The 115,343-nt window shown below is 34.5% G+C and carries 87 protein-coding genes (2 of these 87 running past the window's edge); 52 read left to right on the forward strand and 35 right to left on the reverse strand.

The features are described 5' to 3' along the window. The 15 genes from rplO to QL232_RS05125 form a co-directional block, all read left to right on the forward strand. Positions 1 to 110, forward strand: partial view of a 50S ribosomal protein L15 gene (rplO, locus tag QL232_RS05055; RefSeq protein WP_168880361.1) — the final stretch only. Its footprint begins 340 nt before the window's first position; the window shows 110 of its 450 coding nt (coding positions 341–450); the start codon falls outside the window, past its left edge; it ends in the stop codon at positions 108 to 110. A gap of 6 nt (positions 111 to 116) precedes the next feature. Further along, entirely contained in the window at positions 117 to 1,439 is a 1,323-nt protein-coding gene (gene secY, locus QL232_RS05060) for a preprotein translocase subunit SecY (protein ID WP_281613328.1), read from the forward strand. Beyond that, positions 1,439 to 2,212, forward strand: coding sequence for a type I methionyl aminopeptidase (map, locus tag QL232_RS05065; protein WP_168880363.1), 774 nt, complete (start codon positions 1,439 to 1,441; stop codon positions 2,210 to 2,212). Before secY ends, map begins: the two co-directional genes overlap by 1 nt. A gap of 16 nt (positions 2,213 to 2,228) precedes the next feature. Then, positions 2,229 to 2,447 carry a translation initiation factor IF-1 gene (gene infA, locus QL232_RS05070; protein ID WP_044228392.1) on the forward strand — a complete coding sequence of 73 codons (219 nt, stop codon included), beginning with the start codon at positions 2,229 to 2,231 and terminating at the stop codon, positions 2,445 to 2,447. A 233-nt stretch (positions 2,448 to 2,680) separates the two neighbouring features. Next, positions 2,681 to 2,797 carry a 50S ribosomal protein L36 gene (gene rpmJ, locus QL232_RS05075; protein ID WP_082026427.1) on the forward strand — a complete coding sequence of 39 codons (117 nt, stop codon included), beginning with the start codon at positions 2,681 to 2,683 and terminating at the stop codon, positions 2,795 to 2,797. 59 nt (positions 2,798 to 2,856) lie between these two features. Further along, the gene (rpsM, locus tag QL232_RS05080; protein ID WP_168880364.1) at positions 2,857 to 3,225 is read left to right on the forward strand and encodes a 30S ribosomal protein S13; all 369 of its coding nucleotides are present in this window, start codon (positions 2,857 to 2,859) and stop codon (positions 3,223 to 3,225) included. A 35-nt stretch (positions 3,226 to 3,260) separates the two neighbouring features. Next, positions 3,261 to 3,656: a 30S ribosomal protein S11 gene (rpsK, locus tag QL232_RS05085; protein ID WP_168880365.1), complete on the forward strand. Its 396-nt coding sequence runs from the start codon at positions 3,261 to 3,263 to the stop codon at positions 3,654 to 3,656. A gap of 141 nt (positions 3,657 to 3,797) precedes the next feature. After that, positions 3,798 to 4,403: a 30S ribosomal protein S4 gene (gene rpsD / locus QL232_RS05090; protein ID WP_168880366.1), complete on the forward strand. Its 606-nt coding sequence runs from the start codon at positions 3,798 to 3,800 to the stop codon at positions 4,401 to 4,403. A 97-nt stretch (positions 4,404 to 4,500) separates the two neighbouring features. Next, positions 4,501 to 5,496: a DNA-directed RNA polymerase subunit alpha gene (locus QL232_RS05095; RefSeq protein WP_168880367.1), complete on the forward strand. Its 996-nt coding sequence runs from the start codon at positions 4,501 to 4,503 to the stop codon at positions 5,494 to 5,496. Positions 5,497 to 5,662: 166 nt separating this feature from the next. Continuing rightward, the gene (gene rplQ / locus QL232_RS05100; RefSeq protein ID WP_168880368.1) at positions 5,663 to 6,142 is read left to right on the forward strand and encodes a 50S ribosomal protein L17; all 480 of its coding nucleotides are present in this window, start codon (positions 5,663 to 5,665) and stop codon (positions 6,140 to 6,142) included. Positions 6,143 to 6,280: 138 nt separating this feature from the next. Next, positions 6,281 to 7,378 (forward strand): glutamine-hydrolyzing carbamoyl-phosphate synthase small subunit, encoded by a 1,098-nt coding sequence (carA, locus tag QL232_RS05105; protein WP_168880369.1) that lies wholly within the window; start codon positions 6,281 to 6,283, stop codon positions 7,376 to 7,378. A gap of 131 nt (positions 7,379 to 7,509) precedes the next feature. Next, positions 7,510 to 10,905, forward strand: coding sequence for a type IX secretion system sortase PorU (porU, locus tag QL232_RS05110; RefSeq protein WP_281613329.1), 3,396 nt, complete (start codon positions 7,510 to 7,512; stop codon positions 10,903 to 10,905). A 150-nt stretch (positions 10,906 to 11,055) separates the two neighbouring features. Then, complete coding sequence (porV, locus tag QL232_RS05115) at positions 11,056 to 12,294, forward strand: type IX secretion system outer membrane channel protein PorV (protein WP_281613330.1); 1,239 nt, start codon at positions 11,056 to 11,058, stop codon at positions 12,292 to 12,294. A gap of 85 nt (positions 12,295 to 12,379) precedes the next feature. Beyond that, the gene (locus QL232_RS05120) at positions 12,380 to 13,666 is read left to right on the forward strand and encodes a pitrilysin family protein (RefSeq protein WP_281613331.1); all 1,287 of its coding nucleotides are present in this window, start codon (positions 12,380 to 12,382) and stop codon (positions 13,664 to 13,666) included. A 612-nt stretch (positions 13,667 to 14,278) separates the two neighbouring features. Continuing rightward, the gene (locus QL232_RS05125; protein ID WP_168880373.1) at positions 14,279 to 15,382 is read left to right on the forward strand and encodes a sulfotransferase; all 1,104 of its coding nucleotides are present in this window, start codon (positions 14,279 to 14,281) and stop codon (positions 15,380 to 15,382) included. Between the two features lie 59 nt (positions 15,383 to 15,441). Here QL232_RS05125 and QL232_RS05130 read toward each other — a convergent pair whose 3' ends face one another. The 6 genes from QL232_RS05130 to ruvB all read right to left on the reverse strand — a co-directional run bounded on the left by QL232_RS05130 (position 15,442) and on the right by ruvB (position 26,221). Continuing rightward, positions 15,442 to 16,884, reverse strand: coding sequence for a TolC family protein (locus tag QL232_RS05130; protein ID WP_317169927.1), 1,443 nt, complete (start codon positions 16,882 to 16,884; stop codon positions 15,442 to 15,444). After that, entirely contained in the window at positions 16,877 to 20,038 is a 3,162-nt protein-coding gene (locus tag QL232_RS05135) for an efflux RND transporter permease subunit (RefSeq protein WP_168880375.1), read from the reverse strand. Before QL232_RS05135 ends, QL232_RS05130 begins: the two co-directional genes overlap by 8 nt. Before the next feature lie 2 nt (positions 20,039 to 20,040). Continuing rightward, on the reverse strand, positions 20,041 to 21,228 hold the full coding sequence (locus QL232_RS05140; RefSeq protein WP_168880376.1) for an efflux RND transporter periplasmic adaptor subunit: 1,188 nt from the start codon (positions 21,226 to 21,228) through the stop codon (positions 20,041 to 20,043). Positions 21,229 to 21,300: 72 nt separating this feature from the next. Beyond that, positions 21,301 to 22,800, reverse strand: a complete 1,500-nt coding sequence (gene glpK, locus QL232_RS05145) for a glycerol kinase GlpK (RefSeq protein WP_281613332.1) — start codon at positions 22,798 to 22,800, stop codon at positions 21,301 to 21,303. A gap of 54 nt (positions 22,801 to 22,854) precedes the next feature. Then, positions 22,855 to 24,933, reverse strand: a complete 2,079-nt coding sequence (locus QL232_RS05150; RefSeq protein ID WP_281613333.1) for a tetratricopeptide repeat protein — start codon at positions 24,931 to 24,933, stop codon at positions 22,855 to 22,857. Positions 24,934 to 25,189: 256 nt separating this feature from the next. Beyond that, a complete protein-coding gene (gene ruvB, locus QL232_RS05155) occupies positions 25,190 to 26,221 on the reverse strand; it encodes a Holliday junction branch migration DNA helicase RuvB (protein ID WP_168880379.1) in 1,032 nt (343 codons plus the stop codon). A gap of 108 nt (positions 26,222 to 26,329) precedes the next feature. On the opposite strand from ruvB, the gene QL232_RS05160 reads away from it, so the two are divergent. From QL232_RS05160 to QL232_RS05190, 7 genes are all read left to right on the forward strand, one after another. Beyond that, positions 26,330 to 27,568 (forward strand): pitrilysin family protein, encoded by a 1,239-nt coding sequence (locus QL232_RS05160; RefSeq protein WP_281613334.1) that lies wholly within the window; start codon positions 26,330 to 26,332, stop codon positions 27,566 to 27,568. After that, positions 27,568 to 28,629 carry a type IX secretion system protein PorQ gene (porQ, locus tag QL232_RS05165; protein ID WP_281613335.1) on the forward strand — a complete coding sequence of 354 codons (1,062 nt, stop codon included), beginning with the start codon at positions 27,568 to 27,570 and terminating at the stop codon, positions 28,627 to 28,629. The genes QL232_RS05160 and porQ overlap by 1 nt, the downstream gene beginning before the upstream one ends. A gap of 27 nt (positions 28,630 to 28,656) precedes the next feature. After that, a complete protein-coding gene (gene hslU, locus QL232_RS05170; protein WP_168880382.1) occupies positions 28,657 to 30,030 on the forward strand; it encodes an ATP-dependent protease ATPase subunit HslU in 1,374 nt (457 codons plus the stop codon). A gap of 514 nt (positions 30,031 to 30,544) precedes the next feature. Beyond that, positions 30,545 to 33,628 (forward strand): SusC/RagA family TonB-linked outer membrane protein, encoded by a 3,084-nt coding sequence (locus QL232_RS05175; RefSeq protein ID WP_281613336.1) that lies wholly within the window; start codon positions 30,545 to 30,547, stop codon positions 33,626 to 33,628. 2 nt (positions 33,629 to 33,630) lie between these two features. Beyond that, a complete protein-coding gene (locus QL232_RS05180) occupies positions 33,631 to 35,121 on the forward strand; it encodes a SusD/RagB family nutrient-binding outer membrane lipoprotein (RefSeq protein WP_168880384.1) in 1,491 nt (496 codons plus the stop codon). A gap of 8 nt (positions 35,122 to 35,129) precedes the next feature. Further along, on the forward strand, positions 35,130 to 36,041 hold the full coding sequence (locus tag QL232_RS05185; protein ID WP_281613337.1) for a hypothetical protein: 912 nt from the start codon (positions 35,130 to 35,132) through the stop codon (positions 36,039 to 36,041). A 5-nt stretch (positions 36,042 to 36,046) separates the two neighbouring features. Beyond that, positions 36,047 to 39,712 carry a S8 family serine peptidase gene (locus QL232_RS05190; protein ID WP_281613338.1) on the forward strand — a complete coding sequence of 1,222 codons (3,666 nt, stop codon included), beginning with the start codon at positions 36,047 to 36,049 and terminating at the stop codon, positions 39,710 to 39,712. 42 nt (positions 39,713 to 39,754) lie between these two features. Here the strand turns inward: QL232_RS05190 and QL232_RS05195 are convergent, their stop codons facing one another. The 3 genes from QL232_RS05195 to QL232_RS05205 form a co-directional block, all read right to left on the reverse strand. Beyond that, complete coding sequence (locus tag QL232_RS05195; RefSeq protein ID WP_168880387.1) at positions 39,755 to 40,567, reverse strand: helix-turn-helix transcriptional regulator; 813 nt, start codon at positions 40,565 to 40,567, stop codon at positions 39,755 to 39,757. Between the two features lie 108 nt (positions 40,568 to 40,675). Then, positions 40,676 to 43,108: a transglycosylase domain-containing protein gene (locus QL232_RS05200; RefSeq protein WP_281613339.1), complete on the reverse strand. Its 2,433-nt coding sequence runs from the start codon at positions 43,106 to 43,108 to the stop codon at positions 40,676 to 40,678. A gap of 165 nt (positions 43,109 to 43,273) precedes the next feature. Next, positions 43,274 to 45,547, reverse strand: coding sequence for a hypothetical protein (locus QL232_RS05205; RefSeq protein WP_281613340.1), 2,274 nt, complete (start codon positions 45,545 to 45,547; stop codon positions 43,274 to 43,276). Positions 45,548 to 45,851: 304 nt separating this feature from the next. Between QL232_RS05205 and QL232_RS05210 the strand changes: the two genes are divergently transcribed. The 9 genes from QL232_RS05210 to QL232_RS05250 all read left to right on the forward strand — a co-directional run bounded on the left by QL232_RS05210 (position 45,852) and on the right by QL232_RS05250 (position 53,863). After that, positions 45,852 to 46,724, forward strand: a complete 873-nt coding sequence (locus QL232_RS05210; protein ID WP_168880390.1) for a M23 family metallopeptidase — start codon at positions 45,852 to 45,854, stop codon at positions 46,722 to 46,724. Positions 46,725 to 46,785: 61 nt separating this feature from the next. Next, positions 46,786 to 47,250, forward strand: coding sequence for a polymer-forming cytoskeletal protein (locus QL232_RS05215; RefSeq protein ID WP_281613341.1), 465 nt, complete (start codon positions 46,786 to 46,788; stop codon positions 47,248 to 47,250). Between the two features lie 762 nt (positions 47,251 to 48,012). Continuing rightward, positions 48,013 to 49,071, forward strand: coding sequence for a F0F1 ATP synthase subunit A (gene atpB / locus QL232_RS05220; RefSeq protein ID WP_168880393.1), 1,059 nt, complete (start codon positions 48,013 to 48,015; stop codon positions 49,069 to 49,071). A gap of 134 nt (positions 49,072 to 49,205) precedes the next feature. Next, positions 49,206 to 49,457, forward strand: a complete 252-nt coding sequence (gene atpE, locus QL232_RS05225) for an ATP synthase F0 subunit C (protein WP_168880394.1) — start codon at positions 49,206 to 49,208, stop codon at positions 49,455 to 49,457. Between the two features lie 116 nt (positions 49,458 to 49,573). Next, positions 49,574 to 50,065 carry a F0F1 ATP synthase subunit B gene (gene atpF / locus QL232_RS05230; RefSeq protein ID WP_168880395.1) on the forward strand — a complete coding sequence of 164 codons (492 nt, stop codon included), beginning with the start codon at positions 49,574 to 49,576 and terminating at the stop codon, positions 50,063 to 50,065. A gap of 51 nt (positions 50,066 to 50,116) precedes the next feature. Next, positions 50,117 to 50,653, forward strand: a complete 537-nt coding sequence (gene atpH / locus QL232_RS05235) for an ATP synthase F1 subunit delta (protein ID WP_168880396.1) — start codon at positions 50,117 to 50,119, stop codon at positions 50,651 to 50,653. A 76-nt stretch (positions 50,654 to 50,729) separates the two neighbouring features. Further along, a complete protein-coding gene (gene atpA, locus QL232_RS05240) occupies positions 50,730 to 52,310 on the forward strand; it encodes a F0F1 ATP synthase subunit alpha (protein WP_168880397.1) in 1,581 nt (526 codons plus the stop codon). A gap of 73 nt (positions 52,311 to 52,383) precedes the next feature. Next, the gene (gene atpG, locus QL232_RS05245) at positions 52,384 to 53,277 is read left to right on the forward strand and encodes an ATP synthase F1 subunit gamma (protein WP_168880398.1); all 894 of its coding nucleotides are present in this window, start codon (positions 52,384 to 52,386) and stop codon (positions 53,275 to 53,277) included. 193 nt (positions 53,278 to 53,470) lie between these two features. Beyond that, positions 53,471 to 53,863 carry a hypothetical protein gene (locus tag QL232_RS05250; protein ID WP_281613342.1) on the forward strand — a complete coding sequence of 131 codons (393 nt, stop codon included), beginning with the start codon at positions 53,471 to 53,473 and terminating at the stop codon, positions 53,861 to 53,863. Here the strand turns inward: QL232_RS05250 and QL232_RS05255 are convergent. Genes QL232_RS05255 through QL232_RS05270 form a run of 4 tightly spaced genes read right to left on the reverse strand, consistent with a single transcriptional unit; the run spans position 53,858 to position 60,884 of the window. Next, positions 53,858 to 55,117, reverse strand: a complete 1,260-nt coding sequence (locus QL232_RS05255) for a c-type cytochrome domain-containing protein (protein WP_281613343.1) — start codon at positions 55,115 to 55,117, stop codon at positions 53,858 to 53,860. The genes QL232_RS05250 and QL232_RS05255 overlap by 6 nt on opposite strands. Positions 55,118 to 55,126: 9 nt before the next feature. After that, complete coding sequence (locus tag QL232_RS05260; protein ID WP_281613344.1) at positions 55,127 to 56,230, reverse strand: 6-bladed beta-propeller; 1,104 nt, start codon at positions 56,228 to 56,230, stop codon at positions 55,127 to 55,129. A gap of 2 nt (positions 56,231 to 56,232) precedes the next feature. Continuing rightward, positions 56,233 to 57,708 (reverse strand): DUF1501 domain-containing protein, encoded by a 1,476-nt coding sequence (locus QL232_RS05265; protein ID WP_281613345.1) that lies wholly within the window; start codon positions 57,706 to 57,708, stop codon positions 56,233 to 56,235. 5 nt (positions 57,709 to 57,713) lie between these two features. Continuing rightward, positions 57,714 to 60,884 (reverse strand): DUF1553 domain-containing protein, encoded by a 3,171-nt coding sequence (locus QL232_RS05270; protein ID WP_281613346.1) that lies wholly within the window; start codon positions 60,882 to 60,884, stop codon positions 57,714 to 57,716. 259 nt (positions 60,885 to 61,143) lie between these two features. On the opposite strand from QL232_RS05270, the gene QL232_RS05275 reads away from it, so the two are divergent. After that, a complete protein-coding gene (locus QL232_RS05275) occupies positions 61,144 to 62,748 on the forward strand; it encodes a tetratricopeptide repeat protein (protein ID WP_281613347.1) in 1,605 nt (534 codons plus the stop codon). A gap of 47 nt (positions 62,749 to 62,795) precedes the next feature. Here the strand turns inward: QL232_RS05275 and QL232_RS05280 are convergent, their stop codons facing one another. Beyond that, a complete protein-coding gene (locus tag QL232_RS05280) occupies positions 62,796 to 63,977 on the reverse strand; it encodes a Na+/H+ antiporter NhaC family protein (protein WP_348646718.1) in 1,182 nt (393 codons plus the stop codon). 403 nt (positions 63,978 to 64,380) lie between these two features. Between QL232_RS05280 and QL232_RS05285 the strand changes: the two genes are divergently transcribed. Continuing rightward, positions 64,381 to 65,640: a hypothetical protein gene (locus QL232_RS05285; RefSeq protein ID WP_281613348.1), complete on the forward strand. Its 1,260-nt coding sequence runs from the start codon at positions 64,381 to 64,383 to the stop codon at positions 65,638 to 65,640. 86 nt (positions 65,641 to 65,726) lie between these two features. Here QL232_RS05285 and QL232_RS05290 read toward each other — a convergent pair whose 3' ends face one another. The 4 genes from QL232_RS05290 to QL232_RS05305 form a co-directional block, all read right to left on the reverse strand. After that, a complete protein-coding gene (locus QL232_RS05290) occupies positions 65,727 to 66,731 on the reverse strand; it encodes an aspartate-semialdehyde dehydrogenase (protein WP_168880406.1) in 1,005 nt (334 codons plus the stop codon). Positions 66,732 to 66,945: 214 nt separating this feature from the next. Then, a complete protein-coding gene (locus QL232_RS05295) occupies positions 66,946 to 67,551 on the reverse strand; it encodes a sigma-70 family RNA polymerase sigma factor (protein WP_168880407.1) in 606 nt (201 codons plus the stop codon). Further along, entirely contained in the window at positions 67,542 to 68,672 is a 1,131-nt protein-coding gene (locus tag QL232_RS05300; RefSeq protein ID WP_168880408.1) for a glycosyltransferase, read from the reverse strand. The genes QL232_RS05295 and QL232_RS05300 overlap by 10 nt, the downstream gene beginning before the upstream one ends. Further along, positions 68,672 to 69,856: an asparagine synthetase B gene (locus QL232_RS05305; RefSeq protein ID WP_281613349.1), complete on the reverse strand. Its 1,185-nt coding sequence runs from the start codon at positions 69,854 to 69,856 to the stop codon at positions 68,672 to 68,674. Before QL232_RS05305 ends, QL232_RS05300 begins: the two co-directional genes overlap by 1 nt. A gap of 343 nt (positions 69,857 to 70,199) precedes the next feature. Between QL232_RS05305 and QL232_RS05310 the strand changes: the two genes are divergently transcribed. Beyond that, positions 70,200 to 70,994 (forward strand): hypothetical protein, encoded by a 795-nt coding sequence (locus QL232_RS05310; protein ID WP_281613350.1) that lies wholly within the window; start codon positions 70,200 to 70,202, stop codon positions 70,992 to 70,994. A gap of 1 nt (position 70,995) precedes the next feature. Next, on the forward strand, positions 70,996 to 72,993 hold the full coding sequence (locus QL232_RS05315) for a hypothetical protein (protein ID WP_281613351.1): 1,998 nt from the start codon (positions 70,996 to 70,998) through the stop codon (positions 72,991 to 72,993). Between the two features lie 54 nt (positions 72,994 to 73,047). Here QL232_RS05315 and QL232_RS05320 read toward each other — a convergent pair whose 3' ends face one another. The 4 genes from QL232_RS05320 to QL232_RS05335 form a co-directional block, all read right to left on the reverse strand. After that, entirely contained in the window at positions 73,048 to 74,007 is a 960-nt protein-coding gene (locus QL232_RS05320; protein ID WP_168880412.1) for an acetyl-CoA carboxylase carboxyltransferase subunit alpha, read from the reverse strand. Positions 74,008 to 74,189: 182 nt separating this feature from the next. Then, entirely contained in the window at positions 74,190 to 75,884 is a 1,695-nt protein-coding gene (locus QL232_RS05325) for a Na/Pi cotransporter family protein (protein ID WP_281613352.1), read from the reverse strand. 270 nt (positions 75,885 to 76,154) lie between these two features. Further along, complete coding sequence (locus QL232_RS05330; protein ID WP_281613353.1) at positions 76,155 to 77,057, reverse strand: histone deacetylase; 903 nt, start codon at positions 77,055 to 77,057, stop codon at positions 76,155 to 76,157. A gap of 3 nt (positions 77,058 to 77,060) precedes the next feature. Continuing rightward, positions 77,061 to 77,423, reverse strand: a complete 363-nt coding sequence (locus tag QL232_RS05335; protein WP_281613354.1) for a CoA-binding protein — start codon at positions 77,421 to 77,423, stop codon at positions 77,061 to 77,063. A gap of 111 nt (positions 77,424 to 77,534) precedes the next feature. Here QL232_RS05335 and QL232_RS05340 point away from each other — a divergent pair, with 111 nt between their 5' ends. From QL232_RS05340 to QL232_RS05350, 3 genes are read left to right on the forward strand one after another with little or no spacing between them, the layout of a single operon-like run. Next, positions 77,535 to 79,559, forward strand: coding sequence for a DUF3858 domain-containing protein (locus tag QL232_RS05340; RefSeq protein WP_281613355.1), 2,025 nt, complete (start codon positions 77,535 to 77,537; stop codon positions 79,557 to 79,559). After that, positions 79,556 to 81,484 (forward strand): DUF3857 domain-containing protein, encoded by a 1,929-nt coding sequence (locus QL232_RS05345; RefSeq protein ID WP_281613356.1) that lies wholly within the window; start codon positions 79,556 to 79,558, stop codon positions 81,482 to 81,484. Before QL232_RS05340 ends, QL232_RS05345 begins: the two co-directional genes overlap by 4 nt. Positions 81,485 to 81,533: 49 nt before the next feature. Next, the gene (locus QL232_RS05350) at positions 81,534 to 83,579 is read left to right on the forward strand and encodes a hypothetical protein (protein WP_281613357.1); all 2,046 of its coding nucleotides are present in this window, start codon (positions 81,534 to 81,536) and stop codon (positions 83,577 to 83,579) included. Between the two features lie 51 nt (positions 83,580 to 83,630). Here QL232_RS05350 and QL232_RS05355 read toward each other — a convergent pair whose 3' ends face one another. Both QL232_RS05355 and dapF read right to left on the reverse strand, forming a co-directional pair. Continuing rightward, positions 83,631 to 85,592, reverse strand: a complete 1,962-nt coding sequence (locus QL232_RS05355; protein WP_168880419.1) for an OmpA family protein — start codon at positions 85,590 to 85,592, stop codon at positions 83,631 to 83,633. 209 nt (positions 85,593 to 85,801) lie between these two features. Further along, positions 85,802 to 86,581 (reverse strand): diaminopimelate epimerase, encoded by a 780-nt coding sequence (dapF, locus tag QL232_RS05360; RefSeq protein ID WP_281613358.1) that lies wholly within the window; start codon positions 86,579 to 86,581, stop codon positions 85,802 to 85,804. A 209-nt stretch (positions 86,582 to 86,790) separates the two neighbouring features. Between dapF and trpA the strand changes: the two genes are divergently transcribed. Further along, on the forward strand, positions 86,791 to 87,567 hold the full coding sequence (gene trpA, locus QL232_RS05365; protein WP_168880421.1) for a tryptophan synthase subunit alpha: 777 nt from the start codon (positions 86,791 to 86,793) through the stop codon (positions 87,565 to 87,567). 96 nt (positions 87,568 to 87,663) lie between these two features. Here the strand turns inward: trpA and QL232_RS05370 are convergent, their stop codons facing one another. The 3 genes from QL232_RS05370 to QL232_RS05380 form a co-directional block, all read right to left on the reverse strand. Continuing rightward, positions 87,664 to 88,062 carry a hypothetical protein gene (locus tag QL232_RS05370; RefSeq protein ID WP_168880422.1) on the reverse strand — a complete coding sequence of 133 codons (399 nt, stop codon included), beginning with the start codon at positions 88,060 to 88,062 and terminating at the stop codon, positions 87,664 to 87,666. A 752-nt stretch (positions 88,063 to 88,814) separates the two neighbouring features. Beyond that, on the reverse strand, positions 88,815 to 89,207 hold the full coding sequence (locus tag QL232_RS05375; RefSeq protein WP_168880423.1) for a hypothetical protein: 393 nt from the start codon (positions 89,205 to 89,207) through the stop codon (positions 88,815 to 88,817). Between the two features lie 557 nt (positions 89,208 to 89,764). Then, on the reverse strand, positions 89,765 to 91,069 hold the full coding sequence (locus QL232_RS05380; RefSeq protein WP_168880424.1) for a dihydrolipoamide acetyltransferase family protein: 1,305 nt from the start codon (positions 91,067 to 91,069) through the stop codon (positions 89,765 to 89,767). Between the two features lie 266 nt (positions 91,070 to 91,335). Here QL232_RS05380 and QL232_RS05385 point away from each other — a divergent pair, with 266 nt between their 5' ends. Next, on the forward strand, positions 91,336 to 92,022 hold the full coding sequence (locus QL232_RS05385; RefSeq protein ID WP_281613359.1) for a YjjG family noncanonical pyrimidine nucleotidase: 687 nt from the start codon (positions 91,336 to 91,338) through the stop codon (positions 92,020 to 92,022). A 187-nt stretch (positions 92,023 to 92,209) separates the two neighbouring features. After that, positions 92,210 to 92,353: a hypothetical protein gene (locus QL232_RS05390; protein WP_168880426.1), complete on the forward strand. Its 144-nt coding sequence runs from the start codon at positions 92,210 to 92,212 to the stop codon at positions 92,351 to 92,353. Positions 92,354 to 92,407: 54 nt separating this feature from the next. On the opposite strand, the gene QL232_RS05395 is transcribed toward QL232_RS05390, so the two are convergent. Then, entirely contained in the window at positions 92,408 to 93,616 is a 1,209-nt protein-coding gene (locus tag QL232_RS05395) for an aspartate aminotransferase family protein (RefSeq protein ID WP_281613360.1), read from the reverse strand. A gap of 139 nt (positions 93,617 to 93,755) precedes the next feature. Beyond that, positions 93,756 to 94,121 carry a hypothetical protein gene (locus QL232_RS05400; protein WP_168880428.1) on the reverse strand — a complete coding sequence of 122 codons (366 nt, stop codon included), beginning with the start codon at positions 94,119 to 94,121 and terminating at the stop codon, positions 93,756 to 93,758. A 221-nt stretch (positions 94,122 to 94,342) separates the two neighbouring features. On the opposite strand from QL232_RS05400, the gene QL232_RS05405 reads away from it, so the two are divergent. From QL232_RS05405 to QL232_RS05415, 3 genes are all read left to right on the forward strand, one after another. After that, entirely contained in the window at positions 94,343 to 95,767 is a 1,425-nt protein-coding gene (locus QL232_RS05405; RefSeq protein WP_281613361.1) for a sialate O-acetylesterase, read from the forward strand. Positions 95,768 to 95,900: 133 nt separating this feature from the next. Next, positions 95,901 to 96,179, forward strand: a complete 279-nt coding sequence (locus QL232_RS05410; RefSeq protein WP_281613362.1) for a hypothetical protein — start codon at positions 95,901 to 95,903, stop codon at positions 96,177 to 96,179. A 53-nt stretch (positions 96,180 to 96,232) separates the two neighbouring features. Continuing rightward, complete coding sequence (locus QL232_RS05415; protein WP_168880431.1) at positions 96,233 to 96,424, forward strand: hypothetical protein; 192 nt, start codon at positions 96,233 to 96,235, stop codon at positions 96,422 to 96,424. Positions 96,425 to 96,502: 78 nt separating this feature from the next. Here QL232_RS05415 and QL232_RS05420 read toward each other — a convergent pair whose 3' ends face one another. Both QL232_RS05420 and QL232_RS05425 read right to left on the reverse strand, forming a co-directional pair. Continuing rightward, positions 96,503 to 96,721 (reverse strand): hypothetical protein, encoded by a 219-nt coding sequence (locus tag QL232_RS05420; protein ID WP_281613363.1) that lies wholly within the window; start codon positions 96,719 to 96,721, stop codon positions 96,503 to 96,505. Continuing rightward, the gene (locus QL232_RS05425) at positions 96,718 to 96,903 is read right to left on the reverse strand and encodes a DUF6132 family protein (RefSeq protein ID WP_168880433.1); all 186 of its coding nucleotides are present in this window, start codon (positions 96,901 to 96,903) and stop codon (positions 96,718 to 96,720) included. The genes QL232_RS05420 and QL232_RS05425 overlap by 4 nt, the downstream gene beginning before the upstream one ends. A 131-nt stretch (positions 96,904 to 97,034) precedes the next feature. On the opposite strand from QL232_RS05425, the gene QL232_RS05430 reads away from it, so the two are divergent. After that, positions 97,035 to 98,021 (forward strand): AraC family transcriptional regulator, encoded by a 987-nt coding sequence (locus QL232_RS05430; protein ID WP_281613364.1) that lies wholly within the window; start codon positions 97,035 to 97,037, stop codon positions 98,019 to 98,021. A gap of 1,368 nt (positions 98,022 to 99,389) precedes the next feature. On the opposite strand, the gene QL232_RS05435 is transcribed toward QL232_RS05430, so the two are convergent. Next, entirely contained in the window at positions 99,390 to 99,845 is a 456-nt protein-coding gene (locus QL232_RS05435) for a T9SS type A sorting domain-containing protein (RefSeq protein ID WP_168880435.1), read from the reverse strand. Positions 99,846 to 99,875: 30 nt separating this feature from the next. After that, entirely contained in the window at positions 99,876 to 104,138 is a 4,263-nt protein-coding gene (locus QL232_RS05440) for a di-heme oxidoredictase family protein (protein ID WP_281613365.1), read from the reverse strand. Between the two features lie 573 nt (positions 104,139 to 104,711). Between QL232_RS05440 and QL232_RS05445 the strand changes: the two genes are divergently transcribed. From QL232_RS05445 to QL232_RS05460, 4 genes are all read left to right on the forward strand, one after another. After that, entirely contained in the window at positions 104,712 to 105,113 is a 402-nt protein-coding gene (locus tag QL232_RS05445) for a hypothetical protein (RefSeq protein WP_168880437.1), read from the forward strand. A 174-nt stretch (positions 105,114 to 105,287) separates the two neighbouring features. Beyond that, entirely contained in the window at positions 105,288 to 106,223 is a 936-nt protein-coding gene (locus QL232_RS05450) for a DUF1989 domain-containing protein (protein WP_281613366.1), read from the forward strand. A gap of 126 nt (positions 106,224 to 106,349) precedes the next feature. Continuing rightward, the gene (locus QL232_RS05455; RefSeq protein WP_168880439.1) at positions 106,350 to 106,907 is read left to right on the forward strand and encodes a sigma-70 family RNA polymerase sigma factor; all 558 of its coding nucleotides are present in this window, start codon (positions 106,350 to 106,352) and stop codon (positions 106,905 to 106,907) included. Then, positions 106,907 to 109,150, forward strand: coding sequence for a serine/threonine-protein kinase (locus QL232_RS05460; RefSeq protein ID WP_281613367.1), 2,244 nt, complete (start codon positions 106,907 to 106,909; stop codon positions 109,148 to 109,150). The genes QL232_RS05455 and QL232_RS05460 overlap by 1 nt, the downstream gene beginning before the upstream one ends. A 3-nt stretch (positions 109,151 to 109,153) precedes the next feature. Here QL232_RS05460 and QL232_RS05465 read toward each other — a convergent pair whose 3' ends face one another. Continuing rightward, positions 109,154 to 109,567 carry a MerC domain-containing protein gene (locus tag QL232_RS05465; RefSeq protein ID WP_281613368.1) on the reverse strand — a complete coding sequence of 138 codons (414 nt, stop codon included), beginning with the start codon at positions 109,565 to 109,567 and terminating at the stop codon, positions 109,154 to 109,156. Positions 109,568 to 109,893: 326 nt separating this feature from the next. Between QL232_RS05465 and QL232_RS05470 the strand changes: the two genes are divergently transcribed. Beyond that, positions 109,894 to 110,862, forward strand: coding sequence for a DUF1989 domain-containing protein (locus QL232_RS05470; RefSeq protein WP_281613369.1), 969 nt, complete (start codon positions 109,894 to 109,896; stop codon positions 110,860 to 110,862). Positions 110,863 to 110,928: 66 nt separating this feature from the next. Next, positions 110,929 to 111,426, forward strand: a complete 498-nt coding sequence (locus QL232_RS05475; protein WP_281613370.1) for a transporter suffix domain-containing protein — start codon at positions 110,929 to 110,931, stop codon at positions 111,424 to 111,426. Between the two features lie 73 nt (positions 111,427 to 111,499). On the opposite strand, the gene QL232_RS05480 is transcribed toward QL232_RS05475, so the two are convergent. After that, positions 111,500 to 113,545 (reverse strand): M13 family metallopeptidase, encoded by a 2,046-nt coding sequence (locus QL232_RS05480; protein WP_281613371.1) that lies wholly within the window; start codon positions 113,543 to 113,545, stop codon positions 111,500 to 111,502. A 548-nt stretch (positions 113,546 to 114,093) separates the two neighbouring features. Between QL232_RS05480 and QL232_RS05485 the strand changes: the two genes are divergently transcribed. Then, on the forward strand, positions 114,094 to 115,343 hold the beginning of the coding sequence (locus tag QL232_RS05485; RefSeq protein WP_281613372.1) for a starch-binding protein. 2,749 nt of this gene lie beyond the right edge of the window; only the first 1,250 of its 3,999 coding nucleotides appear in the window; the start codon lies at positions 114,094 to 114,096; its stop codon lies off the right edge, out of view.

Raw genomic sequence — 115,343 nt, forward strand, 5'->3', positions numbered from 1 at the left:
TTCTTGGTAATGGTGAGCTAACTGCAACAGTAGAGATTTCGGCGAACGCTTTCTCTGCATCTGCTAAAGAGGCAATCGAAAAAGCAGGCGGAAAAGCGATTACATTGTAAGAAGCTATGAATAAGTTTGTCAAGACACTGAAGAACATTTTTTCAATCGAGGAACTCAAAGATAGAATTTTCTACACTTTGGGTTTCCTTGCGATTTTCAGATTGGGGTCGTATATCGTCCTTCCTGGAGTAGATCCATCAGCTTTATCTGATTCGTCAGGTGGACTTTTGGGCATGTTAAATATCTTCTTAGGAGGAGCATTTACGCGTGCATCAATCTTTGCTCTAGGTATCATGCCTTACATTTCGGCATCCATCGTGATCCAATTGTTAGGTATGGCGGTTCCTTACTTTCAGCGTATGCAGAAAGAAGGTGAATCGGGCCGTAAGCGTATTAACCAAATAACGCGTGTTTTGACGATCGTGATTACACTCGCGCAGGGTTCTGGATATTTATATTCAACAATCCCTAACGAGGCAATCGTCATCAAGCAGTCATTATTCTACCCAGCAGCAATGATTATTCTAACTGCGGGTACAATTTTCTGTATGTGGCTTGGTGAAAAAATCACTGAGAAAGGAATAGGTAATGGTATCTCAATGCTGATCATGATCGGTATTATTTCGGGATTCCCAACAGCGATTTACCAAGAGTTTGAAACTCAAGGTATGTCAATTCTTCTTGTAGTTGAATTGATTGCGTTGTTCTTTATCATTATGGGAGTAGTTCTATTGAACGCTGCTGTACGTAAAGTACCTGTGCAATATGCTCGTCAAGTGGTTGGTGCTGGTGGTAAGAAGCGTACGCTTGCTACAGGTCAACGTTCGTACATTCCTTTAAAAGTGAATGCAGCGAATGTGATGCCTATCATCTTTGCACAATCATTGATGTTCCTTCCTTCATTGATTGCAGGCGTTTGGGCAGATGAAAGTGATACAGCAAGATGGGTAATGCAGAATTTCTCTGATTACACTTCTTTTGCTTATAACTTAACATTTGCAACATTAATTCTTCTTTTCACTTACTTCTACACAGCGATCACGATTAATCCTGATCAAATGTCAGAAGATTTGAAGAGAAATAATGCTTTTGTACCAAACGTTAAACCAGGTGAAGAGACTTCTAATTTTATTAGCTGGATTCTAGATAGAATCACACTTCCTTCAGCTATTTATTTAGCTGTTGTAGCAATCCTTCCTGCTTTTGCAAGCATGTTGGGTGTTAGTACTGGTTTCTCTAGATTCTATGGTGGTACTTCACTAATCATTATGGTGGGTGTTATCTTAGATACTCTTCAGCAAATTGAGTCGTACTTGCTAATGCAAAACTATGATTCGATGATGAAGTCTGGAAATATCAAAGGACGCCAAAACGTGGCAACAGTCTAATGGTATACTATAAAACAGAAGAGGAGATTGAACTAATGCGTATCAGTGCCGACTTGCTCGGCCGTACACATGGTGAAATCGCAAAGAATACAAAAGAAGGGGTGAGTCTAAAAGCAATTGATAAAATCGCACATGATTTTATCATGGACAATGGGGCTCATCCCTCATTCTTGAACTATAATGGGTTTCCCAATACCCTTTGTATGTCACTGAATGATGTTATTGTACACGGTATTCCTACTGATTATGAATTAAAAGATGGAGATGTCATCTCTATCGATTGTGGCGTTTTCTTAAATGGTTTTCATTCTGATAGTGCATACACTTATCCTGTGGGTAACGTAGCGCCTGATACAATGAAACTATTAAAGGTGACAAAGGAATCACTTCAAAAAGGTATTGATGCTTGTAAAGTCAATAATAGAATTGGTGATGTAAGTTTTGCAGTTCAGCAACATGCTGAGATGCATGGGTATGGTGTAGTTAGAGAATTGGTTGGTCATGGTTTAGGTAAAAACCTTCATGAAAAACCAGAAGTACCTAATTACGGGAAAAGAGGTAGAGGATTAAAAATCAAAGATGGATTGGTGATTGCCATTGAACCTATGATTAACATGGGGACGAGAGCTATTACTCAAGACAGAGATGGTTGGACAATTCGTACGAGAGATCGTCAACCTTCTGCTCATTATGAACACACAGTTGCGATCGTAAATGGTCAGACTGAAGTGTTGACAACGTTCAAGTACATCGAGGAGGTATATCCATTTTAATTAAAAACTATATCAAATGCCAAAACAATCAAACATTACCCAAGACGGTACGATCGTAGAGGCCCTTTCAAATGCAATGTTCCGTGTGGAGCTTAAGAATGGACACCAGGTTGTAGCACACATCTCTGGTAAAATGCGTATGCACTACATTCGTATCCTCCCAGGTGACAAAGTTCGTTTGGAAATGTCTCCATATGATCTTACTAAAGGAAGAATTGTTTATAGATATAAATAATTCAAAAAAAATACCTATCTTTGCGGGCCTGAGTTTGATCTTATTCAAATAGATTAACACGCAGTAACAAATAATCGGGAGAATTCCCTTTATTTTTGCCTACTATTAGATGAAGGTATGTTTAGTGCATGTGATGTATTCAATTATTTGGATAGACTGAGCATGGATAGGCGACTTTCGAGGTGCCTTGACATTTAAATCAGGGAATTTACACGTTTAAAAAAATCGGAGCAATGAAAGTCAAAGCTTCTATCAAAAAACGCAGTGCGGACGATAAGATCATCCGCCGCAAAGGCAAGTTGTACGTTATCAACAAGAAAAATCCAAGACATAAACAACGTCAAGGATAATTCTTAGTACAAGGAGCAAGAATTAATTTAAGTTTTACAAAACCGTTCACAAGTAAAACATGGCACGTATTGCAGGTGTTGACATTCCAAACAACAAAAGAGGTGTTATTTCATTAACATACATCTTTGGTATCGGAAAAGCGTCAGCGGCGAATATCCTTGCTGAAGCTGGAGTAAGCGAGGATAAAAAAGTTCAAGATTGGACTGACGAAGAATCACAAAAGATTCGTGAGCTTATCACTGAAGGTCACAAAATCGAAGGTGAGTTGAAGTCTGAAATTCAATTAAACATCAAACGTTTGATGGATATTGGATGTTACAGAGGTCTTCGTCACAGAAGAGGTTTGCCAGTTCGTGGTCAACATACCAAGAACAACTCACGTACTCGTAAGGGTAAGCGTAAGACTGTTGCAAACAAGAAGAAATAATTTAGTTCATAGCGTTTAGCTGAACAAAAGAAATTATGGCTCAAAGAAGAAAAAACGAAAAAACTAAGAAAAGAGTAGTTAATGTAACTCAGGAGGGAGAGGTTCACATCAGAGCATCTTTTAACAACATTATCATCTCTTTCACCAACAAAGAAGGACAAGTGATTTCTTGGTCTTCAGCTGGTAAAATGGGCTTCAGAGGCTCAAAGAAAAACACTCCTTACGCTGCGCAACAAGCGTCATCTGATGCTGCTAAAGTAGCATTTGACTTAGGTATGCGTAAAGCGGAGGTATTTGTAAAAGGTCCGGGTTCAGGTCGTGAAGCGGCTATCCGTACTGTACAAAATTCAGGTATCGAAGTAACTATCATCAAAGACGTTACTCCTCTACCACATAACGGTTGTCGTCCTCCAAAGAGAAGAAGAGTCTGATACGACTCTCTCTTGTTGAGAGAACCAATCGATATGAGTGTGTTATTTAGTTAGGGTCTGTCGTCTTAAGCCACGACAGAGATCATTAACACCTCCTGAAAAAATTTAATTTTTAAAGACACTCCTAAAAATTCTAGAGAAATGGCTAGATATACAGGGCCTACGTCGAAGATTGCTAGAAAGTTTAATGATCCAATCTTCGGGGCATGCAAGGAACTTAAGAAAAAGGCGTATCCTCCAGGACAGCATGGTAAAAACAGACGTCGTAAACAGTCTGAATATGCTATCCAGCTTGCTGCTAAGCAGAAAGCGAAATACACTTACGGTGTATTAGAACGTCAGTTCCGTAATATTTTCGAAAAAGCTGCGAAAAAGTCAGGTATCACAGGTACTAACTTATTACAGTACTTAGAAGCGAGACTTGACAACACAGTATATCGTTTAGGATTCGCTCCTACTCGTAGAGCTGCGAGACAATTAGTATCGCACAAACACATTACTGTGAACGGTAAAGTAGTGAACATTCCTTCTTACACTTTGAAAGCAGGTGATGTGATTGGTATTCGTGCTAAATCACAAACTAACAAAGTGATTAAAGAGGCTACGACTGGTAAACAACGTACTGCTTACTCTTGGTTACAATATAATGCTGAGAGCTTAACTGGTACTTTTGTTCAATCACCAGAGAGAGACGAGATCCCTGAAAATATTCAAGAGCAACTTATCGTCGAGTTGTACTCTAAGTAATATAGATCTTTGGAAAATGCTTCTAAGAATGTTATTTTAACATTCTTAGAAGTTTTTCGTATGATCTTATTAATCTTTTTAAAACCGCAACCATTATATGTCCATTCTTGCTTTCCAAAAACCCGATAAAGTGGCGATCGAAAAGGCTGATGATTTTAAAGGTCTTTTTGAGTTTAAACCATTAGAAAAAGGGTACGGTGTAACAATAGGTAACGCACTCAGACGTATTTTACTTTCGTCGCTTGAAGGATATGCTATCGTGGGGATCAAATTCCCAAATGTACTCCACGAATATTCTGCTATAGATGGCGTTGTAGAAGATGTTACTGAAATCATTCTGAACTTGAAACAAGTACGTTTTAAGGCAGAGGTGGAGAGCCCATCGCAAAAAATCAGTATCAACATCAGTGGTAAAAGCGAATTCAAAGCAGGCGATATTGCTCAGTTTACTGAAGAATATAAGGTCTTAAACCCTGATTTCGTAATCTGTAACTTGGATGAGAGTGTGAATCTACAGGTTGAGTTCACAATGATGAACGGCCGTGGATACTTATCTGCTGATGACCAAACAGAGAGCGAAGCTGACGATGTTGTAGGTTTTATTCCAATTGACGCGATCTTTACACCAGTAAAAAATGTTAGATACCATGTTGAAGACCTTCGTGTTGACGACCGTACTGACTTTGAAAAATTGGTGATTGAAGTTGCGACTGATGGGTCTATCCATCCTGAAGAAGCGTTAAAAGGAGCTGCCAACATCCTTATTCAACACTTCATGCTATTCTCTGATAAGAATATGATCATTGATGAGTTTGAAGATACGAATGCTGTAGAAATTGATGATGAGTACTTAAGAATGCGTAAGCTACTTAAAACTTCATTATCTGATCTTGAGTTGTCAGTTCGTGCGTACAATTGTTTGAAGGCTGCTGATGTGAAAACATTGGGTGATTTAGCCTCATTAGAAATTTCTGACATGATGAAATTCAGAAACTTCGGTAAGAAATCTCTTACTGAACTTGAACTTCTTATGACAGAGAAAAATTTATCTTTCGGTATGGACGTGACTAAGTATCGTTTAGACGAAGACTAGGTCATTTTTACATAAAGAATAGATAGTGGTTGTTCCTTGGACACGGCAACTGCTTTACTTACCGGCTAAAAATAAGCTACGGCTTATTGGAAGTTATTCGTCCGATTTAATATTTATTAATTGTAGCAGTTCCTAATACGGCTGTTACTTAATCATTTTCTTAGAAATGAGACACGGTAAAAAATTCAACCACTTAGGTAGACAAAAGAAGCACAGAGAGTTGATGCTTGCTAACATGGCTTGTTCATTAATCGAGCATAAGCGTATCTTCACTACTGTAGCTAAAGCTAAAGCTTTACGTAAATATGTAGAGCCATTAGTAACTAAAGCGAAAAACGATACAATGCACTCTCGTCGTGTAGTATTCTCTTACCTTCGCGATAAAGAAGGTACTTCAGAGTTATTCACTACAATTCGTGATGCTGTTATCAATCGTCCAGGTGGTTACACTCGTATCATCAAAACTGGTCGTCGTTTAGGTGACGGTGCTGAGATGGCGATGGTAGAATTTGTTGATTTCAACGATATCTACAACGTAAAAGAAACTAAGACGAAAACTCGTCGTAGAAAGAAAAAAGCTTCAGCTCCAGCTGCTCCAGAAGCACCGGCAACTGAAGAAAATAATAATGAAGAATCAGCTGAATAATTCAGATGATGATCCATTAATTTATACAAAGGGAAATGATTTTGTTAATCATTTCCCTTTTTTTTGAGCTGTAATTAACATGGTTACAGAGTTTTTAATATTTTTGTGCAATCTAAGTTCAAACATACTGTAATATCAATGGAGAAGAAGACGGCCATTTTAATGCTTCAAGACGGAACTACTTACAAAGGAACGGCTATCGGAGCGGTTGGTACCACAACTGGTGAAATTTGTTTCAACACAAGTATGACAGGTTATCAAGAGATCTATACAGATCCGTCATACTACGGACAAATTATCGTAAATACTGTGTCTCATATCGGTAACTATGGTACAGTACACAACGAAAACGAATCAAAAAAGCCTCAAATCAATGGTCTTGTTGTAAAAAACTTTTCTAGCGTATTCTCAAGAAGTACAGCAGAAGTCTCATTACAAGATTACCTTGAACAAGCTAACTTAGTAGGTATTGCAGATATCGATACTCGAGAACTTGTTAGGCATATTCGTCAAAAAGGTGCAATGAATGCTATTATTACATCAGAAACTGATGACCTTGACGAAATCAAAAAACTCTTAAAGGCTACTCCAAACATGGAAGGATTAGAATTATCTTCTGTTGTTTGTACTAAAGAACCTTATTTTGTAGGTGATCCTCATGCTTCTGTAAAAGTAGCAGTTTTAGACCTAGGTGTAAAAAAATCAATCCTTGAGAACTTTACATCAAGAGGTATGCTTTGTAAAGTATTCCCTTCGGATACTACTTTTGAGCAAATGAAACAGTGGAAACCTGACGGATACTTCTTATCTAATGGCCCTGGTGATCCAGCTGTAATGGATTACGCTGTAGAAACTGCTAAGCAAATCTTAGAAGCAAATAAACCATTATTTGGTATTTGTTTAGGGCATCAAATTATTTCAAGAGCTGTAGGTCTTGAAACTTATAAGATGCACAACGGTCATAGAGGAGCAAATCATCCAGTGAAAAACTTGGTTTCAGGTAGATCTGAAATTACTTCACAAAACCACGGTTTTGCTGTAAGTATGGAAAGTATTGAAGGGAATGATTCTATTGAGTTAACACACATCAATCTTAACGATGACACTGTAGAAGGTATCAGAGTTAAAGATAAGAATGCGTTTTCAGTACAATATCACCCTGAGGCATCTCCAGGACCAAATGATTCGAGATATCTATTTACTCGCTTCTTAGAATTAATTCAAGAAAACAGCTAATTGTTGTTATCTTAAAAAAAATACAAGCATAGTTTATTTTTATAGACTATGCTTTTTTTTTGTTTTAAAGAGTCTTCAGTATGTTTTTTGTATCTTGTGTAATTAATAAACAAATCACAGGGAATTTTTTGATGACTTACTTTAAGTTCAACATATATTATCTGATTCATCTAGTATTCTTTTTTGCAATAAGTAGTACATGCTTTGGTCAAGGTCCTTTATCAAGTGGTAAAGTATATAAGATTAAGGTAGATAAAAGTGGTGTTTATAAATTAGATGCTACTGTTTTTAATGAATTAGGAATTGACTACACTACTATTAACCCACAAAATATTTCTGTTTTTGGTTTTGGTTATGGTATGATGCCACAACCTAATGCTATAGATAGACCATCTACATTATTAGAGACTCCTATTCAGTTTGTCGGTCAAAACAGTTCATCATTTTCTGAAAATGATTATTTCTTATTTTATGCAGATGGTCCTGATAAAGTAATATTTGATCAGGAGAATGAATTTGTGGATTATGAGTTAAACTTATATGATACCGATAACTATTACTTTATAAAAGTAGGTAGTGAGCCTGGAGCCAGAATTAACATTGAAGATGCATCGGTATCTAATCCATCAAATTTTTCTAAGCTCATAGAAGTAGTGCATCACGAGGAGGAATTAGTAAAAGGATTAAGTGAACCTTCGGGAAGGTTTTGGTTTGGAGAAAGTTTTATTTCCACAACAGATAGAACTATAGAAGTACCTATTTTATCTTCTACTAGTTCTACAAAACTAAAATTGAAGCCAGGTGTAATGGCTAAATCAAGAGCTGAAAGTACATTTAGTTTTACTATTTCTGGTTCACAGAGAGGAGAGGTCAATGTTCCTGCAGCTCCTGATTTTAACTCTTATCGTTATGGTAATCAAGGACACATGGTAAATACTATGTTTGATCAGTTTACTGTAAGTTCTTTAGGTGCTGCGATTAATGTGGATATAAGCTATAGTAAACCTATATCAGATTCAGAAGGTTATCTAGATTATCTAACTTTTAATGTTGAAAGAGCATTACAGAAAACTTCAGGAGGTATTGTATTGCATGGATTCTTAGGTAGTATTGAAGATGGTGCATCAATAGAAAACCCTAATAATTTATCAGTATGGAATATATCTCATGCTGATCAAATCAAAGAACTTACTACGACTTCAGGTAGGGTTTACCTTCCTACAGATGAAGACAACTTTTCTGTTATCGCTTTTGATAAAAATGATGTATTACTTCCAATAGCAGAAGGAGAAATAAGTAATCAAGATTTGAGGAATTTAAATACTCCTCATCTAATTATTATCACAGCACCTCAATATTTATCAGAATCTCAAAAATTTGCAGACCATAGAAAATCACACTCTAATATTGATGTTACAGTTGTAACGATAGATGAAGTATACAATGAGTTTTCTTCCGGTAGGCAAGATGTAACAGCTATAAGAGATTTTGCAAGACATTTATATTTAACAAACCCTGAAAAATTGAAGTATTTATTACTAATAGGACAGGGGTCGTACGATTATAAAGACATCAAAACAGAAGGAGGAAGTCAAGTAGCTATTTATGAGTCTAGAGATGTTTTGATGAGAACAAGAACTTTTTCGTCAGATGATTATTTTGGTTTTTTTGATGAAGACGAAGGTTTTTGGGGTGAAAATATAGATGGTCAGGTAGATAATGATGATTTGGAAATTGGTATTGGTCGTTTGCCAGTAAAAAATAACGAACATGCTGAAACCATGATTAATAAAATTATTTATTATGATACAGCTACTCAGAATTTAAATCAATGGAAAAAGTCCGTTTTATTTGTCGCTGATGATGGAGATAATAATACTCACCAACGAGATGCAAATGATCTAGCAGTTTATGTAGAGGAAAATAATCCTGATTTTAATTCAGAACGACTATATATTGATAACCAACCCAAAGAAACATCGCCGACAGGTGCAGTTTCACCAGAAACTAATGAGTTGTTAGTGGATTGGATAGAAAATAAAGAAGTTCTTATTGTTAATTATAGTGGTCATGGTTCCGTTTCTAAATGGGCAGATGAGGATATCTTTAATATTCCAACAATTGCAGATTTATCCAATAATGCTGTATTACCATTATTTTTCACAGCAACCTGTGAATTTGGACGTTATGATAACCCAGCTATAACATCTGGAGCGGAGCGATTAGTATTCCTTGAAAATGCTGGAGCTATTGCTATGATGACTACAACACGACCGGTGTACGCATCTAGTAATTTTAAAATCAATAAAGCTTTCTATGAAAATGTTTTCCAGAAAGAATCAGATGGGACATTTCAATCTCTAGGAGAAGTATTTAGGTTAACAAAGAATCAAAGTTTATCAGGGGTAAACAATAGAAATTTTGCCTTATTAGGAGATCCTTCTTTAGAGCTATCCTTACCATCAAGAGAAGTTTCAATTACGTCTTTAAATGGAGAGTCATTAATAGACGAAGATACTATCAGCGCTTTGGACAGAGTTTCGATAAGTGGGGAGGTAACTTTAAATGGGCAGAAAGACGAAAGCTTTAATGGTGAGGTTTATCTAACGATGTATGAAAAACCAGTAACTAGCTCAACAAGAGGAAATGATGGTGAAGAAACAGTATTTCAATACCAAGAAAGAAAATTCCAATTGTATAGAGGTGTGACAAATATTGAAAATGGAACTTTTAATACAAATTTTGTAGTTCCTAAAGACATAAGATATTCATTTGGCAACGCTAAATTTAGTTTTTATGCTATCAATGATGAAACTAATGATGCACTCGGAAGTAATATAGATATTATTTTAGGAGGGACTTCTAAAGATCCTGTGATTGATGATACTCCTCCAAGCATACAATTAATGATGAACGGAGTAGAGAATACTACAAATGTCTATCCCGATTGCTTTGTTCAAGGTTTATTAAATGATGAGTCTGGAATAAATCTTTCAGGTCTTGGTGTAGGACATGATTTATTGTTACAATTGGATGGAGGCGATACTTCTTGGGTAGTCAATGATTATGTTCAACCGTTAAATGATGGAAATAATACATATTCTTTCGTGTTCCCGCTAAATGATTTGGAAGTAGGAGAGCACACTTTGACTTTAGAAGCTTGGGATGTTCTTAATAATAGAAGTGAAGCAACGGTTACTTTTTATGTTTCACCTGTTGAAGCAATAGAAGTAGAATCCTTTATAGCTTATCCTAATCCTGTTTATGATGATTTTACATTATCATTTATGCATAATATTGAAGGTCAAAACATCAATGTCATCACAAATATTATTGATATGACAGGAAAAGTCGTTATAAGTTCAGAGAATGAGTTTGAAAGTGTGGATAATTCAATACAATTGTATTATAATGGATTAAAATCACAATATGGGTTGTATCCTGGGGTTTATGTAGTTCAATCGATCATAAATTGTAACGATTTGAACCTAAATACAGTAAAGACGACAAGAATAATATTAAATTAAAATTAAATCTATCAGAAATTTACGATTAGATTAATTATCTTTAAATGAAAGTAAAATCTACGCCTATAAAGTAACTATACTCAACTGTTATAATACTGCTCTATAATGAGCTACATTTTTTTAGACTTTAATAAGTTTCAACATATAGTTATGTTCAATCTGAAAGTTAAATTCGCTTTATTTTTACTAATTATTTTTTCAGTAGTTGAAGTAAAGGCTCAATCATCTAATCCGCCGAGTACAATTGTTGGAGGTAATCCTAACAGCAATCCTATTATTACTGCGGTACCGTTCTTAACGATAGCACCAGAAGCTAGAGGTGCAGCCATGGGTGACATGGGTGTCGCTACTTCTGCAGACGTAAATTCAGCACATTGGAACCCTTCTAAGTATGCGGTTATCGATGACGAATATGGAGTTTCTTTGTCATATAACCCTTGGTTACAGAAAATTGTAGGGGATATGTCTTTAAGTTATCTCGCAGGTTATAAAAGACTAAATGATCGTCAGACTATCGGTCTTAGTATGAAATATTTTGATCTTGGTAGTATTAACTTTACCGATGATCAAGGTAATATCACAAGAAATTTCAATCCGAGAGAATACTCTTTTGATGGACACTTCGCAATGCAATTATCAAAAAGATATAGCATGGCCGTTTCAGCAAGGTATATTTATTCTAACCTTGCAGGTTCAATCAGTAGTAATGGTACTCAGGATAGTAAGCCAGCTCATGGTTTTGCTGCAGATATTTCTGGTTATTGGCAGAATCCAGATATCCATCTTGGACAATATACTGGTGTATTTGCATGGGGATGGAATATCTCGAACATTGGTACTAAGATGAATTACAATAGTACCTCTCAAGAAGATTTCTTACCAACCAATCTTCGTTTAGGTACAACCTTAACAATGGATTTAGATCCTTACAACAAAATTACTTTTGGTGTAGACGTCAATAAATTGTTAGTACCAACTCCAGACCCTAATGACTCAACGAACAGTTATAAATCTGTGGGTGTATTAGAAGGTATGTGGTATGGATTAACTAAAGCTCCAGGTGGATTTTCAGAGAAGATGAAAGAATTCATGTGGAGTGTGGGTGCCGAATACTGGTATAATGATTTATTCGCAGCTCGTATGGGATACTTTTATGAGAACCCAGATAAAGGAGATCGTCAATATATGCAATTAGGCCTTGGTGTAAAATACCAAGTGGTTACATTAGATTTCTCGTATCTCTTATCATTCAAGCGAAACAATCCATTAGAAGATACTTTACGATTTACACTATCGTTTAACTTTGGTGATAAAACGAAAAAAGGATCGAAGAGAAGTAGTGGAGGAAGCTCTGGAGGTAATGATGTGCTAGATGCTGATGACATTTAATTCAAAATATTAGAATAAAAGAAGGTGAGGAACATGAAAGTTATCTCACCTTTTTTTATCTTCAAAAGATATTAAAAAAGACAACATGAAGATAAATTTAGATCGTACTATAGCACCAGATTCATATCCGGTAGAAGATTTTGTTTTATTAAAACCTGAAATTTTTTCAACAAGAAATCAGTGTAAAGTTTTTTCACTCAAAAATGCTTCTCAACCGATACTTCATTTTTCTATTGTTATTAAAGGAGGGAAACTTGTTGAAGAGAAACAAGGAGCAGCTGCTTTAACTTCTAAAATGATGGGTGAAGGTGTGAAAGGGATGACTAGTGCTCAAATTCATGAATATTTAGACTCTTTTGGAGCCATCATTTCAGTATCTAATGATATTGATTCATTTACTATCACAGGGCATTGTTTAAACAGATACTTTGAGCCTGTAATGGAAATGGTGAAAAGATACCTTACAGAGCCGACATTTTCAGAAAAGGAGTTTCAGCATATTCTGCAGGTTATGATTCAGCAGAAGATCTTAAGCGAAGAGAAGACGTCTTTTTTGGCTACCAAGTTATTTAGAGAGAAATTTTACGGAAATAAGCACCCTTATGGAAGCTCATTAACTTCTGCAGAATTATCTGAGTTTCCCTTACATGAACTAGAGAATTATTTCAATAATCATGTGATCGGAGCTCCATTTGAAGTATTTATTTCTGGAGATGTTGACGATAAACATATTAAAATTATTGATGAGCAACTAGGGGACCTTAATATCTCTTCAGAAGCTGCAAATTTAATTTACCCTGATTTTGTATCTAAAATAGCTAGTGATGAATTAAAGATATATCAAGAAAAGGAAGATGCTGTACAAACTAGCTTAAGAATAGGATGTCCCACTTTTAAATTGCCCCATGATGATCTAGAAGCGTTCTCTGTGATGAATGAAACATTAGGTGGGTATTTTGGGTCAAGGTTGATGAGAAATATTAGAGAGGATAAAGGGTTGTCTTATGGAATTCACTCTTCCTTCCGAAACGAAATCAATCAAGGTTATTTTTTAATTGCTTCTGATGTGAAAAAAGATCTTAAAGATTTAGCAATTGATGAAATAAGAAAAGAAATAGATGTACTTGCGACTGAGGTAGTTTCACAGGAGGAGTTATTGACAGTGAAAAACTATATGGCAGGTAGTTTTGTGATGTCTATTAATTCAAATATTTCGCTTTTAGAAATAACAAAAGGCCTTTATAAGAAAGGATTACCATTCGATTATTATGATAATTATGTGTCAAGAATACAGAGTATTACTGAACAGGATATCATGGCGATGGTAAATAAATATTTAAAAGGAGATTTACTTGAAATAGCAGTAGGGTAGCCTTTTAAATAAACAAAAAGTGCTAGTAAGTTTTAAAGCTTACTAGCACTATGTTTGTAGTTTGAAGTTTGTGAAGTATTTGTTAATACTTAGTAAATTTGTGCGACAACATAAGTTGCCAGTTAATATCTTTTGACTAAAAAAACTATGTAATTAGTTCAGTTGCATTAGTTGAAAGTTTGTTGTTACATAGTAAGTTAAAAAATAGTCTGTAATGTTAGTTTATTTGTTTATTAAAGTGTGATAAAAACGTTTATAAGTTTAATATTTCTTACTCCGTTTTATCTTGATACAATGGTAATACATTGAGATTTAATAAGCAATATTTGTTAACATTTGACCCTTTTTTTATGAGATAAATCGTATCGATTATTTGATAAGTACTAATTTTTAGTGCTTTTTTTATTGTTAAATGATTTTAGTCAAATTTTTAATTCTTTTTCTACAACACTTTAAAAAAGTTGATAAATTGTATAAAACTTACATAAGTATGTAAAGCTGATATATTTTAGATATTTCCCAATAAATATTAATATAACTTAAATGTTAAATAAAGTACCCGTATACATTAATACATTAAAAAATCTAACTCTAAAAAAATACTCATAGAATATGGCATCATTTGATAACTTGGATATGGCTACTTTATCAGGTAGTTCTTTAGCAAACTTTAAAAAAATTCAAAACCAATACACTATTGAACCTCAATTCAAAAGTAAGTTCAATAAGGCAAAATTAATTAGTACTTTATGTTATCCAGTTGAAGCCATTAATCAGAAGTGGTTGTATAAAAAAATAGATAAGTTAAGTGTTGATAAAGCTCCTGTATTTGTTTTAGGTCATTGGAGAAGTGGTACAACGCACTTACACAATATGCTAAGTAAAGATCCTCAGTTTGGATTTGTGAATACTTTCCAAAGTGTATTTCCTAATGCTATGATGTTTGGTAGAAATATTTTCACATTTATGATGAAACAATTTATGCCAAAGGAAAGACCTGCTGATGGTTTGAAGTTAGACCCTAAGTTTCCTCAAGAAGAAGAGTTTGCTTTAGGAAATTTACACGATATGAGTTTCTATTATTTCTGGTATTTTCCACAGGATACTGTAAGAATATTTGATAGATTCTTATTGGGTAAAGGTTTAACTGAAGAGGATAAGCAACTATGGAGAGATACTTATGAGCGTTTTGTAAAGCTTGCTCTCTGGCAAACTAAAGGAGAACGTTTCTTGTCTAAAAACCCTCCTCATACTGCAAGGGTTGATGAGATTTTAAAAATCTATCCTAATGCGAAATTTATCTACATCTACAGAAATCCATATGAGGTATTTGGATCTACGGTAAGGTTCTTTAAAGGTGTATTACCAAGTCAGAAGTTCCAAGAGATTTCTGATGAACAACTTGAACAAAATATCTTAGATGTCTTTACTAAGATGTATGATAAGTATGAAACAGATAAAGCATTGATACCTGAGGAAAATCTAATTGAAATTAAATATGAAGAGTTCGCTAAGGATAACCTAGGTTATTTAGAGAACATCTATAAGCATTTAGATATCGGAGACTTTGAAAAAGCTAAACCTTATATGGTTGAATATTTAAATGGCTTAGGAACCCATAAAAAACATCAATATCAATTCCCTCAAAACACAATTGATAAAGTAAATAAGCATTGGAGTTATGCTTTTGAAAAGTGGAATTACGAAATGCTGTAAATAGAAAAAGACCTTCAACTTTCCGTTGAAGGTCTTTTTTATATGAATAATTTCTTTGATTATTCTTGTGCTTGTTGTTGCTCTTCTCTAGTAATCCAACCACCACCAAGCGCTTTGTATAGCTGTACATAAGAAGTTAAGATTTTTCCTTGTACAGTAACCAAATTAAGTTCTGCTTCGAAAGCTGTACGTTGCTGTTCTAGGTATTCAAGATAACTAGTAACTCCCTTATCATATCTTTGTTTTGATAAGTACTCAGCGTTAGTAGCTGCTACAACGTGTTTTCTTCTGGCAATAAGTTCTTCTTGGTAGTATTGAACAGAAGCTAAAGCATCTTCTACTTCTTGGAAAGCAGCAATAGCACTTCTTTCATATTCTAGAATTGATGCTTCAAGTCTCGCTTTTTCAACCTCTACTTTTCTTTTGTTTTTACCCCATTGGAATAATGGACCAACAATACCAGCACCGATATTCCAAGCCGCTTCAGCACCAGATGCAGTATTAATAATACTTAGTGCACTTGATACACCGGCAGCACCTGTTAAACTGATGGTAGGGAATCTATTAGCAATAGCAGCTCCTACATTAGCATTCTGAGCAACTATTTCTTGTTCTGTACGAAGAAGGTCAGGACGTCTTTTCAATAGATCTGAAGGGATTCCTGCAGGAATTACAGGAGGAATCTGTTGTTGATCTAAAGCTTGACCAGTAACAATCTCTCTAGGGTTTTCACCAAGTAATACAGAAAGAGCATTTTCAGATAAGGCTACACCTCTTTTATAAACTGGTACCGCACTCTCAGCAATTGCTTGTTGAATTTGTGCTTGGTTCAAATCAATTTCAGGAATAGTACCTAATCTATACCTTGCATCCATAATTATAATAGAGCTATCTCTAGAGGCTAAAGTTTCCTGAGCAACTTTTAAGCTGGCTTTATTTTCCAATAATTGGACATAGGCAGCAGCAACGTTGGCAATAACAGATAGTTGTACAGCTCTTAAGCCGTGAACTGTTCCTGTATAATTTGCCATTGCGGCCTCAGATAGTCTTCTGTTTTTACCCCAAAGGTCAAGCTCCCAGTTCATTTGAAGTCCTCCAAAGTAGTTACTTACAGCTTCTGGTGACGTAAAACCGTTGTACGTTCCGTAAGTATAACTACCATTGTAATCGAATGATGGTCTTGTTTGAACTTTTTGAATACGGTAAAGCTTTTCCGCTTCAACGATTCTTTGCATTGCCACTCTAACATCTTGGTTATTTTGCAATGCTATTGTAATTAAAGTATCAAGAATAGGATCTTTAATTAAAGTCCACCACCCGATAGTATCGGATGATGTAGTAACTATTGAGTCAACTCCAAAGCGATATTCAGTTGGAGAAACTATATCTGGGGCTTCATAATTTTTCCCCATTTTACAACTCCACATAAAAGCAGTGATGCTAAGAACTATGAAGAGCCTTTTGAAAGTTAAATTCAGTTTTTGATTCATTTTTCTATTCATCTGCCGTTGAAGTTTTCACTCTGTCTTTTTCATAACCAGCAATTCGACCTACTAATACGAATAGCATAGGATAAAGGAACAGTCCTAATATTGTTGCCATACCCATACCTCCAAGTAGAGCCATACCCATTACTTTTCTTGCTTCTGCTCCAGAACCTGTAGCGATTACAAGTGGAAGAACACCAAGAATAAATGAGAATGCTGTCATCAAAATAGGTCTAAATCTTAGTTTTGCAGATTCAATTGCAGCATCGTAAAGTGATAAGCCTTCATCAAATTTAAGCTTAGCAAATTCTACGATTAGGATGGCGTTTTTAGCAGCCATCGCGATAAGCATTACTAATGAAATCTGAGCAAAGATGTTATTTTCATAACTCTCACTGAAGAATCTAGCAAACCATAATAAGAAGAATGCTCCAAATATGGCAAATGGAGTACCTAATAGAATACTGAATGGCATTGACCATGATTCGTATTGGGCAGCTAAGATTAAGAATACAAATATCAAGGAGAATGCAAAAATGATAAATACAGACCCCGATGCCTTTTTCTCTTGGAATGACATACCATTCCAAGAATAAGTCATGTTCGAAGGTAAGACTTCTGCAGCAACCTCTTCGAGGGCATCCATAGCTTGACCCGAACTGTAACCTGGAGCAGGAGAACCTGTTACTTCTACTGACCTAAGTAAGTTAAATCGGTTTGTAAATTCAGGACCACTAACTCTTTCAATATTTACAAGTGTTGATAACGGAACCTTTGCTCCATTGTTCGACTTCACATAGAAAAGATCTAATTGCTTTTCGTTATTTCTATATTCAGGCTCTGCTTGTACATATGCTCTATATAAACGACCAAATCTGTTGAAGTCATTGACATAGGAACCGCCAAGGAAGGCTGCAAATGTTGTATAAACATCTTGAAGGTTTACTCCAAGCTTTAATATCTTGTCTTTATTGATATCAATAAATCGTTGTGGTACACTAGCTTCAAAAGTAGTAAATGCCATACCGATTTCCGGTCTTGCATTAGCTGCTTTGATAAACTCGTTTGTATAATTCGCTAAGTAATCTGGAGTGTTACCACCTTTATCTTGGACCATGATACTGAAACCAGAACCGTTACCTAAACCAGGGATTGCAGGAGGACCAAAGGCAAATATTTTCGCTTCGGTGATTTGAGTTGCAAAAAGGTAATTCAACTTTTGGATAACCTGTTTTGCAGTTAACTCTCTTTCATCCCATTTCTTTAATGTAACAAAGAAGAAAGTAGAGTTTGTAGAGTTACTACTCGAAAGTAATGAGTAACCAGCTACAGTTGTTGTCATTTCGATTTCTGGAATCTGAGAGACAATCTTTTCTACTTTATATGATAGTTCGTTTGTTCTTTGTAGTGATGAAGCTACAGGTAACTGTGCATTTATATAGATGTATCCTTGATCTTCTTCTGGAATAAATCCAATAGGAACTTTAACACCTAACCAACCTGCAGCAACTAATGTACAACCAATAAAGACACAACTCATTACAATCTTTCTTGTTGCAATCTTAGTTACACTAATGTATGATTTTGTAGAACGATCAAAAACATTATTGAATACCTTGAAAAATGCTCCAAGTGGACCACCCACTGGTTCTGATTTTCTCAATATCAAGCCACAAAGTGCAGGAGATAATGTTAAGGCATTTAGTGATGAGAAACATACTGATACAGCTACTGTAATGGCAAACTGTTGATATAATCGTCCAGTAATACCTGCCATAGCGGCTACAGGAATAAATACTGCAACAAGTACTAGCGTAGTTGCGATAACTGGAGCAGTTACCTCACTCATCGCTTTGTTAGTAGCTTCTTTTGGCGAGTAACCTTCTTCAAGGTAAACCTGAACCGCATCAACTACTACAATTGCATCATCCACTACAATACCAATGGCGAGTACTAAACCTAATAATGATAATACATTGATTGTAAAACCTAAAAGAGGGAATAGCATGAATGCTGCCACTAAAGATACAGGTATCGCCATTGTAGGAACTAATGTTGCTCTCCAATCTTGGATGAATACATATACCACAAGTACTACTAATAATAAGGCAACGAATAAAGTTTCGATAATCTCATTAATACCAGCAGTAATAGGAGCTGTTGAGTCAAGTGAAACTTCATACTCTATACCATTTGGAAAATCTTTTTTCAGATTATCCATTTTAGTAATCATTTGTTCTGCTAGTTCAACGGCATTTGAACCTGGTGCTTGGTAAATAGCGATTACCGCACAGTTATTACCATTTAGTCTTGTAAATGCAGAGTACGTTTCAACACCTAATTCGATTCTTGCTACGTCTCTTAATAATACTTGACTACCATCTTTATTTGTTCTTACTACAATATTTCCGAACTCTTCTTCTGATTGAAGACGGTCTGGAAGAAGTACTGTATATGTAAACTCAGTACCTTTTGGCGCAGGCTCTGCACCAAACTTACCACCAGGAACGATAACGTTCTGATTTGAAATAGCATTAGTGATTTCAGGAACTGTAAGGTTCAGTTTTGCTAAGATATCTGGTTTTACCCAAATACGCATTGAGTAATCTGATGTACCTAATACTGCTACACTACCAATACCTTTTGTTCTTGCTAGAACGTCTTTGATATTAATTAGTGAGTAGTTTCCTAAAAAGTTTTGATCAAATCTACCATCGGGAGAGGTAAGAGTGATCAGCATTAGAATGTTAGGTAATGATTTCTCTGTTTTAACACCTGTTCTTTTTACCGCATCGGGTAATTTCGGAGTGGCAGTAGCTACACGGTTTTGTGTAAATACCGTACTCATATCAGGGTCAGTACCGATTTCAAATGAAGTCTGAATCTGTAAAGTACCATCATTGGAGTTGATGGACTTCATGTATATCATATTCTCAACACCATTAATTTCCTGTTCTAATGGAGTTGCTACTGATTGTTCTACATTTAGGGCACTCGCACCTGTGTAAGTTGCTGTAATCTTTACAATAGGAGGAGTTAAATTAGGGTACTGTTCGATGGGTAATCCTTTCATAGATACCGCACCGACGATGGTCATAATAATGGCAATGACCATGGCGACTATTGGTCGCCTAACGAAAAAGTTGGATTTTATTTGTTCTTGGCTCATTATTATCCTTCGTACTGTGATTCGAACTTAACAACTTTGAATTTGATAGTAGCACCTTCGTGTACCTTTTGTAAGCCTTCTAAAACGACTTTGTCGCCTTTTTTCAAGCCTGAACGTACAAGCCAATAGTCTTTATAAGTACGGCCAAGTTCAACACTTTTTTGAGTTACTTTTCCTTGGCTATCCACTACAAAAACAGAATAACGTCCTTGGAATTCCATGATGGCTCTTTGTGGAACCAGAATACCGTTTGGAACGATATCAATAACAGATCTTACTTTTGCAAATTGTCCTGGTCTAATTAAACCATCAGTATTAGGGAATGTTGCTTGAATAAGCATTGCACCTGTATTTGCGTCAACATTTCTGTCAAGGAAATCATAATGTCCTTTTTCAGCATAAACAGTATTATCAGAGAAAATTAATTCTAACTTATCAGTTTCTTCATCATTAGATCTAGCTTCTTTTTTGCCGCCGTTTTTCTCTCGGCTAATAGCATATCTAGCTAGTTTCAGATAATCATTTTCAGTAATAAAGAAACGAACGTTTACAGAATCAATTCTAGAAACTGTATTTAAGATAACTGGGTTAGGATCTCTACCTACGAATTCACCAACTTTAGCTTCAGTTCTACCAATGATACCATTAATTGGAGATTCAATAGTAGTATAACCAAGTTCGATTTGTGCCATTCTTAGGTTGGCTTTTGCTGCAGCTACCATAGATTCAGCAGCGCCTTTCTCTGCTAAAGCTGCATCAAGATCAGATTTTGAAACGGCATTTTGTTCTGCCAAAGGTTGAATTCTGTCTAAATCATTAGATGCTCTGATTAATGTTACTTCAGCTTCTGCTAATTTACTTTTTAGCATTGTTACTTCAGCAGCATATGTTTGAGGATCGACAGTATATAGAAGTTGTCCTTTTTTTACTCTACTACCTTCTTTGAAGTGTATACCTTCTAAATAGCCTTCAACTCTAGAACGAATTGGGATATCTTTTGTACCGTACACTTGTCCCACAAATACCTTTGATAAGGGAACGTCCTGTACCAATACTTCGGTAACTGGTATTTCTACTTGAGGGATCTTAAGTTGCTTTTTTGCTTCATCGCCACCACATCCAATAAGGAAGTAAGATGTGAATGTCAGTGCTATAAGTTTAAAAGCATTATTAAAGAAATTAGATGTCATTATATTAGGTCGTGTAGTTTGATGTTATATGGACTATATAATCCAACAAATCTATGAAATATTTGTTAATGATTATTCTGAAACCCAAGAAAAACTACGTTTTACGGCTTTTTTCCAGGATTTAATTCTCTTTTTACATTCTTTCTCTAGAATTTTTGGAGAGAAGATCTTTTCCTGTTCCCAAATCTTTTGAATTTCATCGATTGAGTCCCAATATCCTATAGATAATCCTGCTAAAAATGCAGCGCCAAGGGCGGTTGTTTCCATGTCTTTTGGACGTACAACATCGACTTGGCAAATATCACTTTGGATTTGCATGAGTAGATTGTTAGCAGAAGCTCCACCGTCTACTCTAAGTTCTTTAGTTGGTTTGCCAACATCAGCTTCCATAGCTTTTAATACATCATTGGATTGTAAAGCAATTGCTTCTAATGTGGCTCTAACTATATGTCCTTTCTCTGTGCCTCTTGTGATACCTAAAATTGTTCCTCTAGCATATTGGTCCCAATAAGGAGCTCCAAGTCCGGTTAATGCAGGAACAAATACAACACCTCCATTATCTTTCACTTCTTTTGCTATTTTTTCGGAATGATGTGCTTTTTTTATAATTCCAAGTCCATCTCTTAACCATTGGATCGCAGCTCCACCAACAAAGACACTTCCTTCAAGTGCATAGTTTGTTTCATCTCCAATTTTCCAAGCTATAGTAGTCAATAACTTGTTTTGAGAAGAGATTGCTTTTTTACCGGTATTCATCATAATAAAACAGCCGGTTCCATACGTATTTTTAGCCATGCCTTTGTTGACACACATCTGACCAAATAATGCAGCTTGCTGATCTCCAGCAATTCCTGAGATGGGGATTTTTGATGCAAAAAGTGTTGTGGCAGTCTTAGCATAGACTTCGCTACTAGATTTTACTTCTGGAAGCATGCTTTCTGGAATATCAAAAATCTTTAATAATTCTGGGTCCCATTTGAGATCATGAATATTAAAGAGCATAGTTCTACTTGCATTACTTACATCAGTAACATGAATTTTTCCTCTTGTTAGGTTCCAGATAAGCCAGCTGTCTACAGTACCAAATTTTAATAACCCCTTTTCAGCTTTTTGTCTTGCACCTTTTACGTTATTCAGTAGCCAATTGATCTTACTTGCGGAGAAATAAGCATCAATAATTAATCCTGTTTTTTCCTGAATTTTTTTTGAATACTTTTTTTTGAGCGAGTCGCAAAATTTGGCAGTTCTTCTATCTTGCCAAACGATGGCATTATAAATCGGTTTTCCAGTTTTTGTATCCCAAATAATTGTTGTTTCTCTTTGGTTGGTAATGCCAATAGCTGCAATGTCTAATCCTGTTAAACCAGCCTGAGCAACAACTTCTGCGGCAACACTAGCTTGTGTAGACCATATTTCTTTGGGATCATGTTCAACCCACCCGGGTTTAGGATAAATTTGTTTGAATTCTTTTTGGGCAATACTGTTTATTCGTCCTTTGTGATCGAATAGTATGGCTCTAGAGCTTGTAGTTCCTTGGTCTAAAGAGAGTATAAATTTATGTTTTTTATTCATAAGAAGGTGATAGCTGTTTTATTGGTTACAGATTATTCCTTCTAAATTATAAAATTATACTGTGAAATTGAATCCTATTACTAGAGTATCATCAATGGATTTATGGCTGATGCCCTCAGATGGAGAAATCCAATTGATATATTCTTTTCTTAAAAGATCTTTTTGTACCTCGAATGGAAGGTGAGAATGTTCAAATAAGAATTTTCTAAGGTTTTTCTCTAAGTATTTTTTGTTATGAATGCCTCCAAATTGGTCTCCAAACCCATCAGAATACATATATAATTTAATATCACTAGTGATATTGAAGGTATGTCGCTCGAAAGGTTTTTTGGGAGTAAATAGAGTTTCACCAATAGATCTTCTTGTACCTTTTATGTAAACAGGCTCATTTTCATTAATAAAGTATAAAGGTCTTTTGGCTCCAGCAAAGGAGATAGTTTTAGCTAAAATATCATATACTAGGATAGATACATCCATCCCTGAGATGTCTTTATTTAATGACGATTCCACATCGATTCGCTGATCTAATTCTTCTAGGATTTCATCGGGGTGAACATGACCTTCATCGATAATATCGCTTAAAGTTTTTACTCCTAAAGTAGCCAATAGAGAAGCTGGTGCACCATGTCCGGTACAGTCCATCAGAGTGATAAAAATATAATCGTCTTTCTTTTCAATATGGTAAATATCTCCACTTACTTCTTGTAGAGGTTTCCAAAAAATAAAATGCTCTGGTAATGCTTGTTTAGTATCTCTAGGGATTTCAACTATGGAACGCTGAATTTTACTTGCAAGCTTTAAACTATCCATTAATTCGGAGTGGATAGTTAATATTTCATGGTTTTGCTCTCTAATAAGCTTATAGGTTTTTCTTCCTTTTCTATTGATTAGATAAATGAAAACTAAAAAGGCTAATAGAAGTAAAGAAATCATGATTAAGAATAAATTGATCCTATTCTGGTAAATGATTTTTTCTTCTTTTAATTCCTTCTGCTTATTGAGTTGGTCAATGAGTAAAAGTTGCTGCTTATTTTCAAATTTACTGTTGATGTCTTCAATGATTTTCTTTTGTTCGAGGTCATTGATTTTTTCGTTGACCACTAACCATTTATCCAAGTAGTGGTAAGCCTTTTTATAGTTTTTCTTTTCAATGTAAGATTGATGAAGGTGCTTTAGAATGTTTCTGTATTCTATGGTATAATGGTCCTCATTGTAAAACTGTTCAGCCTTTTTTAGAAGTACAATGGCTTGATCATATTTACCCATATTGTAATAGCACTCCCCCTCGATATAGTAGCTTTTATTCAGAATATGATGGTTTTTTATTTCCTTACTTAACTCTTGTGACTTTTTAATGAAAGAAAGAGCTACACTGTATTCTTCTTTCATGATTAGTACATTGGAGATATTCAAATAAGTCTCACAAATTCTATAACTATTGTTTTGTTTTTTGTAAAGAGATAGTGCGATATAGAACTTTTCTAATGCCTGATCAGCTTCTTTTAGTTGATGGTAGATGGCTCCGATATTACTATTAGCACTTGCAATTCCTCTAGGGTAGTCAATTTCTTCTGCTATACTTTCAGCTCTTTCATAAAAGGAGATAGCTTTATTAAAGCTTTTTGTATTGAAATGAACTTGACCAATATTATTAAGAGCGATGATCATATCTTTTTTATAATCTTGCTCTGTATTAATCTCTAAATCTTTAGTATAATATTTTAATGCTTTAGAATAATTTCCTTGAATTTTATGTATTGCTCCAAGGTTATTTAAAGCAATAGAAAGACCAATGGTGTCTTGTTTATTTTCTAGATGATAAATAGCGGTTTTATAATGATTGATTGCTGAATCGTATTGGTAAAGTGATTTGTAATTTCTCGCCAACTCGATGTAGATGTCGCCAACTTCATCAACATTATTAGTTTTGTCTACCCAATAAATAGCACTTAAGGCTGACTTTTTACCTTCTTTATACTGTTTTAACCTTCGAAATGATCTGGATTGATATAAAAATAAACATGGCAAATGATCATAGTATAATGACTCTTTTGATAAAGAAATACTATTTGATGCACTTTCTAAGGATGCATTGTAATCACGTTTTTTGTAAAGGTCTTTAGTGTGTTGCACAGAGAATTTGATGGAATCTTTTAAAGCATCATTGCTTTGTTCCTTCTGTGTTGTGTCCTCTGATTTTAAAGTAGCTCTATTGTCAAAATTACACCCAAAGGCAATAACGATGAGTAATATGTTAAGTAATCTATTCAGTTTATTTTTATTTAGTCGCGTAAATTAAATGGAAGTAAGTAAGTATTTGTATTTATGTAAAGGTAAAGGATTGATTTTAATTTTAAAAAACCAACCCTTTCCACAAATTTATAATAATCTAAAATAAAGAACCTTGATTGCCATCTGATGGAGGTGCAATACCTAAATGTTCATAGGCTTTCATAGTAACTTCTCTACCTCTTGATGTCCTTTTAATGAATCCTTCTTGAATCAAGAAAGGTTCGTAAACTTCTTCAATGGTTTCAGCTTCATCGCCACATGCTGTAGCGATTGTACTAATACCAACAGGACCACCTTTAAATTTTTCTATAATTGTAGTCAAAATTCGGTTATCCATTTCATCTAAACCGCCTTGGTCAACATTCAATGCACCTAAAGCCATTTTTGAAATATCTAATGTAATTTGACCGTCACCTTTGATCTCTGCAAAATCTCTAGTTCTTCTTAGTAGATTATTACAGATACGAGGTGTTCCTCTACTTCTTCTTGCAATTTCGAAGGCAGCATCTTCATTTATAGGAGTATTTAAAATGGCTGATGATCGTTTTACAATTTTAGATAACAGAGCGGAATCATAATATTGTAAGCGGGCATTGATACCAAACCTAGCTCTTAAAGGAGCTGTCAATAAACCTGATCGAGTGGTTGCACCAATTAATGTAAATGGGTTCAAGTCAATTTGTATTGTTCTTGCATTGGGACCCGAATCTAACATAATGTCAATTCTAAAGTCTTCCATGGCAGAATACAAATATTCCTCTACAACAGGGTTTAAACGGTGTATTTCATCTATGAATAATACATCGTTTTCCTCAAGATTAGTCAATAGGCCAGCTAAATCACTAGGTTTTTCTAAAACAGGACCTGAAGTGATTTTTATTTCAGCTTCCATTTCGTTGGCAATGATATTCGATAAGGTGGTTTTACCTAAACCGGGAGGTCCGTGTAAAAGCACATGATCAAGCGGTTCATTACGCTTTTTGGCAGCTAAAACGAATATTTTTAAGTTTTCAACAATTTGATCTTGTCCAGTAAAGTCACCGAATGACAGAGGTCTTAATGCTCTTTCAATATCCTTCTCAGCATCAGAGTACCCTGCATCGTCTCCTTTTAAATAGTCTTCTCTCATATCGGTAATTTCTCTTGAAAACAAAGGTAGTAAAATGTTCTCTCTATTTTATGCTTTGTAAAGTGGTGATTGACTGCTAACTTTATCTGATCACTTAAAATATAAAGAATGATTCAATTTAATGAGTTCGTCCTTGACAATGGTTTAAAGGTGTACGTTCATGAAGATCATCATATTGCTTCGGCAGTAGTGAATATAATGTATGATGTGGGCTCGAGAGATGAAAATCCTAATAAGACAGGTTTTGCACACTTATTCGAACATTTGATGTTTGGAGGCTCAGTCAATATTCCTTCATATGATACTCCTTTACAGAAAGTTGGAGGAACTAACAATGCCTTTACTTCTCCTGATATCACTAATTATTACATCACACTTCCAGCTCAAAACTTAGAAACAGCTTTTTGGTTAGAAGCGGATAGAATGTTAAGCCTTTCGTTTGATCCAAAAGTATTGGAAGTCCAAAGAAAGGTAGTGATAGAAGAATATAAGCAGAGGTATATTAACCAACCTTATGGTGACGTTTGGCATCATTTAAGAGAGTTAGCATATGAGAAGCATTCTTACAATTGGCCTACCATAGGCAAAGATATTAGTCATATCGAAGAGGCTACAATGGATGATGTTAAAGCATTTTTCCAAAAGTATTATGTACCCTCTAATGCAGTGATGGTGGTGGCTGGTAACGTTAAACTTGAAGAAGTTAAACGTTTAAGTGAAAAATGGTTTGCTTCAATTCCAAGTGGAGTAAAACCAGAAAGAAATATACCAGTAGAGCCTATTCAAACGGCTCCAAAAAGAAAAATTGTTGAAGAAAGTGTTCCTTTAGATATGTTGTATAAGGTATGGCATATGGAAGGGCGAACTGATGAAAGCTATTATTCAACAGATTTAGTGAGTGATTTATTAGGAAGAGGTAAATCTTCAGTTTTATATCAAAAGCTAGTTAAGAACGAACAGCTCTTCTCAGGTTTAAGTGCTTACATCACTGGATCATTTGACCCGGGATTATTATGCATTACCGGTAAAATGGCAGATGGTGTGACTATCGAAGATGCTGAAGTGGGCTTAAATGACACTTTAAAAGAATTCTCTAGCAAGGAGATTCCTACAGAGAGTTTAGAAAAAGTGAAAAATCAAGCTGAATTCTCAATGACATATGGTAAAACAGAAATTTTACCAAGAGCGATGTCAATTGCATTTGGAGCCACTTTAGGAAATCCAAATCTAATTAATGAGGAAGAAGAAAAATTAAGAAGTGTTACTGTAGAAGAAGTGACATCAAAAGCAAAAAATATACTTACTGAAGATAACTCATCAACTCTTTATTATAAGGCAAAGAAATAATGAGGAACAATTTTTTTTCGTTAAACTTATTCATCTTATTCATTTCGTCTATAACCGTTTCTTATGCTCAACTTGGTGGAGTTGATGCATTTAATTTTTTGACAGTACCTACCAATGCAAGACAAGTAGGATTAGGCGGATTTTTAATCACATCAGGCTTAGATGATCCCAACGCGATGTTCTACAATTCGGCTCTATTAGGAGAAGAATCTGTAGACAAAGTCGTATTCAATTATTACGATTATCATACTACTGCAGGTATGACCTCTTTAGGTTATGCCAAACAGTTGGGTGGTGGAATTGTGGGCTTTGGTATGGCATATATGGGGTATGGTGAATTTGATGGATTTGATCAAAACGGAAATTATACTGGTACTTATAATGCCAATGACTATTGGTTGCAAGGTAGTTATACTTACAAGCAAGGTGTTTTTTCTTTTTCAGCCAATATGAAGTTTGCTGCTTCTAAAATTGAAAGTTATAAAGCTAATGCATTAATGTTTGATATGAATGGTGCTTTCATTCACCCAACAAAAGATTTGGTTGTTGGATTGTCCGTAAAAAATGCAGGTTTTATAATGAGACAATATCAACCAAATGATACTAGTGAATTACCTTTTGATACCCAACTAGGACTCTCATTTAAGCCAGAACGTATGCCATTGCGATTTTCTGTGACGTATCATCACATTCATCAGTTTGATATTACGTATACAGATACATCCTTAAAAGGAGAACAGGACGCTTTTGGCAATGATTTATATAAAGAACCGACATTTGCTGACAAATTGTCACGACATTTTGCCTTTGGAGGTGAATTTGTATTAGGGAAAGTGGTAAACGTTCGCGCAGGATACAATGTAATGCGTAGAAAAGAAATGATCACTCAAGGTGTCAAAGGAATGGCAGGGATGTCATTAGGAGCAGCCTTGAAGATCAAAAAACATATTGACTTCGGATACAGTGTGGCTTGGTATCATGTAGCAGGACCTACCAATAGTTTAAGTTTATCCATTGCTACTAAAGGATGGGATAAACGTAAAAAAACTGTGATTGAATAAAATATCAACCCTATTAAATAAAAAATTATGCTTGAAAACTCGAATTATTTAACACCAAGAGAGATAGTACAAGAATTAGATAAATATATTATTGGTCAGGCAGATGCAAAGAAAAATGTATCAATAGCGCTTAGAAACCGTTGGCGTAGAATGAATGTGAAAGGTGACCTTCGCAAAGAAATTATGCCAAATAATATATTAATGATTGGTTCTACTGGTGTTGGTAAAACTGAGATTGCAAGACGTTTAGCTAAGGTTGCAAAAGCACCATTTGTTAAAGTAGAAGCATCTAAGTTTACTGAAGTTGGTTATGTTGGTAGAGATGTTGAAAGCATGGTTCGAGACCTTGTAGAGCAATCTGTAGGGATGATTAAAGACCAAAAAAAGGCACTAGTAGAAGAAAAAACACAACAAGCAGTTGAAGATGCAATTCTTGATGCATTAATTCCACCATTAAAAGGAACTCCAACAACCAATGCGAATGGTGAATATCTAAATCAAGATCATGAGTTAAATGAAAAAACTCGTGAGCGTTTTAGAGAAAAATTAAGAGCAGGAGAATTAGAAGATAGAAAAATCGATGTCACAGTTGATAAAAGCTCAAACTCATTAGGTTTTGTAGGTGGTGCTCCAATGGATGAAGGTTCTATGATGAACATTCAAGAAATGATTAACGGAATGCTTCCTAAGAAAACGAAGAAACGTAAGATGACGATCGAAGAGGCGCGTAAAATCTTGGTAGACCAAGAAAGTGCGAAGCTGATCGATATGGATGAAGTGAAAGATGAGGCAGTGAAGTTGGCAGAAAACTCAGGTATCATTTTCATTGATGAGATTGATAAAGTAGCAAGTGGAGGTTCTAAGCAAGGTGCTGATGTTTCTAGAGAAGGTGTGCAAAGAGACCTTCTTCCAATCGTAGAAGGCTCAACAGTAAATACAAAACATGGTGTAGTGAAAACAGATCATATTTTATTTATTGCTGCTGGTGCTTTCCATTTATCTAAGCCTTCTGATTTAATTCCAGAGCTTCAAGGTAGATTCCCAATTAGAGTGGAGTTACAAAGCTTAACGAATGAAGATTTCAAAACAATCTTACGTCAACCTAAGAATGCTTTAACAAAACAGTATGAAGCATTATTGGATGCTGAAGATGTGAAGTTGAGCTTCAATGAAGACGCATTGGATGAAATTGCTTCTATTGCTTATGAAATCAACGTAGAAGTTGAAAATATTGGAGCAAGAAGACTGCATACTGTAATGTCTCATTTATTAAATGATTTATTATTTGATGTACCAGATGTTATCGGAGCAAATGCTCAGATCGTTGTTACTAAAGAAATGGTAAATGAGCGTTTGTCAGGTCTTGTGAAAAACAGAGATTTAAGTCAATATATCTTATAAGATAACGATATGTTTTGTTGAACATACTGTATGATTATACCATTGTACAGTAGTGATATAAACAATAAAGTCCTTGATGTAGTTTAATAACATCAAGGACTTTTTCTGTTTTACAAGGTATGGAAAATGATATAATCACAATTGGTTGAAATTTGAAAAATATGATGATTTCAATGTTTGAAGAAATAAGGTTTATATTTAAAAAAGTTCCCAATCATGATATAATCCTATTTATTCTTTATCTAAAAAGGTGATTTTAAGAAATTTTATATGTAATATTATAGAAAGAAAAATAGACTTTTACTTCATCACCAACAAACGAAGATTAGATTAGTAAACAATTGAGAAACCACTTAAAAATAACTTCTCTCTTTCTATCTGTATTCATTTCAATCTCACTCTTCAGTAATTTAAATAAGAAGGCGATGAACTTAAAGTAGGCTTAATATAGTTAACCAACTTTGAACGAATGAGACTCAAAACAACTCTGTGCCTGCTCCTCTCTTTAATCAGCATGACTTTTTCATTAGCACAAGAAAGATTGGTGACAGGTAATGTAACTGACGGTGTAAAGCCACTCCCCGGGGTAACTATTGTAGTTCAAGGAACTAGAAGAGGTGCCGTTTCTGATATCGAAGGTAATTATAAGATAAAATTACAATCAGAAGACAAGGTTTTAGAATTCAACTTTATCGGGATGAAATCTCAGGTTGTTGAAATCGGTACAAGATCAAAAATTGATGTTGTACTCGAAGAAGATACTGAAGAATTAGATGAAGTAGTAGTTACAGCCAACGCAATTGAAAGGGAAAAAAGAACTTTAGGTTATTCTGTAACTTCTGTAAAGGGTGAAGAAGTAGACCGAGTAAAGTCTACAAACTTTCTTAATTCTTTATCAGGTAAAGTTCCTGGTGTACAAATTTCTCAAGCAAGTTCAAATCCTGGTGGATCTACCAGAATTGTCATAAGAGGTACAAATTCATTAAGTGGAGGTAACCAACCACTTATTGTAGTGGATGGTATCCCTGTAAGTAATACCAATGTATCTACAGGTAGTGGTATTCAAGGAGCATTTGATGCGGGTAACGGTGCAGGTGAAATCAACCCCGCCGATATTGCTTCGGTGACAGTCTTAAAAGGAGCATCAGCTGCAGCACTTTATGGATCAAGAGCTGCGAATGGAGCAATTATAATCACAACTAAAAGAGGTAAAGAGTCTGCTGGACCTACAGTGAGTATCAACTCAAGTGTAAGAGTAGAAAACCCAAATAGATTGCCATCTTTCCAGAATAAATATGCTCAGGGTTATGATGGTAAATACGATAAAAATGCAGAAAATGGATGGGGTCCAATCATAGATAGCCAAGTTGTTCCTATGTACGATTATGAATCTGATATTAATGAACTACCGGAAAGTGAATGGCCCTTACAAACACTTACTGCTTATCCATCGAATGTAGAAGATTTTTATGAAACAGGTACATTATTTATCAACTCTGTGGATGTATCTAGTGCGACTGAACGAGGTGATTACCGTTTAGGTTTTACTTCTATGAATCAAAAAGGTATCGTTCCTGGTGCAGGGTTGGATAGATATACTTTCGCTGTAAATGCTGGTCAACAACTAAGCAAGGTAATTAAGTCTAGAGTCGGGATGAACTATGTAAGTTCTGAAACGAAAGGTTCTGTCTCTCAGGGTGGTAATTCTCCAAATGTGTTGACGTCAATTATAAATGGTATTCCAAGAACAACTCCATTAGAAAGGTTGCAATTAGTTGACGGCGAACAAAATCCAATTGGTCGTTTCTCAAATTCACCGTATTGGGTAGCAGAGAAAAATGGTAATGATGTAAATGTTAACCGTTTCTTTGGTTTTGGTATGTTGGAAGCACAAGCAACAGATTGGCTCTCCTTCAGAGCAAGAGTTGGTATGGACTATAGAGCAGACAAGAGATTTGCGAAATCTGCAAAAGGAACATTAGGTGCAATCAACGGTTCATTTACCAATGATGATATGGAAAGAACGGAGTTAACGACTTCGTTGATGGCAACTATTCAGAAAGAGTTTAGCGAGAAATTTAAGTTGACGGCGATTGTTGGACATGAGTATAATCAAAGGGTTTTCAAAAGAAATACTCTTCAAGCTTCAGAGTTGTCAGTGTCTGATTTATATACTCCAACAAATGCAAAAAACACAACGAGTACTACCGATTTTGTAGAACAGAGATTATTAGGAGCTTATGGTGATATATCACTTACTTATAATAATTATCTAACGCTGAATGTAACGATGCGTAATGATTGGTCATCAACTTTACCAAAAGACAACCGATCATATTTCTACCCTTCAGCGAGTTTATCTTTTGTATTCTCAGATGCATTCAATTTACATAATGATGTATTTTCATATGGTAAATTAAGATTAAGTGCCGCTCAAGTAGGTAATGATACAAGTCCTTATCAATTGGATTATTATTACTATCCAAGGTCAAGTTATTTTGGTCAGTATGGTACCACAAACAATTATCCTTTTAATGGACAAACAGCTTATTCGGCAACAAATGTAATTCCTCCAGAAAACTTAGTTCCTGAAAGACAGAATTCTTGGGAGATAGGTACAGAACTAGGATTCTTTAACGGTAGAATTGGTGTAGATTTTACTTACTACCAAATAGAAACAAAGAACCAAATTTTAGCTGTACCTACACCTGAATCAACAGGTTATACGACGAAAAGAGTCAATGCAGGTGCTGTAGAAAATAAAGGTATTGAATTGCTGCTTTCGTTTATTCCTGTTAAAACAACAGAGTTTGAGTGGAATTCTCAGATCAACTTTACCAGAAACCAAAATATGGTAACTGAGCTGACTGAGGGATTGGAAAAACTTCAAATTGCATCAGGCTTTAATGGAGTTTCAGTACAAGCTGTTCCAGGTCAATCACTAGAATTACAAGGGGTAGGTTTTAAAAGAGCACCAACAGGAGAAATCTTGGTGGATCCAAATACAGGCTTAAGAATGCAAGGAGATGAGGAAACATTTGGAGAGATCCAACCTGATTTCTTGCTAGGCTTCCAAAATAGCTTCACTTACAAAGGAGTGACATTAAACTTCTTGATTGATTGGAATCAAGGAGGTAAAATGATTTCTAGAACAGTAGGAGATTTAAGATACGATGGATTAGCTGAGGAAACGGCACTAAATAGAGAGCAGACTTTTGTTGATAAAAATGCATATATCTTAAATGGAGATGGAACTGTGACACCAAATAATATTGCAGTCTCTCATCAAGATTTCTGGCAAGCATATTCAACAAGTGGTGTGGCAGAAGGTTCTGTTTTTGATAAAACTTATGTCAAGCTAAGAGAAGTTAGTTTAGCTTACACATTCCCTAGTACATGGATTCAGAAAAGTAATTTTATCAAATCACTATCACTAGGTTTTGAAGCAAGAAACTTATGGTTGATTTATAGTAAAATACCTCATATAGATCCAGAAACTAGTTTGTTTCAAGCTGCAAGTGATGCTTCTGGTGCCGTTGAAATGGGTAGTTTACCTTCAACAAGAAGCTTTGGTGGTAATATTAAAATCGTATTTTAATCATGAAAAAGATCAACTCAATATATAAAATCACTCCTATTTTATTTTCATTGTTGTTCACAGTGATTATAGGATGCGATAATATTCTCGATATAAATAAAGACCCATTTGCTGCAGGTGATGATCAGGTGGCAGAACAGCCAGGGTTATTAATGACAACAGTCATGACAAGTGTTTCTTCAGATAAAGTAATGGAGACGAACTTGTTCAATAGATGGGCACAACATTATGTTGGAGCAGGTGCTAGTGTTTTCTCAACGGCAGATAATTATTCTGTACCAACGTTTCCTCAAACCAATACTTGGTCTACTTTTTATGTTTCAGTGCTAAAAAATGCTAGCAGAGGTGAAGCTTTAGCTTCTGAAATTGGTGAAGTGAATACTGCTGCTCAATTCAAAATTATGCAGGCATTTGCTTTCTATCATTTAACGTTAATGTTTGAAGATGTTCCATTTGATGAGGCATTAAATACAAATATTTTATTTCCTGAAAGTAATGACCAAGCGAATGTCTTAAAAGGTATTGTTAATCTATTAGATCAAGCAATGAATGATATAGATGTATCAAACCCTGAAAAGATTAGCGATGAGGATTTACTATTTAAAGGCGATTTAGATAAATGGTTGATGTTTGCCAATTCTATTAAGATTAAGACTTTAATGGTAATTGCTGGGCAAGATGCTTCGTATGCAAGTTCAAGACTTGAGACTGCTTTTTCACAATCACATGTTGAAGCTATAGAAGATGAAGTGAAATTAGATTACTACGAAGACCTAACCAATGCGAACCAGTTTTATAAGCTGCATTATCAGTTTGCAGGAGGTCAAAGTTTATTCTTCTATGCTTCTAATCCATTTATTGATTTATTGAGAGGAACGAATGATCCTAGAATTGATATTTTTTATGATCGACCTGATGGAACATCAGATCAGGTTCCTCATAGAGGTGTGGACCCTGGAGCAAGATCTGCCTTTACTTCCACTTCAGTATTAAGCTTACATTATATATCAGCAACTTCTCCTGATTATTGGATTACTGCTGCAGAACTAAAATTATTAAGGGCAGAAGCTATTTTACAAGGTTGGCTTACTGGTACAACTGAGGATGCTAATGGTTATTACAGAGAAGGAATCGTATTAAATATGGTTCATTTAAATACCATGGCTACGGTTCAAACATCAGGAAGAGGTATCACTGGAGCAGAGTATGAAAACTATGACAGTTCTTTACCAAACCTTCAGGAATTGGCTCCAGCTAATGCTTTAAAAGCAGTTTATCAACAAGGATATATTGAAACATTCAATAGAGGTATTGATTCTTGGACATATGTTCGTCGAACAAATTATCCTGAAGATATGCCATTACCTGAGGATGCAGCCATTTCGAATCATATTACTCGTTTACCATATTCTCCTAGTGAAGTAAGTGCTAATCCTAATAGCCCAAGTCAGAAAGCTTTGGATACTCCTATGTGGTTTATGACATCTAACTAACAGAACCTATGAAAAAAATAATTAAAATAGGCATCACTTGTTTGAGTATATCACTCTTTGGATGTGAGCCATATGATACTTATAAAGATGAACTTTCTGTTGAGTTTAATGGATCGGCAGTTGCTTTTTCAACAGCAACGACATCACCGGACTCTGTAAAAGAAAACTCAGTACCAATAAGTTTAACCGTTGAAATGCCTTATGCAATTCAAACGTCAAGAGGCGTTCAAGTAAACTATGAGTTTGGCGGAGATGCAACTTTTGGGACAGACTTTACGGCAAAAGCAATAGAAAGTAATAACCCCAATTCGCAAGATGTCGTAGAAAAGTTCGCTGATGCAAGTGGAGGCTCTTTTATTATTAAAAATAAGGAAAAGTCCGAAGATGCTGATGGAGAACAAAGCTATACGAATGTGAAGAATACAGCGACTATTGAGGTATCACCTTTGGTAGTATATGGTGTAGATAAAACTGGAGGAAAGGTACTTGATGTGATTTTAACATCAGCTACAAATCTGGATGATAATTCTGATGTAACTGTTGGACAAGGTGGCATTAAAGGAACCTATAATATGGTGTTAGAAGATATTCATTGTCCTACTAGTTTGGATGGTACTTATTCAGCAACAATCGAAACAGAAGAAGGATTAGAAGCTGCTCCAGATGTTATAATTACAACGGTTGATTCATTAGCAAACCCTGATAATATTTGGGGACTTTATGATATTTCTAATATCGCTGGTGATATTCAAGATATTCCTTTTCAAATCATAGATCAGTGTGGAGAATTTTTGGGTCCTTCAGATAGTTATATCACTATTTCAGGAGATACAAATGAGGCTGGTCGAATTGAATTGGATGTGATGTTCTCTGATGGAACAACAACAAGACAATGGATCCTTTATCTTACTAAACAATAAGACACATGAAGAAATTAGTATTATCAATATTATTTGTGGGAAGTCTTTTAGTAGGCAGTAAGGGATATTCCCAAGGTGTACAGCAGATTACAAATCCGACACCTCAATTTATAAGTCCAAATATATCAAGTGCTCCAAATAAACTCTTTGTTCGTTTAAAGGACTACCGAGATGTTGATATGGCTTATATGGAACAAGGACAAGATCAATTTGTAAACTCTGATAAACGTTTCCTTTATAGAGCTTTAACGGATGCAAGAATTGCTTCAGTTATAGAGCCTATGAGTGTCTTGAAAAAAAGAAAATCTGATGTATTACAGATTACGCTACATAATGATAATGACTTGGACCGTTACATGAGTGATTTAGCTCAGGATCCAAACGTTCTTTATGTAGAACGAGTACCATTACCACAATCTTTCTCTACACCAAATGATCCGCTTGCAGGAGATCAATACCATTTGGAGTTAGTGGGAGCAATAGAAGCATGGTCAAAATCTACAGACAATGCGAATACTCCTAAGAACGATATTGTAATTGCCATTATCGATGACGGGGTATTGATTACACACGAAGACCTAAAAGACAATATGTTCATCAATGAAACAGAGTTAAATGGAACTCCTGGCATTGATGATGATAATAATGGGTATGTAGATGATATCTATGGTTGGGATGCTTCAGGCGATGAGTATTATAACGGAGATCCCGATCCTAATCCTCCATCAAGTGAAGCGACAAGGTTTAACTTCTCTCATGGAACACACTGTGCTGGTATTACAGCCGCAAGAACTGATAACAGTAAAGGTGTAGCTTCAGTATCAGATAATAGAGTGAAAATATTGGCAGTGAAGGCAACAGCAGATGATACGCCAAATGCTAGAGCTATTACACACTCTACAGAAGCTTTAATGTATGCGATTGAGATGAAAGCAAATGTTGTGAGTATGTCATACGGTGGGTATGGCTATTCGGCAACTGTTGCAAGGTTAATTCGAGAAGCAACTGAAGACTACGGTATGTTTTTCGTAGCAGCGGCAGGTAATGATAACGTTAATCTTGCTAGTTATCCTGCAGGATATGATAATGTAATGGCTGTAGCTAATACAACGAGTAACGATGTGAAATCACCTTCTTCTCAATATGGACCTTGGATTGATATTTCGGCTCCTGGTACAGATATTATTAGTACTGTTGCAGCAGATGATGGCAATACAAATGGAGATTATGCTCCTTATACAGGTACATCAATGTCATGTCCAATGGTAGCAGGTGCTGCGGCATTTTTGTTAACCCAAGATTCCACAATTTCTCCTTTACAAATGAGGGCATTGTTAATGGGGACAGCTACAGACATCAACCCTAGAAACCCTAATTATCAAAATGCATTAGGTGCAGGTCGAATAAACATGAGTGCGGCGATGGATGCATTACTTTCAGATCGTCCAATTGCTGCGTTTGATATCTTATCTGATAATGGTATTGTCAATCAAGATATTCAATTAGTGAACTTATCGTTTGCGGATGGTGCTACCTATGAATGGAATTTTGGAGATAGTGAAACAAGTACCTCATCAGCAGATACAATATCACATGCTTATGATTCTATTCCGACTTTAGGTACTTATTTGATCACTTTAAAAGTGACAGATGCTTCAGGAAGAAGTAATACATATAGAAGAGGAATTACTATGATTGCAGGCCCACCTGAAGGACCTGAAGAATCAGTGCCTTTCTCTACCGACTTTTTGTCGGATACCGGAGGATTCGTAACAGAAACAGAATATCTAGATGGAGGTACTGGTGATGACGTATGGGAATGGGCAAGAGCTAGAGGAGATAACTTGAATAGTGGAGATTCTACTGTTTGGGTAACAGCTGCCTCAGGTGGTGTACCTTTAAGATCATATTCAGCAATTTTATATACACCAATATTTGATTTTAGCGAGGAGGAAAAAGAATATAAAATATCTTTTACAAAAAGTATGGAAACGACATACTGTAATGCTCCTGCTGCTTGTCAAATGCAATATACTACTGATAATGGAGGAACTTGGAGGTTACTGGGTGAGCCAAATGATGGTTTAGGGTATGGTTGGTATAATAAATCACCTGACGATGCCTGTGCGATACACCCTATCATTTTCGAAAACCAAACCGGTTGGTTAGGAAATTATGAAAATGATTCTACTGCTTATAATGTATCGTTCTTAGCAGGCAATGATAAAGTCCGTTTCAGATTTGTCTACAGACATGAATCAGCCTTTCAAATAGAAGATACTGATGATGGTTTTATGATTAGAGATTTTATTGTCACTAAAGAAGAGCCAACAGCAGACTTCAACATTACTGCAGATGTAGAATATATCAAAAGACCTATACAATTTGTTTATAACTCAGGTGGAGCAATAGATTATTTGTGGGATTTTGGTGATGGAAATACATCTACTGAGCCAAGTCCAACACATACTTATGAGACTACAGGTGAGTATGAAGTAGAATTATATATAAACAACGATCCTAGCAGGAACCATAAAGACACTATCCCAATTTTAGGGGTAAAAAGTGTGCCATTTGATTTAGCAGATGGTGGAGATCTTGAAGGTGATGATTTACTATTTTATTCGCTTAACCTTGCTGGAACAGACTTGGAATTAGGCTCGTCTAGTATCGAAGGTAAAAACGGAACTCTAAGTGGTGACAATGCTTATGTATTGGGAAAAGATACCGCGGGATATCAGGTGCCTACTGGATTCTATTTATATACATCGGTATTTGATTTACCCGATGGAGATGATGATACACAACGTTTTTCTTTTGCTTTAAAGCAAGATGTAAAAGAACAAGTAGATGGTATGTTTGTAGAGTTTAGTAATGACTATGGTAGGTCATGGAGATTATTAGGTTCTTATGTTGATCCATCATGGAACAATGAATTGTCTTCCGAATATTATTGGAGTGGTGAAAATATTCCTATTATGACTGGTTCAACAGATAATGAATGGGAAACAAAATATATCCCTTTGGCAGGGTTTGAAGGGGAGAAAGTAGCCTTTAGATTATTCTTTGTAGCAGCAAGCCAAGATTCTTCAGGAGGTATTGGATTGGCTATGGATAACTTCAGAGTAGTAGATTATGAACCTCAAGTTACTTCATTGAACTATACTATAGATAAAACTATTGTAGGCTTAAATTCAGAGGTAACCTTTACAAGTAGATCAGATGTTGATAGTGCATTGGTTGGATGGTATTTTGGAGAACCTGAAGACGCCACACCTTCTGTAGTTTATGGGGAAGGGCCTCATGAGGTGACATATCAGACTGAAGGACTTAAAGACCTATTAATGTTTGTTGTTGGGTCAGACCAGCAGGCTTCCTATCAAGGAGTGGTAAGAGTAAATGCTAGTGTATCTTCAACAGTCGAAGAGGACTTAAAAGAAATGGCTCCGGTAGTTTATCCGAATCCAAACTTAGGGAATGAGCTCTTTATATTATCTGAAAAAGGGATAAGCTCTGTTGATATCCTAAAAACTTCAGGTCAACAAATTTCTTCTCCTCCACATTGGGATGGAAATAAAGTTGACATCACAAACCTTTCTAAAGGTTTATATATCATAAGGATTGAACAACAAGATGGAAGTATCTATCATAAAAAGCTGATAAAAGAATAATTACTATAACGAAAGGAACAGGTTTACATCTGTTCCTTTTTTTTAGCTTGTCCTAAAATTAGAAGGCGTCATTTCAGTCTTTCTTTTAAAGTATCTGATGAAATGAGATGAATCCTTAAAATTCAGGTCAAAGGCAATTTCACTAACAGTTTGGTTCGTATATAGGAGCATTCTTTTTGCTTCCTTAATAATGTATTCACCGATAAATTTTGATGCAGATACTCCAATAGCAGTTTTACAGATTGCATTTAGATTTTGTGGAGTGGTATGTAATAAATCTGCATAATGGTTTACGCTGTTGATGATCTGTTCAGAGCTTTCTAACAGATCTTTTAGCTGTATAAAAGACTCTGAATATTGATGCGTATTACCAGTAGAAGGAGTAGTATCATGAAGGAACTTAGCAAATAATGCTTTTAACAACCCTTCGATTACTGTCTGTTGAGTATCATATCTATCTTTTAAATTATCAACAAGAAGCTGAAAAATAGTATTCACTTGATCAATATCTTTAAGATAAACACATGGGTGATGACTCATTTCTCCAATAAGTTGTATCAGCTGCTGATCAGTACTGTTTTCAAGAAATGATTTTTTCATTATGATGACAAAACCTTTTGGTTCTGAAAGTATATCCCAATGGTGCATCTGTTCTTTTTGAATAAAGAACAAAGTAGGTTGATTGATTTCGAAGGTGTCATAATCTATTGTGTGGCTACCAGAACCTTCGTAGAGATAAACAATCTCAACATATTTGTTGTGCTTGTGTGGGTTGGTTTTTCTGATGTTTGCTCTGAATGCTTCTATTTTTATATCCTTAGCATTTTCTATTTTGTCCTTGGTGGTAATTTCCATTGATAGTTATTTTTAGAAAAGTGTAGTACGCAATACAAAAATGCGAGAATAATCCATTAAATGAACTATTCTCGCATTATTTATATATTGTTATGATTATATGTCCTTTTACAGGATTCCATCATCTGTTTCTGTAGGAGCAATATATTCTTGCTCAGTAGCTATAGAGTCATCTTCAGCCATTATATCCCCAAAATTATCAGGACTGTATTTACTACAATCCAATTCTACATTAATAGGAATTGATGGCTCTGGGAATTTACTACGCTTATAACCTAGTTCTTGGCATAATTGCTTGTCTTTGTAAACATCCTCCATAAAATAAGCAAATGCAGGTAATGCAAGACGGGCACCTTGACCATACTTAATAGTCCTGAAGTGGATTGAACGATCTTCGCCACCACACCAGACACCAGTTACAAGGTCATTAGTGAAGCCCATAAACCAACCATCAGAGAAATTAGCAGTAGTACCTGTTTTACCACCTACATGGAATACCTCTCCAGTTTTCTTATCTCTCTTAAAGTTATATCTATTCAAACGCATGGCAGTACCACCTGCTTCTTCTGAAGTACCTCTTAGCATGTATGTCATTAACCATGCAGTTCTCTCGTTTAATACTTCTACTTTTTTAGGAGTAAATGTTTTTAATACTCTACCATTCTTATCCTCGATTCTAGTAATAAATCTAGGCTCGGTCCAAGTACCTTTATTAATGAAAACAGAATAGGCAGTTACCATTTCAAAAACAGATACATCTTCAGTACCTAAACATAACGAAGGTACACCTTTGATTGGCTTTTTGTCATAACCAGTTCTACCTCTTGCTTTATCATCTTCCGTCAATAAATAAGAGAACATTTGATCTCGTATAAATTTAAAACCAAACTTGTCTCTTGCATATCTTGATAATGTTGGAGCACCTAATTCTTTTACTAGGTAAGCCGCAGCAGTATTGATTGACCTCGACATTGCTTGTCTCAATGTATATGTTTTACCACTATATCCATCAGCATTGGCAGGTGTCCAAGGTTTGTCTGCTACCGCTTCTTCAGCAGTAAAAGTAATCGGAACGTCAGTGATAGGCGAACAAGGTTGAAAACGATCTTCTAGTGCTTTAGCATATAAGAAAGGTTTGAACGTTGAACCAGGCTGACGATAACCTAAACGAACATGGTCATACTTAAAGTATTTATAGTTGATACCTCCAACCCAAGCTTTAATTGCTCCAGTTTTTGGTTCCATTGATGTCATACCGACTTGTAAGAACATTTTGTAGTACTTTAAAGAGTCATAAGAACTCATTACAGTATCTTTTTCATGGTTATTGTTCTCCCAAGTAAATACTTTCATTTTCTTTTTCACTTTTAATGCTTTATCAATAGCTAATGAATCGCCACCGTATTGCTTATAAAGTGATTTGTAAACTCTTGTTCTTTTAATAGCTCGTGGTAAGAAGTTTGGAATTACTTCACCTTCTCTATCTCTCCAAGGCTCACCTTGTCCTTCCCAGTGCTCGTTGAATAATGCTTGCTGAGCTCTCATATGTTTATCAATTGCTTCTTCAGCATATCGTTGCATACGAGAATCGATAGTTGTATAGATCTTTAAACCATCAGCATATAAATCCAAGCCTTTATCTTTACAGAATCTCTGAATATCTTTTACTACTTCAGCTCTAAAGTAAGGAGCAAGACCTTTATTATGGTTTTCAACATTGTATCTTAAACCTAAATCTTCACCCATATACTCTTTTTCTTGAGCTGCAGTGATTAAGTTGTATTTTTCCATTTGACTGATGACCTGATTACGAACTTTTAAAGCTCTTTCAGGGTGAAATCTTGGGCTATAGAATGTTGGTGCTTGTAAAATACCAACTAGTACCGCAGATTCAGGTACAGTTAATTGATCTGGAGTAGTACTAAAGAAAGTTTGAGCAGCTACATGAATACCATAGGCATTGGAACCAAAATCGACAGTGTTTAAATACATTGTCATGATTTCTTTCTTTGTGTAGGCTTCTTCAAGTTCTACAGCTACAATCCACTCTTTTAATTTATTGATTACAAGCCCAATTAAAGGAACACTTGATAATCTACCTTCTAGATCTTGATCTCTACGGATTTTAAATAGGTTTTTTGCTAATTGTTGAGTTAATGTGGACGATCCTCTCTTCTTACCACTCATTGTAACGTAGCGGAAAAGATAATAAGGTACAGCAATTGTTGCTTTAAAATCGATACCACTATGGTCGTAAAAACGAACATCCTCAGAAGCTAATAATGCATTCTTTAGGTTAGTAGATAAGTCTTCATATTCTACTTTTGTTCTATTTTTTCTGTAGTATTTACCTAATAACTCACCGTCAGCAGAGTATAACTCAGAGGCAACCTCACTTTTAGGGTTTTCTAAGACACTTGGGTCTGGAAGTTCACCATATAAGTTAAACCAGTTATTTTTTAAAGAAATTCCAAAAACGATGGCACTTACGACACCTATAATAAATAGAATCCAAAGTGCTTTTATGGCTTTTAAATACATATGTTTTTAATATTCAGTACTTAAGCTGTATATAATATTAGTATTGAAATGAATAAGTAAGCAAGTTAATCATTCCTTTATACTTTTTATTTGATTCTCTAATTATGATTAGAAAAAAGGCAAGATTTTTACCACCCAATTGTATAGTAAAATCATACCAATTTATTATTCTGTTGTGATTTCATAATCATGATATCTACCAGGGATATATCCATTTTCAAGACGGCGTTCAGTGATCTCTTCTAGCATTCCTTTTGCAGTATCAGAAAACTCTCCAGAAGGATAAGCCAGTAGGTAGCCATTTAAAGCATCTTTGAATGTTTGATAGTATTTGGTAGTTCGACCAATAAGCAAGACTCTTAAAAATCTCCCTTTTTCCTCATAAGCACTTTGAGGGAAGTCGTTTAATAGTTCATTGAGCTTGATATCTGATTGATTATATTGTTTTTCAAGATATAGTTGATAGGCAGAGGCATATAAATCCTTAATATAGTTCTCCCTTTCATTGGTTTCTTTTACATAGTTCGGGTTAAGAAGAATTTTTGAATACAAGCAATCAGGGTAATTTTCGATAAGATATTGCTTTGCTTCTTCTTCATCACAACTTTCATCTTCCTGGCAAATCACATAAACAAGGTAAGCGACTTCATGTGCATTTTCATCATTAGGGTATTCATCGAGAAAACGATAAAAGTTATTTAACGCTTCTTCGTTGATCTTCATTCTATAGAAATAAACCTTCCCTAATTCGAAAATGCCATCGGCTAATGCTTTATGTACCTTTTTTAACTCCTCATCTGTAGTAGGTATTTCAGCAATTCTCTGATCCATTGTTTTCAAACCAGCAAATAAGTCCTCATTACTTGCCTCATCATTTTTATCTTTTTTCTTATTACTTGATGTTGGCTTTTGGTTATTATTGGCAGTTTGATTATTTGTGTTAGCGGCCCCTGAAAATTCCATTTTGTTAGACCTTCTCCAGTTATCTTCTAGAGGTCTTGATCCCCAAATTCTCAAGAATTGAGCTTTACCTTGTGCCAAAGCATTCGTATTGTAAAAATAAAACTCTTTTGATTCTTTATTACTGAAGGATTGTGATTTTGCAGTGACAGGTTTTTCTTTCTTTTTCTCATTTTCTATCGCATACTGTTGCTTTAGAATGAGCTCTTCTTTTTCTTCTTCAATTTCTTTTTCTAAAAACTCTTTTCTTTCCTCCTCATTCATTTCGTACAAGCTCAGTAAACGTTCATTTTCTTGAACAATTTTGGTGTACTTAGCGAGTTCTTGTAAGTTCTCAGATCTTTTCTTAATGTCTTCAAAACCATATACAGATTCATCAAAGTTTTGAACTGCACTATCATAATAAGCTGCAGCTGCTATATAATCTTTCTTTTCTGTATAATATATTTTGCCCGACTCCCAATACGAATGTCCTTTTTGAATCTGATTGGATGTACTTACCTGAATTGATTCGTTGAAAAAACTTAGGGCTTTATCATAATCGGGTTTACGCATTTCAAACTGAGCCATTTCATAATAGATTTTATCTCTATTATCCCAGTTGTTATGGTCTTTTAATTTTTTATCAAAATACTTTTTGATTTTCTTAGTCTGCTTTTCATCACTGAAGTCTACAGGTTGCATACTGTATGCACTAATATCTGATTGAAACTCTAGATCATTCGTTTTTGATATTTTTTCAGCGGTGGAGTAGGCTTTATAAGCATCATTGATAGCTCCAGTTTTTTCATACATCTGACCTAGTATGAAATAATACCTAGAGCGTAAATGCTTTTTTTGCTCTAAATCGACAACTAACCTTAGATGGGCGATCGATTGTTTGAAATTATTTTTATTTCTGTAGTAGTGAGCGAGATTAAGGTGATAGTCTTTTGTGTTTTCTTTATTGTAAGGGGCTTTTTGTTGTTTGATGATGTCTTTTACTAAAGTAATGTTTCCTTCTTCTTCCTTTTCAATAAACATTCTTAAAAGAGCATTCAGGGCAGCATGTCGACTATTTTCATCATTAAATTTAGCATTGACATATTTAAAAGTAGTGAGTGAATTTTCATAATCCTCTTCATAGAGCCTTACCCAACCCACTAATAAATAACATTCATCGATCCATTCACTACTTTTGTGAAATTTAATAGGACGAGATGCTTTTGTAATGATAAAATCTAGCTGTTCTTTATGTGATAATGTTTTATTGGTATCAATAGGTATTAAAATTGATAGAACGTCATTGTAATCATCTACATGTTCATTAAATAAATCCAACTCTAACTGTTCCATTCCTTCTCTTGCTAAAAAGTAAGAATTGTAATGTGTAGCAGTATCATGATAAAACTGACAAGCACTACCAGAAACAAGAAGTAGTGTTAACAGAAATGCCTTTATTATTAGAGTGGTATTTTTATTTAAAATAATCTGCTTCATTGTGATGTAGCGATCAATTGTATTAAAAAATGAAGGATGATGAATTCCTGAAAAAAATGTGTTATCGCAATTTAGAAGGGGTTAGATAACAGCAAAAAGTGGAATATCACTTTAAAAATAACATAATTCAATAAAAAAGAGACTAATTAAATTTTTTCATTGACCTCAGTCAATGGCTAATTTACATTTTTTATTATCGAAAAAGTTATAATAATTCAATAGTTATAGACAAAATGCAAATAAAGTCCTCATTTATTGTAATTTTACCATTTGTAAACTTCTTAAACAAGAAGAAATATAATCAATGAAAAAACAAGGAAAGACCTTATCAGAGTGGCTGACCACTAGATTTGTTCTTGTCGTTAGAGATGAAGAAACCTTTGCTGAAAGGGCTGCATATAGATTCAGCTATGTAAAAATCCTATTAGTCTTAGGAATGCTTTTTACCGTTTTAGGAGGTTTGAGTTTTGTATTAGCTACCACATTATTGGCTAAGATTTTTGATCCTCGAGTTGCTTATCGAGAGACAGATAGAAAGCTGATTGAAATGGAACGTAGTTTGGATTCATTGAAGATTGCTTCTGATGAGAAAGATGTATATATGGCATCCATTAAAGCAATCATTGACGGTGAAGTAGATGACGAAGAAGATTTCAAAGCAAATATCGTTAATACAGACCAAGTAGATGATATCGAAGTTGATTTAAAGAAAATTGACCCAGTTGATTCAATATTTAGAAGTGAATTTGAAGGTTTAGAAATTAAACCTGCGGCAGTCACTTCGATATATCAAGGTATAGAAGATGTTTTCTTTTTTCCACCAGTATCGAATGGTGTACTTTCTAAGAAATTTAATCTAAAAGAAGGACATTATGGTGTTGATGTATTGGCAAAAAGAAATGAAGGGATAAAGGCAATTGCTGATGGAACTGTAATTATGGCCTCATGGACTCAAGATTCAGGGTACGTCATTGGAGTTCAACATAAAGGTCAGGTAATATCATTTTACAAGCATAACTCTGTTCTACTGAAAAAAGTAGGGGAGACTGTTCGTACAGGTGATATTATTGCAATCATTGGTAATAGTGGAGAAATGACAGATGGACAACATCTTCATTTTGAACTTTGGTATAATGGAATACCAGTTGACCCTGTTGATTTTATCGCATTTGAATAAAATCTATTGATATTGAATGTACTTCATTAACGATTAAAAATATTTTTACAGAATAATTATTATGGGATTATTTGGAAACGCAGAAGAAGCAAAAAAAGTGGTACCACAACAGTCAGGTAATGTAACTAACAACTCTATTGGCCAAGGAACTACATTAAAAGGTGATGTAGAAACACATGGCATCTTAAGAATGGACGGTAAATTAATTGGTAATTTACAATGTCATTCAAAATTGTTCTTAGGTAATGATGGGCAAGTCGAAGGCGATGTTTTTGCTCAGAATGCTGAAATTGAAGGCGAAATTCATGGTAAGATTGAAGTTGCTGAAAATTTAATCTTAAGAAGCTCAGCAGTAGTTCATGGTGATATCATCACTAAATCGTTAACTATTGATCCAGGAGCAGTCTTTAATGGACAATGTCAAATGGGTAAAGAGCGTCCTCTTTTAGCTTCTTCTACAGCATCTTCATCAGAGAGTATCTCAGTGGAGCAAAAGGAAGCAGAAAAAGATGAAGCAACCCAATAAGAAAGATAAGTACGTCGAAAAGTATTCGACATTTCTTAAATATTCATCCGTAAGTACAGAAATGATAGTCACATTACTTATTTGTGCTTACGGCGGTAAATATTTGGATAGTTACTTAGACACTAATCAACCTTACTTCACAATAGGTCTTTTATTATTCGGAGTGTTTGCTTCATTGGTCATACTTATCAATGGGTTGCGGAAAATTTCTAAAAAAAATGACTCAGTAGTGAAAAAAAAAGGTAAAGATGACAATTTTTATAAAAAATGATTGATGTCACTTTGAAGTTTAATGACTATTACCTTATGTTTGCACTCGATTCCAATTTTATATTGGAAATTTTATAATGCATCTAGATTTACGAACACACTTTTACTTTGGATTATTGCTCTTGTCGTCAGTATTTATACTTATGATCATAGCAGCAGAGCAAAGTGAGATAGATTTGGGCCGCTTTATCTATTTAGAATTAGTTTTTAATATAGTTATTGCGGTGATGTCATATGAAATAACATGCTTAGGGGCGGATACGGGAAATGGTCCAACCTTTCATAGTTTCTACATGGCGACAGTCTTGATCAGAATTTTATTATCATTGACTGTTTTTATCTTGTTCTTTCTAAAGGCAAACGCAGAGAAGGCGGAGAAGTTAAGTTTTATACTTTGTTTTTTCTTTTTTTATTTTGCGTACTCAATTTTTGAGATTGTTTGTCTCTATCATAAATTGCAGGGTAGATCCAGGAATGAGTGATTTTATAATAATGAAAAGTAATTTATCTTTTTACAGACGTCTAGCAATGCTAGCAGTGCTATTGACAGCACTAGTACAAACTTCATCTTTACAAGCAAGTGACGGACATGGTGAGCCTCATGATGGAGAACACATTAAGGAATACAATCCTGTAGAAACAATCCTTCACCACGTTAAGGATGAACATTACTGGACTTTCTATTCGACTACAGATGATCATGGACATGAGCATCATTATGGTATCAATCTTCCAGTAATCTTGTATGTAGAAGGTAAAGGGTTTGAATTTTTTGGTTCAAGCGAATTTTTACATCACAAACCTGTAAAAGGTAAGTTTGGTAGTTACGAAAACCACCACGAACACATTTCTTCAGTTGATGGAGATCATATTTATGATTTATCATTAACTAAAAATGCAGCTTCAACTGGTCTTTCGGTTTTATTACTAATCATTATTTTTAGTGCGATTTCAAAAGGATACAAGAACAACGCTGGTAAAGCTCCTTCAGGAATTCAGTCTTTCTTCGAACCTCTTATTGTTTACATGAGAGACGAAGTGATTAAGCCTAATTTAGGTCACAATACTGATAGGTTCTTACCTTACTTATTGACGTTATTCTTCTTTATTCTTTTCAATAACTTATTAGGTTTATTACCTGGTGGAGCTAATGCTTCGGGTAATATCTCTTTCACAATGTTGATGGCGATATTTACTTTGATCATTACAAACATCAACGGTAATAAAGAATATTGGGGACATATTTTTGCTACCCCAGGTGTTCCAGGTTGGTTATTACCAATCATGATTCCAGTAGAGATTATTGGTATCTTCACAAAACCAATTGCCTTGATGCTTCGTTTGTTCGCCAATATTACTGGTGGTCACATCGTATTGCTATCATTTATGTCATTGGTATTTATCTTGGAAGCTGCATGGGTTGGAGGCGTTGCTTCTTTCATCATCGTTCCATTATATTTCATGGAGATCTTTGTAGCTTTCTTACAAGCTTATATCTTTACGATGCTTTCTGCTCTATTTATTGGATCAGCAGTAGCAGAACATCACTAAGAAATCTTTAAGTTGATGAAATTAAGTTAATTAATGTTTAGCCAACTTAAATGATAACAAATAATGAATGATCTTCGCGAAAGCGAAAGCTTCATATACGTTTCTTTTTTTAAAACTATTTAAACAAAATTCAAATGTCATTACTTTCAATTTTATTAGAAGTAAGTGGTAGCGTAGGTCAATTAGGTGCAGCTATCGGTGCAGGTTTAGCAGTATTTGGTGCTGGTCTTGGTATCGGTAAAATCGGTGGTAACGCAGTAGAATCAATGGCTCGTCAGCCAGAGATCGCTGGTAACCTTCAAACTGCAATGATTATCGCAGCAGCCTTGATTGAAGGTGTTGCTCTTTTCGCAGTAGTAGTTTGTCTATTGATCGGTTTAGGTTAATCCTAACGACGCAAAGAAACATTTTGTTTGGATATCCATCGCTTTAGGGGTTTGCCCGGCGATGGGTATCTTCCAACAAAGAAACGTCAGAACGCTCACGCAAAAAATAATCAGAGATGGATATTATAACTCCTGGTATTGGTCTTTTATTTTGGAACACATTATTCTTCTTAGTAGTGTTCTTGATTGTTGGAATGAAAATCGTTCCAGTTATCTCAAAAGGCCTTAAAGATAGAGAAGAGTCAATTGATAATGCTCTTAAAGCTGCAGAACAAGCAAAAGCAGATATTGCTAACTTGAAAGCAGAGAACGAGAAGGAAAAAGAAAGAGCTCGTGCTGAAAGAGAAGAAATTATTTCTTCAGCTAAGAAGAAAGCAGATCAAATGATTAACGAAGCTACAGACCAAGCTAAGGCTGAAGCTAAGAAAATCGTTGATGATGCAAGAAATTCTATCGAAGCGGAGAAAAGAGAGGCGTTGGCTGAAATCAAAGGTGTTGTTTCAGAACTTTCTTTAGATATCGCTGAGAAAGTAATCCGTAAACAATTAGCTGATGATGCCGCTCAACAAGAGCTTGTAGCTAAACTTGTTGAAGACGCAAATATCTAATTTTAACAGATAAACATGCGGAAGCAATTCCGCTGTATATAAATCATAACCATGAGTGCAGAATCTAGAGTAGCAACTCGATATGCTAAAGCCTTTGTATCGGTAGCTTTGCAGGAAGGAAGTCAAGATAAGTTGTATGCAGATGCAGACTTTATCTTATCTACTATTAATGATAGTCGTGAATTACAAAACGCACTTAATAGTCCTATCATCAAAGCCGAGAAAAAAGCAGCAATCTTAACAGGTATTTTTTCAGCAAATGTTTCTGATTTAACTAACAAACTAATCACTTTAGTTGTTGAGAAAAACAGAACGTCAGCATTATCAGAAATCGTTAAGGCGATTAAAGCTGAGTTTGATGTTGTGAAAAATATTCAAAGAGCTACTGTAGTAACTTCAACTCCTCTTAACGCAACAACTAAAGAGGCGTTAGTGGCAAAGGTTACAAAATCTACAGGTAAGACGGTTGAACTTGAAGAAAAAGTTGATCCTTCTCTTATCGGTGGTTACATCTTAACGGTGGGTGACAAGCAATTGGACTGTTCTGTGAAATCACAGTTACAGCAATTAAAAGTCGCTTTCCAATAGAACATTATAAGTATCCTCTTATATAAGGATACTTTTTTTAGTAAAGAATAGTCAAAATTCAAATCCAGATACAAAAATGGCTCAAGTAAGACCAGACGAAGTTTCTGCGATCCTGAAAGAACAACTTACAGGTTTCAAATCTTCAACTGATTTAGAAGAAGTAGGAACCGTTTTAGAAGTAGGTGATGGTGTAGCTCGTATTTACGGCTTGCTTAATGCTGAAGCTGGCGAGTTAATCGAGTTCGAGTCAGGTGTCGTAGGTATGGTATTGAACCTCGAAGAAGATAATGTAGGTGCCGTAATTATGGGTAAATACACTGATATCAAAGAGGGCGATACAGTTAAGCGTACTAGACGTATTGCATCTATCAAGGTAGGTATGGGTATGTTTGGTCGCGTTGTTGACGCATTAGGTAATCCTATCGATGGTAAAGGTGATATCGAAGGCGATTTATACGAAATGCCTATCGAGCGTAAAGCTCCAGGTGTATTGTTCCGTCAGCCAGTAGACGAACCTATGCAAACAGGTATCAAGTCAATTGACTCAATGACTCCGATTGGTCGTGGTCAGCGTGAATTGATTATTGGTGACCGTCAAACAGGTAAAACTGCGGTAGCGATTGACACAATCATCAACCAAAAAGAGTTTTACGATAAAGGCGAACCTGTATACTGTATTTATGTAGCAGTAGGTCAAAAAGCTTCTACGGTAGCAACTATCGTTTCTGCTTTAGAAAAAGCAGGTGCTATGGCTTATACTACAATTGTTGCTGCAAACGCATCAGATCCAGCTCCAATGCAATACTTTGCTCCTTTCGCAGGCGCAGCAATTGGTGAGTTCATCCGTGACACTGGACGTCCTGCATTAGCAGTTTATGATGACCTTTCAAAGCAAGCAGTAGCATACCGTGAGGTATCACTACTTCTTCGTCGTCCTCCAGGACGTGAGGCATACCCTGGTGATGTATTCTACCTTCACTCTCGTTTATTAGAGCGTGCATCTAGAATTAACACATCAGATGATATCGCTAAAAATATGAACGACCTTCCTGAGTCAATCAAACATATGGTAAAAGGTGGCGGTTCTTTAACTGCATTACCAATTATCGAAACTCAGTCAGGTGACGTTTCTGCATATATCCCTACAAACGTAATTTCGATTACTGATGGTCAGGTATTCTTAGAGACTAACTTATTCAACGCAGGTATTCGTCCAGCGATGAACGTAGGTATCTCTGTATCTCGTGTAGGTGGTAACGCTCAGATCAAAGGTATGAAAAAGGTATCTGGTAAATTGAAAACTGACCTTGCTCAGTTCCGTGAACTAGAAGCCTTCGCTAAATTTGGTTCTGACTTGGATGCTGCTACTAAGCTTACAATTGATCGTGGTCGTAAGAACACTGAAATCTTGAAACAAGCTCAGTACACTCCATATACTGTAGAAAAGCAAATCGCTATTATCTGGGCAGGTTCAAACGGTATTACCGACCCTGTTGCAGAATCTAAAGTGAAAGCTTTCGAAAACGAATTCTTAGAAGTTCTTGAAACTAAACACAAAGACGTGATGGATCAAGTAGCCGCTGGTAAGTGGGGAGATGATCATATCGCAGTGTTTAAGAAAGTAGGTGAAGAGGTAGCTCAAAACCACAAGGCTTAATTATAATATGCAATTAGCAATGGTAATGTTTAAATATTACTATTGCTAATTCACTTTATTACTCAAACAGAAAATGGCTAGTCTTAAAGAAGTAAAAGAGAGGATCACCTCTGTAGACTCAACGCAACAAATCACTAAAGCCATGAAAATGGTTTCAGCGGCAAAAATGCGTAGAGCACAAGACCGTGTAACAGGTATGCGTCCATATGCTGATAAGCTTGCGTCCATCCTTGAAAACGTTACTTCGGCACTTGGTACGGATTTCTCTAGCCCATTCGTTGAGGCTCGTGAAGAAGTGAATAGCGTTCTTGTTATTGTAGTTACTTCCGATCGTGGTTTAGCAGGTGCTTTTAACTCAAACATTCAAAAAGAATCTTCTCGTTTAATTAATGAAGAGTTTTCTTCACAATTTAACGCGGGTAGAGTTGAGGTATTGGCAGTTGGTTCTAAAGGAGCTGACTACTTCAAAAGAAGAAATTATGAATTAAACGCAGAGTTTGTAGATTTATTTCATAATCTTGATTTTGATGGTGCTAGAAAAGCAGCTGAATATGCTATGGATGGCTATGTTTCAGGAAAGTTTGATAAAGTTGTGATGGTTTATAACGAATTCAAAAATGTGGCAACACAGATCGTTAGAACTAAACAATTTTTACCTTTCACATTAGAACAATCAACAGATAAAGAAGAATCAACTCAAGAAGCTGATTACATCTTTGAACCTGAGAAAGAAAAAATTCTTTCTGAATTGATTCCTAAGACGTTGAAAGTAAACTTCTATGCGCATTTGCTTGATTCGAATGCGGCAGAACATGGTGCTCGTATGACAGCAATGGACAAGGCGACTGAAAACGCTGGTGAACTATTGAAAGATCTTAAGTTGGATTACAACAGATCTCGTCAAGCGGCAATTACCAATGAAATTCTAGAGATTGTAGGTGGTGCAGAAGCACTAGCTTCAAACTAAAGATAAATGCTGAAAAGCATAAAAAATCCTAGGCCTTACAAAGGTCTAGGATTTTTTTGTTTATATATATTAACGATTTGTGTGATTACATCTCTTTTTTTGGATTGATATTCGCGTCAATTTTTGTAATAGGTTTTTTACCCATACACCTATTTTAACCTTTTATTAAATTAACAGCATTCAGTGCTTAACTATGCGAAACTTACATCCATCAGGTATTATTATATCTGTACTAATTATCGTATCCATCTTTTATAGCTATCAAATCTTATCTCAAAATTCGATTTCCCCATCAAGTACAATCATCGAATATTCCACAGACGCTAATAAGAATGGTTCCTTGTCTTTAGACTGGGAGTTTAAGGATCAATCATTGAATTACAATAAGGTGATCCTTACTTTTAATGGTAAAGTTTATACTTTCAATGGTGAAGGATCAGAGATAATTGAAGGCCTTCAAGAAGGACAATATAGAGTACAATTAGATGTATTGGACGATACGCTACAAACATCTAGTATTCGTACCTATGTTCAAGAAGTAGATATCCTGGAAGGAAAAACATTGAGTATGGCGGTAAAATTATAGCTTAGTATTCCATGAATAAATAGTTTTTATCGAACTATTATCCTTCAACTCTTTTATTCCATGACTACTTATTAGAGTAGAATGGAGGTTTATGGTTTCAAGTTTTTTCATCGTTTTAAAGATATTCACCTTATCATCTCCGATGGGGTTTTTACTTAAATTCAGTTTTCGTAATTCTGAGAATTGTTGCAATTCATCAGGTCTTTGAATGTTTTGGGCCTTCAAATCCAACCAAATAATATTGTCTTTTATAGGAAGTAATGCTGAAATAAGATCTATGTTAGACAGTTTAGGGTACGACACATCAAATGCATTTTTATCAATTTCTCTAATCTGAAAACCTTTATTTCTAAGATCTTGAACAATTGATGTATCATAATCGATAAGTGCTATTGAATTATGGTTAGATATAAAACCTAATTTAGTGTTACAATATGTCATCAATTCTTCAGAGAGAGGTATTTCAGTAATCAGTGTGTCAAAACTTCCATGTCCTATATCAATCCAACTGATTAGTAACTCTACCTCTTTGTCTGTTAGAGGCGTTTTACCTTCAGGGGGCATAATATCTTCATCACCATGTGGCAGCAATATTCGTTGAATTATTTCACTATGATTACTTTCACCTTGTACTATTAAGTTTTTTGTTTTTCCTCCCTTTAGAATATCTGCTTTATTACTAAGTGATAATTCTCCTTTTTTCTTCTCTGTATTATGACAACTAATGCATTTTTGTTGAAGAATTGGTTGAATGATATGTTCATACATAATCACTTCATTAGCATTATTTGGAGGTGAAATTACTATTTCAGTATCGTTAAATTTAAGTGGAACATATTGTGTTAAATAAGTACTTCCATGTGTGAGATTGCCTCCATAATGACCTGTGATACTTATAGTAAAAACTATAACAAGGAGTGAAAAGTCGTATACTTTTTGAATATTATACTTTCTAAGGAAGAACATACCAATAATCAATACCGTAGTAATGATGCCGAACCATTGATGAAAACTGATTGCTTCATAGCTATAATCATTGTTATCGTAAGCGAGTAGATATCCAAGTAGACAACTTATTATTGCACTAGCTGCTCCGACAATATAGGATAGCTCAATACTTTTATGATCCGGTTGAAAAATTTTTAGTTTACCTACAATTTCAAGTATAATTCCAAAGAAGATAAAGCCAATTGGCAAGTGAACAAATAAGGGATGGAACCTACCAATAAATAAATGAAAGTTTGAAAAGTCCATAATGTGATATTAGATACGTTCTAGTTTGAGTGGTGGAGTATTACCTGCATTCCATTGGCAGATATATAAATTTTTATCTTCATCTATACAGACATCATGACCATGTAATATAGGTTGATGAGCTAGCTGATATGAAGGTAGTAATTCACCATTATCGTCATACTTTGGTGCTGTTCCACCAGGATTTGAAACGACTTTATCATTTTCTAAGATGGTGACGAATCCTGTATGTTTTGTCCAATCATATCCATCTTCATTTGTTGGAGAAGACCAACATACTCCGGCATACAAGTTATTATCATCAAAAACAGCTCGGCACATATACATATTTGGGAGCTTAATTTTTTTTACAAACTCTCCTTCTAATGTATAAAACTTGAAAGTACTTTCATTTCTGGAAGAGCATACCACTAGAGTCTGATTGGGATCTCGATAATCAATACTTACACCATGTGCATTGAATAAATTGTAATTGTTATTTTTATTATCATGCCCGCCCCAATGCCTTTTATATTGACCGTACTGATCATATTGAATAATTAAATTTTTACCATAGCCATCGGCTACATAAATGTCACCATTAGGGCCTATTGCTACTTCTGTAGGGCAGAAATGTTCGCCAGGTTTGTAGATACCAATGGTTTGAGGATGTCCGATATCAAAAATTACTTGACCATCTAAAGTAGTTTTTGAGACTCTACCGTTATGTTTTATCCATTGTCCCTTTTTATTCAAATACCAACCAGAGTCAGTGATATATAAGAAATCTTCACCTCCCTCTTCGGATAATGTTAAACCATGTCCTCCAGGGTAAGCGGTTCCCCAAAAGTCAAGTAACTTCCCGGATTTATCGAAAATTAGAATATTGTTATCGGTATGATCACCAATCATGATTAGCCTACCTTTAGAATCCATAACCATTTCATGACAATTAAGAATAGGATTACGAACACTACTTATTTTAGCCCAATCTCGGTGTATTTTATATTGATAGTCACCATGCCCAATGATCTCATCTTTTTTGAAAGAAGTTTGAAATGCTAGTGATGGAGTAGATATCACACCACTTAATAACAAGGAAGTTTTTTTTATAAATGATCTTCTAGAATCCATAATTATGAGAGTATATCTTTAACAACATTTCCATGAACATCAGTCAGTCTAAATCTTCTGCCTTGATGTTTAAAAGTTAGTTTTTCATGATCAATTCCAAGTATATGCATTAGCGTAGCATGGAAGTCATGTACATGAACAGGATCTTCTGTGATGTTGTAACTAAAATCATCCGTTTCACCATAAGACATTCCAGCCTTAACTCCTGCACCGGCCATCCACATACTGAAACATTTTGGATGATGGTCTCTTCCATAATCATTTTGAGTCAATTTTCCTTGAGAGTAAACCGTTCTTCCAAACTCACCTCCCCAAATGACTAAAGTATCTTCTAGTAAGCCTCTTCTTTTGAGATCCTTTAAGAAGCCTGCAGTTGCTTGGTCGGTATCTAGACATTGTTTCTTTATTCCATTGGGTAACCCGATATGTTGGTCCCAACCTCTATGGTAGAGTTGAATAAATTTGACATCTTTCTCTAGTAGTCTTCTAGCCATTAGGCAATTGGCTGCATAGGTACCTGGTATTCTACTATCTTTTCCATAGAGGTCAAAAACTTCTTCAGGTTCATCAGACATATCTGTTACTTCAGGTACCGAAGTTTGCATTCTAAATGCCATTTCATACTGGGCAATTCGAGCATCAATTTCTTGGTCACCATAAGTAGAGTTTTGTATTTGGTTTAACTCTTTCAAATAACCAAGCATATCAGATCTATCGTGATGGTCATAGTTTTCGGGGTTATTAAGAAATAATACAGGGTCCTTACCCGTTCTGAATTGAACTCCTTGATGTTGTGTAGGCAAAAAGCCGTTACCCCATAGTCTTGAATACAAAGGTTGCCCTGCATTCCCTGAAGTAAGCACAATAAATGAAGGTAAGTTTTGATTATCTGACCCTAAACCATAACTCAACCAAGACCCAATAGAAGGTCGTCCTGGTAGTTGATGACCTGTCTGAAAAAATGTGATTGCAGGATCATGATTAATCTGTTCAGTATACATCGATTTAATGATACAAAGATCATCGACAACTTCTGCAGTATGAGGAAGTAACTCACTTACCCAAGTGTCATTTTTTCCATACTGTTTGAATTTAAATTTTGAAGGAGCAATTGGCAATGAAGACTGCTGAGCACTCATTGCTGTTAACCGCTGTCCATTTCTAACAGAGGTAGGCAGTTCTTTTCCGAAAAGGTCAACTAATTTTGGTTTGTAGTCAAAAGTTTCAAATTGTGATGGCCCACCACTTTGGAAAAGATAAACTACTCTTTTTGCTTTCGGCAAGAAATGAGGAAGAGAATCTGTGATACTTTTTACTGGATTGCTGGAAGCAAACGTTTTATCTGCCCCTAATAAGGACCCCAGTGCAAAAGCACCTATTCCCAATGATGTTTTCTTTAAAAAGTGTCTTCGATCCATTTTCTTCTCAACAGATTGAAGGTCTTTATTAGTAGATCTTACTTTTTTGTGATTACACATAATATTTATCTTCTAGTAATAGTAGCGTCAGAATTAAGAATGATGCTCGCTATAATTGCATTTGCGATAACAGTTGGAGCTTCAGCATCTTTTGAAATTTGATATTGACCTGAGGATAGCCAACCTTTCATTTTATCGGGATTGTTAGAGAATCTCAACTTTTCTTTTTGATGGACTTCTTTTAACAGTGTTAATTCAGTAGAGGAAATGTTCTTACCTGTTAGTTTTAAATACACTTTTGAAATACCATCGTCTAATGTGATGTGATTTGAAATTTCCTCTCCAAGTTTTCGAGATATTTCAATAAAAGTAGGATCGTTTAATAGAACCAATGCTTGTAGTGGAGTATTAGTTTTCTGTCGTCGCACTGTGCATTCACTACGATCAGGTTGGTCAAATGTAGATTGTGTAGGGTTTGGCACCGTTCGTTTCCATACAGTATATAAGCTACGTCTGTATAAGTCATTTCCAGTACTTTGCTCATACTTATTGGCATTCATAGACCATAATCCATCAGGTTGGTAAGGAAATACACTCTTGCCTCCAATTTTTGTATTTATTAATCCACTAGCAGCAAGTGCATTGTCTCTCATCATTTCACTAGTTAGTCTAAATTGAGGTCCCCTTGCTAACCAATCATTATTAGGGTCTTTCTCCTTTAGCATCTGATTACCTATACTACTTTGACGGTAGGTGGATGACATAACCATAGTTTTATGTAGGGACTTTACATCCCAGTTATTTTGCATAAATGAATAAGCTAAATGATTTAATAGCTTAGGATGAGTAGGTAGTTTACCTTGGTTGCCAAAATCTTCTGTGGTTTCAACAATACCTTTTCCAAAGAAATTTTGCCAATATCTATTCACAGCAACTCGAGCTGTCAATGGGTGTTTGGGATGAGTTAACCATTGTGCTAATCCAAGTCTATTTCTCGGATATTCATCTGGAAATTCAAGAATACTTGATGGGGTATTGGGGTATACTTTCTCACCATAATTATCATACACACCTCTTTCTAAAATATATGCTTGCCTTGGTTCATCCATTTCTTTCATAACCATAACTTCAGGAAGTGTATCTTTAGTTTGGTTGAATTGCTTTTGCTTTGCTAAAAACTTTTTATTGACTTGATTGAATTTTATTGATTTCCTTTGGAGATAATACTGTTGCAAGACTTTCCTTTCTTCTTTTGAAAGTAGGGATGATTTTTTACAGATTAACTGTTTCCATTTCTTGAGATCAGATAACTGTAGAATTTCCAATTGGGTGATATCTCTTGAGAATACTTCAATCTGATCTACGCTACATCCTTTGGCTCCTAAGCCTCTCCAACGGGCACCAATTTGTAATCCGGGTTCAATAGGAGACGAATAGATAATATCTTCATAGTTATTGAAAATAATACTTTTGAAGAGGTTGTCTTGTTCTACATTCATCACTTGTTGTAGCCCATTGACATATAGCTGTACGCCTTTAGCTTTACTTGTACCGTCGTTGGTTAGTGTAATATGTATCCACTCATCTTTTGGAACCTTGTTTTTAGAAGTTTTAATTATGGCATTTTCAGGATAAGTATGAGCCATAATTACTTGTAGTTTTTCATCCTTTACATATAAAGTATACCCCTTCATACTATGTAACATGACTGCCTTATTTTTATGGAATAATACCCCTTCTTTAAAGTTTTGAGGAATCTTTATCCATAAACTAATGCTAAATGGATCATGTCTGTCATAAATGCCAATTGGGGCAAGGTCAATCCAAGCATCACCATCCAAGAGTAAACCTTTATTATATTTTCCATTGGTGAAATTGGGGATCTCTTTTTTAGAAAATTGTCGATCCATTTTTCCCACTTTACCATTGAGTGTATTAATTAAACTATTGTTTAATTGAAATTCAGCTACTTTTTGATGATTGATAGAACCTTGACTTATTCCTTGATACTTTTCATCCTTGATCCACTGTGAAGCAGGTTTAATTTCTTCTTTTGTGATGGTTTGCTTTTCTAATAGCGATGAGTCACAAACACTTTTTAGAAAACTGATAATCTCCTCTTGTTCTTCATTAGGAAGAAGCATTGTAGGAACAGGCATATCGCCTGCATCCCAAGAAATTTGTCCCGTTTCATTGATGTTATTGAAAAAGCTAAACAGCTCATAATAGTTTTTCTGTGAGATAGGATCATACTTATGATCATGACATCTTGCACAAGCTATGGTCATCCCCATAATTCCTTGGCCTAAAACAGCAGTGCGGTCTGCTACATATTCTACTCTGAATTCTTCATCAACGATTCCTCCTTCGGCATTTTGTGGATGTAAACGATTGAAGCCTGTTGCTAATATTTGCTCTTTAGTTGCTTCTTTTAATAGATCTCCAGCGAGCTGTTCCGTAATAAATTCATCATAAGGTTTATTAGAATTAAAAGCTTTGATTACCCAATCTCTCCAAGGGCTCATATCTCTTAATCTATCTATTTGATATCCATGAGTATCTGCATAACGCGCTACATCCATCCAATCTGTAGCCATTTTTTCACCGTAATGGGGAGAAGTTAATAACCGATCCACTTGTTTTTCATAGGCATTTTCAGATGAATCATTGAGAAAATACTCTATTTCTTCAGTTGTAGGAGGTAACCCAGTTAAGTCTAGTGATAATCGTCGTAAAAGTAATTGCTTGTTAGCTTCCTTACTTGGAGATAACCCTTTTTCATTAAGCTTTTTGGTGATATAATAATCAATAAAATTACGTTCCCATTTGCTGTTGTTAGAATGGATATTTTCTGGTTTTGATACAGGAGTGAAGGCCCAATGAGGTTCATATTTTGCACCTTCTTCAACCCATTTTATTAGTACCGCTTTTTCATAATCACTTAAACTTAAGTGAGATTCTGGTGTAGGCATGACTTGAGAGGGATCTTCAGAAAGTATCCTTTTGATCATTTCACTGTTGTTCGGGTCGCCTGGTTGAACGGCAAATTTTCCTTTTGATTCTTTTAATTCTGCTGTGGCGGCCTCAAAAGAATGAAGCTGTAATCCACCTTTTATCTTTCCATTATCAGGGCCATGGCAAGCAAAACATTTATCAGATAGAATAGGTTTGATGTCTTGGTTAAATACCAATTCATATGGGATTTCTTGATATGCTTTCTTTACTTTTTCAGGCATTTTAGTTGAACATGAATAAAGAAGAGCACATATCAATAGTATTATGTAGAGATGAGTCTTTATCATCATTTAAACAGGATTGAATTTTATGTATTGAAAGTTTGAGTGAAACCAATATGGAGTAGAAAATGATATGGAAAGGCATTTCTTACATAGACATGATATAGACAAAGCGATTTTTTACCTGAAAAAAATTGTAGAGAATATTCGTTTAGAGCATCTTATCATTGGTTTATGACTAGACACAAGAACAATTCTAATGAAAACGTATAGACTGACGGTATTTTTTATATTCTGCTTAATGATTAGTCTTAGCTCTCAATTACTCATTGCACAGAATAACATTTTTTCAGACGATATATTGATAACACCAAGTGTTTTAAAAAAGGTATATAATGATGATCAAGTGATAGCTCTTGAAAGCCGTTTGATAGAGGTTCGAGATTCCAATGAAAAAGTTGAAATATTGATTGAGCTAGGAGACATTTATTGCAATAGAGTTAATTATCAAAAAGCTTATACGACGTATTGGTCAGCACTTGCATTATTGGACCAAAACGATAATGAAATTTTAAGAGCATCTGTGTATAATGGTATGGGGATTTTATACAGTTTATACAACAGGAATCAGCAGGCGCTAAAATATTATAAGAAGTCATTGTCAATAAACAGGAGATTGGACGATACTTTAGCTCAAGGAAGATTGAGAGCGAATTATTTTACTATAGCCGTTCATTATCGGTATGAAGAAAACCTCACTAGAGCTAAAATCTATTTAGATAGTTGTGTTCATATTCAAAAAAGGCAGAATTACGATGGATTTTATGCAGAAGCGGAAGCGGCATATCACCTGATGTTGGAACATCAATTAGATAAGGCATACAAAAAGTTTATGGTGCTTCATAAAGAATTGGATAAAGGAATAAATGAACCCTATAAGGTTGTTTTTTACTCACTATATGGAGAGTTGTTTTATAAGTTGAAAGAGTATGATTTAGCGATATCAATGTATCATAAATCAATAAAATATGCTTTTGAAACAAAGTCTCATATCAATTTTGTTCCAGATACTTATCGATCACTTTCTGATGTATATCTCACAATAGGAGAACATAAGAAAGCATATATTCATTTGGATGCGGCATCAAGATTAGAGGAATATTTGTATAGCAGTAAAAGCCTAACAAATCAGTTCTTATTAGAGATAAATGATACTTATAAAAAGAGAGAGCAGGAACAACAACATGTAATAGCTCTTCAAGAAATACAAAGAATAAAGCAGGATAAGCAGATTCTCTGTTTATATATTTCTTTACTGATTCTTTTCACATTGTTCATTATTGTAATAATTGCTTCTCGCATAAAGAGCCTAAAAAAGAACCATAAACTGGAGAGAGTTGCGATGCATGAACGACAAGAGCTGGAAAAAGAACAGCAGAATAAGATTCTTACCATTAGAAACCAAGAACTTACTCAGTCAACACTTCAGAGTATTGCAAAAGATGAGGTACTCGCATCTGTAAAAGAAAAGTTAAAAGTTTTACAGAAGCAACATAATTCCAAAGAACTAAAATCCGTCATAAATACAATAAAAGTGAACCAAGATATGAGTTGGCTCGACTTTGAACATCGTTTTACAAATGCCAATAAAGAGTTCTTTGAGAATCTAAAAACAAAGTTTCCTCAGCTTAGTAATTATGATTTAAAAGTTTGTGCCTTAGTAAAGCTGAACTTTTCAGCAAAAGAAATGGCTAAGCTCTTGGGTATATCTCCGGAGAGTGCCACTACATCAAGATATAGATTGAGGAAAAAGTTGGGTATACAGAAAGGAATAGACCTGACGAATTTTATCAATTCGATATAAAAAAGGCTTTCCATTTGGGTGATGGAAAGCCTTGAATTTGAATATTTTTATTTCCTTTTCATCAGGAAAATATATGCTAGTGCACAAATACCTAAAATAAATGGATAGTAAAGGTATTGTATTACACCTAAAGGAGTAATCACTTCGGCTACACTTACAGCAACCAATATCTGAGCTCCATAAGGGATAATTCCTTGTGTGAAGCAAGAGAATGTATCTAAAATACTTGCAGCCCTTTTAGGTTCAATATTGTATTTGGTACTGATCTCTTTAGCTATTGGGCCTCCAATTATTATCGCAATGGTATTGTTTGCTGTACACATATCAATAAATACAATTAAAAAGGCGATACCTAGCTCACCACCTTTGGTACTATTAATTCTAGATGTAATCGCATAGATGATGTAATCAATACCTCCATTTTTATGAGTGATAGCTACAACACCACCGATCATTAAACAAAGAATGATGATTTCAGACATTCCCATAAAACCCTGAGAAGTGGCTGCAATGACACCCCATATATCAAAGCTATCCATAGAAATTCCAATGATACCAGATAATACAGTTCCTAGTAACAAAACTATAAGAACATTAATACCAGCAAGAGCACCAACTAGAACAACTAAGTAAGGAACTACTTTCATAAAAGAGTACTCATAACTTTCTTCTAAGTTAAGGTGAATATTACTCGTAGTGATCAAGTAAATTAATATGGTTATTATAGCCGCAGGTACAGCAATCTTAATATTCGCTTTAAACTTATCTTTCATCTCTACACCCTGTGTTCTAGCAGCAGCAATAGTGGTATCTGAAATCATAGAAAGGTTATCACCAAACATTGCACCTCCAATTACAGCACCTAGACCGATACCCACAGGCATGCCAGTTTTCTCGGCAATACCCACAGCAATTGGGGCAATTGCTACAATAGTACCCACTGAAGTACCCACTGAAATTGAAATAAAACACGAAATAATAAAGAGACCCGTAATCAGTAAATTACTTGGTAAATAGGTTAATGCTAAGTTGACAGTAGAGTCAATAGCTCCCATTGTTTTACTGACACTACCAAAGGCTCCGGCTAACAAGAAAATGATACACATCAACATGATGTCTGAGTGTCCCATACCTTGAGTATAAGTGGCAATTTTTTCTCTTAAAGTAACTTTTGGATTCATTGCCAACGCTACAACTGAGGCAAGTAAGAAAGATACAGTAGCTGGCATTTTGTAGAAGTCGTTAGTGATTATTGACACTGCCAAATAACTCACTAAAAATGTTAGCAATGGAAGTAATGCGAGGGGATTCCCCTTTTTTGTAATTGTTTGTTCCAAATTTATCTTATTTTTCTCATTAGAATACATAGTCGGACGCACACACAAATAGGCCCGAATTGCGAAACTACTAAATGTTGATCAAGCGATTAAGTTTTTGTTGTTAAATAATCTAATGTAATAAAGTATAATAACTACCTAATTATGAATTAAGTAAAGTTGTATGACACTTCTTTTATAATTGATTTTCGATTTGTCTACTTCAATTCTACTTCAAGTAAGTACAATAGCTAGGATCAATAATAGAATAACTTAAGTTTAAATCAATAATGAACTTACTTATCAACTAAACGAAATGAAATATCTAGCAATTATTGTATTTGCCTTTCTATTCAGTTCATGTAATCTTCTTGATTTTGATTCTGAAACCTCCACATTTATTTATCATCAAAAGAAAGAGGATCTTCCTAAGGTCTCTTCAGGTAGTGCGGATGAAAGGGGTGAAGGATTGTTATATTATGTGGATTATGAAGGTAATATTATATCCGATTTGTATGAGTTTACAGATGCGTCTTATGATTTGATTCCGATTGTGATAGATGAGGAGTATCTAGGTCAATATGTATATCGAGTTACATTAGTCACTCAGACCTGGAATGAAAGTACTAATGAACGACATTCGCTTCTTTTATTTCAATCGGTACAATTAGAGGAATTTAATTATAGTGTTGAAACTCCTATGGTCATTAGAAGAAGGTTTATTGTTCCAAATGATTATCAAGTAAAGCTTAGATCAAACAGTACTTCTTTTTTATTAACTGAGAGATATAGCGAAGATCCTGAGGTACGTGTTTATGAAGTAACTGGAGATTTATCTGAGGATCACTCCACCTATTTGGAAATAGTTAACGGTAATAATAACGAGAAATCCTACGTTCCGTTATTTTACTACCAACGAGAAGAAGCTGTATTTACAACTCAAGACCTAAAGTCTTCAACAGCAAAACTTGATACGGATAAAATCAAGTTAACGAGTGGATATAATAGTTTAACCGGTCGTTCTTATTTTATTAAGGGTGATCAATCTGCTGAATTACGCATGTTGTTTGAAGTGAATGAAACGGGGGATTTAATCATTCCTAAAATCTTTTCAGATGTAGAGCCAAAGCTCTTTATCAATAATTATGAAGAAGTAAGTTCAACTGTTTATATGATAACAGCATATGAATATGATATCAATACAGGAAAAGTAAAATCATATAGCACTTTGGAGGAGGACAACTTGGTAAATGCTTATTCAAAAACACCTAAAGAGAATTTATCTTATCAGAATTCACAAAATATCGATACCTATTCAATATGGACTCGCTATAAGCAGACAGGAAGTATCTCTGACGGTACAGCATTCCAGTTAAGACTTTTTGTTAATAGTTCAGATCCTATTCAAGGGTTTGTTCCAATTATACACCCTGATTTATCAAAGCTTCATCAGGTGAATTTAAATATCAATGACCTTGAAGTGGAAGAGAAAAGGATTATGGTATATGAAAGTTTTTTAGAACAGTCTTCTTTTCTTCTAAAGAATTTTTTGAGTATCGATATCACCAATAAATAAATATAAAAAAGGCTGAGATAATCAAATGATCATCTCAGCCTTTTTTGAATCTATTAATTTAAGAACCCAGAAAGATTCTTTTTTCCTTATACAAGACCTGCAGATACTAAGTATTCAGCAATTTGTACAGTGTTTGTTGCTGCACCTTTACGTAAGTTGTCAGCTACAATCCACATGTTTACAGTTTTTTCTTGTGTTTCGTCTCTTCTGATACGACCTACAAATGTTTCATCTCTATTATGCGATGTCAACGGCATTGGATATACATTGTTGGCAGGATCGTCTTGAATGATGATACCAGGAGCATCAGCAAGGATCTGACGTAATTCAGCTTCGTCGAACTCGTTTTCGAACTCAATATTTACTGATTCAGAGTGACCACCAACTGTAGGAATACGAACTGTAGTAGCAGTAACTTTTACAGAATCGTCTTCTAAGATTTTCTTAGTTTCATTGATCATCTTCATCTCCTCTTTAGTGTATCCATTATCTTGGAATACATCGATGTGAGGAAGAACGTTTAAGTCAATTGTGTGTGGATAAACTTTGTTTACCTCTTGCTCTTGACCTGCAGAAACAGCTCTTTCAGCAAATAATTGATCTACTGCAGCTTTACCTGAACCAGTAACTGATTGGTAAGTAGAAACTACAACACGCTTAATTTTATATTTTTCATGCAAAGGACCAATTGCTACAATCATTTGGATTGTTGAACAGTTAGGGTTTGCAATAATTTTATCTTCTTTAGTTAATGACTTTGCATTTACTTCAGGAACGATCAGTTTTTTAGAAGGGTCCATTCTCCATGCAGAAGAGTTGTCAATAACAGTAGATCCAACTTCTGCAAACTTTGGTGCATATTCTAATGATGTTCCTCCACCTGCTGAGAAAATAGCAATATCAGGCTTTTGGGCAATTGCTTCTTCAGCAGTTACAACTGTATATTCTTTTCCATCATAAGTGAACTTTTTACCTGCAGATCTTGCAGAAGCCACTAATAATAACTCATCGAAATGGAAATTTCTTTCTTTGATAACATTTAGGATTTGCTCTCCCACAAGTCCTGTTGCGCCTACTACTGCTAATTTCATAATTAGTGCTTGATTGTGTTGGTTTGTTTGAAAATAATCGCTTGAGTGTTTAACTCTAGAATTAGATTATAGCTGTAAAACTAAATAATCTAATTTAAATATGTTATTAATGTAACTGATTTATACAATAATAACACAGTTTGTTATATACAAAACAGCATCAATCTATTTAACTAGATTGATGCTGAGCTTATATCTGAATTTCTTTACTTAATTAAAGAACGTTTTTACTATTCTTTGCTAAGTCATACAGTAACTCTCTTGCTCTGTGTAGCTGTGCTTTGATAGTACCTAGTGGAGCATCCAATTCAGCAGCAATCTCATCGTAAGATTTTTCTTCAAAATATCTCAGTTTTACAAGTCTCTGATATTTTGGAGGTAAAAGACTCACAAATTCATGTACAATCTGAATCTTTTGTTTTTTGATTGCTTCTTCATGTGGAGTCAACCCTGAGTCTTGAATATTCATACTCATGGTATCACCATCTTTATTGGTTACTTCAGCATCAATAGAATATGTTTCTAATTTCTTTTTACGGATAAAATCAATAGCGTTATTAGAGCCAATTCTGAAGAGCCACGTACTAAAAGTATAGTCTTTTTTAAACTTTGATAGATTTTTAAATGCTTTAGCGAAGGCTTCAATGGTTAGATCTTCTGCGTCATCCACATTTCTAACCATTTTCAAGATCGTATGGTATACCGATTTACGGTAACGACTCATTAGCTTTGCATAAGCTTGTTCATTACCAGCAATCGCTTCGTCTATTAATTTAAAATCTTCTAGCGCTTTTTGGGAAAACTGTCTGTCTAAATCCATGTGTTTCGCTTTGAGATCACTGAGGATACTCCTATAATTATTTGATATGCAATAAGCATTAAGTCCATAATAGTTATTTGCCACCACTTGTACTTGGTTTTAGTGACCGAGCAGAATTTGCAAAAGCATAAAGTGACGAGCAAAATACGTATAATTAGCAGCATAGGTATGAACAATAAATTTGCCATACTTTGTGGTACTAATAGTAAATATATAAAATATACTGCTATGTGAGAAGTGCTAAGTGTACCTAAAATTAATTTATTTGAAAAATTATAATGGTATCCAGCACCTGCATGTCTATTTTTTTGTCTAAACCAGCTCTTCCAATCTTTAGGAGGAGTACTCATTGTGATACTGTCAGGATAGGTAATTGCTTGAGTATTATGGGAGTTAGCCACTTGATTGATAAAGAGGTCATCGTCACCACTCATCACAGATTTATGTTTTTCAAAACCATTGTTTCGAATGAATAAATCTTTACAATATCCCATATTTCTTCCAACACCCATGTAATTTACCCCAATATTTGAAAAAGAAACATATCCAATTGCGGTCAGAATAGTCTCAAATAGGGTAAATTGTTGAACCCAAGAATGATTGTCGCATTTGTACATTCCTACACCTAAAACAAGCTCTTTATGAGCTAATGTAGATGATAGACGTTGAATCCATTGGTTGGATACAGGAATACAATCTGCATCGATAAAGAGTAGGTGTTTATGTTTTGCCTTTTCTATTCCCTTAGTAATAGCATTCTTTTTTGGACTTATTCCATCCTCAATCTCTTTTATGTTTACAGCAACAATATTTTTATGATGATGTTGATATTGCTTGATGATGTTCTCCGTACAATCTGTAGAACGGTCGTTGACAATCACAATTTCAAAATCTGAATACTCTTGTTGTAAAAGTTTATCTAACAGGAGGGGTAAGTTGTTTTCTTCATTTTTTGCAGCAATTATTACACTGACAGGAAATGATGAAAATTCAACATTATTTTCCTTTTTCCAAAGTCGGATAGGAGCGATAATTCCCCAAAATACCAACTGTGGTAAGGCAAGAAGAAAATAAATGATATTCCATTCAGTAATAGAAAAAAGCGAAAATAGATTCAGCATCAGGTTTTTTGCTTCTTTTTCTTAGCGGCAGGGAATAGGATATTATTAAGGATGAGTCGGTACCCAGGAGAATTAGGATGAAGGTTTAAGTCGGTAGGTTCTTCACCAACTAAGTGCTGATAATCTTCTGGATCATGTCCACCGTAAAATGTCCACGTTCCTTTACCATAAGTACCATGAATATACCTTACTTCATTGGCTTCTGCTGTTTCACCCATAACAATCACATTCGACTTAACTAATTGTTTTTTAAAGGCAGTAGTTTGCCCCATAAAGCCTTTGATGTTTTGTTCATGATTTTGTGTTAACATCGTTGGAATAGGATCCCATTTAGCTGAAAACGAGAAAAGCTTAAAGAAGTCGTTGGCTTCCGTTAACCCTCTTTCATAATACTGATTATCAATATTTGAATACTCGTATTTGTATGGATCCATATATAGACGGAAGTCTTTAAAAGCAAATGTTTTACTAAAGTCTAATTTTGATTGTGCATGGGGATCTGGTGGATCACCATCATACATAAAATCACAAATATCTACTCCTTCAGCAGAAAGTGAGATGTCATAGGTATCTGTAGCGGAACACATAGCAAAAAGGAATCCACCACCAGCTGTGAAATCTCTAATTTTTTTAGCTACAGCTAATTTTAATTGAGATACTTTTTCAAAACCATGTTTATGAGCTGAAGCTTCAAATTTCTTTTGGTTATCGATATACCACTTTTGTCTACCATATGCTCTAAAGAACTTACCATATTGTCCGGTAAAATCTTCATGATGTAGGTGTAACCAATCATATTTTGGTAATAGATCCGCAATTACTTCATCATCAAAAACGACATCGTAGGGGATTTCGGCATAGGTTAAAACTAATGTAACCGCATCATCCCAAGGCATTTTCGATGGAGGAGAATATACCGCAATTTTTGGTGGAACATCCAAACGCATAATATCCATATTCGCTTCAGGGTGTTCAATCTCTCTTTTTATTTGTACGGCTTGAGCATCTGAAATTACTTCATAGCTTACCCCTCTAACAATCATTTCGTTTTCGAAATCCTGTGCATATTTGAAAAGGAAACTTCCTCCTCTGAAGTTTAGTAGCCATTCTGCTTCCACATCTTTTTGTAAAACCCAATACGTAATACCATATGCTTTTAAATGATTGGTTTGGGTGTTATCCATAGGTACTAATATATAATTGGCATGTACCGAAAAGCTGATTAATAGTAGAAACCAAAAAAATATATTGTTGATCTTTTTTCTCATCGAGAATAATTTAGGCTTTCTTGATATGCTTCAAATTACTGAGCATGTTGATGAATTGAGTTATCTAAGTTCAATCATGAGGCGGTAAAATGCAATTCATTTCAGCAAGATTGTAAGATTTTAGTATAAATTTTCATCTATTACACTTAAAAATATTAAAAATCAGTAACTTAGAATCAGCGAACTAAAATTTTTTATTAACGATTCATCTCATTAGCTAATTATGAAAACTAAAAAACTAACCATTCTTCTATGTTTGGTGTTTACTATTATTGCTAACGCTCAAATTCCACAACCGTCAAAAACGACAATGACTTCCGGTGCAGCTCTGTTAGGAAGAGGAAATATACCCTTGTTTTCAAATAATGTATGGTCTGCTGTGAATGATGCCTCCTCCTCTGTAAATGTAAAAGAGTTTGGCGTTGGTTTAACTCATCAATTCCAGTTTCAGGATATCTCATCATTTGCTCTTGCAACAGTAATTCCTTTTTCAAATTTTTCAACATCATTTGGACTTGTTCGACATGGCAATACTGATTTGTCTGAACATGAATTACATTTTGGAATTGCCCATAAAATAGGAATTATCTCATTCGGTGGTGGTGTTATAGGTTATCAGCTAGGGGGACAATCTATATCTTCTTTATATACTTATGGAGTAAATGTTAGTGTATTGGCAGATTTGACAGAAAAGTTTTCACTAGGTCTGAGTATGAAAAATATAAGTCAATCAGTCTATAAGGAAGGGGTCTTTGGAGCAGATTTAAATTCCCTTTTTATTCTCGGAGGACAATGGATCCCGCATTCCACTTTAAAAATAATTGCAGCAGTTGAACAGCAGAAATTTTATGATTTAATGTTTAAAACAGGTCTGGATTATCAATTATCATCAATAGTGTCTTTAAGGGGAGGTATTCAACTATTTCCTCTGGATTTAACCATAGGTACAGGTGTTAACTTATCTCATTGGAGTTTCGATTATGCATTTATTACCGATGATGTTTTGGATTGGTCTCATCAATTCTCCTTAGCTTACCACTTACATCACAAGTAAAATGAAAACTAACTTAACGATTCTCTTTCTTTTATTAATGAACATCTGTATAGCCCAAATGATAGAAGATGAGCAACTTTTGTCTAAAGTATTTAGCGATGAACAACTTGAGCTCATGAGTCAAAGAGAAATAGATTATTGGCTAGAACTTTTTCATCATCCTAAAAACATAAATAAGCTATCACTTAGTGATGCTCAAGTAATTCTGGCTTTAACTTATGATGAAGTAGAAGTTCTCACTAATTATAGGAAGAAGTTTGGGAAATTCGTTTTGGTTGATGAAATCGATCGTCTCAATTGGAGTATTCAAACGAAAGAGCGAGTGAAAAAAGCTATTTATGTAGCTAAAATAGATGAAAGTAATATGAGTGTTAAGCAAAGATGGTTGTCTCCTGATCAACATTATTTGATGCTTAATACAACAATGAAGTATCCGCTTTCTAAAGGGTTTACAGAAAACTATTATCAAGGAGTTCCACTATCATCACAGCTCCGGTTTAAATGGAAAAAACGGAATGATTACAGTTTTGCTCTCAATTTGGATCATAATGAAGGGGAAATTTGGTTTTGGAATCATAAGCAAAGGAGCTATGGGGTTAGTCATGCATCAGGACATATTTCATTGTATAATAAAGGTATCTTTTCTAAGATCTGTTTGGGAGATTATCAAATGATTAGTGGTCAGGGATTGGTGTTTGGTGGTGGATATTTTTTAGGGAAAGGAAGTGATCCTATTTTAAGCGTTATTCGAGGACAAGATGGAATTAGAGAGTATGCTTCTATGAGTAATGCTGGGTTTATGAGAGGGGTGGCAACAAGTATCAAAATTACCAAAAACCTAAGCACAGATCTATTCTTATCATCAAAACGATTAAATGTAAACTTTAAAGATAAAGATTTTACGATTAATAATAGTTTAGTTCTGTATGACTCAACATTGATTGGCAGGAAAAATAATTTATCAGAAACGCTAATTGGAGGTAGGTTAGGGTGGAAAAATGAGACGTTTTCTACTCACCTTAATTTTATGCAAGTAAATTATTCAACCCCAAAACAAGATCTAAATCACGATATAAAACTAAGTGCAGAAACTCAGAGTATTCGCAATATGAGTTTAGACATGAGTTATCGTTGGAAAAATCTTTACTTTATTTCTGAAGTAGCAAATGATCTAAATAACAATTACGCTATTAGTACTTCATTGTTTATTGGTTTACTTAAAGGAGTCGATTGGTCGGTACTTTATCGCGATTATGATGTAGCTTATCAAGCACCATATTCGTATAGTGTTTCCGAAGGTAGCCAAGTTTCAAATGAACAAGGTTTTTATATGGGGTTTAAGGTGAATCCTAATAAGAAATTAAACATGACTTTTTTCTTTGATGTATTTAAGTTTCCTTCTTCAACTTATCTAAATAATGGTGGTAGAGAAGGAAATGAATGGAAATTGAATACTAGTTATGTTCTAAAAAAAGGGCAGCAGATTCATTTTGTATGTAGTTATAAAGAGAAAGGGAGGTACTATGCAAATGATTCATCACGAGTAAAACAGTATACTCAAGAACATTGGGTAAAATACAGTTTGAAATACTCGTTAGCCGTAGCAAAATTTCTGAATTGGTCTGTTAGAGGGCTTGTTACCCAATATCAATTAGATCAGTGGAAAACTGGTTATATGTTTTTACAAGATGTAGGTTATAATAACCCAATGAAATGGAGTGTTTTTACCAGAATTGCCATGTTTTATTCTCCAAGTTATGAAACAAGATTATATGCTTATGAGAAAAATTTACGGTATTCTTATTCATTCCCTCCGTATTATGGCATAGGATGGAAGTCGTACATATTGATGAAGTATAAATTCGGAAGAGGTAATTCCATTCAAGTAAGGTGGGCTTATACTGTATTTAATGATCGACAATCAGTGGTAAGTACTTGGAATAGTAGAAATGGAAATACTATTCAAGAAGTAGGGGTACAATTGTTTCTTAAGATATAAAAAAAGCGGTAAGCCAAATGATTGGATTACCGCTTTTATATGTTTAGAGATCAATTACTCATTGAAAACACCCATTTTTGAGAATTTCTCAATACGGTTGTTCTTTAAAGTAAGTGTATCTAATTTTTCTAATTCAGCAACCTCTTCAAGGATTGTTTTCTTCATGATATCAAACATTTCTTGAGGGTTTGTGTGAGCACCACCTAGAGGTTCAGGAATAATCTTGTCGATAAGACCGAAAGATTCCATATCCTTAGCTGTAAGCTTTAATGCTTCTGCAGCTTGCTCTTTGTAATCCCAGCTTCTCCAAAGGATCGAAGAACAAGATTCTGGAGAAATTACAGAATACCAAGTGTTCTCTAACATCATTACAGAGTCACCGATAGCGATACCTAAAGCACCACCAGAAGCTCCTTCACCAATAACGATACAGATAACAGGTACTGTAAGCTTGAACATTTCTTTCAAGTTACGAGCAATAGCTTCCGCTTGTCCTCTTTCTTCTGCTTCAATACCAGGGAATGCACCTGGAGTATCAATGAAAGTAACGATTGGCTTTTGGAATTTCTCTGCAAGTTGCATCAAGCGAAGTGCTTTTCTGTAACCTTCAGGGTTCGCCATACCGAAGTTACGCATTTGGCGTTGCTTCGTGTTACGTCCTTTCTGTTGACCGATTAGCATAAAAGTTTTGCCTGCGATAGTACCAAGACCACCAACCATAGCTTTATCATCACCGAAAGCACGGTCACCATGCAATTCAACGAAGTCGTCTGTAATTTGGTAAATGTAGTCTAGTGTATAAGGGCGATCAGCATGACGAGAAAGTTGTACTCTTTGCCAACGTGTTAGGTTTTCAAAAGTACTCTGTTTTAACTGAGTAATTTTACTTTCAAGTTCGTTTATTGCTGTACTTACATCTACGTTATTTTGAGATGCAAGGCTTCTCATGTCTTCAAGTTTCGCTTCGAGTTCTGCGATAGGTTTCTCGAAATCTAGCAGTGTATTTTGGTCCATTGCTGCGAAATATAAATGGTTAAATTGAATTTAGTAGACAAATGTGTTTACTAAATATTTAATATTCAGATCGCAAACATACACAATAAAGTTCGGAAAGGAATATTTTAATCGTTAAATCATACGAAAAAAGCCACTTCTTGTAATAGAAGTGGCTTATTCCTAGTGTATTATATATTTTATTATGCTACACCTGCTAATGCTTCAGAGATGTTCAGGATGTGATCACCGATTCTCTCCATTGAAGCTAGAAGGTCGTTGTATGCTAACATCTGACCTGCTGTTGTATCTGCATTTTGTAACTCATTAGAACGTTGTAGATGTTCTCTACGCAATTCTTTACGTTTAGCATTTACCTTTTTCTCAGCACTAATAGCACTATCAAGATCTACATTTTTGCTGTCGAGGTTTTTCATCATTACTTCGAATGCTTCATCAACAATATTAAGGAAGTCATCCAAATCTTTGGCTTGCTCTTGAGATAACCAAATTTTTTCGTCGTAACGCTTCTCGATAGTAAATGTCATCCCTTTATAGATATCACCAATTCTTTCAATTTCGTGAGCAGCTCTTAGTAAGTTGTTCACCTCAGTAATTTGAGAAGAAGAAAGTGATTGATCTTTTGAGATTTTAGATAAGAAGATCGTTACCTCGTGGTGCATTCTATCAGAGTTTTCCTCGAATTTACGCAACTTAGAAGTATACTTCTTTCTATCTTTTTTATTATCACTACTTGTAGAAAGCATCGCTCTACATGTATTTGTTTGTTTTGCTGCAATCTTACCAAAACGCTTAATCTCATTTTTAGCTTGCTCAACACCAGCTTCGTTTGCGATTGGTCGTCCATCAGAAATAAATTCTAACGAATACTCATCTTCATCTTCTTTCTCTGGTACCATCTTGATTACGATATCACGAATCTGATGTACAAAGAATACCATGATAAATGTATTCAGAATGTTGAATGTGGTATGGAAGATTGAAAGAGCTACTGGAACTGCTTCAGGGTCTGTCATTGGATCACCTGTTCCAAAGTAATTTGTAGCTATATATACGATTAACTTCAAGAAGAAAGGATAAATCAGTAACATCCAGAATACACCTGTAACATTAAAGATTAAGTGAGCTCTTGCCGATCGTTTTGCATTAGTATTACCAACAATAGCAGCAAGGTTTGCCGTAATTGTAGTACCAATATTTTCACCTAAAACCATTGCTGCAGCAACATCAAAAGGAATGACCCCTTGGTTACATAGTACAAGCGTTAATGCCATGGCAGCTGATGATGATTGTACGATAATCGTAATTAAAGTACCCACCACTACAAAGGCAGCAGGAGCAAATACACCTAAAGCACCAAATGATTCTAAGAAAGAAAGTTGTTCGTGACTTAATTCTGGAACAGAGTTTTTTAACTCTTGAAGACCAATAAATAATAAAGCGAATCCTACTAATGTGTTACCCCAATCTTTTGTTTTCTTCGAATTAGCAAACATCATTGGGAAAGCGACAGCAATAATTGGCATTGCTAGCTTTGCCATTTTTACTTTGAAGCCTAAGATTGAGATAATCCAAGCGGTAACTGTAGTACCTACATTGGCCCCCATAATCACCCCTATAGATTGAGTTAAGCTTAATAATCCAGCATTAACAAAACTTACTACCATTACAGTAGTAGCTGAAGAGGATTGAATGATTGTAGTGATAAGAAAACCAGTAAATACACCGGCAACTCTGTTTGAGGTCATTGCAGAAAGAATACTTCTCATTTTATCTCCTGCAACGTTTTGGATACCTTCACTCATGATTTTCATCCCGTAGATGAAAAGCCCTAGCGATCCAATAAGTTGTAAAAACTCAAAAATACCAAATTCCATATCTAACGTAAATACTACGAACTCAAATTCACTTGAATTTTGAACTCACAAATTAACTCAATTACAATCGAATCTCCCTTGGTTGAGTAGTTAAATTAATAATTTGTTAACCTTGGATGAAAATAAATGTAAACCTGAGTACTTATTTTATTAGTCTTGAATAAATATTTTCCAACTAATATTTACCCCCAAAATGAATACTTTCTCATTTTGAAACGCAATAATGTCACTTTCTAAATTATTATCATAATAAGTTCCTTATTTACACCATTAAAAATAGATATTATTTGCAATTCGGAAGGTATTTGCATGAGCTTCTATGATTAAATTTAGTTGTGGAGAATATCCTCCACCCATACTTACTGCGACTGGAACTTTCTCTGTAAAACACTTTTCAAAGACCATTTGATCTCTGTCCTTACAACCTTGCATACTCATCCCTAGTTTTCCTAATTTGTCAGTTTTTAAAATGTCTACACCTGAAAGGAAAAAAACAAACTGTGGTTGAATGTTAGAAAATAGCTCTTCTATTTTTTGTCTGAGTATTTTTAAGTAAGTAGCGTCATCTGTTTGATCTTCTAATGGGATGTCAAGATCTGACGTTTCTTTATGCATAGGGTAATTGTTTGCGCCATGCATGCTGAAAGTGAATACCTTATTGTTATCTTGAAAAATTTCTGCAGTACCATTGCCTTGATGTACATCAAGATCGAGAATTAAGATGCGTTCAAAGCCTTTATAGTCGATTAAATATTGAGCAGCTACTGCAAAGTCATTAAGTAAGCAAAAACCTTCACCATGTTCTGAATAAGCATGATGTGTACCTCCGGCAATATTCATCGCAACACCATATTTTAAAGCATATTCAGTACAGTCTATTGTCCCTTGAGTAATAATTAATTCCCTTTTAATTAATGCCGGAGACATAGGAAGACCAATACGTCTTTCTTCTTTATAACTTATTTCTTGATGTTTAAGCTTATGCCAGTATTCCGGTGTATGTACCTTCAATATATGTTTTTCTTCTACTTCCACTGGAGCAAAAATATTATCTTCTTCTATTGTACCTTCATATTTTAATTGTTCAATAAGAAGAGGATATTTATCCATCGGAAATCGATGATCTTTCCTAACGGGATGTCCATAGCAAGGGTGATACGCAATCTTCAGCATTCACTAATAGGTTTTTGCAGATAACATTACTAAAGTACAAGCTTCCTCGAAGAAGATATTTTCTTGGCGAAGCTTCTCATAAAAGACTTCATTTTCTGTACCAGGATTGAATATGATTCTTTTCGGTTTTAATGAAATAATGTAATCCATCCATTTTTCCTGATGTCCTGGTCCTACATACATAGTTACAGTGTCTACGTTATCAATGTGTGGCTTTTCATTAATAATTTTTACACCATTGCCTACTTCACCTTTTTTTATTCCTAATGGGATGATTTCATGACCATTTTCTGTTAATCGCTGTGCAGCAAAGAAAGCATATCTAGAAGGATTTGGAGTAGCACCAATAATCACTGTTTTCTTCATTTTGATGTTTAATTCAATTGTTTTTTTATGATTTTGCGAATATAAAATTTACATTTACTAACAAAAGTAAACTCTTCAAATTTTTTATTCACCAAAGCAAACTAATTAACTATGATAACAAAACTAATTAGATCATACTATGTGATCTTGATTTCATGTGTCAGTCTCATTGCCCAAGAAGTTCCGAAGAAAATGTCATACGGTAAGGTTTCTGAAGAGATGTTGAAACTCAAAACCTATGAAAAAGACTCTACTGCCAACGCCTTTGTTATTGGTGATGTCGGCCGACTATATTTCGATGTTAAAGATGGGAAATGGGTGACATATTTTAAACGCCACACAAGAATTAAAGTTTTTAATAAGGAAGGTTATGATCAAGGAGATATATCAATTCCTTATTATATGGCGAAAAACTCTGAAGAAAAAGTAACAAATATAAAAGGTGCTATATACTCATTAGAGAATGGAAAAATCGTTAAAGAAAAGATTTCTGGAGATGATGTTATCAAAGAAGAAATAGATAAAAACCATGGAGTTTATAAAATTACATTTCCGAATTTAAAGGAAGGTTGTGTATTTGAATATACTTATGTTCATCAATCTGAGTTTACATATAACATTAATGATTGGGATGTACAAAGAGAAATACCTGTTTTGTTCAGTAGCTACAATATGGAAATTCCTGAATATTTTAAATATCAGGTAACTAATTCAAGATATTATACCATCCCAGAGTTGCAGTCTGGAAGAAATCAAAAAACATTTAATTTAAGAATTACTCCACCAGATGGAGGCAGACCTGAGTTGCACACTTTCGATGAAGATATTACAGTAAGGAAATGGAGAGCAGAATATGTTCCGGCATTTAAAGAAGAGCCATTTATGACTTCTCCTCATGACTATTTAGGTCGTTTAGAGTTTGAGTTGCTAAGCTCGAACTATGATCGAGAATTTCATTCATCTTCTTGGAAGAAAGTAATGAATGAACTGAGAACTTCCGTTAGTGTAGGAGGACAACTAGGAAGAACTTCTTACATGAAAGCTCAGTTGGAAGCAATTAAGTCCGAGACTGAAGATCCAATGCAAAGAGCATTTTTAGCTTTTGAATTAGTAAAAAACCGTATGATGTGGGATGGTAAAGCAACGATTTATTCAAAGGATGGTTTGAAAAAACCTTTTCTCGAGAAGAAAGGTAGTTCCGCTGATATTAATTTAATGCTTGTTGCTGCTTTACAAGAGCTGGATGTTGCAGCAGTACCTCTATTTACTAGTACTCGTAATTATGGGAAGATTGTTAGGAGTAGCCCAAAAATGACACAATTAAACTATGTATTGGCTTGTGTGAATATTAATGACAAGATTATACTTTTAGACGCTACGGATAAACTACTTTCTTTTGGAATGTTACCAAAAAGAGCACTCAGTTATCAAGGTGTTGTGATGAGTGATAACTCTCATGTTAATGGTGAGTTCATCAATATCAAACCAAGTAATACAGATTATGAATCTGTTAGAAGCAGTATTGTAATTGGTGATGATTTCTCAGCAAATGCAGAGGTAATATATACTTATAAAGGATACGGAGCTTATCGTTGGAGAAAAAAGTTAGTCAAGGAGCCAGAGGAGGAAGAGTACCTTACAAAAATTGAGGAGAAACATAGTAATGTTTTGATAGATGAATATTCAAATGAAAATAAAGATAAAATAAACGATTTCGGTAAAGAAAACTTTAAGGTGACATTCGAAAGTGTTGTGGAAAAAGTAGGGGATAAGTTGTTTTATAACCCTATGCAAATGATAGAAAAAAGTAAAAATCCCTTTACTCAAGAAGCTAGAAAATATCCTATTGAATTCCCTTTTCCTATTGCTAGAAAGTTTATGATAGAAACTCAACTTCCTAAGGGATATGTTGTAAGTGAAGTGCCAAAACCCATCATCATGAAGCTACCAGAGAATGCGGGTAAATTACGTTATAGCGTACAACAATCTGGAGATAAAATTATTGTCATTTTCGATCTAAAAATTCAGAAACAAGTATTTCTACCTACAGAATATGGAATACTGAAATCGTTCTTCGATAAAATTTATCAGTTTGAAACTAATCCTATTATGATTTCTAAAAGAGCAGTAGAATGATAAGAAAAATATTTTTAATTGTTCCTTTGATCATATTTTCAATTAGTGCAAATGGTCAGGAGAAAATTACTGAGGAACTTAAAAAAAATGCTAATGCTATAATTTTAGAAGATCGACAGGTGTTTAATATCATCGATGATGGTCATGCTGTATTTCAGCAAACCATGAAAGTGATGATTTTAAATAAATCAGGAAAAAAGTATAGTGTAATGGGAACTCCTTACGACCCTTTAACTCCAATAAAGGAATTTGAAGTTAAGACTTTAGGACCTGGAGAAAAAAAAGCTCGAAAGTTTAAGTCATCTGAAATAAAAGATGTTAGCTATGTGAGTAACTTTTCTGTTTTTGAAGATGATCGAATAAAATATGTAGATCCTGAGATTACTACTTTTCCTACTATCGTTGAGTTTTCCTATGAGCAAGAATTCGATGGATTATTTATTTATCCTTCTTGGAGCCCAATGGCAGGTGAAAACTTATCAGTGCTCCAATCCACTTTTGAAGTACATACACCCCAGGATTTTCCTTTACAAATAGATTCGCAACATGTGAACAAACATAATGTGTCTTTGGTAAATGGAAGAACTGTCCATGAATGGAAAATTGAAAATGTATCATCTATAAAAGGGCGAGAAAAGTTGGCTCCTAGCCTAATCTCAAACTTCCCAAGAGTAAAAATTGCACCAAGAACCTTTACTTATGAAAATACAAAAGGTGAACTAGATAGTTGGTCGTCTTTTGGAGAATGGATAGTAGGTTTAAACGAAGAGTCTGATGATTTACCAGCATCAACGATTACAGAAATAAGAGCTTTAACATCAAAAGCCTCAACAAACCTTGAGAAAGCTCAAATTGTGTATCAGTATGTTCAGGATAAAGTTCGATATGTAAGTATTCAATTAGGTATTGGAGGCTTCCAACCTATGAAAGCATCATTGGTTGATGAGAAGAGTTATGGAGATTGTAAAGCACTATCTTTTTATACACATTCTTTGATGAAAGCTGTTGGAGTAAAAAGTCACTATGCATTGGTAAAGGCGGGAGACAGTAATTATTCTATCAAAGAGTCTTTTATTAGCTCTCAGTTCAATCATGTTATTTTATGTTTACCTGAGATAGACCAAGATACAGTATGGCTTGAATGTACAAGTCAGTCAGCACCTTTTGGCTATTTGGGAGATTTTACTGGAAATAGAAAGGCGTTATTAATAGATAAGGGACAATCACACCTAGTAAATACTACTAATTATTTATCTGATGATAATTCTTTTGAAAGATCTACTAAGATTAATGTATCAGGTACAAACTTATCCTCGGCATCATTAGAAACTGTCGCAAAAGCAAAAGGTTATCAGTATGATCGATTTAGCTATTGGGTTAAACTGACAGAAAAAGAAAGAAGAGAAACATTTCTGAAAAGGTATGGTTTGATGACTTCTGAGCTTATTCATTTAAATATTGAACTTAATAAACAATACCCATTACCTTCTGTGGATGTTGATTTTCTACTTCAAGTGAATGAATATGCGAAGACCTTTGAAGAGGGAGGAATGTATCCTATTTATCCTTATGCAGATGAGTATAGTTTACCTAAAAGGTATAGATCAAGAACTCAGCCATTTGAGATTAAATACCCTTATACAGACTCTGATACTCTATATTTTAATTTGACTGAAGGTGTTGAACTAAAAGAGATGCCTGCAGATATATTTATTGATAAAGACTTTGGTAAGTACCGATTATCTTTTGAAAAAGTAAATGAACAACAGATCAAAGTACTTCGTATTTTGACAATGAATAAAGGAATCTACCCTGCTGAATTATACTCTCAATATTATCTATTTTGGAAGAAAGTGTTGTCAAATGATCATCAGAAATTCTGGATTAGTAGAGTAGAGAAAAATGAACAGAGTTTGGATAATTAAAGTTCTCAATTAATTTTTTACAATTCTATTATTACTATTTAAACTTACTATGAAAAACAGTGTATTCTGTCTTATTATCGCAATTGCTATCATTTTTACTCAACAATCTTATGGTCAGAAAGTACCTAAAAAGCTGACATATGGAAAGGTCTCAAAAGAGTTATTAGCGTTAAAGAGCTATGACAAAGATTCTACTGCCAATGCATTAGTTATTGGTGATATGGGGTGGCTAACTTTTGATATTGAAAATAATTCATGGATCATCAGAACCAAACGTCATTTGAGGATCAAAGTTTTTAATAAAGAGGCATTCTATTTAGGGAATATCAAGTTACCGTATTATAAGTATAAAGGTACTGATGAAGTAATCAACTCTATAAAAGGAGCTATTTATTATCTAGAAAAAGGTAAAGTAGTCAAGAAAAAAATTGATCAAAGTGATGTTCGAATTTTAAGACATTCTAAAACTAAAGGTTTTTATAAAGTTACCTTTCCTCGTTTAAGAGAAGGCTGTGTTATCGAGTTATTTTACAATAAAAATTCAGAGTTTTTAAGCCATATTGATAATTGGGAAGTTCAACGAGAAATTCCAGTTTTAATGAGTGCTTTCTCAATGGAAATACCAGAAAGTATGAAATATAAAGTAGTGAACTCTAGATACTTTCCTATAAAAGAATTGCCTTCAACAGGTTCATCAAAGACATTCAACCTTCGAACTAAAGATAATACATCTCTTCAAAGTTTAACTCTCGTAAAAACAACAAATGACGAGTATATACAGAATTATAATGTAAGAAGATGGAGAGTAGAACAAGTTCCTGCGTTTAAAGAAGAACCATTTATGACTTCACCTCAAGATTATTTAGCAAGATTGAAGTTTGAATTATTTAGTGCGAATAATAAACAGGATTATCATTCGAATTCTTGGACAGGGGTTGTAAAGGTTCTGAATTTACATTCGAGAGTAGGTGATCAGATGCATAGGGTTGGTTTTATGAAAGAAAGGTTGGATGCCATAAAAAATAAGACTCCAGATCACCTTGAAAGAGCTAAACTAGCATATGATATTATATCAAAGAGAATGAATTGGAATAAAGAATTGTCAGTTTATTGTCATGATGGAGGTACGAGAAAAGCCTATCTAGATCGAAGGGGTAATGTTGCAGAGATTAACTTGATGCTTTTTGCTGCTTTGGAATATCTAAATGTTCCTACAATTGCAGTTTTTTCATCAACGAGAGGTTATACTATGATCACACCTGATGAAGCTGAAATTAATCGTTTGAATTATGTTTTAGCTGCAATTAATATTGATGGAAAATATATTCTATTAGATGCAACAACAAAAAGTCATCCTTTTGGTGTTTTACCTCTTAGAGCTTTGAACTACCAAGGGGTGATCTTATCAAAAAATCAAAATTTAGATGGTAAGCTTCTTTCTATAGAACCAACTTCATTAGAATATAAATCAATACAATCGCGAGTAAGTATTAATAGAGATCTATCGGCAATATGTGATTTTACAGTTTCGTATAAAGGGTATGATGCTATCAATTGGAGGAATAAACATTTATCGAAATCAGAGGAGACTTATCTTGAGGAAAAAGAAAATCAGTTAGAAGGGTTAACTGTAGAGAGTTATGAAAGAGAAGGTGCTAAAAGTTTAAACTCTTCTATAAAAGAGATCTATAAATTTAATCTCGAAAAATGTATTGAGGATGTAGGTGGGCAATTGGTGTTTAACCCAATGGTAATGATTGAAACTAGTAAAAATCCTTTTACTCAAGAAACTAGAAGGTACCCAGTTGAGTTGCCATATGGTGTAAAGAGGAAATACATGATTCAAGTAGAAATACCGGATAATTTAGCAATTAAAGAATTACCAAAACCTCAGATAGTGAGGATGCCGGGGAATAGTGGGAAATTAAAGTATGTAATTACTCAAACATCAGATCGTTCATTTATGATTTTGTTTGATTTAGAAATCAAAAAGATAGTTTTTTCTCCAGATGAGTATTCACTCTTAAAAAACTTCTTTGATCAAATTTATAAATTCCATACATCGCCTGTTTTATTAGTTAAAAACGAGATGTAAAAAAAAGGCCAACTGATACATGATCAGTTGGCCTTAATACATTCCAAACAATTATATTTCATCTAATAGTGTAATGGTAGTTCTACGGTTGAGTTGGTGTTCCTCTTCAGTTTCAGCGTTAAATACTACTGGAAGAAGTTCACCATATCCCTTAGCTTCTAAACGATCTCTATCGATTCCTCTAGAAATGATATAATTAACAGCCGCTTCAGCTCTTTTTTGGGATAACTTGATATTGTACTTTTCAGAGCCTCTATCATCGGTATGAGATCCAAGTTCAATACTTATATTTTGATGCTGTTTTAATAGAGTCACTACTTTATCTAGTTCCCTAGCAGCATCGACCCTGATTCTATAATCATCAAAATCATAAAGAATATTGTTCAGAGTGATTTCACCTTCTTCGATTAATTCGTCATAGTAATCTTTGGTCAATTCAACCTCAGATTCTAAAGTGTAATCAACAATTTTCTCAGGACGGTCTTTAATATCTTCTTGGTCTACCTCTTTATCTGCGGTAGTGTAGTATACAGAGTCTTTAAAATATTTCTGCTTAGTGGCGATTAAGATATAGTCATCACCCATCTTTAGTTGGGTTTTAAATTCATAACGTCCATCTGTATCTGATACCACTTCTTCAATAACATTACCTTCAATATCTTGAAGTTGTACTGTCACTTCTGGTAACTTAGATTCTGTAGTATCTTTTATAGCAATAGAATTACCCGCTAAGAAATAATTGACAGGTTTAAGTATTGGAGTTTTGTCGGAGAAGAAATAGATATTGTCTTTTCCACTACCATTATCAGCCCTGTTTGAAGTAAAAGCACCAAATCTTTTTTCAAGAAATACCAATCCAAAATCATCACCTGGAGAGTTGAACGGTTGGCCCATGTTCTTGATTGTAATTTTATTATCCTTCCTTGTTGCCTGATAAATATCTAAACCTCCTAACCCTGCATGTCCATCAGAAGCGAAATACATTTTACCGGTTGGAGCAACAAATGGAAACATATCATTACCTCTTGAGTTGATTCTTGGTCCCATATTACGAGGTTTTCCCCAAGTGCCATTTACATTTCTCTTCGAACGGTAGATGTCAATACCACCATATCCACCTTTTCTATTTGATGCAAAGTATAATGTTTTTCCATTTGTACTTAATGCAGGACAAGCATCCCATGATTGTGGGTTTGATATTGGTAGTAAAGTAGGTGTAGACCATTCTCCGTTCTCAAACGTACTTTCATAGAGATCTACTTCTTTAAAGTTTTCTTTATGGTGCCCTGTATTACTTCTGGCAAAGATCATATACTTACCATCTTTCGAGAAAGTGGCAGAAGCTTCATGAATTTTTGGAGAGTTGATTAAGCTGTCGAAAAACGTAACGGATCCATTGCAGCTATCTGCTCGATCAAAGGTGTATTGGTAGATATTAGAAAAACCATCCCCAGTACCATGGTAAACCGTTTCAGCATCTCTTGTTGATGTGAATACCAATTGGTCTTTATAAAACATTGGAGAGTAGTCGTCAGCTTCGCTATTGATTGCATCACATTTTGTGATCTCAATAAAAGGGTCTGTATTTTTTGATAAGCTATCTACTACTGCAAGATGTTTGATTTCGTCTTTTGCTCTACGGATTAATTGACGATTTGTACCTTCTTTTGTGTAACGTTCAAAAAGAGAACGAGCCTTTTTATAATTGCCCTGAAGTTCTAAACCATAGGCATAATAAAAGTACATGTCCATATTTTGATAGCCAGCATCTTTAGCCTTTTTATAATAAGGTAATGCTTCTAACATTCGGTTTGACAAACGATAGGCTTCTGCTATTTTGAAATATGCTTCAGGCTTTTCTTTTTTATACTTTTCTGATTTAGCAATTTCTTCATATTTTTTTATAGCAGGTTGGTATTCACCTTGATCAAAGTGTGTTTCAGCAACTTTCAAAGGAGAAGAGCAGCTAGTGACTAGGCTGATAACAGATATAAATAGGAGAAGACGCTTCATATTGTTTATATGCGTTTCGAGGGTTTGCAGAGTTAGTGATCCATAAGGATCTAAATTTTTCAGAACTATTCTGAGTATAGAAGTTACCTTATTGTTTGAAAATAAGCAAATATTTTATCTACAATCAGAACTAAAAAGAAAAGGAAAAAACAGAAGCACATCTTCTACTTTTTCCTTTTGTATTATTTTAATAATAGGCTTATTAAGTATTAAGCATCAATTTCCGCTTTAAATACTGGTGTGGCAGGGCCTGAAAGAATAATATCAGTATAATTACCTTCTGATACTTTTTGGAACCCAACACCTAAAATTCCACCTAAAACTTTAATTTCAATAGGACTTTGCATCCCTAATTCAATATTAGCTGCGATTGCACAAGCTGTTACACCTGTACCACAAGCATAAGTTTCATCTTCAACACCTCTTTCATAGGTTCTTACACTTAATGCTTGTTCACCTGTTACTTCAGCAAAGTTTACATTGGTACCTTCTTTGGCAAAACGATCATTGTAACGTACGGCCTTGCCTTCAGCTACTGCATCAAAGTTGGTAATGTCTTTTTCGAATCGAACATAATGAGGTGAACCAGTATCCATAAAATAATGATCCGAATTATTTTCGATTTCACCTGGAGGATTCATTTTTAAATGAACAGTTTTTTGATCGTCCAATGTAGCTTCATGACTACCATCAGCAGCCCAAAAAGATGTATCTGTATCGAATAAACCTAATGTATGTGCGAATCGTACGGCACAACGTCCGCCATTTCCACACATAGATCCCAAATGCCCATCAGCATTAAAGTATACCATTTCGAAGTCATACCCTTCCTTTAAACGGATTAAGATTAACCCGTCTCCACCTACACCAAATCTTCTATGGCATAAAAAAGCCACTTTTTCATGATCTGTAATATCAAAAGTATTTTCTCTATCATCAATCATAATGAAGTCGTTGCCAGCCCCTTGGTATTTCCAGAAATTTATCATCGGTTTATATTTTTTTCTATTAAATCGTATTTATCACAAAGGTATTTTTTTTACCCAAAAACAGAAAAATAACACAAAATGTATACAAAAATAACACAACCTGTTAGAAATCTATATTCATTTTCTTTCAAAAATCACCTTAAACGAATTTTCAATTTTAGCTTTTGATCATTATATGTAACTTTCGACAAATAACAAACAAGAAGTTTATGCATAGAATTAACGAGTTATTCGAAAGAAAGCAGCAGGACGTATTAAATATTTACTTTACTGCTGGCTATCCAAAATTAGAAGACACTAGAACTGTATTAAAAGCATTGCAAGATGGCGGTGTTGACCTTATTGAAATAGGTATTCCTTTTTCAGACCCTGTAGCTGATGGTCCAACTATTCAAGAGAGTAATATGAAAGCTCTTGATAATGGTATGACAATGCATAAACTATTTGAACAATTAGAAGGGTTTAGAGAAGAAGTAGATGTGCCTGTAGTAGTAATGGGTTATTTTAATCCAATTATGCAATATGGCTTAGAGAAGTTCTGTAAGGATGCCCAACGAGTAGGAATCGACGGTATTATTGTTCCAGATTTACCAATGATTGAATACCTAAGCAATTTAAAAGGTATGTTTGATGAGCATGGTATTCGAAACACATTCCTTATTTCACCACAAACTACCGATGATAGAATTAAGGAAATTGATAATAACACAGAAGGATTTATTTATATGGTTTCTTCAGCGAGTGTTACAGGAGCAAAAACAGGTATTTCTGACGAACAGGTAGATTATTTTAAAAGAATTGAAAACATGAATTTGAAAAACCCAAGATTGATTGGTTTTGGTATTTCAGATCATGCGTCATTTAAGCAGGCTTCTTCCTATGCAAACGGAGCCATCATTGGTTCCGCATTTGTGAAATTAATTGGACAGTCTGAGAATTTATCTGAAGATATTCAACAATTCGTAAAGGATATAAAAGGAGAGTAGATTAAATTATTTTTCTACATCAATAAAAAAAACCTAGTCCAATAAGTTGAACTAGGTTTTTTTATTTTAAGGTGTTTAACAATCAATAGGCGTTGATTATCTACGGCTCATTTTTAAAACTTTCTTTTGAAGTTTTTGAACGTCTTTACCTTCTTGCATTCCAGCAAGAATAGCTTTGTTATAAGCAGTGATTGCCATGTCGTTAGCACCATTCAATGCAAGGTAATCTCCTTTTACTTCTAAGTTGTCTGAGTTAGCATTGATTTCGATTGATTTCTCAATCCAAATGTAAGCTTCGCTCAAATTCGCTTTCAATTCAATACATCTCTCAGCAGCGTCTGAATAAACAGCCCAATCAGATGCAGAAGCATTTTCTACTGACTCACGAAGCTTTGTGATCTCGTTGTCCTCATTTTCCATTCCTTTAGCTAAAGAAACGTTTACAGCAAGAATTGAAACTAATACGAATGCAAGAAGTTGTTTTAAAGATTTCATGATTGATATATAATTTTGAGGTTTATTTTAAATCTAAATGTTTACACAAAGAGTATTGCTATAAGCTTGCCAATTGAGGTTATATGATTGATATTCAGTAATTTATGTATGTATTTTATTGAAAAAACCAATTTTAAGTGTAAAAATGACTAAGAAATCGTCACAGATTTGAACAGAGTGTACGAAAATGATCATATTTTTGTGAGTTATTCCGAATAATATTTTGTTTTAACTCTTTTGTTAACTGTTGTTTAGAATTTTATCTATGTTTTGTGTGTGATATTTAGAATTTAATATCGCGTGTTTACATTTGGTGAGTTGTGTTTGTTGTACATTTATAAACACAATGCTGTAGTTTTTATGGATTTCATAAATATTTGATTGTTATTTTGATTATTCTTTAAAAATCAATCTTTATATAAAATATTTTTTACGATAATATCATTTTACTCTTGGTTTATGTATCAATTGAATAAAGGTGTTCACTTTTGAAACATAGGATATTTTGTCGTTAAATAGGGTATAGAAACGGTCACTTTCTAAATACTATAGGAAGTACTTTTAAGTACTTATTAGGGGGCTAGATTAACTATATCTACCAAGAGTAATATTTCGAATTGATTGAGAGAAGTAGAGGGTATTTACCAATGAAATTTCGTTTACATTTGAATAGATAGTAAGGAAAAAAGTTTATATACAAAAAAGCCTCTCTATTTCTAGAGAGGCTCACATATGGTATTGATATGTATATATTATCTAGCTAAATTCAATAATTTCTTTTGTACTTTGCTTACATCATAGCCATCGTTGTCAGAAATCGCTTTTAAAATAGATTGTCTGTAAGCTTCGATCGCCATTTCTTTAGCTCCGTTTACTGCAAGATAGTCACCTTTTAATTCTAAGTTTCTTGCATTAGGATTAATTTCAATAGCTCTTTCTAACCAGATATAAGCTTCGCTCATATTTGTTTCTAGTTCGATACATCTCTCAGCTGCATCTGCGTAAATTTGCCAATCTGATGCAGAAGCATTTTCTACAGCTTCACGTAATCTAGTGATTTCGTTATCATCATTGGCAGCGAAAGTAGTACCGAATGCAAAAACTGAAATAATTGTAACTGCGATTAAGTTTCTTAAATTTTTCATGGCAATATATATTTTAATAGAAAGTGTTCGAAAATTGTTTACACATACCGTAATACTATTCTTGCGCCATAAAAATATAAAATACTGACAATCAATTATTTAAATGTGATTTTTATGGAAATAAGTATAAAATATACACTTTAAATTGTATCATGATTGGACAAGGTGTTCAAAAGTGTACATAGAATAATGCAATTTCCAAATATTATTTTATTTACAACCTAAAAGGTGATCTCTGTCAATATAAAAAATAGGTAAAAGTGATCATGATTAGTTTTTTATTTTGGATCTAAGTGACAAAGGAATTAATATTTATGACATTTTTATTTAAACATGATAATTTTTTGTTCTGTGTTTTGAGAATATTGAAAATTTTCAATCGATTATTTATTAATATGTGAATTTATGTCTCATATTTTCTGTGAAATTTCACTTTTCATAAAAAACTGTCCGTTTTTGGAAGTATAGTTGTTTTATGTACATTTATAGTGTTCGAAAACAAAAAAAGAGGTATTTCTACTAGAGAAATACCTCTTCATATTTATGTACAATTGAACTTAGATAGACATATCTAAATCCCAGTTTTCTAAGATATCAGCAACCTTTCTAACGAACATTCCACCTAAAGCTCCATCTACAACTCTATGATCATATGAGTGAGAGAAATAAGCAAATTGTCTAATACCAATTACATCCCCTTGTGGTGTTTCAATTACCGCAGGTTTTTTACGGATAGTACCTACAGCCATAATCGCCACTTGTGGTTGCATAATAATTGGTGTTCCGATAGTATTACCAAAAGAGCCGATGTTGGAAACAGTATATGTACCACCAGAAAGTTCTTCTGGCTTTAATTTATTTTCTCTTGCTCTAATCGATAGATCTTGAATAGCGATAGCTAAACCGCTTAAGCTTAATCTATCTGCGTTTCTAATTACAGGAACGATAAGGTTACCATCAGGTTTAGCTACAGCCATACCAATATTGATGTCCTTTTTAACTACGATATTATCGCCATCTACTTGAACATTAATCATTGGGAACTCCTTAATTGCTTTAGCAATTGCAGAGATGATGATAGGCATAAATGTTAGCTTAGCACCTTCGTTTTTCTGGAATGCATTCTTATTTTTATTTCTCCATAATACAACATTCGTAAAATCAGCCTCAACACATGAAGTAACATGTGGAGCGATTTGTTTTGAAGCCACCATACGTTCTGCAATCATCTTACGGACTCTGTCCATTTCGATGACTTCATCACCATTGTCCATTGAAACTGCTGGAGCCTGAGGAGCAGGACGGGCAGCAACTGGTGCAGGTGCAGGAGTTGAAGTAGGTTGAGATACTTTTGGAGCAGGAACATGACCTTTCTCAAGGAAAGCCATCATATCGTTCTTTGTCACTCTTCCGTCTTTACCAGAACCTGGAATAGTATCTAAGACTTCTTGTGAAATTCCTTCTTTCTTGGCAATATTTCTAACTAAAGGAGAATAGAAACGGTTACCGCTTTTAGCAACGATTTCATTATTTGCATTATTAGAAGGAGGAGTATTTGGGGTGGATTGTGAAGTAGTGGTAGTTTCAACAGGAGTTGTTGTTTCTTCTGCAGCACTTTCGCCTTCAGTTTCTACTATAGCGATAGGAGCACCAATTTGAACAACATCGTCTTTTTGAACTAATATTGTTTTAATAACTCCTTCTACTGTGGCAGGAACTTCTGTATCTACTTTGTCGGTGGCTACTTCAACTACAGATTCATCAAGGGTAATAGAATCACCCTCATTTTTTAACCATTCTAAAACTGTAGCTTCCATAACACCTTCTCCCATTGCTGGAAGAATCATTTCTACTTGTGCCATATATATAGTTGATTTGTATATCTAATCTCAAAACAGGACAGGCCAATTTTCTGCAAAGGTAATAAAAGAGTTAGAGAAAAATTAGCGTACAAAATACATTTATGTGATTATCGTCACCTTTCGAAAATTATACTTTGTTAATTATTGTGAGGTTTTCTTAAAGAATCTCATTAATAACTTTTGTCTACACTTTAAACCTTAAAAGAATAGTAGGTAATCTGCAGAATTATCAGAAAATTGATGAAATAAATATTTTGAAAAACATTATGAATAAAAATTCAATCCAACATATATTTTTTGATTTAGACCATACTCTATGGGATTTTGAAAGAAATTCTGATGAAACACTGATCTCTTTATTTGAGAAATATAAAATAGGAGAGCAAGGAGTAAATATTGAAGATTTCTTAGCTGCTTATAAAAAGATAAATCATCAACTATGGGATTTATACAATCATAGTAAAGTCACAAAAGAGGATATAAGGTTGAAGAGATTTCCTATGGCTTATGAAGAGATCGGGTTGGACCCTACAACTTGTCCGGATCGTATTGGTGATGAATATTTGGAAATTTGTCCACATAAACCTTATCTAATCGAAGGTTGTGTAGAGCTTTTAGAAGGGTTGAAAGGGAAATATACACTTCATATTTTATCGAATGGTTTTGACAAAACACAAAGTATAAAGTTATCAACAACGGGGTTGAATAAATATTTTGATGTTGTTGTTACTTCAGAATCTTGCGGTGCAAAGAAGCCTTCTCCAGAAATTTATACCTATGCTCTAGAAAAAGCAGGTGCAAATGTTGATAACTCAATAATGATTGGGGATAACCCTATTACAGATATTAAAGGAGCGAAAGATTTTGGCCTACAAACGATCTATTTTGGACAAGAAAATACTGTAGCTGATATTGAAGTAAAGTCATTAATTGAAATCCTGGAATATCTGTAAACCTTGTTAGTGGATAAACATTAGGTATATGAACATAATGTGAATCAAAAGGAGCTAACAATCAATAAGGTAGGATTGATGTTAAATTTGTTGAAATTAGTTGTTAATGTTTGGCGTGTAATGTGTTAATTGTAGTATATTTATTTTGTAAATATTTATTAACATCCGATTCACTAACGAAACACATATGACAACTACAGTTAAATCTTCATCTGAAAGAGAAAAAGCAATTAAACGTCTCAAATCTGACCTCCATAAATGGAGAAAATATGAAAGAGCTTCTGCTTGGCTCAAAGAGCAAATGTTGCAATGGGAAATTAATAATGCATAAAAAAGGTCATCACAACAAAAAGTGATGACCTTATATATTTTTATCGAGCTCTAATTATTTGGCAATACAGGTATCTATTGCGGCCAGAATAACATCACAAGCTTTATGAATTTCTTCATCTGAAATGATTAGAGGAGGGGCAATTCTGAAAGCATATGGAGTAGATAAAAACCAGTAAGTGATTACTCCATTTTCTATACAAGTAGTAACCACTTCATTAACTAATTCAAAGCTTTCCATATCAATGGCAAACATCAGCCCTTTTCTTCGAATCTCTTTTATGGCAGGGTGAGACTTTAATCGATCTTCAAATAATTGACCTTTTCGCTCTACATCATCAATTATGTTGTCTTCTTTTAATGTTTGAATAACAGCGTTGGATGCTGCACAACATACCGGATGACCACCAAATGTAGTGATATGTCCTAAAATAGGATCATGTGATAAGACTTTCATCTTTTCTTGAGAAGATACAAAACATCCCATAGCCATACCACCTGCCATTCCTTTGGCGATAGTTAGAATATCTGGTGTTACTCCGAAGTGCTCAAAGGCAAAGAATTTTCCAGTTCTACCGAACCCTGTTTGGATTTCGTCAAAGATTAATTGGGCACCTACTTCATCACATCTTTTTCGTAAAGCGGTCATGTATTCTATAGTAGGTATTCTTACTCCTGCATCTCCTTGAATTGGTTCTACAATTACTCCTGCTGTTTTTTCAGTTATATATTGAAGGTCATTTTCAACATTGAAGTTGATAAAACGAACATCAGGTAATAATGGCCTAAATGCATTTTTCTTTACTTCATTTCCTGATACACTTAATGAACCATGAGTATTACCATGATAGGAACGGTTAAAGCTAATGAGCTCAGTTCTTCCGGTGTATCTTTTGGCAAGTTTTAGTGCAGCTTCATTGGCCTCTGTACCAGAATTTACAAAGTAGGTGGCATTTAGCGAATCTGGTAATACAGACAATAAACTTTTAGTGAGTTCTATTTGCGGTTTTTGAACCATTTCTCCATAAACCATCACAAACAAGTATTTATCTACTTGGTCTTTTATCGCTTTGGTGATTTTTGGATGTCCATGCCCAAGATTGTTTACAGCAATACCAGAAATAAGGTCCATATACGACTTACCATTCACATCGTACATATATACACCTTTGGCATAATCAATTTCAATCCCTAAAGGGTAAGGAGAAGTTTGAGCTTGATGCTCAAAAAATATGTCCTTATTAGATTTGTTCGAAATATCCATTTGTAAATTCCTTTCGTTTAGCGAAGGTCTCGCTTAGAATTACAAAAATAATGAACAGACATGGTATTTGGTACAGATATCTGTTACTGCTTCGTAATAGGAAATAAAAAAAGGGAACCTTTCAGTTCCCTTTTCTATGCTATTGCTTAGCTTTATTTTGTTCTTTCAATTTTTTATTGAAAGCATTAATCTCTTTGCTGGTAACACCTGTTGCTTCACTAATTTTTTTAGTAGCAGTTTTACCAATTTCTTTTCTCTTTTCTTTGAAAGCCTCAGCAGTTACATCACCATTTTTCTTTGCCTTGTTGTTGTTGCCGTAGTCTTTGATTTGTTGAAGTTTAATTTCGTAAACACTCTTTTGTTGTTCTTCATTTAGACTAAATTCTTTTGCGAAGACTTCAGCATACTTTTCTGCTTTCACTTGAACCTTGCTTTTCTTTTTGTCTTGAGCAAAAGATGTGATTGAAACCATCACCGCTAGTAAAATAAATAAGTACTTTTTCATTTCTGGTTAACTAAAAAATAATAATAAATAGTATAAATGTCTATTGTCAAAAATAGACGAATAAGAATACACACATGGTATAAGAATGATTCGCAAAATAATACAAATCGTTCAAAAAGGAAGAAAAGTTAATTTACGACTGTAATAAGTCGATAATGTATTCACCTTTGTCATCAAAAATAATTACCTAACATTACACTAACAATAAAAATTAGCCATTTATGAAAAATACTTTTTTATCATTTTTGATCATTATAACATCTACATTATATATTAAAGCACAAACTAGGGTAGGAAGTCCTTTTACAGATCACATGGTTTTGCAACAGAATGAAGAAGTTAATCTTTGGGGATGGGATACTCCTGCAACAAAATTAACAGTGAAAGGGAGTTGGGGAGAAAGTGTTAAGACGATTGTAGACCAATCAGGAAAATGGAAAGTGACTTTAAAAACACCTGAAGGAAGCTATACTAATTATCAAATTACCATTAAAGGGACATCAACTATTAAACTTAGTGATGTTTTATTTGGAGAAGTATGGTTATGCTCAGGGCAATCCAATATGCAAATGCCTTTGCAAGGTTATTATGGCCAACCGGTAATAGGTAGTAGAGAGATGATAGCCTCATCAAACCAAAAGAATTATATCCGTTTGTATCAAGTAAAAAGAGCGTTTAATGGTGTAGTACAGGATACCCTTTCAGGTAAATGGACAGAAGCCGACCCATCTACTGTAAGAGCATTTAGTGCAGTTGCATATAGTTTTGGTAAAAAGCTGGCTGAAAATTTAAATGTTCCTATAGGATTAATTCATTCATCACAAGGAGGATCAAAAGCTGAAGCTTGGATGAGTGAAAGTATGTATAGAGAATTAAGTGATGATGAGATTGTTTATGAAGGGATCAACCAGAAGAAGGCAATTAAAACTCCTACCTTATATTATAATGCAATGATACACCCGTTGGTAGGGTATACAATACGAGGAGCTATTTGGTATCAGGGTGAAGCCAATCGATCTACTAATGCTACTCAGAAGTATAGTAAAGTTCAATCTACTTTGATAAATGGGTGGAGAACACTTTGGAATCAAGGCGATTTCCCATTCTATTTTGTGGAGATTGCTCCATTTGGATACAATGGAAAAGACAATGTAGAAGCAGCAGAATTAAGAGCGGAACAATACCTTACGACTGAACTAGTGAAAAACACTGCAATGGTATCCACAGCTGATTTAGGAGATTTAAAATACATTCATCCTTCACAAAAGGTCGAAGTAGGTAACCGTTTAGCGAATATCGCTTTATCTAAGGACTATGGAATAGAAGGGTTAGATTATCTGTCACCTATTTATAAGAGTTCAACTGTAAAAGGGAACTATGTTAGTGTTCAATTTGATGATGCACCTACAGGGATTACTACTTATAGTAAAGAACTAAAAGGATTTGAATTGGCGGGTGAAGATGGAAAATTCTATCCAGCAAAAGGAAAGTTTAAAAAATATCGTTTATCGGTTTTTTCTGATAGTGTCGCTAATCCAAAATATATAAGGTATGCATTCAAGAACTATCATGAAGGAAATTTATTTAGCGTAAATGGCCTTCCTGTGATACCTTTTAATAAGGAAATTGATAAAAAAGTGGAATAATCAAGCAAATAAACTAGTAAGAATATAAATATGACCTTTTGGAGGAACAATTTGACCCGATGAAGGAAATCGGACTTGTAATAGTGGCGTTTAATTAACTGTAATTCAGATTAAAACATAAAAAACTAGTCTTATGAAAAAGTTATTATTTGCTACAATTATTGGAATGTTTATGATGTCATGTAATGATTCGGAAGTTAATCCTGCCGTAGATGATAATGTAGACCCAGGTTTTGAAAATGTAGATCCAGAGTTTGGTTTACCAGAAGGAGAAGAAGTTGACCCAGGCTTTGAAAATATAGATCCAGGTTTTGGTTCACCAGAAGGAGAAGAAGAGGTTGATCCAGGTTTTGATAATGTAGACCCAGGTTTTAATAACCCAGGAGATAATACAACATCTATTTCTGAGTAATCCACCACAAATATTTATAAAATTAATTTGAAACAACCTTACTAGAAAATATTATGAAAAAGTTATTATTTGCTGCAATTATTGGAATGTTTATGATGTCGTGTAATGATTCGGAAGTTAATCCAATCGTAGATGATAATGTAGATCCAGGATATGAAAACCCAAGTGATCCAGGTTTTGGTAATCCAGGTGTAGATCCAGATTATGATAACCCAGGTAATGTAACTTTACCGACAGCTGAGTAATAATTAGGTTTAAAGTATACGCTAAACCGTAAAATATATATTAAAAGGTATTTTCCAGAAAATGGAGAATACCTTTTTTTATTGTCTTTCTTTACTCGTATCACAAGAGCAACTAGATCCACAGCGGCCATTTTTGGCATTACATCCCCATCCCATAATACTCATCAGAATAAAATATCCACCCATAACAATACCAGCAACTTCGTGGTTTTGTACGGATGGAGCTAAAACTGCAACACCAAGAGCGAGCCATAGCACTCTAGGTATATTCCAATTATTGAGTAATCTCTGTTTCATTTTTTCCAATTTAGAATTACTGCACTTACAAATATACCATATAATGTGCTATTAACAGGAGAAGAAGTAATAGCACAAGTTCCATTATTACATCCAATAAAATAATAATAGCTGTAACCGAGAGTTCCTCCTAGAAGTACCACAAGGATATTTTTCCAATAATTTGATATAAAATGCATCATTTCTTTATTCTCTTTTTTCAAAAATAACCAAATGAAATAGTATCTTATGTGATAAAGATTACATATTGTAGTACGATCTCTTAGGGTAAATTAAGAGTGTATTACTTCATTTGGTTTTAATCGAAAGCATTTTGAGAATATTTTATATACAGGAATCTAAAAGAAAGGAGAATTACCAAAAATTCGCAGAGGAGTTTGGTGGTACTTTTGACGGAGAAAACCTTAAGATTGATAATGATGACCTTAAAGTTGATATTACCTACTTTGAAAATATTTTTGGTGTAAGCGTTATTATCAATGAAGTTTATTTGGAGGATGATGTACGTTTTGAGATTAACCCAACCAAAGAAGAACAACTGATGCTATATACTCGATTTATGACGTCTTCTGATTCTCAGGTCATCATAAACGACAAAACTGTGGAACAAGAGTACATAGATTCTGCGGTGATCTCTAATAATAAAAATAGCCTAGAAACAATATATCGTAAAGGGAAAAAGATTAAATCAGTGACTATCGTAGTTCCATTTTCTGAGTGGATAAAAGTAACCAAAAATGATTACCCTGAGCTTACAGATTTTTTCCAAGAAGAAACGCCATGGATAGAGGTGGTGAAAGTCTCTTCAATTATGAAAAAGACCTTAGCAGAAATTTTTTCTCTAAAGAAAATGAGCTTTGGAAGGAGAGCTTTTACAGTAACTAAATCATTAGAGCTATGTTCCTTATTGTTTATTGAGCTGATGAAAAAGAAGCAGGATGGGGAAGAAATAGGTATGAAAAAAGAGGAGTTTGAGTTAATGGAAACGATGAAAGAAGATCTACGAAATAAATTAGCCAAACCTCCTAAAATTGATGATTTAGTAAGAGAATATGGAATGAGTGCCACAAAACTCAGAGAAACCTTTAAAAGGGTAGTGGGCACTTCAATACATCAATTTATTCTTTCGGAGAGGTTTCATTTAGCATATGACGCCTTGGTTAATTCTGAAGCCCCAGTATCAAAATTAGCGATAGACCTAGGTTTTAATACAACAGCACACTTTTCAGATGCTATCAAAAAGAAATACGGAGTCAGTCCTTCTGAGTTAAGAAAATCGATAAAATACGGAGCTAATTGATTTACGGAGAGTAGCTTTTACATTTTGTCTTATGTGTTAGTATCCTAAATGTATGTTTTTAACACAAAATCTAAAAAAAGTTATTTATGATTGGTTTTAATCAATAATTTTCATGTACCTTTAGAGCATACTCAGCTCCTTTTCATGTAAAAGGCATTTACGACAGGAGCTAATCCTATACAATAAATAGAGATTAGTTATCCTCCATCTTAAAAGATGGCAACAATTAAAAATGAGAAATTACAGCTTGAAATATTTTCAAGCTGTTTTTTTATGCCCAAAATTTAATGAAAGTCAAAATGTATAAGTTTATGCCTACCTAGTACAAATACAGTCTCTTACATTTCAGTATATATATACAAATTCATAGTGTAGTAATATTTAAAACCCAAGATTAACTTATTGGAATATAATTATTCCATTGCTTTGTTGAGATGATGATAGTTTAAAAAAGATGTAAAGAAATGGGAAACAGTCTGGAAATATTTTCAGGCTGTTTTTTTATTTCTATATTTTTAAGAGAATAATCGGATTGTGTAAGTTTATTATTTATATGTGAAAATACGTTAGGCTAAAAATCGGTTTATATAACTGTAGTTTAATAATTAGCGAAATATTTTTACCCAAAAACATTTTTTAAATCGATAATTTTTTGCCCATATCGATAATGCTTTATTGCGATGATGATAGTTTAAAAAAGATGTAAAGAAACAGAAACAGCTTAGTAGTATACTGAGCTGTTTTTTTTATATGTTGTTTTTTGAAACTCAAATGATATTTATCGAAAATCGAGTGCTTCAAAATCTAGTTTAATTAAATATATCAACAGTAGTATAATTAACTAAGACTAATACCAATTAAACATTTACAATTCTTTTTTACTTGAATATAGAATTCATTTATGAAAGAATCACTCGTTTAACCAACGAGTCCAGTTAAAAATGAGAATGATGGACAGCTTGTAGAAGAATCTGCAAGCTGTTTTTTTTATGCTATTTCATAAGAAAAATAACGAAATGTTGTTTTTTGAAATAATTGAGGTTGAATTCGTAAATACTACCTATGTTTTGTGAGTATAATAATAATGTAAACTGTAAGTAAAAAAGCTTATAAACTGTAACCGAAAAGGTTACCAATTAGAAATGAGACAGAAAGCCAAGGGTTCAAGACCTTTGGCTTTTTTTATGTCAAAATCAGATATTTTGTTTTTTGAAACTATTATGTTTTAAAATGGAAATCTTTTCGAGACAAAGCAGGTATATTTACATTGTAAACTGTAAGTAAAAAAGCTTATAAACTGTAACCGAAAAGGTTACCAATTAAAAATGAGATAGAAAGCCAAAGGTTCAAGACCTTTGGCTTTTTTTATTAATAGTCTACCACAAGTTTCTTACTTACTGATTTACCTTCTTTGTCTGTATACATTAATATGTATACTCCCTGAGGAAGTCCTTTCTCTTCACCGATACTAGATTTCCTAATTGGAGATAGAATTCTTCTTGTTTGAATAAGTTCACCTGTAGCGGAAAATAATTGTATTTCCCCTTCTAGTAGAGCTTCCCCTTCAATTTTAAATAATCCGGAACTAGGATTGGGATAAACTGAAAGTTCTAAGTCCGTTAATTCATTTTCTAATGAAAGCCCTTTTACTCTTGAAGATGAATTACAATTACTATTTGCTTCTTCTTGAGTTGCAAAGCATTGATCACAACTCTCAATAGGTCTGCAAGGCGGACATTTTACTGTAATAGAACTTTGTTGGCCATATGCGTTTGACAATGCCATAATTAGCATCATCAAACTGATATAAATATATTTTGTCATTATTAATTTCAATTCAAGTGTTACTTCACCTTACAGTGATTTGATAAACTGTACAATAAATGCTCTTTCTTCTTCAGAAAGGTTATTGTATGCAGCTCTAGAATTAGAGGCATCGCCTCCATGAAGTTGGATTGCCTCTTCTATCGATGTTGCTGAACCATCATGCATAAATAATGTCGCTTTACCATTTCGTTCTAGTAAATCAATGTTTCTACCCATTCCCCATAAAGCAGGCGTTCTGAAAGAACCATTATATACATTATGGACTTTCATATCTGTATATGGACGTATCACCAAATCTCTAAATTCCTTTGGAGCATCAGAACTCGTTTTCTGAGTAACTTGGTGGCAACTAGCACATCCCACTGTATTAAAGGCAAGTTCACCCTCTGCAACACCAGGGATATTGTAAGAGTTGGCAGATCTTGTTGGTACGGTTAGGAATTTGGTATAAGCAACGATTTGTTCTAAATCTTCCTGAGAAATATCAGTATCAGGATTGATACCATGGTCTTCTATTAAAGCATTTTTAGTTTGATCTTCTACAGTGGCAACACCACCATCCCAACGTAATCCGGCTTCAGCACCTGCAATCCATTGGAGCATACCTATACCAAATACTGGAGGAGCAATTCTAGGACCTCTAGGAGTATTGATCACTTCTGATCCTCTACCATCTCTAAAGTGACAGCTTCCACAAGAAGTTGAGCCAATGCGTGCTTGATCTAATTCGACTTGGAATTGATTGTACTCGCTGGCTTCACTTCTGTGGGTTACACCATGGAATAAGTGATGTCCTTCTAAGAAATCATCAACATCGTCTTCACTTTCGAGTGTGATAATATGTTGAGTGAAAATGGCATCTCTTTCAAGATTATAATTTCTTTCGTTTCCACCTGCAGTAGCTAAACTCGGTAAAATCATAAGTGTAGAAGCCTTACCCGCGGATGCTAAACGAGGATCTCCTAGTGTATTGAAACCTTGTCCGATAAAATAATTTTGAAGAGTATTATAGGTTTGAGCACCTGATCCACCAGCAACTGCAGTAATTTCATAATTGACCATATTACCATAGTTATACCCAGGTCCTAAGTCAGAATATGTTGTCCCTGATACTCCACCAACGGTAGTAGCATATCGAGGAGCAGGTGAATCGCCAATATCTAAAATATCAATTCTTACAGGAGTAACAGGAGCTCCTGCATGAGGATGGAAAGTTCCATTAGCAGATGTTAGTTGAGGATCAATTCTTAGATTGTCAGGACCATCTGTGATAATAGTTTCATAACGATCTAAATAACGAAGTTGATCTGCATTGTGTACAGCGTCAAAAACAGCTTCTGTGATACCATCATAAGCATGTGGATGTCTAAAACGCATCCAATTGGCTGCAGTAGAGGCAATCGTAGGTCTATTTCGAGGATCAATTCTTTCTCCTTTTGTTGTAAATAATGAAGAATACATATATTGATCACCTGGGTCATCTGTCATATACCCTTTTTTCTTATATCTAAAGAAGTAAAAGAAATTATCCGCTTGTAAACATTTAGTAGGAACACTGTTCGTTTCGTTTAACTTGATCCCCTCAAATTCTATTTGGTTACAAGAACAGAAAAACTCAAAATCAGGGTTGCCATCTGCTTGAATATCTATTGTTTGACCATGACTTACTGAAATAGTAGTAAAATCTTCAGATAGATCAAATGTATACCCATGTGTACCAGGTTGAACCCCAAGAACCGGAGTTGGTAATGCAGGTGAAGGGTAGAGTACCATTGGAATATCACCACATGCTTCTTCTTCGCAAGGAGCACAAGGGCCACCACAATCGACTCTTTCTTCTCCTTGATTTAATATACCATCAGTACATGAAGGAGCAGCGCCGCCTTCCAGAATTGCTGTATTTCCTAAATCTATAGGACAATCGCCACCGTCTCCCCAACGAACAAAAATGTGATAATTACCTGGAGCTAAATCCGTAATAGTGATCCATTTTAAATTGTCTTTTTCAGTGTAAGGGTAGGTATTACCTCCATCAATTGAAAACTCAATATTTTCTCGATTTTCAACATCGTCAAATGATAAAGTAAGTATACCATCATTTTGTCCTTCAAAAGATTCATTTTGTTTAGTGATTACGGCATTTGGATTAGGTGTTCCATTACAAACTTCTTCACAAGAGATACAATTGGCTCCACCGCAGTCAACACCAGTTTCATCACCATTTTGAATGCCATCGTCACATGTAGGGCAATCGTTACAAGAAGCACCCCCACAATCAACACCGGTTTCATCACCATTTTGTATACCATCTCCACATGTAGGAACAAAGAAACATTCTGATACTTGAATAACTTTTTCTTGTTCATTACTTCCTTGTACTTTGATGGTGTAATCTGTATTTGCACTAATATTGACAAATCTTTGATAGTATCCATCTTCTTGTTTATCAGGAGTATAGCAACTACCGTTTAGACATAGATATAAAGCAGATCCTAAATCTTCATGATAATATAAAATTCCTTGTCCGTCTATAATAGTTAAACCAAAGTCATCGCAAGAACCTTCTCCTGGTCCAGATGAACAAGGTGTACATGAGCCCCCACAGTCAATGCCGGTTTCATCACCATTTTGAATATTATCGGAGCAAGTATCAGTAATAGTTTCTTTTAATAGCCACCAAACATTACCAGCTCCTTCACCATTTGTATCATTTTCCTGATTATCCCCTGCAAAGTAATATAATGGTTGACCATTAAAAGTAAGTTGAAGCTCTCCATCACAAGTTCCACTCAACCCGAAGTCTCCAGTTAATCCTTGTGGTAAACTATTAGGTAAAATGATATTTAACTTAGAAGATGCAACAACTAACGGCCAGTTCTGAGCACAACCATCGGTACAACTTCCAAACTCGTTCGTATCATTATCCCATGTATAGATAGCTTTCGCTGGTAAATCTCCGTACTTCGCAATAAGGTATTCACCATGAGTAGGTGAACTTGCTACAGAAATAACTAAGTCTTCCTTAGTCGGAATAGGGTCTTCTGGGCAAATAGGGCAAACTCCTCCACAGTCAATTCCTTCTTCATTACCATCTTTAATCTGATTCTCACATGAACCAATAGTTACCGTACCTAAATAGGTGTTACAGTCGCTATTTCCCCATTTCATACCAGCGGTATAGCTTCCTGAAGCTTTGTTAGGTACAGTCAATTGCCCCTCTTCGATACTGACTTTAAATGAATCAGAATCAAAGAAAAATAAGATGGAATCATACTCGTTTTCGACATTGTTAAAATGGAATGTAACACTACCATCTAAGGCGCCATCTGAAGTTTCATTGCTTGTCGTAACATGTGTGAAAACATTGGCAGGGTTATTTAAACCTGTACAAGGTTGCGGTTCTGCAGGTGTACCAATAAAATTAATTTGGTCAATGTTTAATGCAGCATCACCAGATTGGAAGATAATTGCAAAAGTATCACCCTCCTGAATGTTTACACTAACAGAAGTTGTATTATAATTACCCACCCATGCTCCTGAAGATGAAAATGGGATATTATCAATGTCATTACCATTGATAAAGAAAGAGATCTCACCGGATAGCTCAGAGGCATATATAATTTCTACGGAAGATGCAGATGGTGAATTTTCAATTTGAATACCTGCACCTTGTGCTGATATATATGCTACACCTTTGCCATTTGAAGCAGCAGGGTCATCATAAACAGAGGCACTTCCGACGATTTGTGCAAGTTCTACTTCTATTTTGTGACGATCAGTTGGAGGGGGAGCAATGCATGGTTCACAATCTCCTCCACAGTCTACTCCTTCCTCGTTTCCATTTTGGATTCCATCAGAACAAGTAGGAACTACTGGATTTGTTCCATCTCCTTTTGCTGTGGCAACAACAGAGTATTGATCGGAGATATACTGACCACTACTATTGTCTTGGATTTTCAACTGGATAGTGTAAGTGTTACCTACTTCTAGTCCGCTGACACTTCTTTCCCAACGATTTCCTACTTTTTCTCCAGGCGAACAAGCAGCACCTAGACAGATGTAATTCCATCCACCTGTCCAGTTTTGGTCTTCAAAGTAGATGGTAGCATTTCCATTTTCAACTTCAATCCCATAACCTTGTGCATTTGAAAAGCTCATTGTTGAAATGAAAAGCAGAGCAGTACAAAGGAATTGTACATAATAGTTAGTTGGACGACCGCTATTCTTAGTATTAGAGTAGCAGTATAAACAGAGAATCTTATCCCTGATTACTGTAGATAATTCATTCATTTTCGTGTAGTTAAATAGTTACCTAAATGGTATTCGACAACGAAAAATTATGAGTTGTTAACAAGCTTACCTAAAATAGATCTACTGCATTTCTACAGGTGATTATTACTTAAATTCTACGTTTTAAGATTATTGATATTATAAACTATCGCCAATTATAAGTGAGTTTTTTATGATGAATTTATGAAGCGTTGTAGTGTAGTAATTTATGATAGTAGTAGTGTTTTAATGGATGATCTTATGTTGGGTGATTCTCTTTTCTAATTGTCTTATTTCTATATAGGGTGTGTATTTTAAATTGATTATAGATTATTCTATTGGACATTTTAGGTGTCGATTTATTGAAAAACCTAAGAGTGTTCAGTAATGGAGTAGTAGTCCAATTCCTTTACATATGAAGTAATTTTCGATCATCTATGTTCATTTAGGTAAGAATCACAAATAGAAAATTACTTGAAAAAAGAGATACGTCAATATGAGATGTAACTCAATAGGAAGATAAACGAAAATTAAGGTGACTTTTTTTAATGTTAGATATAAGTAGTCAAATATTTAAAATAATCTTATCAAAATATGAGAAAATTTCATCTAATCTTTATCGGGATATTTATCTTTTTTTCAACAGTATTTACAGCGATGATTAAGGCTGAAAATAAGTTAGATATAGAGGATGAAAAGAGTAGTGTAGTTAACGATTTTAACCAAGATTTTGAAGTAGGAGAAGCGATTTATTATCAAGATGTAGTAACGGTAAACGTCGATTTAGAAAAGATGGCCAATTCATTAGGATGGACCGTTTATCATTATCATGAATATTCTATCACTTTTGATGGGAGAAATTCCTTTGTTTTATTCTGTGATTTTATAAAAGAGGTGAATCAAGAACGATTTTTAGCTTCAGGTTTTAAAAACATCGAAATGAAACTAATATATAAAGAAGAAGTGATTCAATATTTTCAAGAAGAATTAGAATAATCGTTTCGTCCAAATAAGATATTAGCACTAATAAGTGATATTCGTTCCAACTTTAAGGTTGTCAGAAATGGCAACCTTTTTTTGTAGAAAAAAATAATGGTTAGGTAGGGGTTTTATTTAATTATTACGCCTATGAAGATGAAAAGGAAATAAGAACCAAAAAAATCTTCAATTATGTGTAATTCAAATCAAGTAAAAGCAAATTATCAAGCTGATGTAGATCCAGTAAAAAGCTATCAAGAAAAGTGTAAAGTGAATTATGATTTCTATGAACAAGTGATAAACACTAAAGGGAGTAGAAAAGAAATTTATTCAGATATGATTCTTCCTCATACAGGAAATGCTTTTCCCGTTAAGCAAGGACAGGTAATTAGATTCGAGCAAAAGCCTAGCTTACATAATGGGAGAACTCAAATTCTTGATGTTCAATTTGTCACACCAGATTTAAAACAGTGGAGTGATCATTTAAATAATGGACCAATAGAAGGGTTAAATATAAAACTCTTTTCTGGAGTATGGACACAAAGCCAGTATATGGAGAAAATAGCAACTGTAGTAGCGGACGAATTCCCATATGAACTTCTAGATGATAAGGACACATCACATATGTTTTTTGCTGCACATTGTTGCCCTGAGTGGATTGAGATGACTCATGGTAAAGAAGCGAACGTCAATAGTTGTCAAGAAAATTTCATTCATGGTTTTAATAGAATTCCTGCTATTCAGGCAATAAAGGATGAAAAAAAGAGACGAGAGACAGTACAGTTTTTCGCAGATAAAAATGATATTAATATCTTTCAAGGCAATAGATTTGGACAAGATGAAAACGGTATAACAAGGTGTTTTTTATCACCAACTCCTCAGGTTCCTGACGGTACAGGTGTTGAGTTTTATGCAGAAAAAGATTGCTATGTAGTGGTTAGTAATTGCCCTTATGCGGATCAGGCTTTACCGTTTCCAGAAGCAGATCCTAATCCAGTATATATTACTGTAGAGGATACAGGGATACTTCCTTACTCATCAAATCATTTGAATATTAATCATGGCTGGGAGGATAGAATTTATGATAGAATCTACTCTAAAGATATGACTGCAAAACCTATTGACTAACCTCTTCAGTGAATATGGCTTTCAGCAGTCAATAACTGCTGAAGCTATATTTTACTTGAATTTGTTGTATTAGATATCGACAAATATTGTTACATTTAATCACTCTTCAATTATTATCATTCTACTATGGAAAAGAACAATATCACCCAGATATTAAATAATAAATCAGACCTAGACAGATCAGATAAAATTTATCCTTTAGTCTATGATAACCTACATCTTATATCAGAAAAGCTATTCCAAAGAGAAAGAGTAGGTCATACCCTTCAGCCTACCTTATTGGTCAATGAAGCTTTTATGAATTTAGTGGATAATGACAATATTGAGTGGCAAGGGAAAACACATTTTTATGCCATGGGTGCTAGGGCAATACGTAGAATATTAGTAGACCATGCCCGCTCTAAAAACACATCTAAAAGAGGAGGTGATTGGCATAAAATTGATCTTGAAAAAGTAGTAGCTTTCCACCCAGAAAAAGGAGATATGGCATTAGCTTTAGACGAAGCTATAGAACACCTTGCCGAAAAACATGAACGTCAGGCGAAGGTTGTAGAAATGAAATTTTTTGGGGGGATGAAAATGAAAGAAATCGCGGATGAATTAGGTGTATCTATCAAAACCATTGAAGTAGATTGGACCGTTGCAAAGCAATGGATAAAGATTTTTTTAACTAAAGAAGTATAATGTCAGACGATTTACATGTAAAGGCTTCAGAACTCTTCGGTCAGGTAATGGAATTATCTTATGAAGACGCCATATCTGTCATTAATAAGTCTACAGAAAATGATGAAGCTTTAAGAGAGTATACCCTTAATCTGTATACATCTTTTGTAAAGGAAAAGGAAAGCTTTGGACAATCTGATAATAATTCTAACACACAAGAACACATCACTAATTCCTCTTTTTTACAAAAGAAACTTACCCAATCATCAGTTAATGAAATCGATAAAAAATCTTTTTTTCGAAAAAGGAAGAATTGGCTAACTGTTGCATTGGTATTGTTATTAGTCATTGCCGGTTTTTTCTATGGAACCATTGTTCGCAATAAATTAATTGATAGTGAGTTAAGAGAGCATCAAGCCTTTTTAAATTCTCAATCTTCGATCGTAGAACATTGGATGGTAAGTGAGAAAATGAAGATTAAGGATCTCGCTAAGCTTTCTATTGTTCAATCTTTATGTCAGGAGCTATTAGAACAATACAATAAAAAAGGAAAGGCATACCTCACCTCGAATTCTCCACAACTAGAAGAGTTTACCCAAGAACTTAAAAAATTAAGTAAGAGTGAACAGGTGTTAGGGATGAGTATTATCCATGCTAATACTCCGATAACGTTTATTAGTACAGGACTAATTGGTGAAAAAACAAAAGTTTCCATCTTAAATGGCCAAATGTTAGGTAATGGAGCGTATAAAAAATATTTAGAGGTAATTAAAGGAAAAACAGTGTTTGTACCGCCACTAACACTTTCCGAACAAGTAGATGTATTGACTAACCCAATAGATAATTATTTTTCAGAATGTCATTTTGCAACACCCGTTTATTCTGAAGGAAATAATATTGGAGTGTTAAGTATGAGTCTTTCCTCAGAAGCGACATTTAGCCGTCTATTTGAAAATGCATTAACTCTTGATGAAACAAATGTTTATGCTTTTAATAAAAATGGTCAAATTTTAAGTAGTACTCTAAAGTATGATGGAGACAATACTTATTTAGCAGATCCATTAAAAGTTAAACTAAAGTATAATAATGAACCCACTTCCCTTTTTTCAGATATCCAAGAAAAGCTCACTCATGATCCTGTAGTTCTAAAAGGACATCTATTAAAAAGTTATTATGATTATAATGGTAATGATGTTGTTGGTTCTTGGGTTTGGTTTCCTTCAGAAGAATTTGGGCTAATTTATGAACAAAGCCAATCTGTATTTTATCAATCAGTACACCTTTTTGACCTGACTTACCTATTATCTGTTTTGGTAGTATTGATTTTCGGTGGAATAATCATTAAAACAGATTTCCAACTGAATTTATTGAATAAAAAACTACAGAAATTAGGTCAATATCATCTTCTGGAAAAAATAGGAGAGGGTGGATTTGGAGAAGTTTTTAAAGGAGAACATCAATTATTAAAGCAACCTGTGGCGATCAAATTGTTGAAAAAGAGTTTTAATGATACTGATGCCTTAGATCGTTTCAGAAAAGAGGTGATGGTCACTGCTTCATTACATCACCCCAATACAATTAGAGTATTTGATTATGGTCATAATCACCAAAATCAGTTTTATTATGTGATGGAATATCTTCATGGGATTTCATTAGAAGAATTATTAATACATAATAAGAAAATTGAAATTGGAAGAGGGCTTCATATCCTTTTACAGGTAGGGTATAGTTTGATGGAAGCACATCAAAAAGGGTTATTACACCGAGATATTAAACCTGCAAATATTATGGTGTGTAATCAAGGAGGAGCCTTTGATACCGTAAAACTACTGGACTTCGGATTGGTGAAAGAAGTTAATACTATAGAGCACACAAAATTAAATAGAATCGGTGGTACTCCTATGTTTATGGCTCCCGAAAGGTTACATGATCCTTTTAATGCAGATGTACGACAGGATATTTATGCTTTAGGAGCAGTAGGATTGAATATGTTCAGTGGTAAATATATAGTGGAATTAATATCACAAAAGATGCTTCAAGGAGTAGACTCTATAGATACATTGCTAAACGAGGAAGTATTTGATCGAAAGGACTTACCTACTCCTCTAATACAATTATTTTTTCAATGTGTCAGCTTCAATGTAGACGAACGTCCTTCTACGGTTCTTCAATTTTTACAGATACTGAGAGAGATTGCTAAAGACTACCCTTGGACGGTTGATGATGCTCAACAGTCTTGGAAAGCATACGATGTGTATGGTTAAGGCTTATACTATTTCTACTTTTTTAGTGTGAAAAAGATTTTTAAGATGAAGACTTATTAATGCAATCGATGCAGTGTAAGAAAGGACACTTAACCACATAGGCTCAAATCCAAAGTACTTAAGAATACAAGTAATAACATATAGCAAATACGCAATCCACATTACTTTAGCATGTAAATGCTGTTGGCACTTTTTTGTAGTGAAACATACAGCTACTCCACTTACTAAAATCATGGAAAGATCAACAAATCCCCAAAAATCTAATGTATGATGATGATGATGTTCATGTCCATGTTGCATTAATGAACTACCTATAATTAAGCCTGAGGTAAGCATACAATGGACAAGACAAATAAATGATCCTGTAATTCCAATTTGGTCAGACTTTTTACGAAGTGTTTCTTTAATAGTACACATAATAGATAATAATTATTTTGATAAATTGATTTTAATATCTTCATTATCATATGCGGTAACTATTGCTAAATCCCTAACTCAATTTTGGATTTTTATTCTACGCTTTGATATTCTCTCATTTGAAGGCTCATCAGTGCATAATAATTTTAGTATACATACCTTTTAAGTCTTGATTTTTAAATCGATTATTTGACTTAATACTTACACCCCTTTCAACAATAAAATGATAGATGTGGTTAACGAAGGTTAATAGTATAGGGAGTTTAAAAAGATCTCTCGCCTATGTTGGTGAATACGAATTAATCACAATCAAAAATCTATCAATTATGTGTAATAATAGTTATAACGCCGACATCGATCCAGTAGAACAATTTGCAAGAGGAGTAAAGCCTAATACTGAATTTTATGATAGTGTAATTGCTACTAAATCAAACGGTACAAGAAAGTTAGTATACGAAGAAACATTACATCCACATACAGGAGATGCTTTTTATGCGAAAGCAGGTCAGGTGATTCGAATTGAGCAAAGACCACATCAACATAATGGCAGAACACAAATTGCTGATATTTTATTTTTCACACCAGATTTAAAACAATGGAGTGATCACCTTAGCACAACTGCAGTAGCAGGTTTTTCTCCATCAATCTATGGTGCATTATGGACTCAAAGTAAGTTTATGGAGAAGATTGTAACGCTTGTTGCCGACGAATATCCTTATGAACTTTTAGAGGATCCTGATAACAATATGAAGGTACAGCATATGTTTTTTGCAGCTCATTGTAGTAAGGAATACAATATGTGTGCTTATGGAAATGATGCTGTACATATGAATAGCTGCCATGAAAACTTTATTCAGGCACTAAATAGGATTCCAGCGATTGTAGCTATTGAGGATGAAAAAGAAAGGAAGGAAAAGGTGCAGTTCTTAGCAGATAGAAATGATTTAAATATCTTCCAACCCAATCAGATAATACCTGATGAGGAAGGAGTTACAAGAGGGAAGATGTTTTTGAGTCCTTCAGTTCCTGATGGTACAGGGTTAGAATTTTATTGCGAAAAAGATCTTTATTTGGTAGCAAGTAACTGCCCTTATGCAGACCAGAACTTACCATTTCACGAGGCTGATCCGAACCCAATTTACATTCAAGTATTTGATACAGGGATTACACCGCATACTGACGACCACTTAGGTATGATAAAAGGTAGTGAATGGGAGAAACTAGTCTATAATAAATTTAAGACCGGAGAAAAAGAAATCTCAGTTCGTACACCTGAGAGTTTCAACAACAAATAATTTTTTAAAGAAAGTAACTTTATTGATTTGATGGGTTACTTTCTTTTCTACCAAACTATTATTGTCATGAAAACATCATTAAAAAGTAAAATCGGTTTAGGGTTTATCATTTTAGGTTTTATATGTCCTGTATTTGGGTTAATTGTGCCTTTGTTAGGTTTTAGTAGTACAGTAACGGCCGCTCTTGTTACATTTTTTTTAGTAGGAGGCCCTGAAATTCTGTTCGTATTAGGAGGGATTTTAGCAGGAAAAGAAGGAATACAGCTAGTAAAAGGAAAGGTCAAAAAACTTTTTGGATTACCAGAAGAGAACTATCCGGCAACTTCTGCACAATATAAATTAGGTGTTGTTTGTATAGTGATTTGGTTTATCCTTTTGGTAATACCTGGGTATATTCCTAACCTTTTTGAAATGCCCTTTATAAGAGAAAACCTTCTTTATTTATCTATAGGGACTGATATAATGTTTATTGTTGGAGTATTTGTTTTGGGAGGAAATCAGATGATCACAAAAATTGGAGATGTGATAAAATGGCAGCCTTGGCAATTACCTCTAAAAAAATAAAAGAAGCCCTCTACTGTACAAAACGGTAGAGGGCTTTGGTTTTTAAACAACGATAATATTGTTTAAATAAGGACTACCAAACTTTAGCTCTGTCATTAGGAGCAACATACATTGAATCACCTTCAACAACATTGAATGCCTCATAGAAAGGATCAAAGTCTGATAAAGGACCTGTAGCTCTATATTGACCAGGTGAGTGTGGATCAGACATAATTTGATTTCTTAATGCTTCTTCTCTAGATTTTGTTCTCCAGATTGTTGCCCATGATAGGAAGAAACGTTGTTCTTGTGTGAAACCATCAATCATACCTGGCTTTTCTGGTTGCATTTCTAAGTAGCGTTGTAAACCATCGTAAGCAACAGCAACACCACCAATATCTGCGATATTTTCGCCCAGTGTTAACTCACCGTTGATATGTAAATCTTCTAATGGATAATAAGCGTTGTATTGGTCTACAACCATCTTCGCTTTTCCTTGGAAAGTTTCACCATCTTCATGTGTCCACCAATCTTTCATTTCGCCATGAGCATCAAATCTACGACCTGAATCATCAAATCCGTGAGAAATTTCATGACCGATCACAGCACCAATACCACCATAGTTTACTGCTTCATCAGCTTTGTAATTATAGAAAGGTGGTTGAAGAATCGCTGCAGGGAATACAATCTCATTATATAATGGGTTGTAATAAGCATTTACCGTTTGAGGAGTCATACCCCATTTAGTTTTATCTACAGGCTTACCGAACTCTTTCATGTTCTTCTTAAACTCATAAACACTAGAGTTTACGATATTTTGAAAGTATGCATCTTTAGAGATTTCTAAATCTTCATAAGTCTCCCACTTGTCAGGGTAACCAATTTTTACAGTGAAGCTTGCTAATTTCTCTTGTGCTTTTTGTTTTGTTTCAGCACTCATCCAATCAAGGTTATTGATTCTTTCTGAGAAAGCCTGCTTAATATTATTGACCATTTTCTCTGCTTTTTCTTTAGCTTCGGCAGGGAATTCTGTTTCTACATATAATTTACCTAATGCAAAACCTAAAGTACCATTTGTAGTACCTAAAACACGTTTCCATCTTGGACGGTTCACTTCTAAACCACGCATTTTTTTACCATAGAAGTCAAAGCTTTCATTAACGAAATCGCTACTTAAATAAGGAGCTGCTTCATGAACGATATGCCACTTCAAGTAATTTTTAATAGTAGATATAGAAGTAGATTTTAAAATACCATCTAACTTTTGGAAGTAGATAGGGTGATTAACAATAATAGTATCTGCAGGTACATTAATGTAAGCTAAATACTCTTTCCAATTAATTGTTTTACACTCTTTTTGCAAGTCGCTAATCGACATTGGATTGTATTGTGACCTTGGATCGCGCTCTTCCACTGGAGTCATATTGAATTCCGCTAAAGAGTTTTCAAGATCAAAAATCTTTTGTGAAGCACCAGATACGCCAATCATCGACATCATATTTTCAATATGCTGTATGTATTGAGTTCTTTTTTCTTTTGATGCATCATCGTCTTTAGTGTAATAGTCTTTGTTTGGAAGACCCAAACCAGCATATCCTAAATACAGTGATTGAATTTCAGAATTTTTCAAATCTTGGAATACACCAGGACCAAAGAATACAGAAGTACTTGAAAGGTGAAGTTCTTGAAGAACTTTTTGAAGATCTTTTAAATTCTTGATACCATCTACCTTAGCTAAATAAGGTTGGATAGGTGAAGCTCCTAGAGATTCAATTTTTGCAGAATCCATACCGCTTTCATACATGAAAACAGCTTTTTCTTGGTCAGATCCTTTTTTTAGTGATGAAGATGTCGCCGCTTCTTTTAAAACTTTTAAAGTTGCTTTCTCATTTCTTTCTCTTAGTTCATCAAAGCTACCCCATCTACCTCTATCAGCAGGGATTTCTGCTTTTTTCATCCATCCACCATTAGCGAATGCATAGAAGTCGTCTCCTGGGTTTACAGACTTATCCATATTTGACAAGTCTAAAGCTGCTTCGGTAGTATCTGATTCAGATGATTGAGGCGAGTTACATGAAGTCGCAAGCATTGTACCGACACCTAACGTCAGGCATAATGCTTTAGATAAGATTTTACTCATGAAGTTTAATTATTATTGGTATGCTGCAAATGTATAAAAAAAAACATCCTTTTAAAGGAACTACCAACAGTTCCCTTACTTTAAAATAATTACTTTTTATTGATATAACTCTTATTCATTGACTGAAAATATGTTTTTGATATCATAATAAGTTATTGGTACGGAATGGAATAGTACCTTATTTATCATTTATAGAAATATTTTTAGTTGTCATTCATTATTGATTTTTACTCGACTACTTAGAATTTTAAATATGGTAATACAAATAGACATAAAGTAGCCAAAATATATCTAATTCAATTGTTTTTCATTCTCTTAATAGTGTCGTATTCGTTGTTGTGATTGTTGATATTTAGCTTTTTTCTGACGTACCATTTTATGCTTCGCCCCGTACCAATACTCCTCAATACCTCATTTTCATCAATCAGCACGCTTTAAAATAATCTTATCCCGTATTTGCAAGTGTAACTTTTCAATGACAGAGTTTAGGTGATTTAACTACGATTTTTTCCCAACGAATTATTACAACCAACTACAAAAATTAAAGTATGAAAATGAAATGTACTCGATTAATACTTTTACTTTCCATGTTTTGGAGTATGAGTATTACTTCTCTATTGGCACAAAACGACTTTAGAGAAGAAACCATTTACTTCCTTCTAACGACACGTTTTTTTGATGGCGACCCTTCTAACAACCGACCAAATGAATGGAGTTCGTACAATCCCGATCCGGAGGTCAATCCTCAAATTACAGATCCTAGTGACGTAACTTGGAAAGGTGATTTCAAGGGACTGATTGATAAATTGGATTATATCCAAGATTTAGGGTTTACAGCCATTTGGATCACACCGATTGTACAAAATTGGAGTCCTTTGGATTACCATGGTTACCATGCTTATGATTTCACTAAAGTAGATCCTAGATTGGAATCTCCAGGAGCTACTTTCCAAGATTTAATCAACGAGGTACATGCTAGAGACATGAAAATTGTTCTTGATGTTGTTACTAACCATGCTGGTAGATTTGGTATCAAGGGTTTAGCTGAAATCAAATATAATACTGATACTTCTCAAGTTTGGGGGCAAGATCTAAATGGAAATCCATTGCAACCTAATCCAAATTGGGAGTATGATGGAATGACACCAAACCCCGACGATGGACTTATTTGGAGTAGAGCGAATATTCCAACAATGCCTGCACCTTATAATGAAAATCTTAAGTTGTATAACTGGCCATCTACTCAATCCTATGTGGATACTTCAGATCCTGAATGGTATCATCATTCTGGAAATGGTTTTGCCCAAGGTTGGGATGATACTGAAAACTTATACAATAGAGCATTAGCAGGAGATACTCCAGATTTAAACACAAGTAGCCCTGTAGTAAGAGAGTATTTAGTAAATGCTTACAAGACATTTATTGAAATGGGTGTTGATGCTTTCCGTTGGGATACCATCAAACACATGAGTAAAGAAGATGTTTTATATTTCTTGGATGCTTTTAAAGCGATTAACCCAGATCTATTCGTTTTCGGAGAAGTGGCTCAAAAAAGACATGAGTTGCATAGTATTGAAGAAATTAACCCTCACTGGTATACTTGGAGAGGAGCTACGAATGCTTCTGATCCGTCAGGTATGGCTGTTATTGACTTTTATGCTGAAGCTAGTTTTCATGATCCATTTGAGTATGGTGGAAGTTTTTCAGGTGTAAAAGCTGCAGATAGATATGATCATTTATATGCAGATCCATCAACCAACCTATTATGGCTAGATAATCATGATTTTGGTCCTAATAA

The organism is Flammeovirga sp. SubArs3, assembly GCF_947387565.1.
Lineage (GTDB): Bacteria > Bacteroidota > Bacteroidia > Cytophagales > Flammeovirgaceae > Flammeovirga > Flammeovirga agarivorans.

Excerpts from the sequence above, each read along its gene's own strand:
- secY (WP_281613328.1), top strand. The coding sequence starts at position 117 with ATGAATAAGTTTGTCAAGACACTGAAGAACATTTTTTCAATCGAGGAA.
- map (WP_168880363.1), top strand. The coding sequence starts at position 1,439 with ATGGTATACTATAAAACAGAAGAGGAGATTGAACTAATGCGTATCAGT.
- infA (WP_044228392.1), top strand. The coding sequence starts at position 2,229 with ATGCCAAAACAATCAAACATTACCCAAGACGGTACGATCGTAGAGGCC.
- rpmJ (WP_082026427.1), top strand. The coding sequence starts at position 2,681 with ATGAAAGTCAAAGCTTCTATCAAAAAACGCAGTGCGGACGATAAGATC.
- rpsM (WP_168880364.1), top strand. The coding sequence starts at position 2,857 with ATGGCACGTATTGCAGGTGTTGACATTCCAAACAACAAAAGAGGTGTT.
- rpsK (WP_168880365.1), top strand. The coding sequence starts at position 3,261 with ATGGCTCAAAGAAGAAAAAACGAAAAAACTAAGAAAAGAGTAGTTAAT.
- rpsD (WP_168880366.1), top strand. The coding sequence starts at position 3,798 with ATGGCTAGATATACAGGGCCTACGTCGAAGATTGCTAGAAAGTTTAAT.
- QL232_RS05095 (WP_168880367.1), top strand. The coding sequence starts at position 4,501 with ATGTCCATTCTTGCTTTCCAAAAACCCGATAAAGTGGCGATCGAAAAG.
- rplQ (WP_168880368.1), top strand. The coding sequence starts at position 5,663 with ATGAGACACGGTAAAAAATTCAACCACTTAGGTAGACAAAAGAAGCAC.
- carA (WP_168880369.1), top strand. The coding sequence starts at position 6,281 with ATGGAGAAGAAGACGGCCATTTTAATGCTTCAAGACGGAACTACTTAC.
- porU (WP_281613329.1), top strand. The coding sequence starts at position 7,510 with ATGACTTACTTTAAGTTCAACATATATTATCTGATTCATCTAGTATTC.
- porV (WP_281613330.1), top strand. The coding sequence starts at position 11,056 with ATGTTCAATCTGAAAGTTAAATTCGCTTTATTTTTACTAATTATTTTT.
- QL232_RS05120 (WP_281613331.1), top strand. The coding sequence starts at position 12,380 with ATGAAGATAAATTTAGATCGTACTATAGCACCAGATTCATATCCGGTA.
- QL232_RS05125 (WP_168880373.1), top strand. The coding sequence starts at position 14,279 with ATGGCATCATTTGATAACTTGGATATGGCTACTTTATCAGGTAGTTCT.
- QL232_RS05130 (WP_317169927.1), bottom strand. The coding sequence starts at position 16,884 with ATGAATAGAAAAATGAATCAAAAACTGAATTTAACTTTCAAAAGGCTC.
- QL232_RS05135 (WP_168880375.1), bottom strand. The coding sequence starts at position 20,038 with ATGAGCCAAGAACAAATAAAATCCAACTTTTTCGTTAGGCGACCAATA.
- QL232_RS05140 (WP_168880376.1), bottom strand. The coding sequence starts at position 21,228 with ATGACATCTAATTTCTTTAATAATGCTTTTAAACTTATAGCACTGACA.
- glpK (WP_281613332.1), bottom strand. The coding sequence starts at position 22,800 with ATGAATAAAAAACATAAATTTATACTCTCTTTAGACCAAGGAACTACA.
- ruvB (WP_168880379.1), bottom strand. The coding sequence starts at position 26,221 with ATGAGAGAAGACTATTTAAAAGGAGACGATGCAGGGTACTCTGATGCT.
- QL232_RS05160 (WP_281613334.1), top strand. The coding sequence starts at position 26,330 with ATGATTCAATTTAATGAGTTCGTCCTTGACAATGGTTTAAAGGTGTAC.
- porQ (WP_281613335.1), top strand. The coding sequence starts at position 27,568 with ATGAGGAACAATTTTTTTTCGTTAAACTTATTCATCTTATTCATTTCG.
- hslU (WP_168880382.1), top strand. The coding sequence starts at position 28,657 with ATGCTTGAAAACTCGAATTATTTAACACCAAGAGAGATAGTACAAGAA.
- QL232_RS05175 (WP_281613336.1), top strand. The coding sequence starts at position 30,545 with ATGACTTTTTCATTAGCACAAGAAAGATTGGTGACAGGTAATGTAACT.
- QL232_RS05180 (WP_168880384.1), top strand. The coding sequence starts at position 33,631 with ATGAAAAAGATCAACTCAATATATAAAATCACTCCTATTTTATTTTCA.
- QL232_RS05185 (WP_281613337.1), top strand. The coding sequence starts at position 35,130 with ATGAAAAAAATAATTAAAATAGGCATCACTTGTTTGAGTATATCACTC.
- QL232_RS05190 (WP_281613338.1), top strand. The coding sequence starts at position 36,047 with ATGAAGAAATTAGTATTATCAATATTATTTGTGGGAAGTCTTTTAGTA.
- QL232_RS05195 (WP_168880387.1), bottom strand. The coding sequence starts at position 40,567 with ATGGAAATTACCACCAAGGACAAAATAGAAAATGCTAAGGATATAAAA.
- QL232_RS05200 (WP_281613339.1), bottom strand. The coding sequence starts at position 43,108 with ATGTATTTAAAAGCCATAAAAGCACTTTGGATTCTATTTATTATAGGT.
- QL232_RS05205 (WP_281613340.1), bottom strand. The coding sequence starts at position 45,547 with ATGAAGCAGATTATTTTAAATAAAAATACCACTCTAATAATAAAGGCA.
- QL232_RS05210 (WP_168880390.1), top strand. The coding sequence starts at position 45,852 with ATGAAAAAACAAGGAAAGACCTTATCAGAGTGGCTGACCACTAGATTT.
- QL232_RS05215 (WP_281613341.1), top strand. The coding sequence starts at position 46,786 with ATGGGATTATTTGGAAACGCAGAAGAAGCAAAAAAAGTGGTACCACAA.
- atpB (WP_168880393.1), top strand. The coding sequence starts at position 48,013 with ATGAAAAGTAATTTATCTTTTTACAGACGTCTAGCAATGCTAGCAGTG.
- atpE (WP_168880394.1), top strand. The coding sequence starts at position 49,206 with ATGTCATTACTTTCAATTTTATTAGAAGTAAGTGGTAGCGTAGGTCAA.
- atpF (WP_168880395.1), top strand. The coding sequence starts at position 49,574 with ATGGATATTATAACTCCTGGTATTGGTCTTTTATTTTGGAACACATTA.
- atpH (WP_168880396.1), top strand. The coding sequence starts at position 50,117 with ATGAGTGCAGAATCTAGAGTAGCAACTCGATATGCTAAAGCCTTTGTA.
- atpA (WP_168880397.1), top strand. The coding sequence starts at position 50,730 with ATGGCTCAAGTAAGACCAGACGAAGTTTCTGCGATCCTGAAAGAACAA.
- atpG (WP_168880398.1), top strand. The coding sequence starts at position 52,384 with ATGGCTAGTCTTAAAGAAGTAAAAGAGAGGATCACCTCTGTAGACTCA.
- QL232_RS05250 (WP_281613342.1), top strand. The coding sequence starts at position 53,471 with ATGCGAAACTTACATCCATCAGGTATTATTATATCTGTACTAATTATC.
- QL232_RS05255 (WP_281613343.1), bottom strand. The coding sequence starts at position 55,117 with ATGGACTTTTCAAACTTTCATTTATTTATTGGTAGGTTCCATCCCTTA.
- QL232_RS05260 (WP_281613344.1), bottom strand. The coding sequence starts at position 56,230 with ATGGATTCTAGAAGATCATTTATAAAAAAAACTTCCTTGTTATTAAGT.
- QL232_RS05265 (WP_281613345.1), bottom strand. The coding sequence starts at position 57,708 with ATGTGTAATCACAAAAAAGTAAGATCTACTAATAAAGACCTTCAATCT.
- QL232_RS05270 (WP_281613346.1), bottom strand. The coding sequence starts at position 60,884 with ATGCCTGAAAAAGTAAAGAAAGCATATCAAGAAATCCCATATGAATTG.
- QL232_RS05275 (WP_281613347.1), top strand. The coding sequence starts at position 61,144 with ATGAAAACGTATAGACTGACGGTATTTTTTATATTCTGCTTAATGATT.
- QL232_RS05280 (WP_348646718.1), bottom strand. The coding sequence starts at position 63,977 with ATGCCAGCTACTGTATCTTTCTTACTTGCCTCAGTTGTAGCGTTGGCA.
- QL232_RS05285 (WP_281613348.1), top strand. The coding sequence starts at position 64,381 with ATGAAATATCTAGCAATTATTGTATTTGCCTTTCTATTCAGTTCATGT.
- QL232_RS05290 (WP_168880406.1), bottom strand. The coding sequence starts at position 66,731 with ATGAAATTAGCAGTAGTAGGCGCAACAGGACTTGTGGGAGAGCAAATC.
- QL232_RS05295 (WP_168880407.1), bottom strand. The coding sequence starts at position 67,551 with ATGGATTTAGACAGACAGTTTTCCCAAAAAGCGCTAGAAGATTTTAAA.
- QL232_RS05300 (WP_168880408.1), bottom strand. The coding sequence starts at position 68,672 with ATGCTGAATCTATTTTCGCTTTTTTCTATTACTGAATGGAATATCATT.
- QL232_RS05305 (WP_281613349.1), bottom strand. The coding sequence starts at position 69,856 with ATGGATAACACCCAAACCAATCATTTAAAAGCATATGGTATTACGTAT.
- QL232_RS05315 (WP_281613351.1), top strand. The coding sequence starts at position 70,996 with ATGAAAACTAACTTAACGATTCTCTTTCTTTTATTAATGAACATCTGT.
- QL232_RS05320 (WP_168880412.1), bottom strand. The coding sequence starts at position 74,007 with ATGGACCAAAATACACTGCTAGATTTCGAGAAACCTATCGCAGAACTC.
- QL232_RS05325 (WP_281613352.1), bottom strand. The coding sequence starts at position 75,884 with ATGGAATTTGGTATTTTTGAGTTTTTACAACTTATTGGATCGCTAGGG.
- QL232_RS05330 (WP_281613353.1), bottom strand. The coding sequence starts at position 77,057 with ATGCTGAAGATTGCGTATCACCCTTGCTATGGACATCCCGTTAGGAAA.
- QL232_RS05335 (WP_281613354.1), bottom strand. The coding sequence starts at position 77,423 with ATGAAGAAAACAGTGATTATTGGTGCTACTCCAAATCCTTCTAGATAT.
- QL232_RS05340 (WP_281613355.1), top strand. The coding sequence starts at position 77,535 with ATGATAACAAAACTAATTAGATCATACTATGTGATCTTGATTTCATGT.
- QL232_RS05345 (WP_281613356.1), top strand. The coding sequence starts at position 79,556 with ATGATAAGAAAAATATTTTTAATTGTTCCTTTGATCATATTTTCAATT.
- QL232_RS05350 (WP_281613357.1), top strand. The coding sequence starts at position 81,534 with ATGAAAAACAGTGTATTCTGTCTTATTATCGCAATTGCTATCATTTTT.
- QL232_RS05355 (WP_168880419.1), bottom strand. The coding sequence starts at position 85,592 with ATGAAGCGTCTTCTCCTATTTATATCTGTTATCAGCCTAGTCACTAGC.
- dapF (WP_281613358.1), bottom strand. The coding sequence starts at position 86,581 with ATGATAAATTTCTGGAAATACCAAGGGGCTGGCAACGACTTCATTATG.
- trpA (WP_168880421.1), top strand. The coding sequence starts at position 86,791 with ATGCATAGAATTAACGAGTTATTCGAAAGAAAGCAGCAGGACGTATTA.
- QL232_RS05370 (WP_168880422.1), bottom strand. The coding sequence starts at position 88,062 with ATGAAATCTTTAAAACAACTTCTTGCATTCGTATTAGTTTCAATTCTT.
- QL232_RS05375 (WP_168880423.1), bottom strand. The coding sequence starts at position 89,207 with ATGAAAAATTTAAGAAACTTAATCGCAGTTACAATTATTTCAGTTTTT.
- QL232_RS05380 (WP_168880424.1), bottom strand. The coding sequence starts at position 91,069 with ATGGCACAAGTAGAAATGATTCTTCCAGCAATGGGAGAAGGTGTTATG.
- QL232_RS05385 (WP_281613359.1), top strand. The coding sequence starts at position 91,336 with ATGAATAAAAATTCAATCCAACATATATTTTTTGATTTAGACCATACT.
- QL232_RS05390 (WP_168880426.1), top strand. The coding sequence starts at position 92,210 with ATGACAACTACAGTTAAATCTTCATCTGAAAGAGAAAAAGCAATTAAA.
- QL232_RS05395 (WP_281613360.1), bottom strand. The coding sequence starts at position 93,616 with ATGGATATTTCGAACAAATCTAATAAGGACATATTTTTTGAGCATCAA.
- QL232_RS05400 (WP_168880428.1), bottom strand. The coding sequence starts at position 94,121 with ATGAAAAAGTACTTATTTATTTTACTAGCGGTGATGGTTTCAATCACA.
- QL232_RS05405 (WP_281613361.1), top strand. The coding sequence starts at position 94,343 with ATGAAAAATACTTTTTTATCATTTTTGATCATTATAACATCTACATTA.
- QL232_RS05410 (WP_281613362.1), top strand. The coding sequence starts at position 95,901 with ATGAAAAAGTTATTATTTGCTACAATTATTGGAATGTTTATGATGTCA.
- QL232_RS05415 (WP_168880431.1), top strand. The coding sequence starts at position 96,233 with ATGAAAAAGTTATTATTTGCTGCAATTATTGGAATGTTTATGATGTCG.
- QL232_RS05420 (WP_281613363.1), bottom strand. The coding sequence starts at position 96,721 with ATGAAACAGAGATTACTCAATAATTGGAATATACCTAGAGTGCTATGG.
- QL232_RS05425 (WP_168880433.1), bottom strand. The coding sequence starts at position 96,903 with ATGATGCATTTTATATCAAATTATTGGAAAAATATCCTTGTGGTACTT.
- QL232_RS05435 (WP_168880435.1), bottom strand. The coding sequence starts at position 99,845 with ATGACAAAATATATTTATATCAGTTTGATGATGCTAATTATGGCATTG.
- QL232_RS05440 (WP_281613365.1), bottom strand. The coding sequence starts at position 104,138 with ATGAATGAATTATCTACAGTAATCAGGGATAAGATTCTCTGTTTATAC.
- QL232_RS05445 (WP_168880437.1), top strand. The coding sequence starts at position 104,712 with ATGAGAAAATTTCATCTAATCTTTATCGGGATATTTATCTTTTTTTCA.
- QL232_RS05450 (WP_281613366.1), top strand. The coding sequence starts at position 105,288 with ATGTGTAATTCAAATCAAGTAAAAGCAAATTATCAAGCTGATGTAGAT.
- QL232_RS05455 (WP_168880439.1), top strand. The coding sequence starts at position 106,350 with ATGGAAAAGAACAATATCACCCAGATATTAAATAATAAATCAGACCTA.
- QL232_RS05460 (WP_281613367.1), top strand. The coding sequence starts at position 106,907 with ATGTCAGACGATTTACATGTAAAGGCTTCAGAACTCTTCGGTCAGGTA.
- QL232_RS05465 (WP_281613368.1), bottom strand. The coding sequence starts at position 109,567 with ATGTGTACTATTAAAGAAACACTTCGTAAAAAGTCTGACCAAATTGGA.
- QL232_RS05470 (WP_281613369.1), top strand. The coding sequence starts at position 109,894 with ATGTGTAATAATAGTTATAACGCCGACATCGATCCAGTAGAACAATTT.
- QL232_RS05475 (WP_281613370.1), top strand. The coding sequence starts at position 110,929 with ATGAAAACATCATTAAAAAGTAAAATCGGTTTAGGGTTTATCATTTTA.
- QL232_RS05480 (WP_281613371.1), bottom strand. The coding sequence starts at position 113,545 with ATGAGTAAAATCTTATCTAAAGCATTATGCCTGACGTTAGGTGTCGGT.